This is a genomic window from Ascidiimonas aurantiaca (assembly GCF_037646345.1).
Classification (GTDB): Bacteria; Bacteroidota; Bacteroidia; order Flavobacteriales; family Flavobacteriaceae; genus Ascidiimonas; species Ascidiimonas aurantiaca.
Map to the genome: position 1 here is coordinate 57,672 of NZ_JBBEWR010000004.1, position 115,343 is coordinate 173,014.

109 protein-coding genes (2 of these 109 cut by a window edge) are annotated in these 115,343 nt (G+C 39.7%); 74 read left to right on the forward strand and 35 right to left on the reverse strand.

Annotated elements, in window-relative coordinates; all coding sequences use genetic code 11:
- The 4 genes in view from WAO84_RS05290 to purD are tightly spaced (at most 35 nt apart) and all read left to right on the forward strand, a layout consistent with a single transcriptional unit that may run on beyond the window.
- A protein-coding gene (locus WAO84_RS05290; protein WP_340064187.1) for a UDP-glucuronic acid decarboxylase family protein crosses the window boundary here: on the forward strand, nucleotides 1-331 show its end. 665 nt of this gene lie to the left of the window's left edge; the window shows 331 of its 996 coding nt (coding positions 666-996); the start codon falls outside the window, past its left edge; its stop codon occupies nucleotides 329-331.
- A 2-nt stretch (nucleotides 332-333) separates the two neighbouring features.
- Nucleotides 334-1,686, forward strand: a complete 1,353-nt coding sequence (locus WAO84_RS05295) for an undecaprenyl-phosphate glucose phosphotransferase (RefSeq protein WP_340064188.1) — start codon at nucleotides 334-336, stop codon at nucleotides 1,684-1,686.
- Nucleotides 1,667-2,458, forward strand: a complete 792-nt coding sequence (locus WAO84_RS05300) for a glycosyltransferase family 2 protein (protein ID WP_340064189.1) — start codon at nucleotides 1,667-1,669, stop codon at nucleotides 2,456-2,458. Before WAO84_RS05295 ends, WAO84_RS05300 begins: the two co-directional genes overlap by 20 nt.
- Before the next feature lie 35 nt (nucleotides 2,459-2,493).
- Nucleotides 2,494-3,765 (forward strand): phosphoribosylamine--glycine ligase, encoded by a 1,272-nt coding sequence (gene purD / locus WAO84_RS05305; RefSeq protein ID WP_340064190.1) that lies wholly within the window; start codon nucleotides 2,494-2,496, stop codon nucleotides 3,763-3,765.
- 1 nt (nucleotide 3,766) lies between these two features.
- Here purD and WAO84_RS05310 read toward each other — a convergent pair whose 3' ends face one another.
- Nucleotides 3,767-3,991, reverse strand: a complete 225-nt coding sequence (locus WAO84_RS05310) for a DUF6341 family protein (RefSeq protein ID WP_340064191.1) — start codon at nucleotides 3,989-3,991, stop codon at nucleotides 3,767-3,769.
- 42 nt (nucleotides 3,992-4,033) lie between these two features.
- Here WAO84_RS05310 and WAO84_RS05315 point away from each other — a divergent pair, with 42 nt between their 5' ends.
- Complete coding sequence (locus WAO84_RS05315; protein ID WP_340064192.1) at nucleotides 4,034-4,960, forward strand: DUF6427 family protein; 927 nt, start codon at nucleotides 4,034-4,036, stop codon at nucleotides 4,958-4,960.
- Here WAO84_RS05315 and upp read toward each other — a convergent pair.
- Entirely contained in the window at nucleotides 4,949-5,611 is a 663-nt protein-coding gene (upp, locus tag WAO84_RS05320; protein ID WP_340064193.1) for a uracil phosphoribosyltransferase, read from the reverse strand. The two genes, WAO84_RS05315 and upp, sit on opposite strands and share 12 nt — an antisense overlap.
- 78 nt (nucleotides 5,612-5,689) lie before the next feature.
- On the opposite strand from upp, the gene WAO84_RS05325 reads away from it, so the two are divergent.
- The 7 genes from WAO84_RS05325 to WAO84_RS05355 all read left to right on the forward strand — a co-directional run bounded on the left by WAO84_RS05325 (nucleotide 5,690) and on the right by WAO84_RS05355 (nucleotide 12,028).
- Nucleotides 5,690-6,295 carry a DUF4254 domain-containing protein gene (locus WAO84_RS05325; RefSeq protein ID WP_340064194.1) on the forward strand — a complete coding sequence of 202 codons (606 nt, stop codon included), beginning with the start codon at nucleotides 5,690-5,692 and terminating at the stop codon, nucleotides 6,293-6,295.
- Nucleotides 6,296-6,315: 20 nt separating this feature from the next.
- Complete coding sequence (locus WAO84_RS05330) at nucleotides 6,316-7,356, forward strand: glycosyltransferase family 9 protein (protein ID WP_340064196.1); 1,041 nt, start codon at nucleotides 6,316-6,318, stop codon at nucleotides 7,354-7,356.
- Between the two features lie 308 nt (nucleotides 7,357-7,664).
- Complete coding sequence (locus WAO84_RS05335) at nucleotides 7,665-10,799, forward strand: eCIS core domain-containing protein (protein WP_340064198.1); 3,135 nt, start codon at nucleotides 7,665-7,667, stop codon at nucleotides 10,797-10,799.
- Between the two features lie 141 nt (nucleotides 10,800-10,940).
- Nucleotides 10,941-11,117 carry a hypothetical protein gene (locus WAO84_RS05340; protein ID WP_340064199.1) on the forward strand — a complete coding sequence of 59 codons (177 nt, stop codon included), beginning with the start codon at nucleotides 10,941-10,943 and terminating at the stop codon, nucleotides 11,115-11,117.
- Between the two features lie 76 nt (nucleotides 11,118-11,193).
- Nucleotides 11,194-11,385, forward strand: coding sequence for a hypothetical protein (locus WAO84_RS05345; protein WP_340064201.1), 192 nt, complete (start codon nucleotides 11,194-11,196; stop codon nucleotides 11,383-11,385).
- A gap of 37 nt (nucleotides 11,386-11,422) precedes the next feature.
- The gene (locus WAO84_RS05350) at nucleotides 11,423-11,611 is read left to right on the forward strand and encodes a hypothetical protein (RefSeq protein WP_340064202.1); all 189 of its coding nucleotides are present in this window, start codon (nucleotides 11,423-11,425) and stop codon (nucleotides 11,609-11,611) included.
- A gap of 225 nt (nucleotides 11,612-11,836) precedes the next feature.
- The gene (locus WAO84_RS05355; protein WP_340064204.1) at nucleotides 11,837-12,028 is read left to right on the forward strand and encodes a hypothetical protein; all 192 of its coding nucleotides are present in this window, start codon (nucleotides 11,837-11,839) and stop codon (nucleotides 12,026-12,028) included.
- A gap of 90 nt (nucleotides 12,029-12,118) precedes the next feature.
- On the opposite strand, the gene WAO84_RS05360 is transcribed toward WAO84_RS05355, so the two are convergent.
- Nucleotides 12,119-13,171, reverse strand: a complete 1,053-nt coding sequence (locus WAO84_RS05360) for a 2Fe-2S iron-sulfur cluster-binding protein (protein ID WP_340064207.1) — start codon at nucleotides 13,169-13,171, stop codon at nucleotides 12,119-12,121.
- A gap of 106 nt (nucleotides 13,172-13,277) precedes the next feature.
- On the opposite strand from WAO84_RS05360, the gene WAO84_RS05365 reads away from it, so the two are divergent.
- The 28 genes from WAO84_RS05365 (at nucleotide 13,278) to WAO84_RS05500 (ending at nucleotide 43,621) form a co-directional block, all read left to right on the forward strand.
- Nucleotides 13,278-14,765, forward strand: a complete 1,488-nt coding sequence (locus tag WAO84_RS05365; protein WP_340064208.1) for a DUF5687 family protein — start codon at nucleotides 13,278-13,280, stop codon at nucleotides 14,763-14,765.
- A 28-nt stretch (nucleotides 14,766-14,793) separates the two neighbouring features.
- Nucleotides 14,794-15,489, forward strand: coding sequence for an ABC transporter ATP-binding protein (locus WAO84_RS05370; RefSeq protein ID WP_340064210.1), 696 nt, complete (start codon nucleotides 14,794-14,796; stop codon nucleotides 15,487-15,489).
- A 135-nt stretch (nucleotides 15,490-15,624) separates the two neighbouring features.
- Nucleotides 15,625-18,162: a type IX secretion system periplasmic lipoprotein PorW/SprE gene (porW, locus tag WAO84_RS05375; RefSeq protein ID WP_340064212.1), complete on the forward strand. Its 2,538-nt coding sequence runs from the start codon at nucleotides 15,625-15,627 to the stop codon at nucleotides 18,160-18,162.
- Nucleotides 18,163-18,169: 7 nt separating this feature from the next.
- A complete protein-coding gene (locus WAO84_RS05380) occupies nucleotides 18,170-18,586 on the forward strand; it encodes a bactofilin family protein (protein ID WP_340064214.1) in 417 nt (138 codons plus the stop codon).
- Nucleotides 18,555-18,776 (forward strand): AtpZ/AtpI family protein, encoded by a 222-nt coding sequence (locus WAO84_RS05385; RefSeq protein WP_340064215.1) that lies wholly within the window; start codon nucleotides 18,555-18,557, stop codon nucleotides 18,774-18,776. Before WAO84_RS05380 ends, WAO84_RS05385 begins: the two co-directional genes overlap by 32 nt.
- Before the next feature lie 2 nt (nucleotides 18,777-18,778).
- Nucleotides 18,779-19,165 carry a hypothetical protein gene (locus WAO84_RS05390; RefSeq protein ID WP_340064216.1) on the forward strand — a complete coding sequence of 129 codons (387 nt, stop codon included), beginning with the start codon at nucleotides 18,779-18,781 and terminating at the stop codon, nucleotides 19,163-19,165.
- 119 nt (nucleotides 19,166-19,284) lie between these two features.
- The gene (atpB, locus tag WAO84_RS05395; RefSeq protein ID WP_340064217.1) at nucleotides 19,285-20,400 is read left to right on the forward strand and encodes a F0F1 ATP synthase subunit A; all 1,116 of its coding nucleotides are present in this window, start codon (nucleotides 19,285-19,287) and stop codon (nucleotides 20,398-20,400) included.
- Between the two features lie 33 nt (nucleotides 20,401-20,433).
- A complete protein-coding gene (atpE, locus tag WAO84_RS05400) occupies nucleotides 20,434-20,625 on the forward strand; it encodes an ATP synthase F0 subunit C (RefSeq protein ID WP_340064218.1) in 192 nt (63 codons plus the stop codon).
- A 79-nt stretch (nucleotides 20,626-20,704) separates the two neighbouring features.
- Nucleotides 20,705-21,205, forward strand: a complete 501-nt coding sequence (locus WAO84_RS05405) for a F0F1 ATP synthase subunit B (protein ID WP_340064219.1) — start codon at nucleotides 20,705-20,707, stop codon at nucleotides 21,203-21,205.
- An 8-nt stretch (nucleotides 21,206-21,213) separates the two neighbouring features.
- On the forward strand, nucleotides 21,214-21,750 hold the full coding sequence (gene atpH, locus WAO84_RS05410; protein WP_340064222.1) for an ATP synthase F1 subunit delta: 537 nt from the start codon (nucleotides 21,214-21,216) through the stop codon (nucleotides 21,748-21,750).
- 52 nt (nucleotides 21,751-21,802) lie between these two features.
- Entirely contained in the window at nucleotides 21,803-23,383 is a 1,581-nt protein-coding gene (atpA, locus tag WAO84_RS05415) for a F0F1 ATP synthase subunit alpha (RefSeq protein ID WP_340064223.1), read from the forward strand.
- A gap of 162 nt (nucleotides 23,384-23,545) precedes the next feature.
- The gene (gene atpG, locus WAO84_RS05420; RefSeq protein WP_340064224.1) at nucleotides 23,546-24,406 is read left to right on the forward strand and encodes an ATP synthase F1 subunit gamma; all 861 of its coding nucleotides are present in this window, start codon (nucleotides 23,546-23,548) and stop codon (nucleotides 24,404-24,406) included.
- Between the two features lie 545 nt (nucleotides 24,407-24,951).
- Nucleotides 24,952-25,350 (forward strand): HYC_CC_PP family protein, encoded by a 399-nt coding sequence (locus WAO84_RS05425; protein WP_340064436.1) that lies wholly within the window; start codon nucleotides 24,952-24,954, stop codon nucleotides 25,348-25,350.
- Nucleotides 25,351-25,473: 123 nt separating this feature from the next.
- Nucleotides 25,474-29,220 (forward strand): efflux RND transporter permease subunit, encoded by a 3,747-nt coding sequence (locus tag WAO84_RS05430; protein ID WP_340064225.1) that lies wholly within the window; start codon nucleotides 25,474-25,476, stop codon nucleotides 29,218-29,220.
- Nucleotides 29,221-29,240: 20 nt separating this feature from the next.
- Complete coding sequence (locus WAO84_RS05435) at nucleotides 29,241-29,594, forward strand: four helix bundle protein (RefSeq protein ID WP_340064226.1); 354 nt, start codon at nucleotides 29,241-29,243, stop codon at nucleotides 29,592-29,594.
- Nucleotides 29,594-30,874 (forward strand): TolC family protein, encoded by a 1,281-nt coding sequence (locus WAO84_RS05440; RefSeq protein WP_340064227.1) that lies wholly within the window; start codon nucleotides 29,594-29,596, stop codon nucleotides 30,872-30,874. The genes WAO84_RS05435 and WAO84_RS05440 overlap by 1 nt, the downstream gene beginning before the upstream one ends.
- A gap of 28 nt (nucleotides 30,875-30,902) precedes the next feature.
- Nucleotides 30,903-31,550 (forward strand): DUF3347 domain-containing protein, encoded by a 648-nt coding sequence (locus WAO84_RS05445; protein WP_422614476.1) that lies wholly within the window; start codon nucleotides 30,903-30,905, stop codon nucleotides 31,548-31,550.
- Nucleotides 31,551-31,653: 103 nt separating this feature from the next.
- Nucleotides 31,654-32,106, forward strand: a complete 453-nt coding sequence (locus tag WAO84_RS05450; protein ID WP_340064229.1) for a heme-binding domain-containing protein — start codon at nucleotides 31,654-31,656, stop codon at nucleotides 32,104-32,106.
- Nucleotides 32,107-32,289: 183 nt separating this feature from the next.
- Nucleotides 32,290-34,341: a copper-translocating P-type ATPase gene (locus WAO84_RS05455; RefSeq protein WP_340064230.1), complete on the forward strand. Its 2,052-nt coding sequence runs from the start codon at nucleotides 32,290-32,292 to the stop codon at nucleotides 34,339-34,341.
- Between the two features lies 1 nt (nucleotide 34,342).
- On the forward strand, nucleotides 34,343-35,059 hold the full coding sequence (locus WAO84_RS05460; RefSeq protein ID WP_340064232.1) for a PepSY domain-containing protein: 717 nt from the start codon (nucleotides 34,343-34,345) through the stop codon (nucleotides 35,057-35,059).
- Nucleotides 35,056-36,828: an efflux RND transporter periplasmic adaptor subunit gene (locus tag WAO84_RS05465; protein ID WP_340064233.1), complete on the forward strand. Its 1,773-nt coding sequence runs from the start codon at nucleotides 35,056-35,058 to the stop codon at nucleotides 36,826-36,828. Before WAO84_RS05460 ends, WAO84_RS05465 begins: the two co-directional genes overlap by 4 nt.
- Nucleotides 36,829-37,132: 304 nt before the next feature.
- Nucleotides 37,133-37,648, forward strand: coding sequence for a hypothetical protein (locus WAO84_RS05470; protein WP_340064235.1), 516 nt, complete (start codon nucleotides 37,133-37,135; stop codon nucleotides 37,646-37,648).
- A 60-nt stretch (nucleotides 37,649-37,708) separates the two neighbouring features.
- Nucleotides 37,709-39,172 carry an oligosaccharide flippase family protein gene (locus WAO84_RS05475; protein ID WP_340064236.1) on the forward strand — a complete coding sequence of 488 codons (1,464 nt, stop codon included), beginning with the start codon at nucleotides 37,709-37,711 and terminating at the stop codon, nucleotides 39,170-39,172.
- Nucleotides 39,162-39,596, forward strand: a complete 435-nt coding sequence (dut, locus tag WAO84_RS05480) for a dUTP diphosphatase (protein WP_340064239.1) — start codon at nucleotides 39,162-39,164, stop codon at nucleotides 39,594-39,596. Before WAO84_RS05475 ends, dut begins: the two co-directional genes overlap by 11 nt.
- 27 nt (nucleotides 39,597-39,623) lie before the next feature.
- Nucleotides 39,624-40,637 (forward strand): sugar nucleotidyltransferase, encoded by a 1,014-nt coding sequence (locus WAO84_RS05485; RefSeq protein WP_340064241.1) that lies wholly within the window; start codon nucleotides 39,624-39,626, stop codon nucleotides 40,635-40,637.
- 49 nt (nucleotides 40,638-40,686) lie between these two features.
- Nucleotides 40,687-41,613 carry a tetratricopeptide repeat protein gene (locus WAO84_RS05490; RefSeq protein ID WP_340064243.1) on the forward strand — a complete coding sequence of 309 codons (927 nt, stop codon included), beginning with the start codon at nucleotides 40,687-40,689 and terminating at the stop codon, nucleotides 41,611-41,613.
- Nucleotides 41,610-42,398, forward strand: coding sequence for a lipoprotein insertase outer membrane protein LolB1 (gene lolB1 / locus WAO84_RS05495; protein ID WP_340064244.1), 789 nt, complete (start codon nucleotides 41,610-41,612; stop codon nucleotides 42,396-42,398). Before WAO84_RS05490 ends, lolB1 begins: the two co-directional genes overlap by 4 nt.
- Nucleotides 42,395-43,621: a murein hydrolase activator EnvC family protein gene (locus WAO84_RS05500; protein WP_340064246.1), complete on the forward strand. Its 1,227-nt coding sequence runs from the start codon at nucleotides 42,395-42,397 to the stop codon at nucleotides 43,619-43,621. Before lolB1 ends, WAO84_RS05500 begins: the two co-directional genes overlap by 4 nt.
- Before the next feature lie 11 nt (nucleotides 43,622-43,632).
- Here WAO84_RS05500 and WAO84_RS05505 read toward each other — a convergent pair whose 3' ends face one another.
- The 11 genes from WAO84_RS05505 to WAO84_RS05555 form a co-directional block, all read right to left on the reverse strand.
- Nucleotides 43,633-43,974 carry a hypothetical protein gene (locus tag WAO84_RS05505; protein WP_340064248.1) on the reverse strand — a complete coding sequence of 114 codons (342 nt, stop codon included), beginning with the start codon at nucleotides 43,972-43,974 and terminating at the stop codon, nucleotides 43,633-43,635.
- Nucleotides 43,975-44,053: 79 nt separating this feature from the next.
- Complete coding sequence (locus WAO84_RS05510; protein WP_340064250.1) at nucleotides 44,054-44,686, reverse strand: class I SAM-dependent methyltransferase; 633 nt, start codon at nucleotides 44,684-44,686, stop codon at nucleotides 44,054-44,056.
- Nucleotides 44,673-45,629 carry a glycosyltransferase family 2 protein gene (locus WAO84_RS05515; RefSeq protein WP_340064251.1) on the reverse strand — a complete coding sequence of 319 codons (957 nt, stop codon included), beginning with the start codon at nucleotides 45,627-45,629 and terminating at the stop codon, nucleotides 44,673-44,675. The genes WAO84_RS05510 and WAO84_RS05515 overlap by 14 nt, the downstream gene beginning before the upstream one ends.
- Nucleotides 45,630-45,652: 23 nt before the next feature.
- Nucleotides 45,653-46,798, reverse strand: coding sequence for a hypothetical protein (locus tag WAO84_RS05520; protein ID WP_340064253.1), 1,146 nt, complete (start codon nucleotides 46,796-46,798; stop codon nucleotides 45,653-45,655).
- Between the two features lie 192 nt (nucleotides 46,799-46,990).
- A complete protein-coding gene (locus WAO84_RS05525; protein WP_340064255.1) occupies nucleotides 46,991-47,218 on the reverse strand; it encodes a hypothetical protein in 228 nt (75 codons plus the stop codon).
- Between the two features lie 200 nt (nucleotides 47,219-47,418).
- Nucleotides 47,419-47,901 (reverse strand): hypothetical protein, encoded by a 483-nt coding sequence (locus WAO84_RS05530; RefSeq protein ID WP_340064256.1) that lies wholly within the window; start codon nucleotides 47,899-47,901, stop codon nucleotides 47,419-47,421.
- A 1-nt stretch (nucleotide 47,902) separates the two neighbouring features.
- The gene (locus WAO84_RS05535) at nucleotides 47,903-51,715 is read right to left on the reverse strand and encodes an RHS repeat domain-containing protein (RefSeq protein WP_340064258.1); all 3,813 of its coding nucleotides are present in this window, start codon (nucleotides 51,713-51,715) and stop codon (nucleotides 47,903-47,905) included.
- A 10-nt stretch (nucleotides 51,716-51,725) separates the two neighbouring features.
- On the reverse strand, nucleotides 51,726-57,743 hold the full coding sequence (locus WAO84_RS05540) for an Ig-like domain-containing protein (RefSeq protein ID WP_340064260.1): 6,018 nt from the start codon (nucleotides 57,741-57,743) through the stop codon (nucleotides 51,726-51,728).
- 9 nt (nucleotides 57,744-57,752) lie between these two features.
- Nucleotides 57,753-58,388 (reverse strand): hypothetical protein, encoded by a 636-nt coding sequence (locus WAO84_RS05545; RefSeq protein ID WP_340064262.1) that lies wholly within the window; start codon nucleotides 58,386-58,388, stop codon nucleotides 57,753-57,755.
- A gap of 5 nt (nucleotides 58,389-58,393) precedes the next feature.
- Nucleotides 58,394-58,927 (reverse strand): OmpH/Skp family outer membrane protein, encoded by a 534-nt coding sequence (locus tag WAO84_RS05550; RefSeq protein ID WP_340064263.1) that lies wholly within the window; start codon nucleotides 58,925-58,927, stop codon nucleotides 58,394-58,396.
- A gap of 21 nt (nucleotides 58,928-58,948) precedes the next feature.
- Nucleotides 58,949-59,701 carry a hypothetical protein gene (locus WAO84_RS05555; protein WP_340064265.1) on the reverse strand — a complete coding sequence of 251 codons (753 nt, stop codon included), beginning with the start codon at nucleotides 59,699-59,701 and terminating at the stop codon, nucleotides 58,949-58,951.
- Nucleotides 59,702-60,308: 607 nt separating this feature from the next.
- Between WAO84_RS05555 and WAO84_RS05560 the strand changes: the two genes are divergently transcribed.
- The 7 genes from WAO84_RS05560 to WAO84_RS05590 all read left to right on the forward strand — a co-directional run bounded on the left by WAO84_RS05560 (nucleotide 60,309) and on the right by WAO84_RS05590 (nucleotide 67,035).
- Nucleotides 60,309-60,722 (forward strand): prepilin-type N-terminal cleavage/methylation domain-containing protein, encoded by a 414-nt coding sequence (locus WAO84_RS05560; RefSeq protein ID WP_340064267.1) that lies wholly within the window; start codon nucleotides 60,309-60,311, stop codon nucleotides 60,720-60,722.
- A gap of 23 nt (nucleotides 60,723-60,745) precedes the next feature.
- Entirely contained in the window at nucleotides 60,746-61,204 is a 459-nt protein-coding gene (locus tag WAO84_RS05565; protein ID WP_340064269.1) for a prepilin peptidase, read from the forward strand.
- A gap of 3 nt (nucleotides 61,205-61,207) precedes the next feature.
- Nucleotides 61,208-62,620: a GspE/PulE family protein gene (locus tag WAO84_RS05570; protein ID WP_340064271.1), complete on the forward strand. Its 1,413-nt coding sequence runs from the start codon at nucleotides 61,208-61,210 to the stop codon at nucleotides 62,618-62,620.
- A 2-nt stretch (nucleotides 62,621-62,622) separates the two neighbouring features.
- Complete coding sequence (locus tag WAO84_RS05575; protein WP_340064273.1) at nucleotides 62,623-64,809, forward strand: type II secretion system protein GspD; 2,187 nt, start codon at nucleotides 62,623-62,625, stop codon at nucleotides 64,807-64,809.
- Nucleotides 64,809-65,999 carry a hypothetical protein gene (locus WAO84_RS05580; RefSeq protein WP_340064275.1) on the forward strand — a complete coding sequence of 397 codons (1,191 nt, stop codon included), beginning with the start codon at nucleotides 64,809-64,811 and terminating at the stop codon, nucleotides 65,997-65,999. Before WAO84_RS05575 ends, WAO84_RS05580 begins: the two co-directional genes overlap by 1 nt.
- The gene (locus tag WAO84_RS05585) at nucleotides 65,992-66,504 is read left to right on the forward strand and encodes a hypothetical protein (protein ID WP_340064277.1); all 513 of its coding nucleotides are present in this window, start codon (nucleotides 65,992-65,994) and stop codon (nucleotides 66,502-66,504) included. The genes WAO84_RS05580 and WAO84_RS05585 overlap by 8 nt, the downstream gene beginning before the upstream one ends.
- Before the next feature lie 111 nt (nucleotides 66,505-66,615).
- Nucleotides 66,616-67,035, forward strand: coding sequence for a hypothetical protein (locus WAO84_RS05590; protein ID WP_340064279.1), 420 nt, complete (start codon nucleotides 66,616-66,618; stop codon nucleotides 67,033-67,035).
- 71 nt (nucleotides 67,036-67,106) lie between these two features.
- Here the strand turns inward: WAO84_RS05590 and WAO84_RS17200 are convergent, their stop codons facing one another.
- Nucleotides 67,107-67,259, reverse strand: coding sequence for a class I lanthipeptide (locus WAO84_RS17200; protein WP_422614477.1), 153 nt, complete (start codon nucleotides 67,257-67,259; stop codon nucleotides 67,107-67,109).
- A 143-nt stretch (nucleotides 67,260-67,402) separates the two neighbouring features.
- On the opposite strand from WAO84_RS17200, the gene WAO84_RS05595 reads away from it, so the two are divergent.
- The 10 genes from WAO84_RS05595 (at nucleotide 67,403) to WAO84_RS05640 (ending at nucleotide 74,990) form a co-directional block, all read left to right on the forward strand.
- The gene (locus tag WAO84_RS05595; RefSeq protein WP_340064281.1) at nucleotides 67,403-68,278 is read left to right on the forward strand and encodes a DUF6734 family protein; all 876 of its coding nucleotides are present in this window, start codon (nucleotides 67,403-67,405) and stop codon (nucleotides 68,276-68,278) included.
- Between the two features lie 63 nt (nucleotides 68,279-68,341).
- Nucleotides 68,342-69,019 (forward strand): hypothetical protein, encoded by a 678-nt coding sequence (locus WAO84_RS05600; RefSeq protein WP_340064283.1) that lies wholly within the window; start codon nucleotides 68,342-68,344, stop codon nucleotides 69,017-69,019.
- A 172-nt stretch (nucleotides 69,020-69,191) separates the two neighbouring features.
- Nucleotides 69,192-69,920, forward strand: coding sequence for a hypothetical protein (locus tag WAO84_RS05605; RefSeq protein ID WP_340064284.1), 729 nt, complete (start codon nucleotides 69,192-69,194; stop codon nucleotides 69,918-69,920).
- An 80-nt stretch (nucleotides 69,921-70,000) separates the two neighbouring features.
- Entirely contained in the window at nucleotides 70,001-70,942 is a 942-nt protein-coding gene (locus WAO84_RS05610; RefSeq protein WP_340064286.1) for a hypothetical protein, read from the forward strand.
- A 28-nt stretch (nucleotides 70,943-70,970) separates the two neighbouring features.
- Nucleotides 70,971-71,435 (forward strand): hypothetical protein, encoded by a 465-nt coding sequence (locus WAO84_RS05615; protein WP_340064288.1) that lies wholly within the window; start codon nucleotides 70,971-70,973, stop codon nucleotides 71,433-71,435.
- Nucleotides 71,432-72,724 carry a hypothetical protein gene (locus WAO84_RS05620; RefSeq protein WP_340064289.1) on the forward strand — a complete coding sequence of 431 codons (1,293 nt, stop codon included), beginning with the start codon at nucleotides 71,432-71,434 and terminating at the stop codon, nucleotides 72,722-72,724. The genes WAO84_RS05615 and WAO84_RS05620 overlap by 4 nt, the downstream gene beginning before the upstream one ends.
- Complete coding sequence (locus WAO84_RS05625) at nucleotides 72,712-73,071, forward strand: hypothetical protein (protein ID WP_340064291.1); 360 nt, start codon at nucleotides 72,712-72,714, stop codon at nucleotides 73,069-73,071. Before WAO84_RS05620 ends, WAO84_RS05625 begins: the two co-directional genes overlap by 13 nt.
- On the forward strand, nucleotides 73,068-73,574 hold the full coding sequence (locus tag WAO84_RS05630; protein WP_340064293.1) for a hypothetical protein: 507 nt from the start codon (nucleotides 73,068-73,070) through the stop codon (nucleotides 73,572-73,574). Before WAO84_RS05625 ends, WAO84_RS05630 begins: the two co-directional genes overlap by 4 nt.
- Nucleotides 73,575-73,632: 58 nt before the next feature.
- Nucleotides 73,633-74,694 carry a type II secretion system F family protein gene (locus tag WAO84_RS05635; protein WP_340064294.1) on the forward strand — a complete coding sequence of 354 codons (1,062 nt, stop codon included), beginning with the start codon at nucleotides 73,633-73,635 and terminating at the stop codon, nucleotides 74,692-74,694.
- An 80-nt stretch (nucleotides 74,695-74,774) separates the two neighbouring features.
- Nucleotides 74,775-74,990 (forward strand): hypothetical protein, encoded by a 216-nt coding sequence (locus WAO84_RS05640; protein ID WP_340064295.1) that lies wholly within the window; start codon nucleotides 74,775-74,777, stop codon nucleotides 74,988-74,990.
- A 29-nt stretch (nucleotides 74,991-75,019) separates the two neighbouring features.
- Here the strand turns inward: WAO84_RS05640 and WAO84_RS05645 are convergent, their stop codons facing one another.
- Together WAO84_RS05645 and WAO84_RS05650 are read right to left on the reverse strand one after the other, a co-directional pair.
- Nucleotides 75,020-75,538, reverse strand: a complete 519-nt coding sequence (locus WAO84_RS05645; protein WP_340064296.1) for an acyl-CoA thioesterase — start codon at nucleotides 75,536-75,538, stop codon at nucleotides 75,020-75,022.
- A gap of 97 nt (nucleotides 75,539-75,635) precedes the next feature.
- A complete protein-coding gene (locus WAO84_RS05650; RefSeq protein ID WP_340064298.1) occupies nucleotides 75,636-76,574 on the reverse strand; it encodes an HU domain-containing protein in 939 nt (312 codons plus the stop codon).
- A 227-nt stretch (nucleotides 76,575-76,801) separates the two neighbouring features.
- Between WAO84_RS05650 and dprA the strand changes: the two genes are divergently transcribed.
- On the forward strand, nucleotides 76,802-77,905 hold the full coding sequence (gene dprA, locus WAO84_RS05655) for a DNA-processing protein DprA (protein WP_340064438.1): 1,104 nt from the start codon (nucleotides 76,802-76,804) through the stop codon (nucleotides 77,903-77,905).
- On the opposite strand, the gene trpS is transcribed toward dprA, so the two are convergent.
- Nucleotides 77,902-78,870, reverse strand: a complete 969-nt coding sequence (trpS, locus tag WAO84_RS05660) for a tryptophan--tRNA ligase (RefSeq protein ID WP_340064301.1) — start codon at nucleotides 78,868-78,870, stop codon at nucleotides 77,902-77,904. The two genes, dprA and trpS, sit on opposite strands and share 4 nt — an antisense overlap.
- Before the next feature lie 74 nt (nucleotides 78,871-78,944).
- Between trpS and WAO84_RS05665 the strand changes: the two genes are divergently transcribed.
- Nucleotides 78,945-79,703 (forward strand): lysophospholipid acyltransferase family protein, encoded by a 759-nt coding sequence (locus WAO84_RS05665; protein ID WP_340064303.1) that lies wholly within the window; start codon nucleotides 78,945-78,947, stop codon nucleotides 79,701-79,703.
- Nucleotides 79,704-79,763: 60 nt separating this feature from the next.
- Here WAO84_RS05665 and WAO84_RS05670 read toward each other — a convergent pair whose 3' ends face one another.
- The 4 genes from WAO84_RS05670 to recA form a co-directional block, all read right to left on the reverse strand.
- A complete protein-coding gene (locus tag WAO84_RS05670; RefSeq protein WP_340064304.1) occupies nucleotides 79,764-81,221 on the reverse strand; it encodes an outer membrane beta-barrel protein in 1,458 nt (485 codons plus the stop codon).
- Nucleotides 81,222-81,223: 2 nt separating this feature from the next.
- The gene (locus tag WAO84_RS05675; RefSeq protein WP_340064305.1) at nucleotides 81,224-81,766 is read right to left on the reverse strand and encodes an RNA polymerase sigma factor; all 543 of its coding nucleotides are present in this window, start codon (nucleotides 81,764-81,766) and stop codon (nucleotides 81,224-81,226) included.
- Between the two features lie 32 nt (nucleotides 81,767-81,798).
- Nucleotides 81,799-82,206: a hypothetical protein gene (locus WAO84_RS05680; protein ID WP_340064308.1), complete on the reverse strand. Its 408-nt coding sequence runs from the start codon at nucleotides 82,204-82,206 to the stop codon at nucleotides 81,799-81,801.
- Nucleotides 82,207-82,406: 200 nt separating this feature from the next.
- Nucleotides 82,407-83,414: a recombinase RecA gene (gene recA / locus WAO84_RS05685; protein WP_340064310.1), complete on the reverse strand. Its 1,008-nt coding sequence runs from the start codon at nucleotides 83,412-83,414 to the stop codon at nucleotides 82,407-82,409.
- Nucleotides 83,415-83,681: 267 nt separating this feature from the next.
- Here recA and trhO point away from each other — a divergent pair, with 267 nt between their 5' ends.
- The 8 genes from trhO (at nucleotide 83,682) to WAO84_RS05725 (ending at nucleotide 93,236) form a co-directional block, all read left to right on the forward strand.
- Nucleotides 83,682-84,752 carry an oxygen-dependent tRNA uridine(34) hydroxylase TrhO gene (trhO, locus tag WAO84_RS05690; protein ID WP_340064311.1) on the forward strand — a complete coding sequence of 357 codons (1,071 nt, stop codon included), beginning with the start codon at nucleotides 83,682-83,684 and terminating at the stop codon, nucleotides 84,750-84,752.
- Nucleotides 84,753-84,825: 73 nt separating this feature from the next.
- Entirely contained in the window at nucleotides 84,826-85,992 is a 1,167-nt protein-coding gene (locus WAO84_RS05695) for a PSP1 domain-containing protein (protein ID WP_340064314.1), read from the forward strand.
- Entirely contained in the window at nucleotides 85,985-86,470 is a 486-nt protein-coding gene (locus WAO84_RS05700; RefSeq protein WP_340064315.1) for a gliding motility lipoprotein GldH, read from the forward strand. Before WAO84_RS05695 ends, WAO84_RS05700 begins: the two co-directional genes overlap by 8 nt.
- A gap of 5 nt (nucleotides 86,471-86,475) precedes the next feature.
- Nucleotides 86,476-88,803, forward strand: coding sequence for a transglycosylase domain-containing protein (locus WAO84_RS05705; RefSeq protein WP_340064316.1), 2,328 nt, complete (start codon nucleotides 86,476-86,478; stop codon nucleotides 88,801-88,803).
- A gap of 110 nt (nucleotides 88,804-88,913) precedes the next feature.
- Nucleotides 88,914-89,615 carry a CoA transferase subunit A gene (locus tag WAO84_RS05710; RefSeq protein WP_340064318.1) on the forward strand — a complete coding sequence of 234 codons (702 nt, stop codon included), beginning with the start codon at nucleotides 88,914-88,916 and terminating at the stop codon, nucleotides 89,613-89,615.
- A gap of 1 nt (nucleotide 89,616) precedes the next feature.
- Nucleotides 89,617-90,279: a CoA transferase subunit B gene (locus tag WAO84_RS05715; protein ID WP_340064319.1), complete on the forward strand. Its 663-nt coding sequence runs from the start codon at nucleotides 89,617-89,619 to the stop codon at nucleotides 90,277-90,279.
- 193 nt (nucleotides 90,280-90,472) lie between these two features.
- Nucleotides 90,473-90,616 carry a hypothetical protein gene (locus WAO84_RS05720; protein ID WP_340064320.1) on the forward strand — a complete coding sequence of 48 codons (144 nt, stop codon included), beginning with the start codon at nucleotides 90,473-90,475 and terminating at the stop codon, nucleotides 90,614-90,616.
- A gap of 394 nt (nucleotides 90,617-91,010) precedes the next feature.
- Nucleotides 91,011-93,236, forward strand: a complete 2,226-nt coding sequence (locus tag WAO84_RS05725; RefSeq protein ID WP_340064321.1) for a M43 family zinc metalloprotease — start codon at nucleotides 91,011-91,013, stop codon at nucleotides 93,234-93,236.
- Between the two features lie 51 nt (nucleotides 93,237-93,287).
- Here WAO84_RS05725 and WAO84_RS05730 read toward each other — a convergent pair whose 3' ends face one another.
- The 8 genes from WAO84_RS05730 to WAO84_RS05765 all read right to left on the reverse strand — a co-directional run bounded on the left by WAO84_RS05730 (nucleotide 93,288) and on the right by WAO84_RS05765 (nucleotide 103,925).
- A complete protein-coding gene (locus WAO84_RS05730; RefSeq protein WP_340064323.1) occupies nucleotides 93,288-94,445 on the reverse strand; it encodes a methionine aminotransferase in 1,158 nt (385 codons plus the stop codon).
- 206 nt (nucleotides 94,446-94,651) lie between these two features.
- Entirely contained in the window at nucleotides 94,652-95,020 is a 369-nt protein-coding gene (locus WAO84_RS05735) for a hypothetical protein (RefSeq protein WP_340064324.1), read from the reverse strand.
- Nucleotides 95,021-95,247: 227 nt separating this feature from the next.
- Nucleotides 95,248-95,964, reverse strand: coding sequence for an aspartyl/asparaginyl beta-hydroxylase domain-containing protein (locus WAO84_RS05740; RefSeq protein ID WP_340064325.1), 717 nt, complete (start codon nucleotides 95,962-95,964; stop codon nucleotides 95,248-95,250).
- Nucleotides 95,965-95,976: 12 nt separating this feature from the next.
- Nucleotides 95,977-96,984 carry an SAM-dependent methyltransferase gene (locus WAO84_RS05745; RefSeq protein ID WP_340064327.1) on the reverse strand — a complete coding sequence of 336 codons (1,008 nt, stop codon included), beginning with the start codon at nucleotides 96,982-96,984 and terminating at the stop codon, nucleotides 95,977-95,979.
- A 418-nt stretch (nucleotides 96,985-97,402) separates the two neighbouring features.
- Nucleotides 97,403-98,155, reverse strand: coding sequence for a succinate dehydrogenase/fumarate reductase iron-sulfur subunit (locus tag WAO84_RS05750; RefSeq protein ID WP_340064328.1), 753 nt, complete (start codon nucleotides 98,153-98,155; stop codon nucleotides 97,403-97,405).
- A 53-nt stretch (nucleotides 98,156-98,208) separates the two neighbouring features.
- Nucleotides 98,209-100,209, reverse strand: a complete 2,001-nt coding sequence (locus WAO84_RS05755; RefSeq protein ID WP_340064330.1) for a fumarate reductase/succinate dehydrogenase flavoprotein subunit — start codon at nucleotides 100,207-100,209, stop codon at nucleotides 98,209-98,211.
- A gap of 12 nt (nucleotides 100,210-100,221) precedes the next feature.
- Complete coding sequence (locus WAO84_RS05760; RefSeq protein WP_340064332.1) at nucleotides 100,222-100,884, reverse strand: succinate dehydrogenase cytochrome b subunit; 663 nt, start codon at nucleotides 100,882-100,884, stop codon at nucleotides 100,222-100,224.
- 188 nt (nucleotides 100,885-101,072) lie between these two features.
- On the reverse strand, nucleotides 101,073-103,925 hold the full coding sequence (locus WAO84_RS05765; RefSeq protein ID WP_340064333.1) for a WD40/YVTN/BNR-like repeat-containing protein: 2,853 nt from the start codon (nucleotides 103,923-103,925) through the stop codon (nucleotides 101,073-101,075).
- Between the two features lie 220 nt (nucleotides 103,926-104,145).
- Here WAO84_RS05765 and WAO84_RS05770 point away from each other — a divergent pair, with 220 nt between their 5' ends.
- Nucleotides 104,146-105,441 carry an aminopeptidase P family protein gene (locus tag WAO84_RS05770; protein ID WP_340064335.1) on the forward strand — a complete coding sequence of 432 codons (1,296 nt, stop codon included), beginning with the start codon at nucleotides 104,146-104,148 and terminating at the stop codon, nucleotides 105,439-105,441.
- Between the two features lie 77 nt (nucleotides 105,442-105,518).
- Here the strand turns inward: WAO84_RS05770 and WAO84_RS05775 are convergent, their stop codons facing one another.
- The 4 genes from WAO84_RS05775 to brnQ form a co-directional block, all read right to left on the reverse strand.
- A complete protein-coding gene (locus WAO84_RS05775) occupies nucleotides 105,519-106,709 on the reverse strand; it encodes a hypothetical protein (protein ID WP_340064336.1) in 1,191 nt (396 codons plus the stop codon).
- An 81-nt stretch (nucleotides 106,710-106,790) separates the two neighbouring features.
- The gene (locus WAO84_RS05780; protein WP_340064338.1) at nucleotides 106,791-107,771 is read right to left on the reverse strand and encodes an MvdC/MvdD family ATP grasp protein; all 981 of its coding nucleotides are present in this window, start codon (nucleotides 107,769-107,771) and stop codon (nucleotides 106,791-106,793) included.
- A 56-nt stretch (nucleotides 107,772-107,827) separates the two neighbouring features.
- Nucleotides 107,828-107,998, reverse strand: a complete 171-nt coding sequence (locus tag WAO84_RS05785; protein WP_340064340.1) for a hypothetical protein — start codon at nucleotides 107,996-107,998, stop codon at nucleotides 107,828-107,830.
- A 247-nt stretch (nucleotides 107,999-108,245) separates the two neighbouring features.
- The gene (gene brnQ, locus WAO84_RS05790; protein ID WP_340064341.1) at nucleotides 108,246-109,517 is read right to left on the reverse strand and encodes a branched-chain amino acid transport system II carrier protein; all 1,272 of its coding nucleotides are present in this window, start codon (nucleotides 109,515-109,517) and stop codon (nucleotides 108,246-108,248) included.
- A gap of 32 nt (nucleotides 109,518-109,549) precedes the next feature.
- On the opposite strand from brnQ, the gene WAO84_RS05795 reads away from it, so the two are divergent.
- Nucleotides 109,550-110,320, forward strand: coding sequence for an alpha/beta fold hydrolase (locus WAO84_RS05795; RefSeq protein ID WP_340064342.1), 771 nt, complete (start codon nucleotides 109,550-109,552; stop codon nucleotides 110,318-110,320).
- Nucleotides 110,321-110,396: 76 nt separating this feature from the next.
- The gene (locus WAO84_RS05800) at nucleotides 110,397-110,654 is read left to right on the forward strand and encodes a hypothetical protein (protein WP_340064343.1); all 258 of its coding nucleotides are present in this window, start codon (nucleotides 110,397-110,399) and stop codon (nucleotides 110,652-110,654) included.
- A gap of 4 nt (nucleotides 110,655-110,658) precedes the next feature.
- Here WAO84_RS05800 and thiL read toward each other — a convergent pair whose 3' ends face one another.
- Nucleotides 110,659-111,708 carry a thiamine-phosphate kinase gene (gene thiL / locus WAO84_RS05805; protein WP_340064344.1) on the reverse strand — a complete coding sequence of 350 codons (1,050 nt, stop codon included), beginning with the start codon at nucleotides 111,706-111,708 and terminating at the stop codon, nucleotides 110,659-110,661.
- A 306-nt stretch (nucleotides 111,709-112,014) separates the two neighbouring features.
- On the opposite strand from thiL, the gene WAO84_RS05810 reads away from it, so the two are divergent.
- The 4 genes from WAO84_RS05810 to gwsG all read left to right on the forward strand — a co-directional run.
- Nucleotides 112,015-112,281 carry a hypothetical protein gene (locus WAO84_RS05810; protein ID WP_340064346.1) on the forward strand — a complete coding sequence of 89 codons (267 nt, stop codon included), beginning with the start codon at nucleotides 112,015-112,017 and terminating at the stop codon, nucleotides 112,279-112,281.
- 79 nt (nucleotides 112,282-112,360) lie between these two features.
- Nucleotides 112,361-113,548 carry a redoxin domain-containing protein gene (locus WAO84_RS05815; protein ID WP_340064348.1) on the forward strand — a complete coding sequence of 396 codons (1,188 nt, stop codon included), beginning with the start codon at nucleotides 112,361-112,363 and terminating at the stop codon, nucleotides 113,546-113,548.
- Nucleotides 113,549-113,738: 190 nt separating this feature from the next.
- A complete protein-coding gene (locus WAO84_RS05820; RefSeq protein ID WP_340064349.1) occupies nucleotides 113,739-114,626 on the forward strand; it encodes a hypothetical protein in 888 nt (295 codons plus the stop codon).
- Nucleotides 114,627-114,632: 6 nt separating this feature from the next.
- Nucleotides 114,633-115,343, forward strand: the 5' portion of a protein-coding gene (gene gwsG, locus WAO84_RS05825; protein ID WP_340064350.1) for a grasp-with-spasm system ATP-grasp peptide maturase. 255 nt of this gene lie beyond the right edge of the window; the window shows 711 of its 966 coding nt (coding positions 1-711); its start codon is at nucleotides 114,633-114,635; the stop codon falls past the right edge of the window.

The following is a 115,343-nucleotide window of genomic DNA, read 5'->3' on the forward strand; positions in this document are numbered from 1 at the left end:
TCAGATAGAAGGTATTTACAGATTACTTATGAGTGACTATGTATATCCTGTAAACATTGGGAATCCGGAAGAAATCAGCATACTTGATTTTGCCAAAGAGATTATTCAGTTAACAGGTACAGATCAAAAAATTGTGTATAAAGAACTTCCGGTGGACGACCCATTACAAAGACAGCCTGATATCCGCAAAGCCCGTGAAATTTTAAACTGGAATGTTACGGTAAATCGGAAGGAAGGGATGCGATTAACTTATGAGTATTTCAAATCCTTAGCCAAGGATGAGTTATTTAAGAAAGAGCACAAAGACTTCTCAATGCATAACAGAAAATAGAAGTGAACTACAAAAAAGGGAGATATTCATTGTATATAAAACCAATCAACTATTTTTTGGATTTAACGATCCTTAACGTATATGCATTGGTACTTCCTCTTAATTTCAAAATGCCGTATCTTTTTCTTGTGTATATTTCTTTGGCATGGGTAGTTTTATCATTAAAAAACAAATTTTATGAAATTGAAAGGTATTCTAAGCTTACATTAGTAATTAGTTTACTGTTTACCCAGTTTTTTTTCTTTTTTCTTATTCTTTATGCCTATATAGGCTTTTTTAAAGAATTTAATATTAGCCGATTACTTCTCGCTAATTATTTTATGATCGTTTTCCTCTCGGTTTCTTTCGTTAAAATACTGAGTTATTCACTACTGCTTCGGTATCGAAAAGCTTTAGGAGGAAATATAAGAACAGTAGTAGTTATTGGTGATAATAAAAAGACAGAACAACTTATAGATGTCTTTAAAACACGTCAGGAATTCGGTTACGAATTCAAAAAACAGTTTACTTCTAAAGAAGATGGATTCAATTTAAATGTTTGCTTCGATTATATTCATGCAAATAATATTGATGAGATTTATTGCTCAGTGTCAGATCTGAAAAATAGTGAAATGGCAGAAGTAATAGACTTTGCAGATAATAATCTTCGGGTACTTAAGTTTATTCCGGACAACAAGAATATCTATTCCAAAAAACTAAAGTTTGAGTACTATGACTATTTACCCATTCTTTCACTAAGAGATATACCGCTGGAAGACCCGATAAACTCTTTTGTCAAAAGAACGTTTGATGTTGTTTTTTCATTGCTGATCATTGTGGGCGTACTATCATGGCTTACTCCTTTACTGGCCTTTCTTATAAAGATAGAATCAAAAGGACCGGTTTTCTTCAGGCAAAAAAGAAATGGTATTGATTATAGAGAATTCAATTGCTACAAATTTAGATCAATGGCAGTAAATCCAGATTCAGATAGAAAGTCGGCTACCAAAAATGATATGCGTGTAACGCAAATAGGCAAGTTTATAAGAAAGACCAGCATTGACGAACTTCCGCAATTCTTTAATGTTTTGGTAGGGCAGATGTCAGTTGTAGGCCCACGTCCGCATATGGTGAGCCATAGCAACGCGTTTGAAAAGCGTATCGATAAATATATGGTTCGGCATTTCGTAAAACCAGGTATTACGGGTCTGGCGCAGGTAAGAGGGTATCGCGGTGAGATAGAAAGTGACATTGATATCGTAAACAGAGTGAAATTTGATATTTTTTATATAGAAAACTGGTCACTTGCTTTAGACGTTAAAATTATTACACAAACCATTATAAACGCTTTTAAAGGTGAAGAAAAAGCGTATTGATGAGCAACCTTTAGTCTCAGTAATAATGCCCGCTTATAACGCCGGGAAGTTTATTAAAGACAGCATAACCTCCGTACGCAACCAAACCTATACAAACTGGGAGCTTATAATCACAGACGATGCTTCAACAGATACTACAGCAAATCTGGTAAAAGACTTCTGCATAAAAGATCCCCGAATTCAACTGCTACAACTTCCCGGTAATTTTGGTGCCGGGATGGCCCGTAACAAAGCTATAGAACACGCTCAGGGCGATTTTATAGCCTTTCTGGATGCAGATGACCTCTGGGTGCCTGAAAAGCTTGAAAAACAGCTTTTATTTATGCAGAAAAAAAACATTCAGGTGTCTTTTACCAGTTATAACCTTATTTCAGAAAAAGGAGAACCTCTTTTCAAAACCGTCGAAGCCCTACCTGCCATAGATATTAAGAAAATAAAGAAAGCCAATTATATTGGGAACCTCACCGGTATGTACAGTGTGCTGGCACTGGGTAAAATATATATGCCCGTTATAAGAAAACGCCAGGATTGGGCCCTTTGGTTATACTGCATCCAAAAGGCCGGAAAAGCATACGGACTTCAGGAGGTACTGGCAAGCTATCGTATTCGCCGGGAGTCAGTTTCTTCCAATAAACTTAATTTGTTACAATATAATTACCTTTTCTACCGAAAGGCATGTAAATTTGGGGTTTTAAAATCTTTATGGTACCTGTTACAATTTCTTTTTGAGCATTTTTTTGTAAAATCGAGACAGGTTATTCGTGAAAAATAACAGAAGTTTGCCAATTAAATATATAGTACGATCAAATGAATATTCTCGTTTTAGGTTCAGGAGGGCGTGAGCATACACTTACCTGGAAAATAGTACAAAGTCCCAATGCATCAAAAGTATGGGTAGCACCCGGTAATGCCGGTACTGCTCAAATAGCAGAAAACGTCGCGGTTTCCCCAACTGATTTTGAAGCCATTAAAGAACTGGTACTACACGAAAATATACAAATGGTAGTAGTGGGCCCTGAAGATCCGTTAGTACAGGGGATTCATGATTTCTTCCTGAATGATGAAAAACTTAAAAATATTCACGTTATAGGCCCTCAAAAAAACGGAGCAGAGCTGGAGGGTAGTAAAGAGTTTGCAAAAGAATTCATGACCCGACACCACATACCAACAGCTGCGTATAAAAGTTTTACCAATGAGAATATTCAGGAAGGGTACGAATTTCTCGAATCACTCACGCCGCCTTATGTTTTAAAAGCCGATGGCCTGGCAGCAGGTAAAGGTGTCTTAATACTCAATGATCTGGATGAGGCAAAGACCGAACTTAAAAGCATGTTAATAAATGCCAAATTTGGTGAAGCAAGCCAGAAAGTAGTGATAGAAGAGTTTTTAAAGGGAATTGAACTAAGTTGTTTTGTACTTACTGACGGAAAAGATTATAAAATACTCCCTGCTGCTAAAGATTATAAACGTATTGGAGAAGGTGACACCGGACTCAACACAGGGGGCATGGGCGCAGTATCGCCTCCTCCCTTTGCTAACAATGCTTTTATGGAGAAAGTACGAAACAGTATTGTAGAGCCTACTATTAACGGACTGCAAAAAGACGGTATTCCGTATAAGGGTTTTATTTTCATTGGCCTTATAAAAGTAGGCAATGAGCCTTTTGTTATTGAGTATAATGTACGTATGGGAGATCCTGAAACCGAAGTAGTCATACCAAGACTAAACACAGATCTGGTTACATTATTCCAGGCAGTTGCCGAAAACCGTTTACAAGAAATACAGGTTGAGGTAGATCCTCGCTCGGCAACTACCGTAATGGCTGTTTCCGGAGGATATCCCGAAGCTTATGAAAAAGGAAAGGAGATATATGGACTATCATTGGTAAAAGATGCGCTGATATTTCATGCCGGTACTACCACAAAAGACGGAAAAGTAGTTACCAATGGAGGAAGAGTTATAGCAGTTACCGCGTTTGGTACGAATTATAAAGAAGCCATAAAAAAATCTTACCAAAATATAGAAAAACTAAATTTTGATAAGATGTATTATCGTAAGGATATAGGTTTAGACCTGTAATTTAAAGGTAAGAATGAGAAGATATGCTTTTATCTTCTTCATTGTTATCATTAAATAACTTAAGCTTATATATCCAGTAAATCATAGCTACAAAGCCTATGATACAAAATAGCCAGTTCACCATATTTGCTGTCCACCAGTTATCCATAAATCTAAATACATCCAGAGGATAGAACAGATAATCTACAAAGAGTGACTCGATCCACTTAAAAAAATCTTTCCACATAAAAACTTATATTATTTTTACACTACAAAAATAGAAAAACCTATGATTTTTTCAAGCATATTTAGCAAAACAAAACCTGTAAACTTTGTCTTGCTGCTTGGATATCTCTGGTTATTTTCCGGAATCGCCGTTTTTCTTGTAAAATTTCAGAACAGGGAAGTCCTTTCCTGGGCGTGGTTTTTAAGTGCGGTAGCATTTTTAAGTTTTTCGGTTTTCCTCGTAGATTTTATAAACAGAAGGAATCATCTTGCACAAAACAATGCCTATTCTGTTTTTCTGTTTGTGACCATTACTGTCTCTTTTCCCGCTACGTTTTATCATTTTGAAATTATTTGTTCAGGTTGGTTTTTGTTATTGGCCTATCGCAAAATACTTAGCTTTCGGTCCCATACATCTTTAAAAAAGAAAATATTTGATGCCGGTCTATGGGTATCGGTAGCCTGTCTCTTTTTTAAAGGATCGGTGCTGGCATTCATTCCGCTTTTTATAGGAATAGCCCTATATGCCGCTAAGGATATCAAAAATTTTGTAATTCCGTTACTTTCTGTTGCTACGGTGTTGATTTTTGGGAGTACGTATTTTTTTCTTACGGAAGAAACAGATCGTATTTTTCAACTGTTTTCATTTACTCCAGACATAGATCTTGCCAATTATGATACCGAACATATTTTGTTCCCCTCACTGGTTACAGGCTTGTTAACTCTCATTGCAGCAGGCAATTTCTTTTTAAAGATCAAAACTAAAACAACCACTGTAAAGAATATTTTTGTGTTGGTGATGGTGATGCTTATCACTGCTATAGCCATTGTTCTTTTCGGGCCTTTTAACGAGGGAGCCATTTTAAGCTTTTTGGCGTTTCCCGTAGCCACTTTTGGGGGTAATTATTTACAAAACAGCACCCGAACATGGCTAAGAGAATTGTGGTTATGGCTTTTTGCACTGGTGCCCTGGGTGGTATTAGTGTTGTAATTTAGAGCCAAAAGAAAGGTCTCCGGCATCTCCAAGGCCCGGAATAATATACCCCTTATCGTTTAGCTTTTCATCAATAGCCGCGATCCATAAATGCGTAGTCTCCGGAAAACGCATGCTTAAATAATCCACTCCTTCCGGAGACCCTATAGCCGAAACCAGATGTATGCTTTTAGGGTTCCCCATTTTTTTTAAGGCACTGAATACAGACACAAAAGAATGTCCGGAGGCAAGCATAGGGTCTGCAATGATCAGGGTTTTATCAGTTAGAGAAGGACAGGCCAGGTACTCAACGATAATCTCGAAATCGGTCTTATCTTCATTGGTGTAGTGCCTGTATGCTGAAATGAACAGATTTTCGGCATGATCAAAATAATTCAATAATCCCTGATGCATAGGGAGGCCTGCTCTTAAAATGGAACCTATAACCAGTTGGTCTTTAAGCAAAAAAGCTTCTGTACTGCTTAGGGGGGTCTCCAGAGTATGATGCGCATAATCCAGTTCTTTACTAAGTTCATAACCCAGTACCTCACCTATACGTTCAATATTCCTCCTGAAACGCATACGGTCTTTTTGAATGTTTACATCCCTGATCTCTGCTATAAAATGTTGTAAAACGGAATTCTGTTGCTTTAAATGGTGTATCTGCATGATGCGTTTGTTAGTAGGGTTACAGTTCCAAAAATAATTAATTATTAAAGTATATTTGCAATTCTAAAACCAGGAGATATGTTTAGCGCATTGGCCAATCAAATTTTTGAAGAGAGTATTCGTGATTATCATGTAAAAGATGATGTGAGTCAGATATTGGTAAATCCGCATGCGTCAGATACCATAGAGCATTTGCTATATCGAAAAAACTGGATAGATACAGTACAATGGCATTACGAAGATATTATCAGAGATCCGCAAATAGATCCGGTAGCTGCACTGGAGCTAAAACGCAAAATAGATGCTTCCAATCAGGACCGTACAGATACGGTAGAATTTATTGATAGTTATTTTCTGGAAAAATACAAAAACGTATCCGTAAAACCGCAAGCTACTATTAATTCAGAAAGTCCTGCCTGGGCTATAGACCGACTTTCCATACTGGCCCTGAAAATTTACCATATGCGTGAGGAAGCGGAACGTTTCGGTGCATCTGAGAAACACCGGGAAGCTTGTCAGGCCAAATTAAATGTATTACTGGAGCAGCAAAAGGATCTTTCCACAGCAATTGACCAGCTTCTCGCTGATATTGAAACGGGAAATAAATACATGAAAGTCTATAAGCAGATGAAAATGTATAATGATGAGGAGCTTAACCCCATCCTCAGAGAAAACCGGAAGTAGATATTACCATGAAAGCAGATATGCCTGTCAGTTCACGCCATCTTCTGGTCATACGGCTTTCTGCTATGGGTGATGTAGCGATGACTGTTCCGGTTTTACTGGCATTGACAAAACAATATCCAGAGCTTAAACTTACCGTAGTATCGCGTCCTTTCTTTGCTCCTGTTTTTAGTACCATTCCTAATGTAACGTTTTACGGGGCTCAATTAAATAGTACACACAAAGGTGTAAACGGACTTTACCAATTGTCAAAAGAACTTAGAGGTCTGAAATGCGATGCCGTAGCAGATCTTCACAGTGTACTTCGCACCCATATCCTTAAATTATTTTTTACACTACAGGGGTTGCCGGTACAACAAATAGATAAAGGGAGGAAAGAAAAAAAAGCCCTGACCCGAACTTCAGGAAAAATATTTAAACCCATAAAAACTACCCATCAGCGATATGCAGATGTTTTTGAAAAGCAGGGGTTTCCCATCTCGCTTACAACGCCGGCTTTTCTTACTAAAAGAACACTCACCCCGCCTGTAAATAAAATGGTAGGTGAAGGGCAGAAACCCTGGATTGGGATTGCTCCTTTTGCAGCTTTTAAAGGCAAAATGTATCCTTTAGACCTTATGGAAGAGGTTATAAAACAGCTTGATGCCAACGGGCTATTCAAAATTATCCTTTTTGGAGGAGGTAAAAAGGAAACCGATGTTCTTGAAACAATAGCCTCCAACTATAATTCTGTAATAAATATAGCCGGTAAGTTGTCTTTTGAAGAAGAGTTGCAAGTTATATCAAACCTCAATATTATGGTTGCTATGGATAGTGGAAATGCGCATTTGGCAGCTATGTTTGGTGTAAAAACCATTACACTTTGGGGAGTAACCCATCCTTATGCGGGTTTTGCACCGTACCAACAGCCGGAAGATCTCATGATCCTGGCAGACCGGACGAAATATCCCGCCATACCTACCTCCGTATATGGTAAAAAACTTCCCGAAGGTTATGAAGAGGTTATGCGTACCATACCCCCGGATCTGGTTTATAATACGGTACTCAGAGAAGTTAAATAATACTCTTTTTCAAAACAATACTTTAAAATCAGGTATCTACAACCTGCAATTTAATTCGGTAACTACCCTTTATGAGGTAACTTTTGACCACCGGCCTTAAGTTTTCAGAAAAACGTTTATCCATTTCCAGTTCCCTTTTTTAGATAGATAAAAAGGGGTTTTCATTTTAATAAGGTGTCAAAAAGCTACAGCGTATTTTTTGTTGTAGTCATTATCTCATGCAGAAAGTGATTTCATAAGAGTAACCGGGTAATTAAAAGTTTTTCTTACTTTTAAGAATATTCAGATATACAACCAAAAAAACCTTTATGAAACGCCATGCCCAAAAAAACAAGGTACCTTCTGTTAAAAATGCCGAGTCTGGTAGAAACGGAGTTCATGGAGATATATCTGAAATACATACCAACAAAGTTTCAGGCTCACAAAGAGCAGGTGTTTATCAGCAAATGGCAAACAATAGTTCACGAGTTCAAAAAGCTTCTCATTTTCAGGAACTTTCCAATAAAACAGGATCAGTTCTTCCGGTAGCTGTTCAGCGAAAACAAAACCATACCGGCCTTCCGGATACCCTCAAAACCGGTATAGAAAACCTCTCTGGCCTCTCTATGGATAATGTGAAGGTGCACTATAATTCCTCTGTTCCGGCACAGTTACAGGCCCATGCATTTGCTCAGGGTACACAAATACATTTGGGTACGGGGCAGGAAAAGCATCTCCCACATGAAGCATGGCATGTGGTGCAGCAAAAACAAGGCAGAGTAAGGCCTACCCGGCAAATGAAAGATAAAGTGCCTGTAAATGATGATGCCTACCTGGAAAAAGAAGCCGATATTATGGGTGCCAGAGCCCTTGCTCAAGGAGCGGTTCAGCGAAAGGAAATTTCGCGTATGGCACTTTTACCTCCTTCTGGCGGGAAAGCAGTGGTTCAGCGCTTAACCGGTTTTGAACTTGAAACTTTCATTCCGTTATACCGTAATGTGGAGGGAACGGAAGGCTATGTAGCAGAAGATAAACAAAAAGGATGGGTGAGCAGTATTGGTGATTTTCTCTTTGGAGGGGTCCTTTATGGGCATACGTATGCTGCCGACCCGAAGGGGTATTTTACCGTATCTGCAGACCATAATAGCAAAATGACCCTTGCCCACCAGAGATTGTTACACCTTCTTATGCTTTCCGGGTTTATCAAGCTCGATAGCCCCTATCGGGGTATGGCCATAGCCGAGTATATAACACATCCCGTAGATGAAGTGGGGCATGGTGCCAATTCACAAATTAATATGAGCATCGAAACTACCGAGGCACATATAAAAGCCGTAATAAGAAGACAGTCTTCCGGAAATACATTTTTAATGCCAGACGGGAACGGAGTGCTCACAGGAGTGCCTGTTGGGGCTATAAAAAACTGGGTACAACAACATGCTGAGCAGCCCACGCTTATTCTTAATGCGGTAGATGAGCTTCAGAATATAGCTAAAGAAACGGCTCTCAATTTGCAAAAAACTATGGGAGTACTTCCTGAAGACATTCCTGAGCTTTATGAGGATACTGCCGGAAAACTGGAAGGTAATGACACGCGATCCGGAAAAATCATGGCAGAGGTTATGAGAATAAGTAATGTACTGGGCCTTAGTGCCGTAAACAGCATAAAGTTACCTGGTATGATGAAAGCGAATCATAAAGCGCTTTCCGGATTTTTAACCTATATGGCTACCTACCTGTTGGTTGACAATCTTTCCGTTACCTCTTATATTCCCGAAACCTCTACAGAAAAGAATCTGTTTCCTTACTTTCCCAAAGTGAGGCTCAATACAGCATTAAAGGCACTTCCTAAAGCCGTTTTAAAAGAAAAATACATACCACAATGGGAGCAGATGATAGATGTACTGATTATGGAATCTCATAAGTATAACGTAAGCTATTGGGAAGATAAATATCATTTAGGAGCACATAAAAGTGCTACAGAGAGCAAGCTTTTTGGCGATAAGATCAATGTAATTCCTTCCATGGTCCTTAAAACAGAAGCCCTGGGAAAATTAAAGCAACTCGTCTCTAAAGAAAAACCGGAAGTACCTCTGGGGATCGAAAAGAACCTTCCAGGTCTGGATGAACCTGAAAAAGCTATTTATTCAGCAACCAGACAAAAAGCGATTCCGTTAGAAGACCGCTATTTTAATCAAAAGTTCCCGGAAGGAATTCATACCGGGAATGTTGCCGACATCTTAAAAGCCGAATATGAAGAAACACAAAAACGGATGCTTTCACACATTAGTGAAATCGATATTGAGGATACCGGGAATATCATGGCTCCGAAGACACGCCTAACCTCTTCAGAACTGGCAAAAAGCGAAGCACTAGTTAATATCAGTAAACTGGAAGCATTGGGAGAAAGTATTCATGAAATGGTAGAAATGCAGGAAGCTCAGGAACTCCAGATAAAACATCAAACCCAAAGTTTTACAGAAGAACTGGAAGCACTGCAAAAGCTGGACGCCATAAAAGACGAAGCGAGAATTCAAGAGTTACAGGAAGCTAAAGAAAAAGCCGAGGATGAATTAGACCATTTTGAGACGAATATGGAAGAATTAACAAAAAAAGATCGTGAGCCCATTGAAGCCAGAATGTCCAAACTTGAGAATAAACTGGGGGAATATAGCTCTGAAATTATAGAAACCTATACCGCACCCGATGACAGTGTAAAAGATAAAGAACAATATACCCAAACTATGCTATTTAAAAGGCAGGAACTTCAGGTACGGCAGGCACTTTTACAAGAGGAGTTGTCGCAACTTCAGGCGGCTTTCTACAAAATAGAAGACGATCTTAGAGATAAAGCCGAAGATAAGGTGAGAGATCTGGAGTATGAGCTTAAAAAATACGATCCTGATTTTAAGCAAGGAATGGAAGATCATCTTTTAAAAATTAAGGAAAATGAGGCAACGGCAACAGAGAATGTAGTATATGCCAAAAGTTTACAGGAACGCTATCGTAAGGAAAAAGCAGAACTCGATGACTTAAGAGAGAAAAGTGCAGACTGGTCCACTGTTAGCGAAAAGGCACATAATACTTTTCTTGATCTAAAACAAATTTACTGGAAGAAGGCTCATGATGAAAAGCCCTTTTCAGCACGGTTTTCAAAAGAAACACTCCTTAAGGAGTACAAATCAACTTCTTTTAAGTTTGATAAAACTATCGAAAAATCAGATATGCTTGTTAAAAAGCTCAATCGTATAAAAACCAGTGACGAAGGTCTTTTAAAAAGTATTAGTGAACTGAAACCCAGCCTGGAAATAGCTAAAGAAGATCTTTTGAGTCAATTACAAATATTAGATGAAAGCGTAGGAAACGCTCCGCCCGCTGCCATACTTGACTTTATGGGCCAGGTACTTGAAACGGAAAAAAATCTCCAGGAATTAATTGATCAGGCGCGACAATTAACTAAATAATAGAGATTTTATTTATCTATAAAATATAATTCACAACAATTATAAAACGCTTTAACTTTCTTTTTATAAAGAAAAATCTTATATTTAAGAGTTGATTTATAAATACAACCCTTCAAGTATTATTTATATAATTAAAACATCATGAAAAAAGCTTTAAAACGGGCAAGTATTCTCAAAAGAGAACAACTTAGAAACATTGTGGGTGGCAATCCCTGCAGAGATTATAACGGGCCCTTCGTAGTGTCTTGTGAAGAATTCTTTAAAATGCCCGTTAAACTTCGCATTTGTGTACTAACAAGTTCAGATTGCATACCGTAATCACTTTATTGTTACTTACTTTTTATAGAGCCCTGCTAAGGGTTCATAATTTCTATAAATTTTCAAATTAATAATTATGAAACAACTATCCAGCCTAGGAAAAGCATTAAACAAAAAAGCACAACAGGAAATCATAGCAGGGTGCCCCTGTGGGAACCCTTGTGATAATTACAATGGCCCCATACAGGTAACCTGTGAGCAATATTTTAATTTACCTCCTCAATTTCAGATGTGCGTAATGGTAAGCGTTGAATGCTTTCCACAATAGAATTTTTATACTCATCAATAATCATGAATATTTCATTATGAAACAATTATCAAATTTTGGAAAAGCTTTAAACAAACAGGCACAAAAGGAAATCATAGCAGGATGTTCTTGTGGCCATATATGTGATACTTATAACGGCCCCATCGAAGTGACCTGTGAACAATTCCGCAGGACGCCGCCGCAATTCCAGCAATGTGTAGATATGCTTGAACCCTGTGACCCTTAAAACTTTACTGAAAGAGGGCTGTTTTTTCAGCCTTCCTCGTTTAACAGTCTAACCAACTCCTGTGTACCCGTAAAACCGTATTAAAACAGATGAAGTATTGAATAAAAAGCGCAATGGGAAATCATGGTACTTTGCTCCGGCAAAAAGCACTCCCTGTGATGAGACTTGTTAATCGCTTTTTAAACTAAGAATTTCATAATTATCAATTATTATAACTATTTAACCATGAAGCAAATATCAAATTTTGGAAAAGCTTTAAACAAACAGACACAAAAGGAAATCATAGCAGGATGTTCCTGCGGACACATTTGTGATCAATACAATGGCCCGCTAGAAGTAACCTGCGAACAATATTTTAATTTACCACCGGAATTTCAACAATGTGTGGATGTGTCCGCAGATTGTTTTCCTCTGTAAAACTTTTACCAAAAAGAAGACTGTTTTTCAGTCTTCTTTTTTTGAATAAGGCACTTTTAGAAAGTTTCACACGTACTTTTATACATGTTACTACACATCGTCATAATCAATACGAACGCGATCAGTAAGTACATGAGCCTGACAGGTAAGAATGAGCCCTTCTGCGATCTCACTATCTGTTAGTATCTGATTTTTTACCATTTCGGCCTTACCTTCGGTAATGCGGGCAATACAGCTGCTGCAAATTCCTCCCTGGCAGGAATAGGGCGCATCTATACCTTTTTCCAGTACAGCATCCAGTACGAGTTTGGAAGTATCCATAGTAAAAGAAGTTTCCTCATCGTCCAGAATGACTGTTATTTGTGTTTTTCCCTCCGGTAATTTTTCCGGTGTCCCTTCTTCAACAGGTGTAGAGAACAATTCAAATTTAATAGCACTTTCATCAATACCATGCTCTTTAAGAGTATCTGAAACAGTATTGATCATTTCTTCGGGGCCGCACAGGTAAAAAGCTTCAAACAACCGTTCTTTATGCTTATTCTTAAGTATAAAATTTACCGTAGAGCGTTCTATACGCCCAAAAAGAGCTTCCGGTTCCTGCGAACGGCTATATACAAAATGCACTTTTAATCTTTCAGGGTACTCTTTGGTAAGTTCTATGATCTCATCATAAAACATTGTTTCGGTAAGGCTTTTATTTCCATAAATCAATACAAACCTGCTTTTGGGTTCATCCCTAAGCACGGTTTTCATGATACTCATAATAGGAGTAATACCACTACCTGCCGCGAAAGCAGCTATATTTCTGCTTTTGGATGCATCGGGTTTAAATGTAAAACGCCCTTCCGGCGGATGCACTTCCCATACATCGCCCACTTTAAGGTCTGTGTTTGCATAACGGGAAAACGTACCATCCGGTGTTTTTTTTATGCCTACTTTAAGTACGCCTTCACCCGGGTCGGTACAAATTGAATAAGCACGGCGCAGCTCCTGCCCGTTCAATTCTTTTTTAATAGTCAAATATTGTCCTGCATCAAACCGGAAATCAGCCATATGCGAACCGGGAACCGCAAAAGTTACTACTACCGAGTTGGGGGTAATACGTTCAATATTTTTTATCTTAAGAGAATGAAAAGATGTCATTTGGCAATTTTTGATCAAAAATAAGAAACTTGGAACGGATTGTAACAAACAGTAGTAACTTTATACTAATACCGTACAATTAACACAAGTACCAATCAACTATCTTATGTTTACACACTTCATTTCACTTCAGTGGAAGTCCTTTTTTCGATCGGCCAGTGTTGGAAAAAGTATAGGTCTTCGCATTTTAATGGGTTTTCTGGTAATTTATTTTGGCCTTGTTTTCTTAGGCCTCGGGTTTGGATTGTTCCCCCTGCTTAAAAAAACACTTCCTGATCAAGACCCGCTAAAAATTGTCAACAGCTTCATCATTGTCTGGATCGGTTTTGAATTGCTATTCCGTTTTTTTATGCAGACCCTTCCTGTAATGGATATTAAACCTTTAATGCCCATACCAGTTAGAAAAGGGAAAGTAGTACATTATGTTCTGCTCAGGGCTTTCGTTTCATTTTTCAATGTTCTTCCGTTGTTGGGAATCATTCCTTTTGCTATTATGTGTGCTGTAGAAGGAGGGTACGGGGCCGTAAATATGGCAGGCTGGACATTTGCTATCTTTTTTCTGATACTTACAGTAAATTACACCAATTTTATCATAAAAAAGAAATTTGCTGAGAACCTTAAGGCGTTTTTACCATTTGTTTTGGTAGCGGTAGCCTTCTTTGTGCTTGAATACTTTGAAATATTTAAGCTAAGCAAATGGGTCGGCAGTCTTATGGATGTGTTGGTAGCCAATCCGGTTTGGGTTGTAATACCTTTAGTTATGGTAGTGGTGATGTATTTCTGGAATTATAACTTTCTTAAAAAGAACTTTTATCTGGATGTATCTCTAAAAACCAAAACGCAGGAGGCAAGTACTACCGATCTCAGCTGGACCCGCAGGTTTGGTGATATAGCGCCTTTCCTTCAACAGGACATAAAATTAATATGGCGTAATAAAAGACCGCGAACTACTATTTGGCTGGCATTTATTTTGTTGGCATATGGTCTTATTTTTTACCCTCAGGACGTATATCACAATGAAATGCCCGTGATGTTTGTATTTGTAGGTATTTTTGTTACCGGTATTTTTATGATAAACTTTGGCCAGTTCATACCGGCCTGGGACAGTAGCTATTACTCCATGATGATGTCTCAGAACATACCTCTGCGAAAGTACCTGGCCTCTAAGTTGGGCTTGATGACTTTTAGCGTTATTGTTTTGTATATTTTAAGTACTCCGTACGTGTATTTTGGATGGAATATATTGTGGCTGAATACCGCATGTGCTGTTTACAACATTGGTATCAATATTCCGGTACTCCTCTACGCAGGGTCATTTAACCGAAAACGCATTGATCTGGAGAAAAGCCCCTTTATGAATTATCAGGGTACCGGAGCCGCGCAATGGCTGGTTAGCCTGCCCTTAATGTTGCTCCCTATGGGTATATGGTTCCTTATCTATAAACTTTTCTCGGCAGAAATCGCCACCGGAGTTTTACTGGGTCTGGGTATTTTAGGTTTACTGGTAAAAGATTACCTGATGAACCTTATTACGGCTTCTTATCGTAAAAACAAGTATGCCATGATTAACGGATTTAAACAACAGGGAGAATAACTTTTTATTTTAAAATAAAACACACATTATGATATCAGTACATAATCTTACAAAAAAATACGGTCAAAATACAGTTTTGAACATAGAACAGCTTGACATACCGCAAGGGCAAAGTTTTGGTCTGGTAGGTAATAACGGAGCAGGAAAAACCACTTTTTTCAGTCTTTTACTCGATCTTATTCGTCCTACTACCGGCTATATTGAGAGCTTCGAGGTAAAAGTTAATGAGAGTGAAGCGTGGAAACCGGGAACGGCTGCCTTTATAGATGAGAGCTTTCTCATTGGGTACCTTACTCCCGAAGAGTATTTTTATTTCATAGGTGATTTAAGAGGCCATAACAAAGCCGATATTGATGCCCTTATAGCCCAGTTTGAAGAGTTTTTTAACGGGGAGGTGACAGGGCGTAAGAAATACCTTCGCGACCTTTCCAAAGGAAACCAGAAAAAAGCCGGTATTGTGGCTTCTTTTATAGGTAATCCACAGGTCATAATTCTCGATGAGCCTTTTGCCAACTTAGACCCCACCACACAAATACGACTCAAGAAAATAATAAAAGAGCTTACCGAAAATAAGGATATCACTGTACTTATATCGAGCCATGACCTTATTCATGTAACTGAAGTATGTGAGCGTATCGTGGTTCTCAATAAAGGAGAGGTCGTAAAAGATATCCAAACTTCTGCCGAAACACTTAAAGAACTGGAAGCCTTTTTTGCAGGATAAACTCTTCTACCCCATTTATACAAAAAAGCCCTTTTTTAAGGGCTTTTTATATTTTTACTTCAAAAGCTGCGTATTTTTCCTATTTGGAATACTAAATTGCAAACTTTTAAGTTAACAAAGCACAAGCTTTTTTCATTGAAAAAATCGTTTAACATATGGGTTATTGCCTTACTGGTACTCTTGTGGAGCTGCTCCACGAGAAAAGACGCTTTTGTAAATCGTAACTGGCATGCCCTCAATACCAAATACAACGTATTGTATAATGGTAAAGAAGCGTTGGAAGAGGGAACCGAGACGCTGCAACGTACCTACAGAGATAATTATTGGGAAATACTACCGGTAGAGCGGTTAGACATCAAAGAAGAAATCATACTTCCGGGAACCGAGACTAATCCTAATTTCGAAAGAGCTGAGGAAAAAGCAACCAAGGCCATTCAAAAACGCAGTATGAATATTAAGAACCGAGAGCGCAATCCGCAAACGGATGAAGCATTTTTACTGTTGGGTAAGGCCCGTTATTACGATCAGCGTTTTGTGCCTGCTCTGGAAGCATTTAATTACATTCTCTACAAATACCCCGATAGCGATAAAATAGGAGACGCCAAAGTATGGCGGGAAAAAACCAACCTTCGCCTTTTTAATGAAGAGCTTGCACTTAAAAATTTAAAACGCCTGTTGCGACAGGAAAAGCTCAGGGACCAAACATATGCCGATGCCACCGCCATAATGGCCCAGGCCTATATTAATCTTAAACAACTGGACAGTGCCGTAAAAAAACTGAGAGTTGCCGCCGCATATACCAGAAAAAATGAAGAAAAGGGTCGCTATCATTATATTGTAGGCCAGCTTTATAATGAATTGGGTCATAAGGACAGTGCCAATATGGCTTTCGATAAAGTAATCGCACTCAACAGAAAATCACCCCGCAGGTACATGATCAATGCCCATATGGAAAAGGCAAAAAACTTTGACCCGGCCTCAGAAGATAAAGAAATGATGCTTGAACTTCTCAATAAACTTGCCAATAATAGAGAAAACCGCCCGTTTCTGGATAGAATATACCGTCAGTTAGCAATGTTTCACTTAAACCAGGATTCCATACCCCTGGCTATAGATTATTTTAACAGGTCACTTAGAGTTAACTCCCCGGATACCTACCTTAATGCACTTAATTATGAAAATCTGGCTGCTATTAACTTTGAAGACACCCAGTATAAAATAGCCGGAGCATATTATGATAGTACACTTACCAACCTGGAAGAGAATACCCGTAAGTACCGGTTAATATTTAAGAAGAGAACCAACCTGGAAGATGTTATCAAGTATGAGACCATTGCTCAGGCAAATGACAGTATCATTCACGTTGCCGAACTACCTGATGAAGAGCGTACGGCCTATTTTGAAAAATATATTGCTGACCTAAAAGCTAAAAAGGAAGCAGAGGAAAAAGAAGCCGAAAAAAGAAGTGCAGATACCGGTATTGCTTCAGGGTTCAATACCGCGGGGAATGCCGAAGAAAGTGACCGCTTTTACTTTTACAATATAAACATTGTAGGATATGGAAAGAATGACTTTCGGCAAAAATGGGGACAACGCCCTTTAGAAGACAACTGGCGTCTTTCCGATAAAACCGTTATGGAAGACAACAGGCTTAATACAGAAGGTCTGGCTGCTAATACCTCAAATGAAGATATATACGATATAGCTACGTATATGGACAAGTTGCCCAATGAAACACAATTAGACAGTATTCGAAAAGAAAGAGACTTTGCATACTATCAATTAGGACTTATTTATAAAGAGAAACTTAAAGAGTACACTCTGGCGGCCGGCCGCCTGGAAACCCTTCTTGAAAATAATCCCGAAGAAAAACTAGTTCTGCCTGCTAAATACAATTTATATAAGATCTATCAGATCACAGGTAACGACACCGGTACATTTAGTTTAAAACAGGAAATTATTGCCAATCATCCCGATTCCCGGTATGCAGAGTTACTTCAAAACCCCCAAGCTGTTCTTTCAGAAGATAAAGACAGCCCGGATGCACGATATACTGCATTGTATAAACAGTACCAGACACAAAATTATGAAGAAGTAATTGCGCTTGCAGAAAAATATGCGCGTACCTACAGCGGTGAACCCATAGCAGTTAAGTTTGAACTTTTAAAGGCTAATGCCGCCGGAAGGCTCTATGGCCTGGAAACCTATAAAACTGCCCTAAATTACATTGCGCTTAACTATCCTAATGATCCTTCCGGTAAAGAAGCAGACAGGATACTCAAAGAGTCTGTAAAGCAAATGGAAAACAGGGTGTTCATAGAAGACAGTATTTCTAAGGAAAATTGGAAACTGGTCTTTCCTTTTAACAGAAAAGATACCGCAGAGATCTCAAAACTTTATAAAAAAGTAGAGAAGGCCATTTCAGAGCTTCCTGCCAGAAACCTGTACCTCTCTAAGGATGTATATACTACAGAGCAGATGTTTGTAGTAGTACATGGGCTTTTAAGTAAAGACCGTGCTTTAGGGCTGGAAGAACTGTTAAGAATCAATAAAGAGTACCTGATTGATCATGAGAATTTCGTACTTTTAACTTCCAATTATAAAATAGTTCAAATTCACAAAAATCTGGCCGATTATCTGAAAAAAGAGAATTCCCTTAACCCTATAAATTAAAGCTCATATGTTTTCAGAAAACAAAAAAAGTGTAATAACAGAAGTATCCGGACAACCTAACAGAATAGGTCAGAACACCAAGATAAAAGGAGATATCATTTCTGAAGGTGATTTCCGGATAGATGGTGAACTTAACGGCAGTGTTAAAACTTCGGGAAAAGTGGTAATTGGTAAAGACGGTTCTATTACAGGAAAAGTAGAGTGCGTAAATGCCGATATTGAAGGCCGTTTTTCCGGAGAATTATTCGTTTCCAATGTGCTATCCCTTAAAACAACCGCAGATATTGAAGGTGATGTGGTAGTTGCCAAACTGGCCATAGAACCAGGCGCCACCTTTAACGCTACCTGTAATATGAGAAGCGGGCACGCTGCTGCTACCAAAAAAGTTAAAAATGAGCAGCCAAAAACCGAAAAAACCATTTAATCACTATATAATCCTAACCGGTATTGCCCTGCAAATGGGCATTACCGTGTATCTTGCTTCCTGGCTTGGCAAATGGCTGGATCGAACCTATAATCCTGAAGGCAGAGCTTATACTATTGTGCTTACTCTATTGGGTGTGGGTATAGCTCTTTTTAATGTACTCAGGCAAACCAATAAATTGAACAAATAGCAGTGAACAAAACAATACTGGGCTTTTTCATTAAGTTACTGGTGGGCGTATCCTTGGTATTCTGCCTGCATCTTTTTATATTACATTCGCTTTCCTATCCCCTATGGGCAGATAGGATTTTACTTTCATACCTGATTAATTTTCTGTTGGCATTTTTTATTTTGTTCAGTATTTTTAGCCTGCGTAATACCTTTAGAGAGCAGTTGGGGTTTATTTTTATGGGAGGTAGCCTGTTAAAATTTCTCTTCTTTTTTCTTCTTTTTTACCCTGTTTACAAGGCAGATGGAGACGCTTCTGGATATGAGTTTGCCGCTTTTTTTGTACCGTATCTCACCTGTCTTATAATCGAGTTTCCCGATTTAATTAAAATACTTCGCAACAACGGTTAAACTCCTTGAATTTCAGCATAAAAAACAAGGGAGAACAAACCCTTAAAATTGTTTTTTGATTTTAAGATAAAAGCGTACATTTGCACCGATTTTTAGGCCACCGAATTTATTTGTGCACTATGCAAAGAAAAATTTTATCAAAATTAATGCTGGCGGCGATTTTGCTGCTTAGTTTTAATGCTTTTGGAGGAGATAAGGACAAAGAAGCCCCCGCAGGAGATAAAGATACAAAGAAACAGGAGATCAAAGAATACATTAATCACCACCTTAAGGATTCACACGATTTCAGTTTATATTCTTATACAAATGATTCAGGAGAACATGTTTACATTGGTTTTCCGTTGCCTGTAATACTCTGGGATGAAGGGTTAAAATTCTTTTCATCAGGTAAGTTCCATCACGGAGAAGAGATTGTAGAGGCAGGAGGGATGCACTACCGTTTATACCACGGCAAAATTTATCGTACCGATGCACAGGGTACTATTAATTACGATGAAGATCATCACCCCACCAATGTAAAGCCATTGGATCTTTCCATTACCAAAAGTGTGTTCATGATCCTTATTACAGGGCTTTTAATGATACTTTTATTCAGGGGCCTTGCCAGATCATATGCCAATAATCAGGGTATTGCCAAAGGTGTAGGAAGATTCTTTGAGCCCATTATTTTATATGTAAGAGATGATATTGCCATTGCCAATATTGGAGAGAAGCATTACAAAAAGTACATGCCCTTTTTACTTACCATCTTTTTCTTTATATGGTTCTTAAATATGTTTGGGCTTACCCCGTTTGGGGTTAATGTTACCGGAAACATAGCTATAACCTTTTCACTGGCTATACTTACGTTCCTTATTACAAATTTTACAGGTACTAAAGATTACTGGTTACACTTGTTTGACCCTCTAGGTAATTCCATGCCCTGGTATGGTAAATTGCCTCTTTATATTATTTTGATTCCCATTGAGATTTTGGGAATGTTCATTAAGCCTTTCTCACTCCTTATTCGTCTCTATGCCAACATGCAGGCAGGACACATTGTATTAATGAGCCTTATAGGGTTAATGTTCATTTTTAAAAACTGGCTGGGAAGCCCGTTATCGTTTGTACTGGCATTTGCCATATCTCTTATAGAGGTTATGGTAGCCTTATTGCAGGCATATATTTTTACCATGCTTTCTGCATTGTACTTTGGTTTTGCTTCCGAAGAGCATGCACATGAAGAAGCACATTAACATTGAATGTTTAATTTTTAAATACGAATAATTATGACAATTCCAGGAATCGTAGGTGCAGGTCTGGTAGTTATCGGTGTAGGTATCGGTATCGGACAGATTGGTGGTAGAGCAATGGATGCTATTGCCAGACAGCCTGAAGCATACGGAAAAATTCAAACAGCGATGCTTATTGCAGCAGCGTTGATTGAAGGTATCGGATTTGCTGCATTATTTGCAGTATAACAAAAAAACAGAGGCTGCAACGGTTGGTTGCAGCCCTGTTTAAAAATTAAGCATTGCATTACAATAAAGACGTAACAACATGGAAAAGTTATTAGAAGAGTTTTCATTAGGATTGTTTTTTTGGCAGACCCTGCTTTTTATTTTGCTTTTTTTCCTGCTAAGGGCAGTAGCCTGGAAACCTATCCTAAAAGCAGTTAATGACCGTGAAGACGGCATAAAAGATGCCCTTGCCGCTGCAGAGAAGGCCCGTAAGGAAATGCAGAACATCAATGCAGATAACGAGCGTATTCTTAAAGAAGCCCGTGCAGAGAGAGAAATTATCCTTAAAGAGGCTCGTGAAATAAAAGATAAAATTATTTCTGATGCCAAAGAGAGTGCCCAGACAGAGGCAGACAAAATAATAAAACAGGCGCAGGAAGCTATTGAAAGCGAAAAGTTGGCGGCTGTGGCAGATCTTAAAAATCAGGTAGCTATACTTTCTGTTGACATTGCAGAAAAAGTTATGAAAGAAGCCCTTGCCGATAAGAAGAAACAGCTTTCAATGGTAGAAGATATGTTGGGTGAAGTAACCCTAAATTAATAAAGGATATGGCAGGAACCAGAGCAGCAATACGTTATGCAAAAGCAGTACTCTCCCTGGCATTGGAACAGGGTAAGGCAGATATAATACATGCCAATATGAAGCATGTTTTACAAACCATTGCCAAAGAAAAAGAACTTCAGGATTTTCTTCAGAGCCCGGTAATTAAATCGGAAGTGAAAAAATCAGCCCTCAAAGAAGTATTTGCAGAAGCAGATGCCGCCACCATACGCTTAATAGATGTACTGATAGATAATAAGAGAGTAGCTTTATTGTATGAGGTAGCCGGGAAATATATTACCTTACACAACGAGCACAAGGGAGTACAATCCGCAGTGGTAACCACCGCTGTTCCTTTAACCGATGATTTAAAAAACAAAGTACTCGGGAAAGTAAAGGAACTCACAGGAAAAGAAGTGAATCTGGAAAGTAAAATAGACGAGAGTATTATTGGCGGTTTTATTTTACGTGTGGGCGATTTACAATATGATACCAGTATTGCAGGCAAATTGTCTGACCTAAAAAGAACATTTACAAGTAATTAAAGAATATTTAGATAGTAAAATCTAACATCTCACAGTTAAAATACGAATAAAGATGGCAGAAGTTAAACCCGCTGAAGTATCAGCAATATTAAAAAAACAACTATCGGGATTTGAGGCCGAGGCTTCTCTTGATGAAGTAGGAACCGTTTTGGAAGTGGGTGACGGTATTGCACGTATATACGGTCTTTCCAATGCGCAGTACGGCGAGTTAGTAGAGTTTGAAGGAGGTTTGGAAGGGATTGTACTGAACCTGGAAGAAGATAATGTAGGAGCCGTACTTTTGAGTCCTTCAAGAGAAATTAAGGAAGGAGCTATTGTAAAACGTACACAGCGTATCGCTTCTATTAAAGTAGGAGAAGAAATGCTGGGGCGTGTGGTAGATACTTTAGGAAACCCCATAGATGGTAAGGGCCCGATAGGAGGAGAGCTTTATGAAATGCCTCTGGAGCGTAAGGCCCCGGGTGTTATCTTCCGTCAGCCTGTGAATGAACCCCTGCAAACAGGAGTAAAGGCAATAGATGCCATGATCCCTGTAGGAAGAGGTCAGCGGGAATTAGTTATTGGTGACCGTCAAACCGGTAAAACTACCGTTTGTATCGATACCATTATTAATCAGAAAGAGTTTTACGATGCCGGAGAACCCGTATTCTGTATCTACGTAGCCATCGGGCAAAAGGCATCAACCGTAGCAGGTATTGCCAAAACCCTGGAAGACAAAGGTGCACTTGCCTATACCGTTATTGTTGCGGCCAATGCATCAGACCCTGCTCCTATGCAGGTATATGCTCCTTTTGCAGGAGCCGCCATCGGTGAGTATTTCCGTGACACCGGTCGTCCTGCTTTAATAGTGTATGATGATCTTTCCAAGCAGGCAGTTGCTTATCGTGAGGTATCATTGTTACTTCGCAGACCTCCGGGACGTGAGGCGTATCCTGGTGATGTATTTTATCTGCACTCAAGATTGCTGGAGCGTTCTGCAAAGGTGATCAATGATGATGATATTGCCAAAGGAATGAACGACCTTCCGGATAGTTTAAAGTCGGTTGTAAAAGGAGGAGGTTCTTTAACGGCACTTCCTATTATTGAAACACAGGCGGGAGACGTATCTGCCTATATACCTACCAATGTGATCTCTATTACAGACGGGCAGATATTCCTGGAGTCTGATCTGTTTAACTCCGGTGTACGCCCTGCCATTAACGTTGGTATCTCAGTATCCCGTGTAGGAGGTTCGGCACAGATAAAATCCATGAAAAAAGTAGCAGGTACCCTTAAGCTGGACCAGGCACAGTTCCGCGAGCTTGAAGCTTTTGCCAAGTTTGGTTCAGACTTAGATGCAGCTACCCTTAATGTGATTGAAAAAGGAAAGCGAAATGTAGAGATCCTCAAGCAATCACAGAATGACCCATATACTGTAGAAGACCAGATAGCCATTATTTTTGCAGGATCGAAAAACCTGTTGAGAGATGTACCGGTAGAGCGCGTAAAAGAGTTTGAAAGAGAATATCTGGAGTATCTCAATACAAAACACAGAAATGTTCTTGATACGCTTAAATCTGGAAAGCTTACCGATGAGGTAACTGATGTCCTTACTGATGTGGCTAGAGAGCTTTCTGCTGGCTATAAAGCATAATTAAAACCTGCCGGGATCTCCGTAATTGCAGTTATCATCTGTAATTACAGGATCTTCTTCAGGAATTTACTAAATAACCATTTTGCAGGGAGCAGTTATAGAAGGGAAACCGTTAAAAAAGTAAAACTTCTTCCTCAATTCTAATTCTTAACTGGAAAGAGAATGGCAAACTTAAAAGAAATACGCAACAGGATCTCATCGGTAAAATCAACCATGCAGATCACCAGTGCTATGAAAATGGTTTCTGCAGCCAAACTTAAGAAAGCGCAGGATGCCATAACTGCCATGAGGCCCTATGCAAACAAGCTTACCGAGCTTTTACAAAGTCTTAGCGCCACTCTGGATGCAGACAGCGGAAGCAAATTTGCAGAAAATCGTGAAGTAAACAGGGTGTTAGTAGTAGCCATTACTTCCAACAGAGGATTGTGTGGAGCCTTTAATTCCAATATCGTTAAAGGAGTAAACCGTTTGGCGGGAGATACTTATAAAGGGAAACAGGTTGACCTGGTTACTATAGGTAAAAAAGGAAATGACATCCTTAAAAAGAAGTTTGAGATAGTCACTAACAATAATGAGGTTTTTGACGATCTTACTTTTGAACATGTAGCCGTAGTGGCCGAACAGCTTATGAACCTTTTTGAAGAAGGGCAATACGACAAAATAGAACTGGTATATAACAAGTTCAAAAATGCAGGTACACAGATTGTGATGACCGAACAGTATTTGCCTATAGTTCCGATTTCACACGAAAGCACTACCAATGTAGATTATATATTTGAGCCTGAAAAAGCTGAAATTGTAAAAACATTAATACCTAAATCTCTTAAAACACAGCTTTATAAAGCTGTTAGAGATTCGTTTGCCAGTGAGCACGGAGCACGTATGACGGCTATGCACAAAGCAACTGATAATGCCGGGGAACTCAAAGATGCACTTACCCTTACCTATAATAAAGCACGACAGGCAGCTATTACCAATGAGATCCTTGAGATTGTTGGAGGTGCAGAGGCCCTTAATAATTAAATCACATAAGGTTACTTAATTGTGAGATTCAAAGACATTCTTTTAATCTCTAACCTTTAAAAATAAGCAAATCCCAAAGCTTGATCCAAGCTTTGGGATTTACTTATTGAACCCGTTTTTATAAGGTAAGGTCTGCTATGTCATTTTATTCCTGAATGTGTTTGCTATTTTTATCAAACATTGCTTGCATATCATCACAAATAGAAGTTTTGTCGCTTCTTTCATATACTTTTTCCGGACGGGTCTTACCATTCAAGAGATTGTGCTATCTAAACCAGTTGTAGTAGAATTGCCGAAAGCTACAGATTTTCGGATAGTCCAGGATCTTTGAGGTCTCTCACCACAAAAACTCCCGTAAACAGGTTTTCTGCTTCGTGTTTTGAAGCCACCTGTACTACCTGTCCCATACTTACCCACTAAATTTGCAACCCCTGGCTAAAGCACTCGTTTTTTAACAATAAATAACTCATTCAAAAGTTGATTGCAAAATTAAAATTCTGTTAAACCTAATAAAAATGTCAAGATTTTATACCTTTGCATTACCTATGAAGCAAGCTTTTCATAAAATATCATCCTTTTTGATGGCTTTTGTAGTGCTGTTTTCTACAATGTCATTTACTGTTGATATGCATTATTGTGGAGATAATCTGGTTGAAACTGCCGTATTCCAAAAAGCAAAAGGTTGTGGGATGGAAATGGAAAATCCTTCAACCGGGGGTTGTTCTGTTAAAATGAAAGATTGTTGTTCTGATGAGCAGTTGGTAGTTGACGGTCAGGATGAACTAAAAATATCTTTTGGCCAAAAATTTTTCGTTGCTTCATTTGTTTATACGTATATCCACATATTTGAAAGTATAGATAAAAAGGTTGTTTCTTACCAGGAATATATACCCCCTCTCGTTGTCAGGCAGATCTACAAGCTTGATGAGGCATACTTAATTTGATTTTTAAATAATAGATTTACTGTCCAGTGGATGATCTTCCATTAGGATAATTTTCCGGCCGTTGGCAGGCAGGTATTCGGTGTTTTCTCAACATCAATGTCTAATTATTTAATTATCTAGTAAATGCTAAACAAAAGCATAAAACTTCTAATAGAGAACAAACTTGTTGCAGTACTATTACTCGTCTTTTTTATAGGCTGGGGAATTGTAAATGCACCTTTTAACTGGGATACTGGTTTTTTGCCAGCTAACCCGGTAGCCGTAGATGCCATTCCAGACATTGGTGAAAATCAGCAAATAGTCTTCACCAAATGGGATGGTCGTTCGCCACAAGACATAGAAGACCAAATCACGTATCCATTAACAACATCACTCCTGGGTATCCCGGGAGTGAAAACCATACGAAGTTCGTCTATGTTTGGTTTTTCCAGTATCTATATCATTTTTGAAGAAGATATAGAATTCTATTGGAGTCGTAGTCGCATTCTCGAAAAGCTAAACTCATTGCCCAGTGGGCTACTTCCAGAAGGTGTCAATCCAGCTTTGGGTCCTGACGCTACCGGTTTAGGTCAAATATTTTGGTACACACTTGAAGGTCGGGATGAAAATGGCAAGGTTACCGGCGGATGGGATTTACACGAATTGCGAAGCATTCAGGACTACTATGTAAAATATGCTTTGTCGTCTGCAAGTGGAGTATCAGAAGTGGCGTCCATAGGTGGTTACGTTCAGGAATACCAGGTAGATGTGAATCCAGAATTAATGCGACAATACAATATTGGGCTAAACCAAGTTGTAAAAGCCGTAAAAGAAAGTAACAAAGATATTGGAGCCCAAACATTAGAAATAAATAAAGCCGAATATCTTGTTCGTGGCTTAGGTTATATTAAGTCTATTGGTGACATAGAAAATGCGGTCGTTGCATCTGAAGATTATACGGCAATTAAAATTAAAGACATAGGCAAAGTGTCATTGGGTCCGGCAACTCGAAGGGGAATGTTAGACAAAGAAGGTGCAGAAGTCGTGGGGGCGGTTGTGGTAGCTCGTTATGGTGCAAACCCGATGGAAGTCATCAATAATGTAAAAGAAAAAATAAATGAGTTAAGCCCTGGGTTACCTTCTAAAGTATTGAGTGATGGAAGAACATCACAAGTAACTATTGTGCCTTTTTATGATAGAACCGAACTCATACAGGAAACACTGGGCACACTCAACGAGGCATTGACATTAGAGATTCTGATTACCATTTTGGTTATCATCATTATGGTATTTAACCTTCGAGCCTCGGTACTCATATCGGGGCTTCTGCCCGTTGCAGTTTTAATGGTGTTTATTGCCATGAAATTTTTTGGCGTAGATGCAAATATCGTGGCGTTATCTGGTATCGCTATTGCCATTGGCACAATGGTAGATGTGGGTGTCATACTTTCTGAAAACATTATTAGGCATTTAGACGAAAACAATGAAAAACTGCCTATAAACACCGTTGTTTATAACGCTACTGCAGAAGTTTCTGGTGCGATCGTTACCGCAGTAATGACCACAATTATCAGTTTCATTCCGGTTTTTACAATGATAGGAGCAGAAGGTAAATTATTCAGACCTCTGGCATTTACTAAAACATTTGCACTAACAGCATCGATTATCGTAGCATTATTCTTAATTCCGCCTTTTGCAGCATTCTTATTTAGAAAGAAAAGCCTACAGAAACTATCAGGCTATATAATCAATGGTCTGTTAGTTGTCTTTGGTATTGTGGCCATAATTTATGGTTCTTGGCTGGGATTAGTCCTTATTGCGTTTGGCATTACTGCTTTTTTAAAATCACAGGACAGAATTACAGAAAAACGCGCCAACCTCTTAAACATAGGGATTTCTGCATTTGCTATAGTATTTCTGTTAGCAGAATATTGGCGACCGCTTGGTGTTGATAGAAGCATCCTTTGGAACTTAATTTTTGTTGGGCTTATTTGTTTCGGACTATTGGGTGTATTTACCTTATTCAGAAAACAATACACACGTATCTTAAAGTGGGCTCTTGCCCATAAATTATTATTTCTATCCATACCAACACTTATTGTCATTGCTGGTTTTTTCATAATGAAAAACACAGGTAAAGAATTTATGCCTTCATTAAATGAGGGTTCATTCCTGCTAATGCCAACCTCAATGCCCCATGCAGGAGTTGAAGAGAACAAAAGGGTTTTACAGCAGCTAGATATGGCTGTAGCCAGTATTCCTGAAATTGAAACTGTAGTTGGTAAGTCAGGTAGAACAGAATCAGCTTTAGACCCAGCACCTTTATCAATGTATGAAAACGTCATTCAATATAAACCGGAATATATATTGAATGAAAAAGGCAAACGCCAGCGATATAAGGTCAATGATGCAGGGTTTTTTATTAGAACAGACGGAAATTTGACTGAAAACCCAAATAATACCATAAGTACTGAAGAAGTAGAGAAAGCTCGAAAAAGCGGGAAAAAGGTTTTTAGTACGGTTAATGAATCTTCAGATAATTTAATTCCGGACGATGACGGCGAATTTTTTAGAAACTGGCGACCAGAAATAAACTCGCCTAATGATATTTGGAACGAGATCGTAAAAGTAACCAAACTGCCCGGAGTTACTTCAGCACCTAAACTGCAACCCATTGAAACACGGTTGGTAATGCTTCAAACAGGAATGCGTGCTCCTATGGGAATAAAAGTAAAGGGGCAAGACCTAAAACAAATTGAAGCTTTTGGAATTCAGTTGGAAGATATTTTAAAGGAAGCTGAAGGTGTTAAAACAGAAGCAGTTTTTGCAGACAGAATAGTTGGAAAACCTTATCTGTTAATTGATATAGACAGAGAAAAACTGGCACGTTACGGAGCCTCAATTGATGATGTTCAAAACGTGCTAAGAGTTGCAGTTGGCGGAATGGTACTGACCCAAACCGTTGAAGGCCGTGAACGTTATGGTGTTCGCGTTCGCTATCCAAGAGAACTTCGTGATAAACCAGATGATTTAAAGAATATCTATGTTCCGGTTGAAAAAGGAAGCCCGGTTCCGTTAAGTGAACTGGCAAACATTCGTTACGAACAAGGTCCGCAGGTCATTAAAAGTGAAGATACCTTTTTAGTGGGTTATGTACTGTTTGATAAGTTAGATGGATTTGCAGAAACAAACGTAGTTGAAAATGCCCAGGCTCTAATTCAGCAGAAAATTGATTTGGGAGAATTGGTAGTACCCAAAGGCATTAACTATCAATTTACCGGAACGTATGAAAATCAATTGCGAGCAGAGGCAACCTTATCTGTGGTAGTGCCACTGGCACTGTTAATTATCTTCCTGATTTTGTATTTTCAATTTCGTTCTGTTACCACTTCTTTAATGGTTTTTACGGGAATTGCAGTAGCATTTGCAGGGGGTTTTATAATGATTTGGTTATACGGTCAGGATTGGTTTTTAAACTTTAGTTTTTTTGGGGAAAACTTACGGGACTTATTCCAAATACAGACTATTAATTTAAGTGTTGCTGTTTGGGTTGGCTTCATTGCACTATTTGGTATTGCTACCGATGACGGTGTAGTAATGGCAACATACCTAACCCAGACATTTGATAGAAACACCCCTGAAACTAAACAGGAAATTAGATCATCCGTCGTAGAAGCTGGAGAAAAACGTATTCGTCCTTGTTTGATGACTACCGCAACCACCATCTTGGCATTACTGCCAGTTCTAACATCTACAGGGCGTGGAAGTGATATAATGATTCCTATGGCAATACCAAGTTTTGGCGGAATGCTTATCGCATTGATTACGTTGTTTGTTGTGCCCGTTTTATACAGTTGGAGAGCTGAAATGAAAGTGAAAAATGCAAAGTGAAAAATGCAAAGTGAAAAATTATGACTAAAGGTATATTGAAAAATAAGAGTTACGAATTCGCAATAGAGATAGTAAGGTTATCTCAAAATTTAGTGAATGAAAAAAGAGAATATGTATTGAGTAAACAACTTTTAAGAAGTGGTACTGCGATTGGAGCGCTTATTAGAGAAGCAGAATTCGCTCAAAGCAGCAAGGATTTTATCAATAAAATGAGTATTGCTTTAAAAGAAGCGAGCGAAACATTGTATTGGCTGGATTTATTGAAGGATACCAATTATATCTCTGTGGCTATTTATGAGCAATTGTATTCCATTTGCAAAGAATTAGTCGCAATGTTAGTAAGCTCAGTAAAAACGACAAAATCAAAATTATAATGGAAACTTTAATTCAAAATAAAAACAAACTTGTTTTTAGTCGTTCACTTTTCACTTATAATTTGAAGAGAGCATTCGCTTTTAGCTTTTCACTTTTAGCTTTTCACTTTATAAGCGCACAACAATTGGAAACTCTTATTAATGAAGCTCTGAAAAACAGCCCGGAAATTCAAAAATTTGAATTACAATACAGTATTGTTTCAGAAAAAGTAAATGAAGTAAATGCCATTCCAAATACTGAATTTGCAGTGGGTTATTTTGTTAGTGAACCCGAAACAAGAACAGGGGCTCAACGCTTTAAGGTATCAGCAAGACAAATGATACCCTGGTTTGGATCGATAACCGCCAGGGAAAACTATGTCAGTTCACTGGCCGATGCCAAATATGAGGATATTGTTATTGCCAAGAGAAAATTAGTTGCTGCCGTATCACAGTCTTACTACAATTTGTACGCCAATAAAGCCAAACAAAAAGTATTGGCTCAAAATATTAAATTGCTTGAAACGTATGAGACAATGGCCCTTACCTCTCTAGAAGTTGGTAAAGCTTCGGCAGTAGATGTATTGCGATTGCAAATGCGTCAAAATGAACTGGAACAACTAAAAGAAGTATTGGCCCAACAATATTTGGCTGAACAAACAACACTTAATAAGCTTTTAAATCGCAATAAAGATGTGGTTGTAAATGTTGTTGACGAATTAACCATTCTCTCCGAAACTACTTTAGTAAATATCGAAGATTTATCCCTCCATCCCGAATTGATAAAATATGATAAACTCTACCAGTCTGTTGAGCAGTCAGAACTGTTAAACCAAAAGGAAAGCCTCCCTATGATTGGTTTTGGACTAGATTATGTTAATGTGGAAAAACGACCCAATATGGATTTTAGTGATAACGGAAAGGATGTGATAATGCCTATGTTATCAGTATCAATCCCAATTTTTAACAAAAAATACAAATCGCAAACCAAACAGAACGAGTTTCAACAGCAGGAAATAACAGCTCAGAAACAACAGCGATTGAATAAACTGGAAACGGCTCTGGATCAAGCTGTGAAAGATAGGATCTCTGCAAGAATAAGCTATGAGACCCAATCCAAAAATTTAGAGCAAGCCAATGACGCTGAAGAAATTTTAATTAAAAGTTATGAAACAGGAACAATAGACTTTAACGATGTTCTGGATATTCAGGAACTACAATTGAAGTTTCAAATAAACCAAATAGAATCGGTGAAAACCTTCTATGTACAAACAACAATCATAAATTATTTAAGTAACTAAAAACAAGTATAATTTAAAATTAATAACAATGAACTTTTCAAAGAAAAACCACGAATACAAAAACAACAATAAAAATGTTGTGAGTAAAAAAGTAAAATTAACAACAATTGTAGCAGTAGCCTTTTTAAGCCTATCTGCCATGTCTTGTAAAGACACTAAAAAAGAAAACACCCATGATAATGATTCTATGCACTCAGAAATGGATCATGATAAAATGAGTACACCCAACCATACAAAGGAATCTAATACACAGGATTCAAATGCCCAAAAAGTACTGGCAGATTATATGGCTCTTAAAGATGCTTTGGTAAATGATGATAATGCAAAGGCAAAAGAATTGGGTACTGTATTGGCTCAATCTTTAAGATCATTTGATGCATCTGGCTTTTCAGGTAAAGAGCAGTCTGAATTAAACGATATTATGGAAGATGCTATCGAGCACGCTGAACACATAAGTGAAAGCGATATTAAACACCAACGTGAGCACTTTAAAGTTTTGAGTAAGGATATTACAGATATGGTAGCTATCACGGGAACACAAGTGAAACTATACGAGCAATTTTGCCCTATGTATGATGGTGGTACAGCCTGGTTAAGCACAAAGGAAGAAGTGCGTAATCCATACTATGGAAGCCAGATGTTGAAATGCGGAAAGGTACAGCGAGAAATTAACTAAATAAAACCAACATGTTTAAAATAATCATTATGCTGTGTGTTTAATGATTATTTTAAACATTAAAGGTTACATGTAACCATTGAAAAACAATAAGAATAAACACGTGAAAATTGCAAAAATCATAGCATTGATTTTATTGGTTGGATTTGTGGGCATACAGTTTGTGCCTACAGATCTCAACCAAAGTGATACCGTGCCAAAAACCGATTTCTTCTTAGTAAACAACACTCAAGAAAATATTAGGACATCATTAGAGGTATCCTGCTATGATTGTCATAGTAATAACACACAATATCCTTGGTATAACAAAGTACAACCTATTGCCTGGTTTTTAGAAAACCATATAAAACACGGAAAGGAAGAATTGAATTTCAATGAATGGGGTACGTATTCCAACCGAAGAAAAAACAGCAAACTAAAGTCAATAATTAGTCAGATCAAAGGTGATGAAATGCCATTGGCATCTTACACCTTAGTTCATAAGGATGCCAGGTTGTCCAGATCTGAAAAGGTCTTGATTATTGATTATATGAAAAAACTAAAAGACAGTTTATAATGAAGCCCTTAAATGAAAAGGGGATAAAAGATAGCCCTCCCCGTTTTAGACACTATAAAAGAAGAATGAATTAAACTAATTACCAAAGTATATGAATTGTTGTTGTTTCTGGTAGCGCACGTATCTGTATTACCCCATTGGAACAAGGGGGTTTTATGTTGAATAGTATCAAAGAAAATTAAAATGGAACATCACGAACACCACAAACACCATAACCATGAAAACCATCCCGAGCAGAAGGCAGAAATGAACCATTCTGGTCATAACCCTGCTCACGGAGAAATGGGGCATGACCATCACAAAATGATGATAGAAGATTTTAAGCGAAGGTTTTGGGTCTCTGTCATTTTAACCATACCTATTCTTGTATTATCACAAATGATACAGAAATGGTTGGGGGTAAACTGGAATTTCACAGGCAGTAATTATGTACTGTTTGCTTTATCGAGCGTTGTTTACTTCTATGGTGGATGGCCATTTTTAAAAGGTTTGGTAAATGAGTTGAAGAAGAAGTCTGTAGGAATGATGACCCTCGTTGCCGTGGCAATTTCGGCAGCATATTTTTACAGTGTTGCTGTTATTTTTGGGTTTGAGGGTAAAACGTTTTTTTGGGAGTTGGCAACGCTTATCGATGTGATGTTGATTGGCCATTGGCTTGAAATGCGTTCCATTTTGGGCGCAAGTAAAGCCTTAGAAGCTTTGGCGGCACTAATGCCCAATGAAGCCAATTTGGTTGATGGAAACCAAACTCGCAAAGTTAAAATAAGTGAGTTAACCAAGGGCGATATCATACTCATTAAACCAGGTGAGAAAGTTCCAGCTGATGGCGTTATAGTAGAAGGTAAAAGCGACCTTAATGAAAGTATGCTTACTGGTGAAAGTAAGCCTGTAAGTAAAACAGTTGATGAAGAAGTAATTGGTGGTGCTATAAATGGTAATGGGGTCATCAAAGTAAGAGTAAAAGGCATAGGAGAAGGAACCTATTTATCCAAAGTGATACATATGGTACAGACCGCTCAAAAACAGAAATCTAAAACGCAACGTTTGGCAGACGTAGCAGCAAAATGGCTTACTGTAATCGCATTGGTATTAGGTTTCGGCACGTTCTTTACTTGGCTCGCCCTGGGAGAAGATGTATCGTTTGCCCTGGAACGTATGGTTACCGTAATGGTTATCTGTTGTCCGCATGCCCTGGGACTGGCAGTACCTTTAGTCGCTGCAATTTCTACCAGTATTTCTGCTAAAAACGGACTCTTGATTCGCAACCGAACAGCATTTGAAGCTTCCCGAAAAATATCGACTATTGTGTTTGATAAAACCGGAACACTTACCAAAGGTTCACACGAAGTAGTACAGATTGTCCCATTATCACCCGAATATGATGAAACAGAGCTCTTAAAATATGCAACTGCCGTTGAAAATCCTTCCGAACATCATATTTCCAAAGGATTAAGACGAAAAGCAAAAGAGGAAAATATTGAGATCCCTTCAGTAACCAACTTCAAGTACAATGCAGGTGTTGGTGTAAGTGGAACGGTTAACGGAAAAAAAGTACAAGCGGGGGGGTATTTACTAATGGAACAATTGAAGCAAAATGTTACAGAGGATAAAGACGAAGGCATAGAAACCAAAATATTTACCATAGTAAATGATGAATTAATAGGCTTCATAACCTTCGCCGATGAAATTAGGGAAAGCTCTTATGAGGCAATTGAAATACTTCAAAAAAACAATATTAAAGTCTCTTTGCTCACAGGTGATAATAAAAAAGTGGCAAAAGATGTAGCCAATAAATTAGGTCTTGATGATTATATGGCAGAGGTGTTGCCAGACCAAAAGCAGGAAAAAATAACAGAGCTACAGGCCATGGGAGAATTTGTTGCTATGACCGGTGATGGTGTAAACGATGCTCCCGCATTAGCACAGGCAGATGTCGGTATTGCTATTGGCTCCGGAACTGATGTAGCCGCTGAGACTGCTGACATTGTTTTAGTCGATAGCAACCCAAAAGACATAGCCAACTTGATATTATTTGGTAAGGCCACTTACCGCAAAATGGTTCAAAATCTAGTATGGGCAACCGGTTACAATATCGTGGCTTTGCCATTGGCAACAGGGTTTGTACCCGGGCTAATGATAAGCCCTGCATTTGGCGCAGCTTTAATGAGTATCAGTACGATTATTTGTGCAATTAATGCGCAAACACTCAAAGGAATTCTACAAGCAAAAGTATAATATGGTTAATAGAAAAACAGCCTTAAAAATTAGAAAAACACACAGGTATTTAGGTCTTTTTTTAGGCGTTCAATTCCTGTTCTGGACAATTAGCGGAATGTATTTCAGTTGGACAAATATTGATGATATACACGGCGACCACTTTAAAAATCCGGATTATCAACCTCCTGCTTTCAAAAATTTAATAAGCCCTTCAAAACTCGATATTACCAAAGGGGTCCATACTATTGAATTGAGAGATATTGACAACACACCTTACTATTGGGTAAATAAAGAGCAATTATACAACGCTATGGATGGAAGTACAAAGAATAGCATCACAAAAGATGAAGCTCTGTATATCGCCAAAAACTATATGAAAAGTGATTTGGTAATTGAATCTGTTGAGCAAATCAATGAGGCAGGAAAACACCATGAGTACAGAGAAAAGTTATTACCAGCCTATGTTATTTCATACAAAACAGACGCAGCTTTAAAAGCCTATGTGTCTATTAAAGACGGGAGATTTCAAACAGTAAGGCATCGTAATTGGCGCATTTTTGATTTTCTATGGATGACGCATACGATGGATTATGAGGGTAGAGACAATTTCAACACTACCATCTTAAGGGCTTTCTCACTCTTGGGTTTGATTACCGTATTAAGTGGCTTCCTATTATGGTACACCTCATCACCCTCTATTAGAAAATTATCAAAACGAAAACAAACAAACAAATGAAGAAATATATAATTTACATAGCATTAGTAGTCCTGGGATTACTGCTTGGGTGGTTACTGTTTGGTAACTTATCAAACAAGCAAGCAGAGCATGATCACAATGAAGTAACAGAGACCAATAAAATGTGGACCTGTTCAATGCACCCACAGATTATGCAACCCGAACCCGGCGATTGCCCTATCTGTGGGATGGATTTAATTCCTGCAGAAAGTGGTGCCGATGGTTTATTGGCAGACCAGTTCAAACTTACAGAAAACGCTATGGCCTTGGCCAACGTCCAGACATCTATAGTAGGTAGTGGTAAACCGGGTGGCAACACCATAAAGTTATCAGGAAAAATAGTAGAAAACGAAGAATCTAATACTGTACAGGTAAGCTATTTTTCCGGGAGGATTGAACGTTTGAATGTGAGCTTTACAGGAGAAGAAATTCGTAAAGGACAATTATTAGCCACCATTTATTCTCCCGAACTGTATGCAGCACAACAAGAGTTAATTACCGCAGCTTCCCTAAAAGAATCACAGCCCAAATTATATCAGGCAGTTAGGAATAAATTAAAGTTGTGGAAATTATCAGAAGGTCAAATCAATAAAATTGAAACTTCTGGCAAGGTGTTAGAAAACTTTCCTGTATATGCTACGGTTTCCGGTACGGTCTCAGAAAAATTAGTGGAACAGGGTGACTATATAAAGCAAGGCCAGCCACTGTTAAAAATAGCAGAACTCAATACAGTTTGGGCAAATTTCGATGTCTATGAAAATCAGATTGATTTATTCAAAAAAGGACAGGAAATGGTAATTACTACCAAAGCATACCCTAACAAGGAATTTAAAGGTGAAGTCTCATTTATAGACCCGGTGTTAGATACACGTACAAGAACCGTAAATCTAAGAGTTGTGTTAAACAACACAAACGATGAATTTAAACCAGGAATGTTTGTTGAAGGTAAAATTGGAAGTATTTCTTCAACCCAAGAACAGTTGCTAAGCATTCCGTCAACAGCAGTCTTGTGGACCGGAGAGCGCTCAGTAGTGTACTTAAAAAGCAGTCCTGATGAACCGGTTTTTGAAATGCGCGAAGTAAAATTGGGTAATACCATAGGAGATAACTATGAAGTGTTAGATGGTCTGGAAAATGGTGATGAGATCGTTACCAACGGAACTTTTACCGTCGATGCAGCGGCTCAATTGCAAAGTAAAAAATCAATGATGAATAAAAAGGGAGGTAAAGCAATCACAGGACACGAAGGGCATTTAGGTATGCAGGAAACAGCGTCAGACACCGGGAGTGATCACTCAGAAATGAATAAGAGAATAAAGGTCTCCTTAGATTTTCAAAATCAATTGAAAACGGCTTTTAATGATTATTTAAGCTTAAAAAATGCATTGGTAAAAGATGATGCAAAGAAAGTAGCCAACGATGCAAAGAAATTACATAATACATTAAATCTGATAGATATGACATTATTGAAAGACAAAAAAGCTCATGATCACTGGATGAAATTAGAAAAAGAATTAACCTCCTCAACCAAATCTATCGCAGAAACCTCAGATATTAAAAAACAGAGAAATCACTTTAAGCATTTATCATCACATTTGGCCACTGCCATACAGTTGTTTGGGATCAACGAGAAGGTTTACAACCAATTTTGCCCAATGGCAGATAACAACAAAGGTGCTTATTGGCTGAGCAAAGAAGAAAAAGTACTAAACCCGTACTTTGGTGATGCAATGCTGACCTGCGGAGAGGTGAAGCAAGTAATAGAATGATCAATTATTTGGCAGGAAAACCATTAATTTATAAGAACCCCTCTTATTTCAACAGGCGGCACAATAAAAGGTTTGGGTTACCATGATCTTATTTAACGATTAAACTAATTTATTTAAATTGTCAGATTAAGTCTTAACTATTACACATTGTGAAAGTTAATTTGCTTATTTTCAATAGTTAGAGATTGAAAGGATGTTTACGGATCTCACTATTTAATATAGCTGCCTCGCAAATTACAGAAAGACATTTTTATTTTCTGGCATTAAATTTGGTTTGTATATTTAAAACATTAAAAAACAACCTATGAAAGCTTTTTTACAAACTACCAGTGTACTGGTTATTATTCTGGCCGGTTTTTCCAATTGTGCAGGCTCCAAAAAGTTACAGGAAACCCTTCCTTTTACTTTGGGAGAAGTATATGCCCAAAAATGGACTGGTGGGGCACGGGGCAGTGGTTCAGGCGTGAATTTTTTCGTGGCAGTTAATAATCTGCCGGAAGGGCTGCAGCTCGACAGTGTTTATTTTAGAGGAAAAAAAGTGACGCTCGAGGCTGAAACAGTACCAAAAGGGCAGTTGTTTGTGGGTCGCTTTTTAAATACCACGGCTGAAAAGCACGATCTTATTATGCATGCCGATCCTAAAAAAGAAGTGGGAAACAAACCCCCTGTAGTCAAAGAGAAAATACCTTTTGAATTAACAGATGACCAGGCAGTAATAAGCTACCGGTACAAAAACAGAAAGTATTATTACAAGATTGAAAACGTAGTTGAAAAACGGGCCGAAGCCTATCCTTCCGCTCCCGTAAAAAAGGGATTATAAGCTTTGTAAACCGCTCATTAATCAATACTTTTAGTCCGGAATTTGCAAAACCGGTAATAGTTGAGCGCGCTTCAGAAACTCTTTAAACATACTTTTATTTACGGCCTGGCAACAGTATTGCCCAGAATCCTTACCGTATTACTTACCAGGCTCTATACAGATAAGTTCCCTACAGATGAGTATGGAGTAGTGAGCCTTGTTTTTGCCTGGATGGTTTTCTTTAACGTGGTCCTTTCTTACGGAATGGAGACCGCCTTTTTCCGGTTTATCAATAAGAAAAAAAACCCGGAAACCGTACAGTCCACTGCCCTGGGCATGCTACTCATTTCCTCTCTGGGTTTTCTGGTACTCATGTTACCTTTACGCGATTCAATAGGGGCCTTTACCAATATTCCGGTTACCTATATTACCTATGCCCTGTTTATTTTGGTATTTGATGCTCTGGTGGTTATCCCTTTTGCATGGCTTCGCCATCAACAAAGATCTATAAAATATACCTATATAAAAATAACCAATGTGGTTATTAACCTGTCTCTTAATCTGTTCTTCTTTTTAGCTTTACCGTTGCTTTCAGATACGACCGAGAACTCATTTTTGAAGTTTATAGACCAGGGAGAAAATAAGATAAGTTATGTATTTATGGCCAATCTTGCTGCCAGTGTATGTACGCTTTTATGGCTGCTGCCACTGTATGTAAAGATCGGGCTCCGTATCCATACCAACATTGTAAAGCAAATGCTACGGTACGGGCTGCCTGTATTAGTAGCCGGTATGGCTTTTGCTGTTAATGAACACTTTGATAAAATTCTTCTGGAAAAGCTGTTGCCTCAGGATATTGCCCGTTCTCAGGTAGGAGTGTATAGTGCCTGTTATCGTTTAGGAGTGTTTATGACCCTTTTTGTAACTGCTTTTAAACTGGGAGTAGAACCCTTTTTCTTCAGTCATGCCAAAGATCGGGATGCTCCCGAAACCTATGCCCGTATTACTCTCTACTTTTCCATTTTTGCTGCGTTTATCTTGCTATTCGTTGTGGTGTATGTAGATATTTTTAAAATGCTGCTAATTGCCGAAGCATATTGGGAGGCTATGTGGATCGTTCCGGTTATTCTTATTGCCAATCTTTTTCTAGGGTTGTATCACAATCTCTCGGTATGGTATAAAGTAACAGATCGTACCCGGTACGGGGCCTATATTTCAGTGGTAGGGGCACTCATTACCTTAGTACTTAATGTGGCGTTAATTCCCGTAATTGGTTATAAAGGTTCGGCATTGGCTACCCTGGTTGCCTATGGTACCATGATGATACTTTCATATGTCATTGGCAGAAAAAAATACCCCATTCCCTATAAGGTTTCAAAAATAAGCATGTATCTGGGTGTATCCGTTTTGTTTTCTATACTTTCTTTTTACCAGTTTCAACGAAACCTTCTCATAGGAAACGGGTTACTTTTAGTATTTTTGACCATTGTGTATTTAAATGAAAAAGATCAGTTCCAAAAAATAATCAGTAAAAATGACCATTAAAATTATTAATACTTCCGGGCACGCATTGCCGCATTATGAAACCGAAGCTTCGGCAGGAATGGATCTCAGGGCACATATAAGTGAACCTGTGGCTCTCAAACCCCTGGAGCGGGCCATTGTAAAAACCGGGCTCTTTATTGAACTCCCTGCAGGGTTTGAGGCCCAGGTACGGCCGCGAAGCGGCCTGGCTGCTAAAAACGGAATTACCGTACTCAATGCACCCGGCACCATTGATGCCGATTACCGGGGAGAAATAGGTGTGATACTGGTAAACCTCTCCAATGAACCGTTTACAGTAAAAAACGGAGAGCGTATTGCCCAGTTAGTGATTGCCCGCCATGAACGTGCCCAATGGGAAGAAGTCACCCAACTTTCAGATACTTCACGGGGAACCGGAGGTTTCGGAAGTACCGGAACCCGATAAATAAAACATACAAAACAAAATGTATTCATGAAGATTATAGTACCCATGGCCGGGAGAGGTTCCCGGCTTCGTCCGCATACACTTACCGTTCCCAAACCGCTTATTCCTATTGCGGGGAAACCCATTGTGCAACGCCTGGTAGAAGATATTGCCGGTGTTTTGAAAGAAGATCTGGAGGAGATCGCATTTATTATTCATAAAGATTTTGGAAAAGACGTAGAAAAACAATTACTGGAAATAGCTGAAAAACTAAATACAAAAGGCACTATTTATTATCAGGACCAGCCCCTGGGAACCGGCCATGCCATTATGTGTGCCAAAGAATCCCTTTCGGGCCCTTGCGTGATTGCCTATGCCGATACGCTGTTTAAAGCCCATTTCAATCTGGATATTTCTGCCGATAGTGTGATATGGGTAAAAAAAGTAATCAATCCCGAAGCCTATGGCGTGGTACAACTCAATCCTGAAGGAGCCATTACCGCACTTGTTGAAAAACCCAAAGAAAAGGTTTCAGACCTGGCCGTAATTGGTATTTACTACTTTAAAAAAGGAGAAGAGCTTAAAGCAGAATTACAAGAGGTTCTTGAAAAAAATATCATTCATGGAGGAGAATATCAGATAAATGACGGGATTAAGGGAATGATGCGAAAAGGAAAAAAGTTTGTGCCCGGAGAAGTCGCCGAATGGATGGATTGTGGTAATAAGAATGTTACCGTAGATACCAACAGCCGTATGCTGGGCTTTTTACAGGCAGAAGCAAAAGAAGTTCTGGTGTCTGAAGACGTAGAATTGGAGAACGCTACCATTATACCGCCCTGTTATATTGGCAAAGGGGTAAAACTCATTAACAGTACCATAGGCCCTAATGTATCACTGGGAGCGCATTGTATCGTAACCGACTCAAACGTTAAAAACAGTTTAATACAAACACATACCACCATAAAAAATGCTAACTTAGATCATGCAATGATAGGTAATCACGCTACCTTTAATGGTAATTTTACCAGCGTGAGCCTGGGGGATTATTCCGGTTTGGAATAGATTTTGAAGGGCTACCTTTATAAAAGCAGATGCAACCGTGAAAAACCGTATGTACATATCCGTATTTATTAGCTTATTCATAAGCAGTAGTATCACGTATGCACAGGAACCCGAAGTAAGTGCCGATGTATCTAATGAGATCGTTACCGATGCGTTTCAGGAACAGTTTTTTGAAGGGTTGAAACAACATGCCATAGAGAACTATGAAAAAGCAATAGCAGCCTTTCTTAATTGTAAGAATATTGACCCTGAAAATACGGTGGTAGATTTTGAACTGGGTAAAAATTACCTAAAACTGCATCAGTACTACAAAGCAGAAGACCATATTCTAAAAGCCGTAAATGCAGATCCTGCCAATACCTGGTATCTCGATGTACTTTTTAAAGTATATGAAATGCAAAATGCCACGCATAAGGCCATAGAATTGGCAGAACGCCTGGCAGATACGAATGATCGTTATAAAGAAAGTCTCGCTTCCTTATATACCCGTTCCGGAGCTTTTGATAAAGCTCTTACCCTTTTAGACGAGTTAGATGCTGAACAGGGTGTTACTGTATCGAGACGTAATTTGCGATCGCAGTTGCTGGCCAGAAAAAATAGCAGGGTATCTGCGATAAAACAGAGCGTGGTAGAAAATACCGATCCGCTGCCTGTTCAAAATCCGCTCGAAACCATACAAACCGAAATAGACCGTCTGCAAAGTATTTCTGATTTTAAGGCACTCGAAGAGTTTACAGATGAGGCACTTGAAACCTATCCTTCACAATCTGCCTTTTACTATGCCAATGCCTTTGCAAAAAATAAGTTAAGCAAACACAAAGATGCAATTTATTCACTGGAAATGGCGTTAGAGTTTCTGTTAGGGAACCCCTCCTTAGAGCAGCGCATTTACGGGCAAATGATCATTGCCTATACCGGCCTCGGAAATTTAGAGAAAGTTCGCGAATATGAAAAGAAGATGAAAAAGGGATCATGAAAATAAAAGAGTACATAAAATATAAAATTGCTGCAGGAGTATTCCTGTTGTTATTTTTTATGGCAGGTTGTGGTAGTAACAAAGTACTGGTAGAAGGAAAGATCGATAAAAAACTTCAGGCGCGTACCATTATAAAAAATCACTACAATGGAGAGCTTAGCTTTAAAACCATACGCGGGCGTATGCGTATTGATTATAAAAACGGTTCCGAATCTCAGAGCTTTACCCTAAGCTTCCGTATGGAAAAAGACAAAACCATCTGGCTAAGTGCTCCTTTATCAGTGATTAAAGTACTTATTACCCCAGAGAGGGTGAGTTTTTATAACAAACTGGATAATAGCTTTTTTGATGGCGATTTTTCATACCTCAGCAATCTCTTAGGTACTGAACTGGACTTTACTAAGGTGCAGAACCTTCTGCTGGGACAGGCTATTTTTGATCTTAAAAAAGAAAAATACCATTCTGATATTGCCGAAAACACCTATAGGTTAAAGCCCGTTAAAGATTTTGAATTATTTAAACACCTTTTCCTCATAGAGCCGGCCCATTATAAAATGGCATTGCAACAAATAGCACAACCCGGTGCGTCAAGGCTCCTGAACGTAAATTACAAAACCTACCAAAAAGTAGGAGAAAAAGTTTTTCCAAACACTATAAAAGTTACCGCGCTTCAGGGTAACGACCAGGTAAATATTGATATTGAATATCGCAATATAGAATTTGACCAGCACGTAAGTTTTCCCTACAATATTCCCCGGGGGTATAAAGAGATCGCTTTAAAATGATGAAAAGTATCCGGAGACACCTTTGGTTTTTAGGTTTATGTGTACTCATGGTTTTCCCTTTGCAGGGACAAACCGGTGAGAAAGCTGCTCTGGAGGCCCGTAGAGCCCGTTTACAGAAAGAAATACAGCAAATCAACTCCTTACTCAGTAAAGAAATAAAAGAGCGTAAAACCGTTCTGGAGCAGGTGGAGGACATAGATCGTAAAATTCAGATACGAAGAGAGCTTATTCGTGTTACCAATCAGGAGGCCAACCTTATTAACAGAAGGCTCAATCAAAACCTGAAGCAAATAGAAAAACTGCGTACTGATCTTACCCGCCTTAAAGAAGATTATGCGCGTATGATACGGAAATCGTATCAGAGCCGTTCCCGCCAGAGTCGTCTTATGTTTATTCTTTCTTCCGAAAATTTTCTTCAGGCCTATAAGCGGCTTCAATATATGAAACAATATACCGCGTACCGTAAAGAGCAGGGCCAAAAAATAGAACAAACCACTACAGAATTGCAGGAGCGCAACAAAACCCTTATTTCCCAGCGTAAAGAAAAAGAAGCACTGGCCCAGGCAAACAGAGAAGAGCAGCGCCGCTTTGAGCGTGAAAAAGATATGCAGGAAGACCTGCTTGCCTCCATTCGTAAAAATGAGGGACAGTACAAAACGCAGATACAACGCAAACAGCGCGAGGCCCGTGCACTGGACCGCCAAATAGAAAAACTGATACGTGAGGCCATTGCAGAATCTAATAAAAAAGCAGGAAATACGGCCAATACCTCCACCTTTGCCCTTACTCCGGAAGCAAAACTCATAGCCAATAACTTTGAAGCCAATAAGGGCCGACTGATCTGGCCCGTAGAGAAAGGTGTAAAAAGCAAAGGCTACGGTGCATATCCCGATCCGGTATATCCGGGGGTAAAGCACTTTAATAACGGCGTTACCATTGCCACCGAAAAAGGTACAAGGGTACGATCCGTTTTTAACGGAGAAGTATCTGCCGTAATTGCCGTGCCCAATGGTAATAAAGCCATACAGGTACGCCATGGTAACTTTATTACTACCTATTACAATATTGCGCGGGTATATGTTAAAAAAGGCGATACAGTAACTGCACGCCAGGAGTTGGGTGAAGTATTTACCAGCCCTTCTACCGGAAAGACCGAGCTTAAATTTTTTCTCTATAAAGACACCCGCAGGCTCAACCCTGAAAAATGGATCTATCGGATGTGATATCTAAACTTTTAAACAGGATCTCTGTAAACAAAAAGTTTTAAAGCAATTACCCTTAAGGGCATTAGAACTACAACCGTGAAAACAGTTGCCAGAAGATAGTGTATCTGTAATTTTAAACCTATACCGTACAATAGATTAGCGCAGATATAGAAGAATACGATAAAAACAATAAAGCGAAACAATTTACGCCTGTGATGATCTGTTTTAAATAAATACCTCAATTGTACCCAATATAAAAATACATAGTTAATGGCATACACAATAATGAAGGCCAGTTTTTCATGTACCTGTAAAAAATCTACCGCAATAAATAAACCAAGGAACACGAAGCCATAACTCGCTAAACTCACAAGTACATATTTTATAAATAAGCGCTTGTTTTCTTTGGTCAAAATAGTATTCAATCTAAACATTTTCAGAGATCGTATTTTAGGCCTCTTTTTTTTCAGCCAGAACAATGGTCCAGGGAAGGGGAGATTCTACAGCAATGACTTTTCCAAATTTTTCTTCAACCAGGGTAATGATCGATCTTTTAGACCAGTTATTCAGATGGCCGGGGGTATTGCCAAATCTGTTTAAATATTTTAACCGGCACATGTTTAAAAAACACCATAAAGGCTCTCTGGGGACTCCCAGTATTAAATACTTTTTTGATACTCTCTTTATTTCCTCCAGAGCCACTTCCGGATAATCCAGATGTTCCAGCACCTCTAATAAGAAAACAAGATCTACACTGGCATTATTATAGCTGAGTTCATAAACACTCTCCTGAAATATATGAGTGTCCGGGTTATTTTTTTTTGCCAGTTCTACAAGTCTTTCAACATATTCTGATGCGGTTATATTTGGGATCATTTTACGTAACCGTATCGTAGATCTCCCTTCTCCGGCGCCTATTTCATGGGCAGAACTTACATTTTCAGTTTTCTCAAGGAGTCTGCCTACCGATTCAAAATAACGATTTACCAAATATTTAGCGATAAAACCGGTATCCTCGTACTTCCCGGAAAAATCTTCCACTTGTGGCGTCGCTTTCAGGTTTTTATGGTCAATTTTTTTCAAAATAGTTCTTCTTTAACAAATAGAGTATTTTTTCCTGATTGTGCCGAATACGATTAAGCATATCTGCCACAAAAGCAAGTGTCATTAACAACAAGGACATTCCGCAAAGAGAGAGGGCTATGATACCTATACTTTTGTAGGGGGTAATCGTTGCATTCATAATCCAGTGAACCAGTACAAACCCTCCCATAAGTAAGGCTATGAGCATAACAAAGAGCGCTATTGAAAAAAAGAATTGTAAGGGCTTATAATCCTTTAAACACTTAAAAATAATAAGAGAAGTTTTAAAAGCGTATTTAAAAAGATTATTGGCAACTCTGGAAATACGATCATCAAAATAGGTTACACTAACAGGTACTTGTGCAACTCTGTAACCCTTATCCAGTAAGTCAAGGATAGTTTCATGCGTATATGTAAAATTTCCCTGTAAATTTAGGTGCAAAAGGCAATCTTTTGAATAGGCTCTGAAGCCACAGGAAGCATCCTGTATTTTAGTATTGCTTACCAAACTAACTATTTTACTTATTCTGCGATTTCCCCAAAACTTAAGGCGTGGCATTTTTTCAGGACGCGCATTGGCAAATCGGTTCCCAATACAAAAATCAGCCTTGTTATTTACTAAGGGAGTGATCATGGCTTCTATCTGGGTTGCATCAAATTGCCCGTCAGCATCTGTACTAACCAGTACATCTGCATGTACTTTTAATGCGTAGGTCAATGCGGTTTGAAAAGCACTGCCTACCCCTTTATTACCGGTATGATTAATAACCGTAGCACCTGCTTTTAAGGCCTCTTGTTCGGTATCGTCGCTACTACCGTCGTTAACCACCAGTAATTCCAGACTCGAAAAGTCATTAATTCTTTTTGGGATAGAAGTAAGTACTTTATGAATAGTTTGCCCTTCATTAAGAGCAGGCATATACACTATTATTTTTTTTGACATCCCTTTTTCCAAAATACAATAGATTAAAAATATGTATGTAAGAGTACTACATTAAGGCGTAGCTCATTTAACAGATATACAAAACAGAGAATTTGACTTCCTGTAACAAACCATTTAGTACCTATAGTAAGTTTTGAGCTTAGAAAATAATACCCTGTTAAAAAACCCGGTAATAAAATTAACCAGTATCTACTAAAACCCGTTCCTGCCACAATAAGCCCCGCCATAACCAGAAGAATAGAGATAAATAACCACTTCATTCCCTTAGTTTTTTTCGTAACCAGATACCCTAAAATAAAGCTAATAATTAAAAACAGGCTTCCCAAAAAATTTCTGAGCCCGGTTACAGGCACAAAAAGAGAAATAAATGCAGGGATACCGTTGGTTCTGCTTACCTCATAGTGCTTGATGAGCCCCAATCCCGCTTTTATGTTATACAAAAAGGGGTTTTCTGATTTAAAACGATCAAAATAGCTTATTTCAGATACATTATTCTGTTCTATATGATATACATATTTAAACCAGAAAACAAAAGGCAATATAAGTAGCAACAGATAGGGTAATAAGGAGTATATGTTGCGTAGAGAGTGTTTTTTATAATACTCATAAAAATGATAGACTACCAATACCCCCATAACCAGATATAAATACCGGGTCATGGCCAGTAACAAAAACAAAGCAAACAGCTTAAGTAAATTTTGTTGTGTATATGCAGTATTGAAATAATACATAAAGCCCCAAAAAGCGAAAAATAAGATAGCTTCAGGATAGAGGCCCGGGAAAAAACTGATAGCATGTGAATTAACCGCGGTGAGCGCCATAATAGACAAAATTACCCTAAAATCAATGTTTTGTTGGGCAAGAAAGAGATACAGATACCTAAACCCTAAAATAGTTAGGAGAATATGGAGCAGTTTTCCCAGTACAAACCCAAGGGTAGGAACGGTACTTATTTTAAAAAAAGCAAGGATAAACGGGATAACCGGGGTAACGGTAGAAGGATTTCCTGAAAAATAATACTTTCCCAGTAAAATATTATCTGCAATTTCAGAATACGTTAGTTCATCTCCCTGTAAAGGAATAATAAGCGTACGTAGGGTTGCCAACAGGCTGAAAAGAAAGATAAATGAGAAGATTTTTTCTCTTTTAATAAAATCTTTGAGGCTCAATTTTTTACTTTTTCGTGCATACATCGAGGCACCAGTTTAAAGATCTAAAGTTACAGTTAATTTTTTATTCACTTGTAAGTAAGGATCTGTAAACGGGCATATATGGTTAGTATTTGTTTATAACCGGTGCTTGAATAATTAAAGCATCCTTTTCATTAATACACTTCTTTTTTTCGTATTTACGCTTACCACTTAATATTCAGAAGTACTTCTCAGAGGAGTAGATAAAGAATTAACAAGACGTCTTTTACCCAGATTAAATGCTGAATTACCTCCAAAATGGATTCGGGAACCGAATTTTACAATTAATTTATCAAATTTGGATACATTTTTTAGGGCATCATCAGCAAAACTTCCACCTCTTGCTATAGGAGCTAAAGATAGAAGAGTATTTCCTATAAGTGTTGATGAGATATTCATCCAGTCACTTCCAATACTTCCTTCTGCCCAACCAAGTGCACCTGCCTGCCATCCTGCACTTCACCAGAACCACCAAATAATGTAGACATGCTACTTAGATATTCACTTGAAGCGGTTTTAGTTGCACGGATTACAAATCCGCGCTATCGGGAGCTATTAGGTTTTAGCAAAAAAAACAAAAACTAAGTTTTAAATTACTCTTAATGATCATTTAGTTTAATAATGTTAAATTCAATATCATTAACTGAAACAACTCTTTCTTTACCTTTTGGATGCTCAATGAGGACGTATTCAAAATTTGGTTCTAAATAGTAAAACTCATTTTTGAAAGAAACCAAATGAATGAAATTCGCATTAACTATTTTGATTTTCTCATCATTTAATACATCTAAAACTGATGAATCCGACTTTTGATTTACTACAATTTGAAAGTCGGGAAGGGATTCAATATCAGTAATTCTGCTACTTGCACCATAAAAATCAGCTCCATACCCATATACTTCAAGATGATACCTAGAGTTTAGTACTTTTTGCTCAACTAACAACTCCCAATTAGCCTGAAACCAATTATTTAAATTTTCTGAATACTTGATTTCTTCATTGTCTTTGAGAAAAAGAATAGCGCTGCTCCAAGAAGAGTTTAGAAATGTTGCAAAGCTTTTAATAGAATCGTCAATACTCATTTTATAGATTGTTTAAAAAACTTAATTCCTGATTAGTTGGTAATCTTTTATAACCTTTACTTCCAGGTATTGAATTATCAAATTTGACTCTTTGTAAAGTGCCAACGGGTGCTTTAGGGTGATTATTTGGAATAAACCCTTTTACTCTGTCAGCAGTTATATCAAGGACACTACCATCTTTAAAATTAATTCGGACTCCTTTTTCTAAATTTCGTGTTTGGCGAATATCATATGAATGAAAAGCTTTGCCAAAAATTGTATTAACTTTTCTTGACTGAACAAAATTTCCAATTCTACTCGGCCCAAACCCTAAACCCGAACCTACTAATCCAATTTCAGCACCAGCTCTATAAACCGAACCTATATTTTCTCTGGCTATTTCACTGGCCACTTCGCGCATTATAGCAGCATTTTCGGCATACTCCCTCCTAAAATCTCTTACAGGCTTAAAAAATTCACGAGAAGCTCTCGTTGTTTTGCCTCTGAATTTTTGTAAAAAATTCCTATTGTCAAAAACGGTTACTTCGTTTAACGAAATTGGTGTTAATAACTCTGAAGGAACGTCGCCGGTGCCAAACCAGACCTTTCCCTGAAAATCTGTTGCTGTACCTCCAAGAATAGAGAACGCACATGGCCTTCCTCCTTTAGTAGTACAACCACCATCAGGGTCAGTTACACTTGCAGGGTTATTCGCCATCGCCAGATACGGACTAAAAAATTCTCCATAAGGATCAGGACTTATCCATCGGCCTATACGAGTATCATACATTCTTAGCTGGAACGCACTTAAACCAGTCTCCGGGTCTTTTTCCTGCCCCTGATATCCATATCGATAGGTACCATCAGTTAGCTGTGTATGGGGCATCACCATCCCAAAAGGATAATAATCGGTAGCGCCTTTTAGTTCCCGGTTACTTCCTGTCCAGCCTACGAGAGCCCGTACATTCCCTAAATGGTCGGTTAACTGATATACACTGGCACCCGTTTGTTTAAAATAAACCCCTAAACGGCCACTGCCGTAAACGGTATATTCCTGAGGGGTACTGCCCCGATAGACGGCCAGCGTGGTGCCGGAAGCATCCCGTACATAGTATTCGGTTTGTATCAAAGAACCTGTGGTATTATAACTTTCTTTTCGTACGCGGTGCCCCCGATCGTTATAATAAAACTTAACTAAAGGTACGGTATTTTTCTGTATTTCAGTAACCAGTCCGCTGGTATTGTAGATATACGTAATACCTTCGCCGGTATTCTGTACCAGTTGCCCGATACTGTTATACACGTAATTATTCCCGTCCTGATCTTTAATATCATCGGCATTGGTGGTGCCGGTAACGGCATCGTCCACCCGTAACAACTGGTTGGGTTTATCGGTTTTATAGGTATAGGTAAGCTGGTCCATGGCATTACTGCCACTGCCGGAACCCTGATTACGGTTTAGGGTTTGTATGTTTCCGTTGGCATCATAGGTAATACCCGATACGCGGTAGTCGTTGCCACTGCTCTCTATAAACCCATCTACATCCAGTACTTTTGCGGAAACGGTACTTCCGTTTTGTGCATGGAACCCGGGACTTAGTGTAATACTTACAGTGGCTTCCAGGGTTAGGCTCTGGCCACTGACGACAACTGCTGTTGAGGTAACATGGTCCTGCAGGCCACCGGTACCCTGAGGATCGCTGTATTGCCCGTAATAGGCATCGGTAAGCCAGTTGTTGCGGTCGTACTGATAACTATACGTATGTTGTGCCCCGGTCAAGCGGCGGTAGGTATTGTTCCAGCGTACGCCTTTAATGTTACCGTTAAAGAGGTTGGTGCCATATGTAGTACTTTCTACTTTTCCGTTATTCCGAAGGTAATCGTTATTGTGATAATCAAGGGCCATCCCGAAAAAGTCGTTGGTATCTCCACCGGGATCCTTACTTTGTGCCAGGCTGGGGTGATTGATCCCTTTTAACTGCCCTGCCATATTATATACATAATCGATCCCCTGCAGAGGTTGTCCGCCTACCGGGGCCAGTTCGGTACGTTTTAGCGCTCCGTTCTCATAGTATTCATATTGGGCGTGTACTGTATAGGTGGTACCATTGACTGACGTTTCTACCATTACCAGTTGTGAAGCGTTATTATACTGGTAGCGGTGCTCAAAATATTCGGACGGGCTGTGTTTTTGAAATATCACTTTGCTTACCAGCCCTTTAGTGGCGTCGTATTCGTAATCAATGGTTTTTATGCCCAGGCCCTCTATCTGCTGTACCATCCATACTACCCGGCCATATACGTCATAACTGTACCAGGTAGTAGCGGTAGCGGGGTTTTGGGTATAGGTTTTTACCACATTACCGGCCACAAAGCTTTGGGCCGGGTAGTGTACGGACAGGCTTCCCAAAGCGGCAGATAAACCCGCGATATCCGGGCTGTCAAATACGGTAAACTGTTGTTCTTTTCGGGTACCTGCCGGTAAAGAAGTATCAGGATTAGCCGTTGCAAAGGCAGTGCTTACGAGTACCCCGCTTTCTACGGGCCTGCCCAGGGCATCATAATTGGTATAAGAAAACTCGCCTGCGGCCAGTTGTTTGCTGTTTTGGGAATAGCGTATTTGCCCGTCGCGGCGGTATTTAAATTGAGCCGTGCCTTCGTCGGGGCTGGTGGTTTCCAGTAACTGCCCCAGAGAGTTGTATTGAAAGGTAGTAGATAAATGCTGTAAGGGCTGGCGACTTTCGGTAAGGCGGCCGGCTCTGTCATAAAAATTGAGTGAGTAATCATAATAGTTTTCAAAATGGTCTATACGCACCGGGGTGGCCGGGTTGTAGTTTTTGCGGTCAACCACTGCAATACGGTAAAAACCGGGTGGCAGGTTACTGGTATCACCGGTGATCCGTTCTTCGGTAATAAGATCATATACCCACACCGGGAACGGCCCTTGAAAGGGCTGTACTATGGTAAGTCCGCCAGATCCTTCGGGAATATGTACATCTACATATCCCTGCTCTTTAATATAGGCGCTGTTGGGGCGCCTGTTTGGGTCTGTAATAAGAACAGGCCCTTCTATGTGCGGGCTGCGGGCCGTAGCCAGGGTGTTCCCGTCAGAGTCGGTAAACACCACATTTTCCACCCCGTGTACATCCCTGCTTACGGTTTTAAATACCTTACGGCTAAGAATGCTGTAGGAAGGGTCGTTAAAGGCTCCCTGCCGGGTAAGCTCAAAACCTGCGGCCATGGTAAATGTATAGGGCTGTACCCACTGTTCTGTTCCGGCTTTATTTACTTTGTTCCCTCCCAATACTTTATGGGGCTGTTGCGGATTCAAACGGCTATATACCGTTCTGGAGAACGGATATGCAGTGATATCCTGCAAGGGCTGCCCTGTGTTTAAGGCGCTGTAATACCGGCCTATGGTATTTGCAGCGGTACCGGCGGGTGATGGTTCCCGGACAGTAGCAGGCCCGTCAAAATCGACTAAAGCATAGGGATTACCTCCCGTGTTTTGTAATACATTGGGCCGGTAAGCAAAGCCTGAAGCGGTAAACGGGGCACTTAAACTTTGCAGTGCCGGCCGGCCAAAGGCATCGTACCACTGGCCGTTGATCCAGTATTTACCGGTAAGTACATCCCATTGCTGGGATTGTACCGGTTTGGCGAGTACATCAAAATAGTTTACGTTTTTGGAAACCGTGGCTCCGGAAAAATCAAAACTTATGGTACTGCTCCAGTTCATATTATCATTAGGGAACGGAGGGAGTTCCTGAGCATGGTTTTCCTGCCATACCAGTAGGGATAGAAAAACGAGGGATAATGTATATACAGGTTTCATGAGGTTGTTTTTAGTTGGATTCAAAAGGCACATTACATTCTACGGTCTGGAAAATAGATTCATTAAAGACATAGTTTTGTCCTGAGAAATTATCTCTTACCACACATCTAAACCGTATGCGCTTGCCACACAGGGATGAAGGATCTGAATACTGAAAAAGAAAAGAGTTGGTAGTGGTTGCCAGAGCAAAATAATTAATATCGCCTTCTACATCATAGCTCCAGGTAAATGTAAGATCTCCCGATCCGCCTGAAAAGCCCTGGATAAATCCGGATATGGACCGGTTAGGAGCAACTCCGCTTTGAAGGCTGGAGATCACGGTACCGGTTATCGGTGGTACGTTAGGCCTGATCACGGTAACCTGAAGAGATGCATCGGAACAGTTCCCTACGGCATCACATATACGATAATCGATAGTTGCTGTACCTGAGAAAAACTGCCCCGGAGTATAATCGATACGGTCGTCTCTCGGGTCATTGGGTGTGCCGGCATCATTAACGGCAGCTGTACCGGTACTGGCAGCCATAAGCGCGGTAAGTGTTATGGGAGAAGCAGCAGGGCCCTCACTTCCAAAACTGTCATTAGCGGTCACGTCATAAGACAATGTTTCATCATAGTTTATAGTAGCGGCATCGTCAACCGCTCTTGGGAGGGTGGTAATAGCTTCTCCGGGATCACAACACTGGCAGCTTTCCGGAGAAAAGTCTATATAATTGTACGCGTAACGCTGTACGGTTTTAAATCCGCCGTTAAGTCCCGGAGCATCGGCTACTTCTGCATACGTACGGCACAACCTGCCGGCATCGTCATAGTGGTATCGGGTAGCCATATTATTGGCATCGAGTATAAAATTGAGTGCCTCGGTTTTTGCATCATATACATACCCGGTAACTGAGGCATATACGGGATGAAACCGGAAATCGTCAAAATACCGCAGGGCATGGGTGTCATCCGTCACATAAATATCGGCCGTAGTATTATTGGTAAGAGGTACATAAAAGTTATGCATTTCCCAGTCTCCCGCACTTACGGTTTCGGCGGGTTGATAGGGGGTAGTATTCACGTATAATTTTACATTCCCGGTACCCTGGGCCAGTTTTTTTACCCATACCGATGCTTTGTACATTTGCGGGCGAAATACGGAAGCTCCCGGGCCGGTTACGGTGGTACCCACAGTACCGGAAAGAGCAAAAGCCTTCTGGCCCGCAGCGTTGATCTGTAAAGCATAGGCACCGGTATGCGTTTCTGCGCCGGTGAGAAGGGCCTGAGTGGTCAGGCCTCCATCAAGCGTATTTCCGCTTAACCCGGTTTCTGCCCCGCTGTAGTATAGTTCAGAATACCTGGCGTTGCCGCTCGCTAAAACACGGGTATTGTTGGCTTCCATTTTGGTAGCGGTATAGTTGCCGTTAATGTCTATGGCTTCCAGAGGGGAGGACCAGCGACTGTATCGGTCTATTTCGGAAACTTTTTCCCATTCGGGATGGGTCTGTACCCCTCCGGGAGCCCAGTTAAAACTGCTTAAGTTCAGGACGGTGCCTAAAGTACCTTCAGAATCTACGGCGCCTTTCCATACATGGTTTTCATGTACCCGCCATATCCCGTCATTAACAGGAGTATTGCTGCCATCATATTTCCAGGTGTCTTTCCAGGTGGTTACCTGGGCACTGGTGTTTCGCCATATACTGCCTACAAGTACCGAACTTACGGTCATAGCCTCCTGGGTAAGCATGTTTTTATTGTTGCGATCCAGTGCTTTGGGGCCCATAGCGGCATATTCGGGTACCTGAAAAGCAGGGAAGCGTTCTTCTTTTACTACCGTACCATCTGCCAGGGTACTACGGCTTTCAGTAAAAGCACCCAGATAGGGATCTATTTTTTCATAAGTGGTTTCCATAACACCGGCCTGCGTATAGGTTTTTACCGATTTAAGCATATTGTTATATTCAATTCTTTCCGATACGCTTAAAAGGCGTTTGGTTTCGTCATTATATATGATAGTGCCGTTATCATTGGTCCTGAAAACGGTTTTCATAGCGTTGAAAGACTCTGAGATATGGCCCTTTCCTTCGTCATTAAGAAAGGTTCCGTTAATATAGCTGTTACCTGAACTGGATAGCACCTGGCCTTCTGCATTGCGCTCTTCCATGTAACGTAGCTGGCCGATAGATGCGGTATTTACATGCAGGCTTATTTTTTTGGCCTGTACTTTTCGGGTATTGTTCCCGTCTTTTTCATTTTGTACACGGGCCCAGAAGATATTATCATCCTGCAGCGGATTGTTTTCATCCAGTGGAGGCATTTCCAGGTTAGGTTCAAAAATATCAAATACGGGCTTTAATACATTGTGCCGGTACCGGGTGGACCCTACGGAGTTTCCGGATGCATCTTTTTGGGCAACCGTTACATATTCATACATTACCCCGGGAGCAGGTAATTCTGACTGGTACGGCACAAATTTGAGTCCGTTAACCGGCGCGTACGAGGTGATGCCGGAACTTATGCCTGCCCTGGCGTTCCCGGGAGGAAACGCATAGTCATAATCGGTGATATAAGTATCAGTATCGGTTGCGGTGGTAAGGCGGCTTACCCTAAGCCCGCCTCCGGTCTGGTCATCGGGTACCTTATTGGCCAAAAGACGGTAAACCAGCCTCCAGGTTCTGGTATTATTTTCTCTGCATTTAATTGTTTTTTCACGACTAGTTTTGTCTACGTAGTCGGTACGAGGACTATTTGTAAAAGAAATAGGATCACTTTCGGTAGCAAAAAACAATGTATTGATAAAGTTTTCTGTATTTTGCGCTAGGCGTAGGGTGATATAATTGCTCCCCAGATCAACTATTTCCGCTTGGGCATTAGCCGGGTAAATGGCTCCTCTTTCATCATTATTTCCTAAAAAATTTCGAAAACAACGACTTACAAAAAAATCAAAATAACAAGTGTCGCCAACAGCTCCAAAATAATCGGTAAACTTAAAGTCGGTTACGGTGGAATTACGGTCTTCTTTTACTTTTATGACCGCCCTGCCATTGGTGTAACTCTGTAAGGAAAATTCAAGGTCGCTTTCCCAAAAGCGCCGCGCAAAGGCTTCAGTCCAATAACGGTCTTTTTCATAATCTATATGTATGCTGGCTCCCGTGGGCATTTTAATTTCTTTAAGGCTCCAGGCCATTGCCTTATCTCTGCCCTGATGGGTACCTGCCATAAAACCCCAGTCATCTACCTGGTCCCTTCGCAAGGCATTGTATTGTTTTCTGAACTGGGTATCTGTAAGTCCGGAGCCAAGATCGGCCAGTGAAATATTGTTCAGGTCCTTCATATAATAGTCATACCTGATCGGGGGCATATAGCGGGTTTGGTTTTCTCCCAGAAAACGTACATAATCTAACGTAAGCTTGCCCCGTGAAGGGTTAAGATGTGCCAGGGCTTGCGGAGAAGAGGGAGAATTTCGGGCCAGGTCGTAGCTATGGCCCAGTTCCACCGCTTTAATAATATGGCTTTGTATAAATGCATCGTTTATATCGGTAATATCATACACCCGGTCTTCCTGATGTATTTGATACATATAATTGAGAACATAAGCTTGATCAAAATCATCAGAAAGCCATCCGGGGCTGTGTGAAGTATTGGCTGTATAACCTGTGAGCCCGCTTCCCAAAGAGGTTACCTGCGGATTTCTGCTAGCTGGGCCGCCTATGTTTTTTTTGGATATCTGTGCCGCAATCTCATTGCGCAGCAGCAGAATTCGATCCAGTTTTAAAGAATATTCACGCGCATATTGTACACCGGGTTCTTTCACGTATATAGCGGTAGTCCCGTTAAACCCTGAATTGGCTCCGGTAGGGGTTAGCATATTGCCTCCTCCGTTGTTGGCGTTATCAAATGCATATTTCAGATCCTGCCCCACGGCATCATACCGAATATCTTTTACAAAAATGGCCGAATGTGTCCGGGTTTTAATTTTATCAAGGTAATACAGTTGCTTTCTTCCAAAAGTGTAATAGCCTTTATCGTTTTTTTCAATCTCATTTTCAATATTGGTATTGTAATTCTGTACCCCGGGTTCATAAGGGTTTCGCCATGTAAAACCTTCACTCCACAACCCGTATTCCAGTTCTACCCAATACCCGAAATCGGCTTCGTTTACTTTAAAGTCACCGTTATCTACATAATCGGGTCCGGTAATAGCATTTAACAACCAGTGGGTGGCATACCTGCTGTATTGCCTTTTTTCATTAACATGTCTGGCATTGCGGGTAAAGGTATTTTCATTTTCTTCAAGTAGGGTTCTTTGTACCTGCTCGTAATGATATACAGGTATGGTAAAATGGTAGGTTTTACCATCGGGAGCGGTTATTTTATACCCTCCTATACCGTCGGGGTCAAAACGAGCAGTGTCACCCCTGTCAGTATCATTTATATTGGAAGGAGTAATAAGTCCCATACTGCGGGCGGTCCCGTCCTGTATCTGTGAATTGGTAAATACTTCAATAAATGAAGGGGTACGTGCCCTGCCATTAGGGTTGGTGGTGGCATTGTTATGCCCCCCACCGGAAAGAAAATCATTAATAAGATTGGCTGAATTATTGTTTAATATAGTGCTGGGAGCCACCTTTTCCTGGCGGCTAAACTGCCCGTCAAAATAAAAGTGCAGTTTGTTAACAGCATTTCCAATCGATTTTAACGCAATATTGTTGTATGCCTGGCTGGAGCCGTGATGATAAAAGGTATGCAGTTTTCGGGTATCTGTAGGGCTCTGGGAGTTATCCCCTTTTCCAAATAGGGTGATATTTTGCAGTATCCTGGGTTTTATACTGCCTGAAAGTCCCTGTGCCGCAACCGAAAAATCATCATATGCCATAAAGGTAAAATTCACTTTCTCGTTATTGGTCTCATAATCGTCAATAAATACTTCTTCCGGTTGAGGTAAGGTCTGTTCATATGTATCCATAGCATATAAGCGATCCTGATAATCGGAGAACTCTGTATTTCGGGTACCAACGGGATTAAACAAGTTCTTGGTAGCGTCAAAATACTTTGATGAATACAGGGCACCCCATTCACGGTGACTGTACCCTTTGCGAAGTTTATAGGTTACTTTAGAACGTCCAAAACCTAAAGATATAGGAAGGCCGATTATATATTTAAGTGGGATGGAGATACCAAATGACTGCTGGCTTACACTAAAATCACCTGCGGTGAAGCTGCTCATACTGAGTCCGGTTCCGCCCCCGGCATTTACATTGGATGAGTTCCGGGAATTTACCCCGCCACCAATAGAAAACCCGTTAGAAGAATAACCGGCCCCTACAAAAGCACTGTTTGTATATCCTTGCGAGTCTTCTCCCAGGTCATACGAAGGGGCTCCGGAGACACTCCATTGGGACTGGGTGGAGTACGAAAGGCCCCCGCCCAAAGCCAGCGGGCCGTCTTTTCCTGAAATACTCATGGCACTTCCCACACCTATGGTTGCATTACCGGTGGTTGACAGTGATGCTGATCCAGATACGGCATTGAAGAAGTTATATTGCGCGTTTATAGAACCGGATAATCCTTTGTTGCCCCCCCAGTTAAGCCCTACGCCCACGGAGAGACTGTTTTCAAAGCCTACATCTACGCTAACGCTGTAAAAAGTTTCAGAATCTGAAAAGGATATAAAATTAATACTTCGTCCTCCGTTCCAGTCATCGGGAGTTCCGTTGGCGGTACGGTTAATGGCACCGGGGTTTAAATACCACCCCAGGCCTACCCAGGAGGCATCCATATCAGATGTTATACCTGCATGATAGGAAAGCGAGATGGGAAAATTACCTTCGGGCCCTGGTACTTCCATAATGGGAAGCACGTACGACAGGTCTCCGGTAGAGAGCTGTACCATATCGGTAGCATCTATAGGTTCAAAACCGGCTGCTTCAGGTGAATTGGGCCCGTTATTGGAGGCCCAAAGCATATTGTAGGGGGTAAGGCTCTGTAAAAAGCTGAGTGTTAAAAACACGGCAATGACCCGGTGTGAGAATTTGGTTTTTGTCATAGTCTGGTTTTATTGGGTTTTAAATTGTAATTCAGGTTGTTTTCTAATGGGTTCCATAGGAACTTTAAAGGTGACCTCTCCGGTTTTTAATCCGAGATCTTCTATAGTTATAAACATGTATTCTTTTTCTATAATACGGGGTTCTTTGGGATATACCATAAGCAGGGTGGTACTCTTGCTCATACCGTACATTCTGGGATAGATATAATCCAGCATCGCAATGGTATCTCTGGCCGGGGTATAAAAGTGAATGCTCTGTGCCATGCCAAAACTTAACTGGTTTACCATCGCACCAAAGCGGGCCCGGTTGCCGGCAAAACCTGTTAGGATCTCTTCGTTATTTTTGGATACAGACAGATTAAAATACAGGTAGTTACCGTAATGGCTGCGCAGGCTGTCCAGTTGGGAAAGAGAGAGGCCGGTACCTGCATCTTGTGCCACTAACAGATCGGTCGGTCGGTACGTAAGGGTAAAGGTAACCCCGTTTATATTTTTATGATGCCGGTATCCGTTCTCTTCCTGGGCAAGGTATTCGTTAAGGGCCTGTTCGGTTTCAAAAACCGGGGGCTGTGAACAACTCAAACCCCCCCAAAGGAGAAGCAGAGACGAGGCATATCGAAAAAAGAAAGGTTTAAGACAACACATATACTTTATACGCCTTTATATTGTTTATTAAGCCCGTCCAGTACCTCTTCGGTAAGGTCTGTAGCATCGTCTGCATACATGATACTGCCGTTGCCCCCGGCACCGAATATGATTTTATACCCCTTTTCTTTGCCGTACTCCTTTACATAATCATTAATATCGTTAATGACTGTTTGGGTCATTTTCTGGTCTTCCTCACGAAGTTGGCGCTGCATAGCCTGTTGGTAATTGTTAATTTGTTGTTGTTTATTGGCCAGCAGTTCCTGTTTTAGCGCTCTTTCTTTCTCTGTATAAGAAGCCTGTTCTTTTTCATAGGCCTGGAGTTCCTTTTGCCAACCCGTCATAAGGCTGTCTGTATTGGCTTTCATTAGGGCTGCTTTGGCATTAAAAGCATCCCGCTCTACTTTGGTACGTTTGTACCCTTCCAGTAGTTTGTTTACGTCAACATACACCAGTTCGGTAGCAGATTGGAACCAGAAAAAGGAGAAAATGCTGGCGGCAAATGCCAGTAGTGCCAAAGGAAAAGATAGTTTTTGCATAGTTGTTATGAGGGTTTGTATTTAGTTTATATGGGTTTTTGTGTTTATTAGTTTCTGTAATTGGGTTTCTAAAAGGCTTAGGCGTTTTTCCAGCTTTTTATTGGCCTCTTTTTGTACCTGTAGTTTTTCTTCCTGTTGCAGAGTATAAAGCGTCAACTCTTCTATTTTTTCTAACAGCCGTTTATTCATTTCCCCCAGCGCAATACCATTCTCTTCTACTTCTTTAGCAGACGGGATATTAATAAGGTGCCCCTTTTCCTGTATATGTTGTTTTACTTGTTGCAGGGAGGGGAGGTGATAACCATCCTCAAAAACATAATCGGCCCAATTGGCTTCTACCTTAATCTCTTTGGCTCTTATTTTTCCATTTACAGATAGTTTAAAAGCGCTTACAGTATTGGTGCCAATCCCTACATTACCGTCCACTGTATTTATGACGACTGCGTTCCATCTAAGCCCACCGGATAAATTTGGGTTCACGATTCCTATGCCGAACAGGTTTTCGCCGAAATTTTCTGAGAAGCCAACGTTTGCCCCAACAATACCGCCATCCTGCCTGAATTTAAGTATTGGATTATTTAATTCATTGTCATTATTGGTATCAGCTTCCAATTTGAATACGGCATCACCCTCGGTACCTGAAGAGACATGTAATTTCCCTGAAGGTGCTGTAGTACCAATGCCTACATTACCGGAAGCAGGAAAGGTATTGGTCTGCGCCTGAAAGCCTGTGTTTATAGCGCAAAGCATTAAAAAAAGAATATGTTTTTTCATACAATACTGTGATTTATAATTACATTCTTCCCTGAAAGAAGCAAGCTATACAGAGATGGAGGGAATCTAAAGAAGGATGTGTACGAAAAACGTTTTTCAGGTTTCCTTACAGGGCGCATGACTACACCCGTATAGCAGGATTTGTTTAACCTTACTGTGACACCATAACAAAAAAACCGGGGCATTTTAAAAAATCATTTGTTTAATTTACTGAAGGCTAAACTCTTATAAAAGAAATAAGCGATCCTGTGTTAGTGTAGTGGTTGTTCTATGTGCTTAAAAGTACATATTATTTCAGAATTTTCAACTTTTTTAACAGTCATGAATAGGCTAAAAAGCGCCTTTTTACAGGTGCTTTGGTGCTTTTTTGTAAGATAAATATTTGGTTTTTAAATAATTATTGGACCTTATAAAGCAGGTTTAAAAAATGAAAAAAATTAAACTATCTTTAATCTCATGATTTATAGCGCCTGTTTTTAAGCACAGAAACCTTGTTTTTCCTGTATCCTTGCTGAAAAAGAGCGTTAAAATGTAGCTTTTTTAATAAAATTGCCTTCCGTTTTGCAAAAAAAGTTGATATTTTTGAGGGCTACCATTTACAGTTATCATGAAGAAAAATTCAGGTAAATACAGAGTTCCTGCTTTTAATTTGCAGGAAATGCTCATCGTTCTCGCTATCATAGGCATTCTTTTACTTATTGCGTTACCCAACCTGATGCCTCTTATTACCAGAACGAAAGCCGTAGAGGCGCAAACACAGCTAAAATACCTGTACAATGCGCAAACTACTTATAGGTATATGTACTCGAAATACACAATGGATTTTCAGGAACTGGATTTTGAACCGCCCAGAACGGTTAATGAGAATGGTACGGCCAATTATGTATATGAACTTGTAGAAGCAGGAAATGCCACTTTTAAGGCACGGGCTACTGCGATAACCGATTTTGACGGGGATGGTATTTTTAATGTCTGGGAGATCGATGAGAACGGTACGCCCCGACAAATTGTGAAAGATTGATGCTCATACTCAAAATGTTTTTGGTGTTCGTTTTTTTTTCGATATTTTATCAGGACGTAAAAACCAGGTATGTACATGTGCTCTTGTTTCCTGCCATTGCATTACTGGCGGGCTTCGTGCACTACTCTAAAACCATATATCCTGTATTCCTGTACAACATAGGCTTTAACTTCTTAGTCACTTTAACTATTTTAGGCATCCTTTTTTTGTATAGCAAACTGGTGCTTAAATCACCTTTTTTAAACCATACCTTCGGGTTGGGTGACCTTTTGCTTTTTGCAGCCCTGAGCGTTGCTTTCCCGGTATATACTTTTATAATTCTTTTTGTTTTTTCAATTTTGTTCAGTATGGTTATACACCCCCTTTTTAAAAGTGGCAGTACCCAGCCTACATTACCTTTGGCGGGCTATATGTCTTTATTTTTTGCACTGGTGTTCCTGATCAATATATTTTTTGGGTATCCTAAACTTTATGATATATAGAGTATGGCAGAAAACCGGTTTCAAATACCCGTAACCTTACAGCAGCTTATTTCACCAGAACAGGCTTTTCATTACCGTATTATACCGGTAGAGGCCCAAAACGGGCATATCACTTTTAAGACCGATAGTAAAACCCCGCGTGAACTTAAAGCAGAACTCTCTGTGGTATTTGGGAAAACCGTACAGTTGCTTGCAGAAGAAACTCAGGTACTTGATATCTATCTGTCTTCCAACTTTAGAAAATCGCGATCATCTCGCTCTGAAAACCTTACTTTTACGCCAGATTTCCTTGAAAAAGTGCTGCAAACCGCCAAAGAAATAGGAAGCAGTGACATTCACTTTGAACCCTATGAAGAAAAATGCCGTATCCGGTTCAGGCTCGATGGGAAGCTGGTTGAGCAATATAACATTCCCATAGAAGAATATCCGGTGATCATTAATAAGATCAAAATAAAAAGCGGGCTCGATATATCAGAAAAACGTTTGCCACAGGACGGGCGTATTACCGTAAACAGAGGGTTTGATGAGTTTGATATACGGGTTTCATCCCTGCCCACACTGCACGGTGAAAAAATAGTACTTCGTATTCTCAGCAAAGATACCAGCAACATACAGTTAAAAGACCTGGGTTTTACCGACTATGAACTGCGTATTTATAAAGAGTCTATTCGTAAACCCAACGGCATTATACTCATTTCGGGTCCAACAGGATCTGGTAAGACCACCACGCTTTACGCCACCTTAAAACTGTTAAACGATACAAAAACCAACATACTCACTATAGAAGACCCCATAGAATATACCCTTGAAGGCGTAAATCAGGTACAGCTCAAAGAAAACATTGGTCTGGATTTTGCTTCGGCCCTGCGTACTTTTTTGCGTCAGGACCCCGATATCATTATGGTAGGAGAGATACGAGACGTAAAAACCGCCAATATGGCCATAAGGGCCGCACTTACGGGCCACCTGGTACTATCTACCATTCATACCAACTCAGCATGGGCCACTATTTCACGACTTATAGATATGGGAGTACCCCCGTTCCTTATAGCCAGTACACTTAACGTAAGTCTTGCCCAGCGCCTGGTACGAAAGCTTTGTAACCAATGCAAACAGGAAAAAACCATTTCGCCGGAGTTGTTCCCGCAAAACTATCAAATACCCAAAGACCTCCACAGGCATTATGAGGCCGTAGGTTGTAATGACTGCTTTCAAACGGGATATGCAGGACGAAAAGCAGTATATGAGATCATACCTATTGGAGGAGAACTAGTTCAATGTATTAAAATGAATGAACATGATATAAGTGCCTACCTTGCGGAAAACCATATAAAAACATTAAAAGACAATGCCATAGAACTTGTGCGGGAAGGAGAAACTTCAGTAGAGGAGGTCTATGCCCTGTTAACCGACTGAATATGATTAGAAAAATTACGCTACTTTTGGCATGTACTGCCTGCTTTATCCTCAATGCTCAGGAAGCTAACCGTATTGAAAGCATACGTAATCAGTTAGAGGCCCTTTCTGTTGAGAGCAAAGGCCTTACCGAAAACCTTAAGGTAAATATTGATGTAAGAGATGTAACCCTTTCCAATTTTCTTATAGCCGTATCTCAGGTACACAAAGTAAACCTCAATGTGGCACCCGAGTTGAATCAAATAAAACTGGTAAACAATTTTTCAGAAGTAACCGTTGCCGACCTGCTGGTATTTTTGTGTAAAGAATATGAACTCGATATTAATTTTACCGGAAACATACTTTCCATTTACAAATATCAGCCCCCTGCAGAAGTACCTGAAAAAAGAGAAATACCCGTAGTGTATGATGCTCTTAATAACCGTATCTCTTTTGATATAAAAGCAGACAGGCTGTATGATGCTTTTCGTGCTATTATGGATGCTACCGGGCAAAATATGGTGTTTTCCCCCCAAATTGAGAATGAGCGCATTACCTCTTACATAAAAAGTGCCTCGTTTGAAGAGGCCATGCAAATGATGGCGCTTACCAATAATCTCACCTATCAGAAAAGTAAAGACGGCTTTCATTTATTTGACCGGGAGTTTACTGCTGCAGGTATCGAAGGGCAGCCGGCAGGCACAGGGCGTATTCCTATTACCCGGCGTATCCCCGATTTTCATTACCGAATTCTGGATACCGTAAACAAAATACTAGAAGTGAATTTTGTAGATATTCCCATAAAAGATATTATCTATACCATAGGGAACGATCTGAGCCTTAATATTTTTACTGCCCGCTCCCTTGATGGTGCAGGGAATGCCACCTTCAAAACCCGGTACATAAGCTTCGATGCCCTGCTCGATAAGATATTTGAGAGCGGGCAACAGGTAGCAGAAACACCGCAAAACGGGAATATACCCCAGGGTGCACAATCCGGATTTCAGAATACCGCCCCGTCCCGCCAAAACTTTACTTACAAAAAAGAAGGGAACACCTATTTTTTTGGAACGGCAGATCAGTTAAGTGTACGAAAAATAGAGATCATACGCCTTATGCACCGCTCTGTAGAGCTTTTGGGAGATCCTCAGGGCAATGCCGGATCCACACGCAGTGCCGGCAGAACAGCCCAGGCAGGTGCTCCCTTCTTTGCCGGAGCCGGTCAAAACACCTCCTTTCAGGGAGGGCAGGGCTTTAATAACCCCATGCAACCCAGAAATACCAACCTTGTTCAACAAAATCAGAACCAGGGAGGCAGTGGTGCCATAGGGTCTTTAACCGATATCTTACCCGAAGAGATACTGGGAAGCCTGGATATTAAAACCGATATAGAACTCAACAGCTTTTTTGTGAGTGGCCCCGCAGCCGAGGTAAACCGTTTTAAAGCCTTCCTGAAACAGATAGATGAACCTATTCCTTACATACTCATTGAAGTAATGTTACTGGAAATAAACCGAAGTGCCACCGTTGAGACCGGTATTAGCTGGGGGATTGGCGAAGAGCCTACACAAACCCAGGGGGGGATCTTTCCCGAAGCAGACATTACCCTGGGGGCCAAAACCATTAACCGGGTTATTGGAGGGTTTGACGGCTTTGTAAACATTGGAAAAGTAGTTCCCGAATTTTATGCCAACATTAAAGCCATGGAGGCCAACGGTAATATTAAAATACGATCTACCCCCAAATTATCTACCCTTAACGGTCACCGTGCTACCCTTTCCATAGGAGAGACCACGTATTATGTACTTACACAACAAAACTTTTTTGGAGCACAAATACCACAAACCTCAGAATTCCGAAATTATGTGCCCATTGATGCCGAACTTGCCATAAGCATACGGCCGTTAGTGTCAGGCGACGGACAAATCACGCTGGATGTGAATGTAATTCAGTCAGATTTTAACGGAGAGCGTATTGACAGTGAAGCGCCCCCCGGACTTAACTCCAGAGAATTCAGTTCCATAATCCGGGTACGTGACCAGGATATGGTAGTATTGGGCGGACTGGAAGAAAAAGTGCGTAATGATTCCGGAAGAGGCGTACCTTTCCTTTCACGTATACCCGTTATTAAATGGTTTTTTAGCAGGCGTGTTCGTGAAGACTCCCGAAAAAAACTCACCGTTCTTATAAAACCTACCGTATTTTATTAATGAACAGACTTACAGACATCCTATCCATAAAACAGTATTTCACCGGGCTTGAATACTTTGCCTATGGCGATGATGCCATATGGTATGCTACACAGGTCTGTAAAAAGAAAAAAGAAATTGAACGGGAGTCTGCAACCTCATACACCAGTATCAAAGAAGTAAGTGCCGGTGTAAAAAGCGATCCCGTATGGCTGGTAGTACATTCTCCTCAGGTAATTACAAAATTTATACGGGAACAGGGCACACCCGAGCAACTGGTACAACGCATTTTTCCCGATCTTAACCCCGATGAATTTTATCTGGAAGTGCGAAAGTTTAAAGAAGTCACTGCATTGTCAATCTGTCGTAAAACCTATGTAGATCAGTTACTAAATGAATTAAAAGGCTCAAAAATAAACAGTATAGGGTTTTCTCTGGGGCCTCAACCCCTTTCATGGCTGTTAGAAGTAACCACCTACTCTTCATTTGCCTATAATGGACATGAATTGCATATTTTGGAAAAAGAGACCCGAATAGAACCAGCTTCCGATCCCAACAAAGAATACGATATTAACGGAATACATACTTCAGGGACCTATCTGTTGAGCCTCGGAGCTGCACTGGCTCCCTTTTTCAATACAGATACAGAAGCTACCAATTTTGGAGAGGTGCTGCAAACATTTAAAAGCGAGCATAAAAACCGTACTTTCTTTAAAAATTTTGCGCGCTTTGCCGTAGCTATTTTGCTGGTAACCTTACTCATCAATTTTTTTGTGTTTAATCACTACTATCAGAAAACAGAGGCACTACAGCAAACCCTTCAGGTAAATGATGCCAACCGTACCAAACTTTTAAAGTTGAATGAAGAAGTTACCCAAAAGCAAAAACTGGTAGAAGACATGATCGCTTCTTCCTCTTCCCGAAGCTCTTTTTATCTGGATCAGATCATTTCTTTAATGCCCTCTACCTTGCTTTTAAATGAAGTAGATTATCAACCCATAAAAAAACGTGTAAAAGAGAATGAAGAGATCCTGGTATTTGAAAACCAGATGCGTATGTATGGAACATCGGTGAGCAGTGAAGATTTTTCCACCTGGATAGAACAACTGGAACGATTGGATTTTACAAATACAGTAGAGGTCATAAACTATGGGCAAACCGGTAAAACAGAAGCCGGTTTTGCACTTTCCATAAGCTTAAGAGATGAATAGTAAAACCAGAAATATAGCTTTGGTCAGTGGCTTTGTTTTAGCCTGTGTAATCTGTTATGTTTTTGCATTTTCAAAAACCTTTGACGCCAGAACATCTTTTAAGGATCTTGAGAAACAGGAAGCCCTTTTTGAAGATATTCCCAAGCAATTCTCACTGCTCAATCAGAAAATGCAGTATTATGACTCCCTTCTTAACCGTTACCAGCTTACCGAAACCTCCATACAAAACAACCTGCTTAAAACCATTAACCGAAAAGCGACCGAACTGGATATTAAAGTAGTACAGTTTAATGAACCCCATGTTTATAGTATGGGAGAGCGCTCAAAAAACACCTATGGTTTTACATTAGAAGGGGATTTTGCAAACCTTATTTCCGTACTTCACCACCTCGAGCAAAACACCAAATATGGAGAGGTGCTTACTATGCGTTTTGTAAAAGAAAAAAACCACCGCAAGGGTACCTATTATTTACAACTAAGTGTACTTCTTCAAAACCGAAACTAATTTCCTTTCTTCTATTTTCAATAAAAAAATAACTGTTGTTATATTAAAAAAGTAAGATCTTACTTTCTTTAAAAATCTGTTTTTGACAACATTTAACAGATAATTAATTTATTGGCAGCACAAAACACCTTTCAGACCACTCCAACAGTTAGAATAGGCCTTATCACCCTGAACAGATTAGAGTTTTCGCTTGCAAATAGTCTCAACCCTTCTATGTACTTCCATGCGGATTTATTTAGATTTTTCGGGTTACTCACCAGTGAGGGAGAGATACAGGCTTACTACCCCAAAGGCCCCAGGTTAGGGCGTGCATTTTCTAATGTTAATGCCTATGGAGTAATGGGTTTCCCACATGGTAAAATGGGTGATGGGAATATTTATTTAATAGCCAGAGATTTAAGCAGGAATGGAGGCTCCTGGATATCTGTAGGGCAGAGAGACCCAGATACCGATAAAAGCGATATAAAACTGGAAGCACAGCAGGCAGAAATAAACGAATTGAGGTCAAGAATTGATAAGGTAACTAAATAAGTAGTAAGTTAGTTTTATACTTAAAAGCAAAAAGCAACCTGAAAAGGTTGCTTTTGTGTGCATTAAAGCTCTTAAAAGCAGTGAACACCCGAACAGTAAAAACTGTTACAGGTAAAATTCCATACAGTATTATATCCTCCCTGTATTTTTACCTGTTGCTGCGTAGATAGTTCGCTTACTTTTCTCTTGTTCAGCATTAAATTAAGATTCGATTTCTTTTTCATAATAATTTTTTTGGTGAAAATACAGAAAATACAACTTTGGTATAAAAATGCAGTAGTTATAATAATGTTAAAACTTACATTATAAGTAGGTTAAATGAGTGGGCAAGCTATATATTGTCATTATAAACATTACGTGTATTTTTATGAAAATAGTCCATAGCTTCTGGTCAATACCTACCCATAGGTTTAACAATGAAACAGATGAAAAAAAATATGGTGGGTGGCGCAGCCAGAAATTTATGTATATGAGTTGGGCGCTAAGCTGTTTAAGAGCACTTACCTGGTATGATAGGGTAGAACTGGTTACAGATCATGAGGGAGCCCGTTTATTGATCGATACCCTGCAACTGCCTTATACACGGGTACATACAGGGCTGGATAAGCTCAACCACTATTCTTCTCATTTATGGGCAGTAGGAAAACTATATACATACAGTCTCCAGGAAGAGCCTTTTATTCATATAGACAATGATGTTTTTATAGGGAGTAGGTTCCCTGAGCGTATCGAGAAAGCATCTTTGGTAGGGCAGCATATGGAACTGGATGTAGGCCAATACGCATTGGGCTATAGTGAGATGCTTGAAAAAAACTTTTACATGCCTCAGTTTTTACAGGAAGATATACGCCGTAATAACGATTTCAAAGCTACTAACGCAGGTATTATAGGCGGGAACAATCTTGATTTTATTAAAGAATTTACCAGAACAGCATTCAAATTCATTGATACAAACCTCAATAAGTTTACTACAGCGGTTATGGGATCATCATACGCCATAATATACGAACAATACCTGTTTGGTGCCCTGGCACGTGCCCGTGAAGAGGCTATTGAGTATTATTACAGTCCTGATGAGGTACAATTAACTGATTTTAGCGATTTTTTTAATTTATTTACTGCTAAAAAATATGTTCATTTTATTGGAGAGGCTAAAGATCATTGGGAGTGTTGCAGAAATCTTGAACATCAACTTGCTCTTGAGTATCCTGATCATTATGAAAAAATAATGTCGGTTGTTTAAATTCAAAATATACGTATGCAAATTCCTAAAAACCCTGTTCACTTTAAGAGAACACAAGCCCTTATGTATAGGTTAGAATCCCTGAAACCAGAATATAAAAACACGGTTTTCAATAGTAAAGAAGGCCTTCATAAATGCATCTCTTTAAGTGAAGATGTTTTGGCGAGTACCTGCGAACATATAATGGAGCCCTTACACTCCAGATTGTTTCAGGAGATCTTAAGTATTGAAAAAGAAAAGCTAGTTCTCAGGAACCCTAAAAGCCGGCTCAATAAAATTTTTGAACAGGAGATCATCCAATGTGCTAAAAGGGATATTCTTTTAAAAGACGGGATAAATTATATTAAACAAGAGCAACTCTACCTTAACCCTGCTATAGAGATCTATGAATCTGATTGGCGATGGATAGTTCGTGAATCGGAAGCAAAACGATTCGATATTTCAGAATTGATAGAAACACCTCCAGGCAATTATTACTTCTTGTTTGAAAAATGCGGTACCTTTGACGAATGTACAGATACGAATGTTTTTGAAACACCTTTAACACAGCTTCAATATCTCTTTCTTCGCTTGTTTGAAGAAGAAAATCAGGTGGCGGAAGTACTTAAAAAGTTTTATTCTGTTTTTGAAGTAGATACTCCCTCTGAACAGGCCGAACTGGATATTCAAACAGAAAAAATATTGAATATGTGTATATACAGAAGATTTCTTATCACCAATGAGACACGATATGTTTCATAAAATCAATGAGATATCGTGTAGAGAACGTTTAAAAGGCCATTCATATCTTTTTAACAGGCTTTGTACATAAAAACACATGGCTATTCCCTATAGTTTCCTTATTTTTAATCGCTGCTTTTTCAGGTAAATTGCCCTAAAAGTGAATCGCTTTTTCAGTATTAAAACATCTTTTATGATAAGAATAGTTTTTATTATATGTAATTGCCTTTTTTTTATAGGTTGTGCCTCCGTCAAAGTGCAGGAACAAACACAGTGGAGCTCGGTTGCCATTCCAGAAATGGCTTCTGTGGGCCATATGAAAGGCACTCCTTTTTCCCATTATTTTGAAGTTTCAGGAATACTTTCCTTACCACAAAAAGTACGGGTTACGGTAGAGTTTATACCGTTTACCCGAAAAAGTTATAAGGTCTATAGCCGGTATCTGGAAGAGAAAGGCATTTTAAATACTATAGTTTTTCATGATTCGCTAGCCGTAAAACCTGTATTTGCTAAGATCACTGTAGCCGATATGGTCAGCTTAAAAGATGCTATGAACACTCCGGAGAATCTGTCTCTAAGAGAATATGTGTTACACGATGAGTCTTATAAGATCATTACCTCCGTTTCTGCGGCTCTGTCGCAGCAACAGCAGCAGCAGTTGCAAAAAGCAGAAAGCATGTACCTTGTACAGGATGGTCCGCAAAAAGTAGCTTTAGAGCTGGTTTATAATGAAAAACCCTATGCAGTACTGGGATTATCGGAAATAGAAGCTTTTGCATGGAGCCATGCTTCTTTTTGCTGGGGTTATGACCAAAGACAGGAACCGGTAGTAAAAAGTTTAAGTACAAACGGCAATTGTCCGGCCCAAACAGTAAAAAAAGGGTGGAAATTAACCGAAACCCATCAGGAAATTCGTTTTTAGCGAGCCTTATTCCAGATGCAGGAGATTGCGTTTCGCCTTAGGTAACAACCATTTATAAGATGTCAAAACCATATATCTGAATGAAAAACAGCTGTTTACTACGATTTTTGCTTATACTATTCATATTTATAGTTTCACCGTCGTGCGATGATATTATTGAAGTGCCGGATATTTCGGATAAAACCGTGATACTTTTGGCACCCAGAGAAGGTGCTGTGATACGCAGTAATACTACGACATTTAGCTGGGAACCGGTAGAAGATGCAGATAATTATCTTCTACAGGTGGCTACACCCGATTTTGAAACAGCTTCACAAATACTGGTGGACAGTACATTATCCCGAACAGTTTTTACTGCAGAACTGTTGCCCGGTAATTATGAATGGCGGTTAAAGGCCCGTAACAGTGGTTTTGATACTTCGTATTCGGCATTTAAATTTATGGTTTCTGAGACAGATGGCCTGTCAGGAAATACACTTATTCTGAGAGCACCTGCAAATAATACAGATCTTAATACCGAAGAGGTTACCTTGAGCTGGGAACCTTTGCGGGATGCTACCGAATATCGTGTACAGGTAGTAGGTTCTGGTAATGAAATACTGTTTGACCAGGTAACGACCGATACGGAAATTGAACTCTCTTTTTCAGAAGGGCGCTTTACCTGGAGAGCACGGGCACAGAATGCTACCGAAAGTACTTTGTACAGTTCCCGTACCATTACTATAGACCTTACAGCACCCAATATTCCAGTGTTAAATACTCCGGTAGATGAAGCTACTACCACTGCCACTACTATTGATTTTGCGTGGACCAGAGATGATATTGCCGGCAGTACCGAAAGAGACAGCATTTATATTTATACTGATGAAACCCTGCAAACACTTTTCTTAAAGGCGAGAAGTAACAATAAAACATTTAGTACAGACCTTACAGTTGATACTTATTATTGGAATGTAAAAGCTTTTGATGCTGCCGGAAATGAAAGTGACGTTTCAAATACATTTAAATTTACTAAAAATTAACCAAACCGGAAGTTTGAATTAAAAAGGATTGAAAGGTAAAAAGAATACATATTTATTATTGACATTGGTACTGGTAGTATGGGGTATCATCGGCTATCGTATTATTGGCGCTATTTCTCCTTCCGAAGCTCCTGAGGCATTGCCTGTTACTGATGTTAGTTTTCGTCCTGAACCGGTAAAGCAACAGGCCCGGTTTGAACTTCATGAATACCCGCGTGACCCTTTTTTAGGAACCTATGCTGTAAAACCGGTTACCAAACCCACTACGTCTGTAACAAAAAAACCTGAAATACCCTGGCCTGCTATTCGCTACTCTGGTCTTGTTGGAGGCGCGAAAAGCGGTGAAAACATTTACTTCATATATATAGACTCCAGGCAATATCTGTTAAAGCCGGGTAGTGAGGCAGAGGGCATAAAGCTGGTGAAGGGCAGCCCCGCTTCAGTAGTACTTCGTTTTAAAGGGCAGAACCAGACTTTTTTACGAAAAGAATGAGAAAAAGGCCTTCCATACAGGTAAAGGCCGGTGCTTTGCAGTTTGTAGTGTTTATTGCAGTGGTAATTGCTTTATTGCTCATGGCTCTTATATCATACACTCATGTACACGGGTTTTTTAAAAAACAAACAAACTTTGGTATTGAAGCGGTAAGAAATGCTGATATTTATTTGCAGAAATATCTCTTAGAGGCCGAAAATACAGGAGATACCGTAGCTTTTTCTCTTTTTGAAGAACCGTATAAAAGCGGAGGTATAAAACGTTCGTATTGGGGGGTTCTTGAAAAAGTAACAGTAACCTCTGCAATAAAAAAAAGCCGATTTACCAAAATGGCACTTGTGGGAGGGTTACCTGCACAAAAGCCGGCGTTATATCTGGAAGAAAAAAACCGGCCCCTTATTCTGGTGGGAAATACCCGTATTGAAGGAGATGTGTTTTTGCCGGCTCAGGGGGTCCGGCCGGGTAATATTTCCGGAAATGCATATTACCTCCCTACATTGATATACGGGCGTCAAAATCAAAGTAGTGCTCAACTGCCGGCTTTGGAGCGTGATTGGGCTGTACTTGCCAGGCAGCTTTTAGAAGGCAGGATACTTTCTGAGCAGGAACAACTTATGGCCCCTTTGGAGGGAATGGTTTTACAAAACTCTTTTTCAGAACCTCCCATTATAGTGTATGCGCCAGAGCCTGTTACACTTTCAAATGCACAACTCACCGGGCAGGTGATGGTAGTTTCACGTAGCCGTATTACTGTAGAACCCACTTCACGCCTTACCGATGTGGTATTGGTAGCACCGGAGATCTATGTAAAAAAAGGGACCGTTGGTACTTTTCAGGGTATAGCGTCTAAAGGCATATTTATAGAGAAAGGTTGCCGGCTTATATATCCTTCGGCACTGGTACTCTTAGAAGAGACAGAGCCAAATACGGGGCGTCCTGCCTCTCAAAAAGAAAAACGGCAAATACTACTCTCAGAAGGGTCTTTCGTCAGCGGGGTGGTTGCGTATCTGGATGATACAACACCCTCGGAAACCCCTAATTTCAATGCTCAAATTGTATTGGAAGAAGAAGCTGTATTACAGGGGCAGGTGTATTGCGAAGGTAATTTTGAGTTGTTAGGCACTGTAGAAGGAAATGTATATACTTCCGGTTTTGTAGTCGCAAAATTTGGGTCTGTTTATCAAAATCATATTTTTAACGGAAAGATACTTTCAGGGAACCTGCCCCCTCAATATTCAGGATTTTCATTTAAAGGAGAACCTAAAAAGGTAATGAAATGGCTTTATTAAAACGTATAAAGGCTTCTACACTTATGGAAACTATGGTGGCTACCGTACTTATTGTGGTAATATTTATGATAGCCAGTCTGGTAATGAATAACATCTTTGGGAATACCCTTAAATTTGCAACAGGAAAGTCTGATTTCTATCTTAATAAACTGGAATATCAAATTAAAAAAGGGCGTTTACAGATCCCTTTTTCTGATAGTTATGATACCTGGGAGATTAAAGCAGAACAGTTTACTGACCATAACCAGTCATACATTAAACTGGAAGCCAGAAACCCTGTTAATAATAAAGAAGCTCAACGCATAATACCCGTACACAAAGCAGATAAAGATATAAGGAACCCATGAAAAAGGACGGTTTTAAATTAGGGCGCTTACGCCGGCAAAAAGTGGCTGGTTTTACCATTCATGAAATGGTAGTGGTGGTATTGCTTACATCTTTGGTGGTAGGGCTTGCATTTTCTGTTTTGGGGCTCGTTAGAAAACAAATGGGTGCCATACGCCAAAATTTTCAGAACCAGGAAGCCGTTCACAAGTTTGAACAAAGGCTCTGGTTAGATATGCACCGCTGTAACTATGTGTATTATGATAATGGGAATAACGAACTAAAAATGACCAGTGCCGTATTGACCATAACCTATACATTTGGTGATCAATATGTTTTGAGAAATGCAGATACATTGGAAATGGCTATTACCAAAAAGCAATTATATTTTGACGGGTACCCTGTGGAAAATGGTCTGGTAGATGCCATAGAGTTAACCACTGCCAGAAACTTTCTAGGGAGAGACCTGTTTATTTTTAAAGATAACGATGCAGATATTTATATGAATGGCTTTCAAAATAGATAACATCCCGGTACAAAATAAGAATTCTTCAAATCCTCAGAAAAGAGAAGCAACGTCGTTTTTGGAAAGGGAGATAACACTGTTTGGAAATACCTTTTCCAACAAACGAAAAGAAGATTTCTATACAGAGCTCAGTGTTTTATTGAAAGCGGGAGTTACTTTAAAGGAAGCTTTGTCACTAATAGAAGATTCTCAAAGAAAAAAGAGTCTGAAAACCTTTTTTAAGGAAATGATCGATGAGATCATATCAGGTAAAAGCTTTTCTGACGTAATGCAGTCGCGCAAAGAGTTTACCGATTATGAGTTCCATTCCATCCGAATTGGGGAAGAAACAGGAACCATGTCGCTCGTAAGTGGTGAATTGGGGCAGTTTTTTGCCCGAAAAAATGAACAGCGAAGAAACCTGATAGGGGCACTGATGTATCCCATAATTATTTTTGTAACGGCGGTAGGTGTAGTAGCCTTTATGCTGAGTTTTGTAGTGCCTATGTTTCAGGATATTTTTAAGCAAAATAATGTAGAACTTCCGGGCATTACCAAGTTAATTATCCGTTTATCCGAAGGTTTAAAAGCCTATGGCTGGTTGCTGCTTATTGTAATAGTACTTGGTATGATCTTGCGAAGTACCCTTTCCAAAAAACACTGGTACCGTAAACGAAAAGACCGTTTTATGGCAAAACTTCCGTTTTTTGGTAAATTCATCAAAACCGTATATCTCGCTCAGTTTACGCAGGCTGTGGCTTTACTAAGTGCATCCAAAGTGCCCGTAGTAAACAGCATTCAGTTAGTAAAAAAAATGATAAGCTTTTATCCCCTTCAGGAAGCCCTTGAAAAAGTAGAAAAAAAAGTAATTAAAGGCCATTCCTTAAGTGAAAGTCTGCGTGACAATTCTATTTTTGATCATAAAATGATCGCTCTGGTAAAGGTGGCAGAAGAAACCAATCAAACCGAATATATTTTTGAAAGGCTCAACCAGCAATACAATCAGGAAGTACAGCAACGCTCTAAAATGTTATCTACCGTAATAGAGCCCATGATTATTGTATTTGTTGGGATCATGGTAGGAGTTATACTTATTGCCATGTATCTCCCTATGTTTCGTTTAAGCAGTGTATTAGGATAGAAATGAAACATAAAAAAGCTATTTTTTTATGAATTTAAGTCTTTTTTTGTAAGTTTATACAGCAATCAAAAACTTTAAATATGAAAAAAAAGCATTTAAAAGGATTAATGTTGAGAAAATCTCAAATATCCAGCCTCAATGTTGATAAGCTGACAGGAGGAGGGAGTGAATTTGCATCATGTCTTAGTTATACTACCCAAACCTGTGTGGAAACCCGTGATGCCGGATGTTCCAATCACATGTGTGATTCCCGGCTGGGAGGCTGTAAAACCTATTATTGTCCGATCTTAATGTAAAACAAAAAAGCGAGTAAAGACTCGCTTTTTTAGTTATTATTTTCAAAAAGGGCTTTGAGCTCAGTAGCTTCTCCGGGTTTCATCTTGCCTGCTAATACCAGGCTCAACTGTTTTCTGCGCAAAGCGGCTGCAAATCTTTCTTTTTCCAGATCGGTTTCCGGATTTAATCGTGGTACCTCTACCGGCATTCCGGTATCATCAACGGCTACAAAGGTATAAATAGCCTCATTGGCTTTGGTTTTAGAGCCTGAAACCCTATCTTCTACCCATACATCTATAAACACTTCCATAGAAGTTGTAAAAGCTCTCGAGATCGAAGCTTCTACCGTTACCACGCTGCCCAGTGGTATCGCTCTGTTAAAAGCTACGTGATTTACCGAAGCGGTCACCACAATACGTCTGGAGTGTCTTCTAGCTGCAATACTTGCTGCCCTGTCCATTCTGGCCAGTAATTCCCCGCCAAAAAGATTGTTAAGCGGATTGGTTTCACTGGGTAATACCAGATCCGTCATAAAAGTTCTGGATTGTGAAGGGGTTTTTGGTTTCATCTCCTAAATTTTTTGCAAAGATACACCTGCTCTTTTTAAAAAAAAGGGTTTTATCTGTTTTTCAGGATGCACAAAGAAGCAGTAAATATTGCAACGGTTATTCGGTTACGAGCAACCAGGCATCAGGAGATTCATTTTTTTTGATATCTCTTAGGAACTGAAGTGCGGCATCAACATCGGTGAAGCCTGCGTAGGAAACCTGATGAAGCCCATACCGGTTCTTTCCTATACGTTCTGCTTTGAAGCCTTTATCCAGTAATTGTTTTACTTTTCTTTCGGCATTGGCTTCAATTCTAAAAGCACCGGCTACGACATAAAAACGCACGGTTTCTTTGATCAGATTGAAATGAACAGAAGGAAGCTCTACCGGATTTGTATCAAAAAATGTAGCCTGCTGTATGGTTTCTTCTACTTTTTTGGCTGCCTGTTGTTCGGCAATCACAAACTGTTGCCGGTTGTAATCTGAAAAATATTTATATCCCGCAGCACCCAGTGAGATGGTTATAAGACCTATAGCCGCATACCTAAGGTATGGCCGTCTTTCTCTTTTTTCAGGAGTGAACAGTACAGGTACTTTTTCTTCCTTCTTAGAAACCACTTCGTTTTTAAGGATCTTCCGGGAAACTGCAGGAGATACAAAAGAAGATAAGCCAAACGCAGAAGTTAAATAATTAACCTGATAAGAAGGTTGAAACTGTATACTACCTTCGTCATTGGTAGTAAGCTCCCCAATATTTTTAAGACTGAGCTTTTCACGATTTTCCAGTTGCTTTTTCCAGAAACTTACCAGTTTATCGAGTTTTAACAAAGCTTCTTCGTAATCAATATTCTCTGCTTCAGAAATATAACGTGCCAGTAAACCGTCATTAGTAGTTAGTTGCGCATTAAAAGAAACTTCCTTAGAAGGGGGGTAAAATGCATTGGTACCTTCATGAACACGGGCCGGTTTGTACTGGGTAAGGAATGCCCCAAATTGAGGGACCGTTACACATTGGTACCTGTAAAGTAAATCACTAATGTAGTTTTCTGCCCGCATTAAAAGCAAATATTATAAAATTTTAACTCTGCCGAAAATTGAGAGCAAACTTTTTATCAACATTCATACATAGTATTTTTAACGGGTTTGTTAACAGGGTATTAGGTGAAAAATGTAATTTGTAAGACTTTTTTTATAGAAAAGAAAAACGAAAACACCCGTTTGTTTTTTATACAAATAAGAAACCGATGCTTATTAAGAAGGTTTTTTCTTATATTTTTGTTTGCATGACCTCTGAAAATCTTTTTGCTGCCCTTGCTTTACAATGTATTCCCAATATTGGCGATGTGAATGCCAAAAAACTCATTGCCGTATGTGGAAGCCCGGAAGCGGTGTTTAAAGAAAAGAAGAGCCGGTTGTTAAAAATAGATGGTATTGGTACACGTACTCTGGAACATATTTTTGAAAAACAACATTTTGAAAGAGCTGAAGAGGAACTCAGGTTTATTAAAGATCATAAAGTACAATACAGCTTTTTTACAGATGAAAGCTATCCTGAGCGGTTAAAACATTGTCTGGATGGCCCTATTTTAATATTTAGCAGTGGGCATACCCGGCTTTCCGGTAAAAGGGTTTTGAGTATTGTAGGGACACGGCAAATTACCACGCATGGCTTACGGTTCTGTGAAAAACTGGTAGAAGAACTGGCACCTTTTAACCCTGTAATTGTAAGCGGTTTTGCTTATGGGGTAGATATTGCCGCCCAGAGAGCAGCACATAAAAACGGTTTGCAAACCATAGGTTGTCTGGCCCACGGGCTAAATCAAACTTATCCCAGGGTACATCATGTCTATAGAAAGGAAATTGAGACCCAGGGCGGTTTCATTACCGAATTTCACAGTTCAAGCAAACCAGACAGAGAAAACTTTCTGAAACGTAACCGCATTATTGCCGGTATTTCTGAAGCAACCATAGTAGTGGAATCTGCTGAAAAAGGAGGAAGCCTGGTAACGGCTGCACTGGCAAATTCATACCACAGAGAGGTTTTTGCCGTGCCGGGAAGAGTTGGTGATCGTTACAGTGCCGGATGCAATACGCTTATTAGAACGCATAAAGCCCACCTGCTTACATCAGCCGCAGACATAGTATATATATTGGGCTGGGATGTTGCTTACACCCCGGAACCCATTATCCAGAAACAATTATTTCCCGATTTGGATGAAACTGAAAAAAAGATATACCACTACCTAAGCCGCAACGGAAAAGAGCTTCTGGATACCATAGCTCTTGATTGTAAACTGCCCATACATCTGGTTTCAACCAAACTCCTTTCTATGGAGCTTAAAGGGGTAGTGCGGCCGCTACCGGGAAAACTCTTTGAAGCGGTTTAATACCCCAGACGTGTACGCACTCTTTGCAATACAGTGTTGGCAACATCAGAAGCTTTTTGGGCTCCCTGTGCAAGTATATCATCCACCGCATTGAGGTTACTCATGTAATAATTAAAACGTTCCCTCTCTGCCTGGTACTTAGTAATCAATAGTTCATAAAGGGCTTGTTTGGCGTGTCCGTAACCGTAACCACCCTCCAGATAATTTTTGCGCATTTTTTTTGTTTCTTCTGCATTGGCCACTATTTTATAAAGTGCAAAAACATTACAGGTATCCGGATCTTTTGGTGATTCTAAAGGGGTACTGTCTGTTTCGATACCCATTATTTGTTTACGCAGAGGTTTATCTGCCAGGAAAAGATCAATGGTATTGCCTTTACTTTTGCTCATTTTGGTGCCATCAGTTCCAGGAATATACATGGTTTCTTCCTGCACCTTTGCTTCGGGTAATACAAAAGTCTCTCCCATTTGATGATTAAAGCGGGAAGCGACATCTCTTGTTATTTCAATATGCTGTAACTGGTCCTTGCCTACCGGTACATGCTCTGCATCATACAGAACGATATCTGCCGCCATAAGCATAGGGTAGGTAAAAAGACCGGCATTGATATCTTCGAGCCGATCTGCCTTGTCTTTAAAAGAATGTGCCAGGGTAAGTCGCTGGTATGGAAAAAAACAGTTGAGGTACCAGGCCAGTTCTGTTACCTGTGGCACATCACTTTGTCTGTAAAAAATGGTTTTTTCAGTGTCTAGTCCCGATGCCAGCCAGGCAGCAGCAATAGCATGCGTATTTTGTTTTAATTCTTTTGCATTCTTTATTTGTGTAAGCGAATGCATATCGGCAATAAACAGAAAAGATTCGTTTTCAGGTTTTTTTGCCATTTCAATAGCCGGAAAAATGGCACCCAGTAAATTGCCCAGATGCGGAATTCCCGTACTTTGAATACCAGTAAGGATTCGTGCCATAGTGTTTCTTTACAAAGAAAGCAAAGGTAAAAGATTTACTATAAAAGCAGGTCAAAATTGTTAATTTTGGCATTATGGTATTCTTACTTAGAAGTCTTTGGTATTTTTTATGGCGATCCTGGTTTTACATACTTGTAACCGTGCCTATTGTTATTTTTTTTCCGGTATTACTGGTTCTTTCTTCCCGTGAAAGCTGGTACCCTCATTTCTTTTGGGTGGCCCGCAATCTGTGGGCCTCCGTCATTCTGTACGGTATGGGGTTTGTGCCTCATATTCGTACCGAAGGCCAGCGCATGCAAAAGGGTAAAAGCTATATGCTTGTTGCCAACCATACCAGTATGTCAGACATTATGCTTATGCTAAGAGCGTCAAAACAACCCTTCGTTTTTGTAGGAAAAAAGGAACTGGCCAGACTGCCGGTTTTTGGTTTTTTCTATAAACGGGTTTGTATCCTGGTGGACAGAAGCAATGCCAAAAGCCGCAAGGAAGCCTATGACATGGCAAAAGCAAGATTAAACAGCGGTTTGAGTATTTGCATTTTTCCGGAAGGGGGTGTACCTGATACTTCAGTTTTTCTGGATGAATTTAAAGATGGGGCCTTCCGGCTTGCTATTGAATACCAAATACCCGTGGTACCCATTACTTTTGGCGATAACAAACAAAGATTTCCTTTTTCTTTTTTTTCTGGTACGCCGGGGAGCATGCGCGTTATGATACATCGTTTTATAGAGACCGGCGGATGTACTATTAAAGATAAAACAGCACTAAAACAAAAAGCAAGAGAAGTGATTTACCGGCAGCTAAAAGTATTTAAAAAAGAAAAAGCCGTATAAAATACGGCTCTTTCCTCATCATTGCTCTGTAAGCAATCAACTAACCTAATTAACCAAAACCTAAAAACTAAAACTAATGCCTGTATATACTCCTACAGAATACGGGTTAAACCCTCCCGAATCCCTGGAAAATGTACTTAACTGATATTTGAACAAAGGTTCAAGACTGAAGAAAAGATTATTAGTAAATCTGTAATCCAGTCCAAAACCAATATTTGTGCTAAAATTTATGTTGTTGAGATTATTGGCTTCACCAATATTGGTGACCAGCTCATCGGAATTTACCGACAAGGCATTATCAGTTAAAAACAAAGAACTAATGCCCCCTATAACATTTAAACTGAGCCTGCGGTTCACCACTCTGTATTTTAATTCCAAAGGCACTTCCAGATAACCCAATTCCTGCGTAAGTTCCCCGCCAATGGTGGGAGCCAGTGCATTGGTCTCTCTGCGGGAGTCGCTAAATGCCGAAATAAGTGCTCCTTTATCACCTATCACCAGGTTTTGACCATTGGCCGAATAGTTAATAGTGCTAATGGCCTGTGTGGATACGGCAACCGAAGTAACTGATACATCGTTGGTATTGTACCCGTAGTTTACCCGGTTCACTCCTGAGCGAACACTTAAGCGTTCATTGATCTTATAACTTACATTAATACCGTAGCTAAGATTGATATTTCCAGATTTTGAGTTATCTGCAAATTGTGAATGAATAGGAGAACCGTCTCCCCCCATGGTATTAAAATATACGGGGGCCAGGGTAGGACTTACACTCCAGCGATTTGCCACCTCTTCAGTATCGTTAGTTTTTTCTTCTTTCCCCGCAATGGCTTCCAGAATAGAAGGCTTTTGAGAATTATCGGTTTCTTTTTCGGCAGCCGGAACGTCTGCTGTTTGGGTGTTTGCTGTTACCGTCTCTTTACTTGCAGAAGCATCTCTAGTATTTACTTCTTTACTAATAAACTCTTTTTGATTGGTTTTTTCTTTTTCTGTTAAAGAAGCTATGGCCTTGTCCTGTAAGGCAGGATCTTCTTTTACAGGTTTTGGAATATCTGCCACGGCTTTTTCTTCCTGAAAATAGGACCCCTTGATTATTTGTTTTTTCAAAGATTCATCTTTCTTTTCAGTAGGGAGTATTTGTTTTTCAGGGTTCTTATCAGGGGTATTGTTGGTATAAGGCGAGGTTTTTTGCAGGGTTTGTTGGTCTATCTCTGCCGGAGCGATCTTCTCTGGAGTTTCTGTATCGGTCTTTAGCACATCTTCCTGAATGTTAGTAACAGGTACTTGTGTTTCAACAGCCTGATCTCTGGTAAGCAGGTTATAACCGATGGTTACCAATAAAGCGATAGCTGCCGCCATACCTCCCAGGCGCCACCAGAACGGGAGTACCCTGCGGTTCTCCCTGTTTTGACGGTCCAGGCTGTTCTCAATTTTGTTCCATACAGTTTCATGCGGGATTTGTTCAAAATCCTTGAATTTTTCCCTGTACAACCGGTCTATGTTTTTCTTTTCACCCATTTTTACAGTGAGTTAATCTTTTTTTTTGCCCGATGGTCTTCGATCTTATTTTTCAAAATCATTCGGGCCCTGGCAAGATTGGACTTGGAGGTACCTTCTGATATGAGTAACATTTCACCAATTTCTTTATGCGAATACCCGTCCAACACATACATATTAAAAACGAGCCTGTAACGATTAGGAAGCTCCTGAATAATGTTCAGCAGGTATTGCAAAGAAATATCTTCTGCATCTACTTCAATCTCTACTTCTTCTGCAACCTCATTGGCTATAAGATCAAAAACACCTTCTTTACGGTATTTTTGTAATACAGTATTTACGGTTATCCGGCGCATCCAGCCTTCAAAAGAGCCATTAAAATTAAACTGCTCTATTTTTTGGAAAATAGTTAAAAAACTGTCGTGTAAATTGTCTTCGGCTTCTGTTTTATTTCTGGAATACTTAAGACAAATGCTATACAACTTACCACCGAATAGCCTGTACAATTGTTCCTGGGCTTTTCGTTCTCCATTTTTGCATTGATGTATGAGTTGTTTTAAACTCACGTTAGCCGGTTGTTTATTTAATCACTTTTTTATTATTCTACAGGAACTTCTACGGTGAGGAATTCAGATTGACCGTTATCGTCATATCCCTGCCAGAACCTGAAAGTATAAGTTTTGGTATCAAGAACGATAAAATCAAAAGAAACTTCTACCTCTTCATCTTCCAGCTCTTCACAGGTGTTATCGTCCAGCACGGTATTAATTACGACTACGGTTCTTGTATTGTCGGTACCTATTCTGTAATCAAAACCTTCAAAAAAATAGCAGTTTGTAGGCCTCATGTATTTTACTTTGATCTCATAAGTTTCTCCCTGCTCAAAAGATTCAGGTACCTCTACTCCCGTTATAGGCATAGCTGCAAAATGAAAATTCGTTCCATCATCAAGACTACATGAAGCAGTCAATATGATCATGAGAAATAAGGCTAAAAACTTTTTCATTGTAACTATATTGTTTTCTTAAAGATGCAGAAAACTTTTTGAGGTTGCGTACCTGGGCCTATTATTACATTGTTAAGCACCTAATTTTTAAGAATAAAGCTAATACTAAGGGGTCATCTTGCAGATATATTATATAGTTTTTTGGAATGGGTGCTCATTCAAACAACCGCTAAAAAAACCCGGAAAATCCGGGTCTCTATTTAGTTTTTTAAAGCAGTTAATGCCTCTCGTATTTTTACTTCCAGTTCTTCCAGTAATTCAGGGTTATCCTGCAATAATAGTTTTACTGCATCGCGTCCCTGTCCTAATTTAGTGTCGCCATAGCTAAACCAGGAGCCGCTTTTCTTTATTATTTCATAATCTACACCAATATCCAGTATTTCTCCAATACGCGAAATGCCTTCTCCGTACATTATATCAAATTCGGCAGCTTTAAAAGGAGGTGCTACTTTGTTCTTAACTACTTTTACTCTGGTTTTGTTACCTACTACGTTCCCGTTACTGTCTTTTATTTGTGTAGAACGGCGTATATCCAGACGTACGGAGGCGTAGAACTTGAGTGCATTTCCTCCCGTAGTGGTTTCGGGATTTCCAAACATTACGCCAATTTTTTCACGAAGCTGGTTAATAAATATCACGGTACAGTTGGTTTTGCTTATGGTAGCAGTGAGTTTTCGCAGCGCCTGTGACATGAGCCTGGCATGCAGTCCCATCTTAGAGTCGCCCATTTCTCCCTCTATTTCACTTTTAGGCGTAAGCGCAGCCACAGAGTCAACTATAACAATATCAATAGCGCCCGAGCGAATAAGATTATCTGCTATTTCCAGGGCCTGTTCTCCATGGTCTGGTTGCGAAATGATAAGATTGTCAATATCAACACCCAGTTTTTCGGCATAAAAACGGTCAAAAGCATGTTCTGCATCAATAAATGCTGCAATGCCACCTGCCTTTTGTGCCTCTGCCATGGCATGCAGGGTAAGTGTGGTTTTACCAGATGATTCAGGTCCGAAAATTTCAATGACTCTTCCTTTGGGATACCCGCCCACTCCCAGGGCCATATCCAACCCCAAAGAACCGGAAGGTATTACTTCTACTTCTTCTACCACACTGTCTCCCAGCTTCATAACAGACCCTTTTCCGTAAGTTTTATCAAGTTTGTCCAGGGTTAGTTTAAGTGCTTTTAATTTCGCATCTTTTTCAGAACTCATAATCACTTTTCTATTAATTAATTCTCGCTAAAATACTACTTCTTTTTTCTATCCGCAATGTGTTATCAGGTCTTTTTATTTTTTTGGATACAGTGAAAGGCTTCTCGTTCAAAACACGAAACCAAGCCTCAAAAAACCTGTTTATGAGGAGCTTGAAAAACCCGTAAAAACAAAAAGCGTGAAAACATAAATTTGTTTTCACGCTATAAAACAATATTTTTGCCCCCATATCACATAACATTCTTTAACCTTAAAAATTAGTATAGCATGCAACTGTACAATACTTTAAGTGCTAAAGAAAGAGCAAAGCTTATTGAGGAAGCCGGTAAAGAACGGCTTACGCTTTCTTTCTACAAGTACTACCATATTAAAAACACTGCTATTTTCAGGAATCATTTGTTTATAGCGTGGAACGAACTCGATGTATTAGGCCGTATTTATGTGGCTTCTGAAGGTATTAATGCTCAATTATCGGTTCCGGCTGAAAAATTTTTAAACTTCAAAGAACACCTGGACAGCATTACTTTTTTAGAAAATGTGAGGCTTAATATTGCCATAGAGCAGGATAACAAGTCTTTTCTGAAACTAAAAATAAAAATTCGGGATAAGATTGTGGCAGACGGCTTAAACGACACTACTTTTGATGTGACCAACAAAGGGGTACATGTAGATGCACAACGGTTTAATGAACTTGCGGCTGACCCTAATACTATTATCCTGGATATGCGTAATCACTATGAGAGTGAAATTGGGCATTTTAAAGGGGCCGTTACACCTGATGTGGATACATTTAGAGAGTCGTTACCCATTATTGAAAATGACCTTAAAGATCACAAAGAAGATAAAAACCTTTTAATGTACTGTACAGGTGGTATTCGTTGTGAAAAAGCCAGCGCCTATTTTAAGCACAAAGGCTTCAAAAAAGTATATCAGTTGGAAGGTGGTATTATCAATTATGTACGGCAGGTAGAGAACGAAAATGTCGAGAACAAATTTATAGGCAAGAATTTTGTGTTTGACGATCGTCGCGCCGAAACAGTGAGCCCCGATGTTATTGCTCGTTGCCACCAGTGTGGAGAGCCTTGTGATACTCATGTAAATTGTGCCAATGAAGCCTGTCATTTGCTTTTTATACAATGCGAGTCCTGCGCCAAACATATGAATGACTGCTGTTCTGATACATGTAAAGACATAACGGCCCTTCCCTACGAAGAGCAAAAAGCGTTGAGAAGAGGTAAAACAAAATCCAATCTGATTTTTAAAAAAGGACGATCAGAAGTTCTTACGTTCAAGAATAATAAGGTAAAGAATGAGATTGTTCTCGATGTTAAGAAATAATCTTATCTTTAACCCTTTATAAGTATTTATGAACCTACTCCGGCACAGTTAGTGCCGGTCAATATATATAGATATGGGTTGTAGCAGTTGTTCGACAGGAAAGGACGGACAACCACGCGGTTGCAGAAACAATGGTACCTGTGGCACAGATGGTTGTAATAAACTAACCGTTTTTGACTGGCTTTCAAATATGACGCTGCCTTCCGGACAAAAAGTATTTGATTGTGTGGAAGTGCGATTCAAAAACAGCAGAAAAGACTTTTTCAGAAATACCGAAAACCTAACACTTTCTATAGGCGATATTGTTGCTACCGAGGCCACACCTGGCCATGATGTAGGGATCGTGACCCTTACCGGAGAGCTGGTTAAGGTGCAAATGAAAAAGAAAAAGATAGACTGGGACGAAGTAACCCTTCCTAAAGTGTACCGCAAGGCTTCCCAAAAAGATATAGATGTCTGGTCCTCTTCCCGTGACCGTGAAGAAAGCGTAAAGAAAACATCACGAGAACTGGCCATCGCACTGGGTTTACAAATGAAGATCTCTGATGTAGAGTTTCAGGGTGACGGCTCAAAAGCTACCTTTTACTATACTGCCGATGATCGGGTAGATTTTAGACAGCTTATTAAAGAAATGGCCAAAGCTTTTGGTACCCGAATAGAAATGCGTCAGATCGGATTTCGCCAGGAAGCCGCCCGGCTGGGAGGTATTGGTTCTTGCGGAAGAGAGTTGTGCTGTTCTACCTGGCTTACCGACTTCCGTTCGGTAAATACTTCAGCAGCCAGATACCAGCAGTTATCACTTAACCCTCAAAAACTGGCAGGCCAGTGCGGTAAACTCAAATGTTGCCTCAATTATGAACTGGATGCTTATCTGGATGCACTGAAAAGCTTTCCTAAAAATGACATTAAACTCTTTACTGCCAAAGGAAAAGCACATTGCCAGAAAATAGATATATTTAAAGGCCTCATGTGGTTTGCCTATGAAGAAGACAGCATAAACTGGCATAAACTTACCATTGAACAGGTAAACGAGATCATAGCCTCTGGTGAAAAAGGAGAAAAAGTAGCCAGTTTAGAAGAATTTGCGTCCGATTTAATTGAAAACGATACGAAAAAGGAATTTGAAAACGTTGTAGGACAGGATAGTTTAACCAGATTTGATAAACCCAAGAAAAGCCGCAGCAGAAAAAAAGGATCGCGGCGCAGAAATCAAAGAAGCCAATCCAGAAAAAATGCTTAAAAAACCGGTTGTTTTTCTCATCCTGTTACTTATTATTTCCTGTGATTCCGGCAGTGTCTTTTCAGCATATGAGCCACTGGGCAACAAATGGGAAGGCCATACACCCGTAGAATTTACTTTTCAGGCACCAGATACGATTCAGCCGTATCATCTGTTTATAAATGTAAGGAATGATGAAAAGTATCCGTTTAGTAATCTATTTCTAATTGTTAATATGGATTTTCCCAATGGTAATACCGTAACCGATACTTTGGAGTACCAGATGACAAAACCTGATGGTTCCTGGTTGGGAGAGGGATTCACATCTTTAAAAGAGAATAAGCTCTGGTTTAAAGAAAATGTCATTTTTCCTGTATCAGGAGATTACGAGATCCGTATTGAGCATGCTATGCGTATAAATGGTAAGGTAGATGGTGTGAAAATACTCGAAGGTATAAAAGATGTGGGTATAAAAATCGAGAAAGCCGTAAAACAGTAAAGGCAATGGCAAAAAAAAAGAAAAAAACCGGGGTCACTCAGGACCCTTCGGTACAAAAATATATGAAGTGGTTCTGGAAACTTTTCGGGAGCGCTTTCCTGATAATTATCTTTATATTCCTACTCGCTTCCTGGGGTGCTTTTGGTACTATGCCCACCTTTGAGGTACTGGAGAACCCGAGAACTAACCTCGCTACCGAGATCATTTCTTCTGACGATGAAACCCTAGGTAAGTTTTATTTTAACGATAACAGGACTCCTGTAAATTATGAAGATCTGCCGCAGCACCTCGTAGATGCACTGGTAGCTACTGAAGATGAGCGCTATTATGACCATTCTGGCATAGATGCCCGCGGAACGCTCAGGGCCTTTATATTTCTGGGGACCAAAGGAGGGGCCAGCACGATCTCACAACAATTGGCAAAGCTGCTTTTTACCGAAAGACGCTCAAATAACATCTTTTCACGAAGTATTCAGAAAGTAAAAGAATGGATCATAGCCATACGGCTGGAAAGGCAATATACCAAAGAAGAGATCATCGCTATGTACTTTAACATTTACGATTTTAATTACAATGCCGATGGTATAAGGTCTGCCTCACGTATTTATTTTGGTAAAGAACCCGCAGATCTCACGGTAGAAGAATCTGCCATGTTGGTAGGCATGCTCAAGAATTCATCGCTGTACAACCCCATTCGAAGAGAAGAATTAGTACTACAACGAAGAAATGTAGTGCTGAAACAAATGGAAAAAAACGATTATATTACCACTACTCAAAAAGATTCTCTTCAAAAACTGCCTTTAGGCATTCGGTTCAATCCCGAGTCACACCGGGAAGGGATCGCTACGTATTTTAGAATGTACCTCCAGGGCTTTCTTAAAGACTGGATTTCAAAAAACCCTAAAAGAGACGGCTCTGAATACAACATTTATCTGGATGGGCTTAAGATCTATACCACTATAGACTCACGTATGCAACGCTATGCAGAAGAAGCGGTAGCAGAACATATGGAGCAGCTCCAGAAAGAGTTTTTTGTTCAAAATACACCCAAAAGGAACCCAACGGCCCCTTTTATGGGTGTTACCCAGGATGAGATAAAAAACCTTTACAAAAGGGCTATGAGGCAGTCTGAACGCTGGCGTGCTATGAAAGCTGAAGGGAAGAGTGAAAAAGAAATTTTCGATTCTTTTAATAAAAAAACAGAAATGACCGTATTTAGCTGGGAAGGGGAGAAAGATACCATTATGACTCCCATGGACTCCATTAAATACTACAAGCATTTTCTAAGAACGGGTATGATGAGTATGGAACCTCAAACGGGTCACGTAAAAGCATGGGTTGGCGGTATTAATTACAAACATTTTCAGTACGATCAGGTATGGCAGGGGGCAAGACAGGCGGGATCTACCTTTAAACCCTTTGTGTATGCCACCGCTATAGACCAGTTACACCTGTCGCCTTGCGATTCACTTCCCGATGTATATAATTGTATCGAGGCCAACAAATATGGTAATATAGAACCCTGGTGCCCTAAAAATTCAGATGGGAAATATTCAGGAGAAATGAAAACGCTTAAAAATGCACTGGCAAATTCTATTAATACCATTACTACCAAGCTTATGGATTATGTAGGCCCGCAACCCGTTATTAACCTTGCCCATAAACTCGGAATTACCGCAGAAATACCAGAAGTACCATCTATAGCTCTGGGAACACCAGATATTACCGTTTATGAAATGGTGGGGGCTTATGGTACATTTGCAAATCAGGGAGTATATGTAAAACCCGTAATGGTTACCCGAATAGAAGACAAGAATGGTTCTGTACTCTATGAATATATGCCTGAAACCAGAGATGTGCTCAGTGCTGAGGTTGCCTATGCCACAGTTAACCTTCTTCAGGGAGTTACCGAAAGCGGCTCCGGAGCACGGCTTAAACATGAATGGGCAAAGGGAAGAGCCGTTTATAAAGAAGTAGTAACCGGGTACCCTTATAAGCTAGACAATCCTATAGCAGGAAAAACAGGGACTACACAAAACCAAAGCGATGGCTGGTTTATGGGTATGGTGCCTAATCTTGTTACCGGAGTCTGGGTTGGCGGCGAAGACCGTTCCATACACTTTCGTACCACAGCCTACGGCCAGGGAGCGAGTATGGCACTGCCTATATGGGCCCTTTATATGAAAAAGTGTTACGCCAATGCTGACCTGGAGGTATCAAAAGATGCATTTACAGAACCGGAGGAGCTTACCATTAATGTAAACTGTGACAAAAAACCAGAAGAAAATAAAAAGATATTACCAGATGATGGCCTGGAAGAAATAGACTTCTAGGGGGTACTTTCTTTTTTTAGAAGCTCCGGATATACAACTGTATTTAAAATTTCATAAAACCACTCCGCAATCCTGTATTATTTCGTAATTTTCACGCAAAATACTACGAAATGATCAATAAAAAAGTAAACTCTGTTACAGAAGCTCTTCAGGGCGTAGAAGATCATATGACTATGATGTTCGGGGGGTTCGGATTATGCGGAATACCCGAGAATAGTATTGCACAACTTGTAAAACTGGGAGTAAAAGGGCTTACCTGTGTTTCTAATAACGCCGGCATAGATAATTTTGGATTGGGACTTTTGCTACAGCAACGACAAATAAAAAAAATGATATCCTCTTACGTGGGTGAAAACGATGAGTTTGAACGGCAAATGCTTAGCGGTGAACTGGAGGTAGAGCTTATTCCGCAGGGTACCCTGGCAGAGAGATGTAAGGCTGCACAAAGCGGATTTCCAGCTTTTTATACACCTGCGGGTTATGGAACCGAGGTAGCAGAAGGTAAAGAGAGCAGAGAATTTAACGGAAAAATGTATATTCTGGAACATGCATTTGAAGCCGATTTTGCCTTTGTAAAAGCATGGAAAGGCGATGAAGCAGGGAATCTCATATTTAAAGGCACATCCAGAAACTTTAACCCATGCATGTGCGGTGCGGCCAGAATAACAGTAGCCGAAGTAGAAGAGCTTCTTCCCGCAGGAGCTTTAGACCCCAACCAGGTACACATACCTGGTATTTTTGTACAGCGCATCTTTCAGGGAGCTACTTTTGAAAAAAGAATTGAACAACGAACAGTTAGAAAAAGAAATTAATATGAGCCTTACCAAAGAACAAATTGCGCAACGCATTGCCCGGGAGGTAAAAGACGGATACTATGTGAACCTTGGGATAGGTATTCCTACATTAGTAGCTAATTTTGTGCGTAACGATATCTCAGTTGAATTTCAAAGTGAGAATGGTGTTTTAGGGATGGGCCCATTTCCATTTGAAGGTGAAGAGGATGCTGATATTATTAATGCAGGAAAACAAACCATAACTACGTTACCCGGAGCCTCTTTTTTTGACTCTGCCATGAGTTTCTCCATGATACGAGGGCAACATGTTGACCTCACTATACTGGGAGCTATGGAAGTAGCAGAAAATGGAGATATAGCCAACTGGAAAATACCCGGTAAAATGGTAAAAGGTATGGGGGGCGCTATGGACCTGGTAGCATCGGCAGAAAATATTATCGTAGCCATGATGCATACTAACAAAGCAGGTCAATCAAAGCTGCTAAAAGAATGTACATTGCCTTTAACAGGAGTAAATTGTGTAAAAAAAGTGGTTACCAATCTGGCAGTGTTAGATATAACCCCTGAAGGCTTTAAGTTGCTCGAGAGAGCCCCTGGCGTTACCGTAACACAGATTAAAGAAGCTACTGAAGGAAACCTGATCATAGAAGGAGACATTCCGGAAATGGATTTGTTAACATAGACAGCATTCCAAAACATACGTATGGAGCCGGTATTTTACCGGCTTTTTTATTACAATATTTCTGAAAATAGATTATAAAAAGTGTAAAAAAAACATAAATAATGCATTTCATCGATTTTTTACAACATTTCATCGATGATATAAAATATTTTATTTATGTTTGAAGCAAGTTTTACCCCCAAAGCTTAATACCATGAAAACAAGAGTAACCCCCAAACTAAACTTAAAAATGGCCGAAAGCTGGAATCATTCCTATTCCTACATAGAAGGTCTGCGTTCATCGGTAGGTTTTATCAAAAGCCTTGCTGTAGTCGCTAAAAAAGTTTTTATGCTTTGATGATGATTGCGTGGGTCTGATACCTTTTTTGCCCCTAAGGTTAACTATCCACATATAAGGTAGTGTCAGGCTGCCAGGATTACCGCTGCCTTTTTACGGTAAACCTTATTGGAATTGTTTAATTGTTATGTTTGTTTAGTCCGTATTATTTCTATTCTTCGGGCTCACGTAATCATCATTTTTTATTACTTCTCTTACTTCACTTTCCATTTTTTAAAATCAATAGTTAAGAATTGAATCATTTTTATTTTTTTGGCGACAACTGGTTTTAATGCGTATTCTTTTTACATTTTTGTTGAATTTTCATCGAAAAAATAAAGTTTTTAACTTTTATTTGTGAAATTTTTAACAAATTGCAATGCAATTAACTAACTATTAACCAAAACTAAATACAATGCTCAAAAAAATTACGCTCTTTCTTATTTCCTTTTGTTTCTTCAGCGTAAGTAACGCTCAGGAGCAAAACAGGAATTGTGCTTCCATGGATAACCTGGAGTATCGCATGCTATTAGATCCCGGCTTGGCCGCACGAATGGCAGAAGTGGAAAATTATACTAAACGAAAAATTGCTCAACTTGAGCAAAACCGTATTGATGGTGACCTAATAACGATTCCTGTGGTAGTACACGTTATCTATAGTAATTCACAGGAAAACATTAGTTTGGCTCAAATACAGTCGCAACTGGATGTACTTAATGAAGATTTCAGGCGTTTGAATGCTGATGCTGATAACACCTGGTCACAGGCGGCAGATATGCAAATAGAGTTTTGCCTTGCTACTGTAGATCCTAACGGGAATGCCACCAGCGGAATTACCAGAAAATCATCGTCCAGAACCTCTTGGGGTACGAACGATGCTATGAAAAGCAGCACCCAGGGCGGGGTAGATGCATGGGATACCACGCAGTACCTCAATATGTGGGTGTGTAATATTGGAGGAGGAATTTTAGGATATGCTCAGTTCCCGGGTGGAAATGCTGCTACCGATGGTGTAGTAATGAGCCCTCAGTATTTTGGAAGCTCGGCTAAAGGTTCCGGTTTTTACCTCTCATCCCCGTTTGATCTGGGAAGAACCACCACTCATGAAGTAGGGCACTTTCTCAATCTCCGTCATATCTGGGGCGATGGTAACTGTAACTTTGACGATTTTGTAGCCGATACACCATCTTCTGACGCACCTAATTATCGCTGTGCCACCGGCCATGTTTCCTGTGGTTCTGTAGATATGGTACAGAATTATATGGACTATTCAGATGATGCCTGTATGAACCTGTTCACTCAGGGTCAAAAAAACCGCATGCGTGCCGTGCTACTTCCAGGGGGTATAAGAGCTTCTCTGGGAGCCTCTGATAAATGTTCCAGCACACCACCGCCGCCGCCAACCTGTAATGACGGTATTCAAAACGGAGACGAAACCGGTATAGACTGTGGAGGTTCTACCTGTGAACCCTGTGTATCTAACTGTTCTGAAAATGAAGTAACCTTAACCATTACTTTTGACAACTATCCGGAAGAGACCTCGTGGACATTGCTAAATGATGCAGGCCAGACAGTAGCATCAGGAGGTACTTATGGTAACCAGCCCGATGGTTCTACCCTAATAGAAGACCTGTGTTTACCAGATGATTGCTATACCTTTACTATAAATGATAGTTTTGGAGACGGTATTTGCTGTACGTATGGAAGTGGTTCCTATACCCTTACCGGACCTGGAGGTACATTGGCTTCGGGAGGTTCGTTTACCTCGTCTGAAGCTACTAACTTCTGTCTGGGAGCACCACCTGCACCTACCTGTACCGATAATATTCAAAATGGTGATGAAACGGGTATAGATTGTGGTGGTTCTGCCTGTGCCCCCTGCCAGCCCGGAGGTTCTGTTGTATTGCATGAAGCCTTTTTCGAGACCGGCTGGGATAACTGGATAGACGGAGGAAGTGATTGTGCACGTTATGCCGGGAGTAATTCATTTGAAGGAACGTACTCCATATACATACGTGACAATTCAGGAGTCGCCTCATCTATGACCTCACCACAATTAGACCTTACTCCGTATAGCGAAGTAACACTGGAGTTCTACTTCTATCCATTTAGTATGGAAACAGGAGAAGACTTCTTTGTAAGATATTTTGACGGCACTTCATGGACTACCGTAGCCACCTATACCAGTGGTAGCAGCTTTACCAATAACAGTTTTTATGTAGCTACCGTTACACTGGATACTTCACAATATAATTTTGCTGCCAATTCACAATTCAGAATGCAGTGTGATGCATCTACCAATTCAGATCTTATTTATGTAGATCAGGTAACCGTAACCGGAAGTAGTGGCGGTGCTGCCCGTGTAGGAAGCGAGCCTGTGCTCATACGCTCTATGCGTGAAGGGGTCGATATGGGAGACGCGCTCCTCTATCCTAATCCGGTAAGCGGAGATTTCCTCAATGTAAACCTGCTGCTTAACCCAGATACATCCTACCGAATTATCAATTTACTGGGACAAACAGTTAAGTCGGGTAAACTACATGAACAGAGAATTAACGTAAATGAATTACAAACAGGAGTATACATATTTGAACTGAATGACGGTGAAGAGATATCGACACAGAAATTCATTAAACAATAACCAACCAACTTTTTATAAAGGGAAGGCCGCTTTTAGCGGTCTTCTTCCATTTTACAGGCCCCGTAATACAGAAGCGGCTCGCTCCAGCGTATCATTTTCTTTAGCAAAGCAAAACCGAAGAAGATGCAGATCTTCCCCGTTTTCATGAAACACTGAAACAGGTATAGATGCAATGCCGTGTATTTTTACTAGCCAGTTGGCAAAATCTATATCTTTTTGAGTGCTTATGGCACTATAATCTAATAGCTGAAAATAGGTACCCTTAGTCTCCAGGATCTCAAAACGGGATCCTTTTAAAAGCTTTCTGAAGCGGTTTCGTTTTTTTTCATAAAAATCTGGAAGTGACAGATAGTGAGAAGGCTCTTTAAGATAGTCTGCAAACGCTTTTTGCATGGGATGATTGGCGCAAAACACGGCAAATTGGTGTGATTTTCTAAATTCATGCATCAGAGTTGCAGGAGCTACGCAATAGCCTGTTTTCCATCCGGTATTATGAAATGTTTTGCCAAAGGAAGCACAAATAAAGGCACGCTCAGCGAGATAGGGAAAACGGCATGCACTTTCGTGAGTGGCTCCATCAAAGATAATGTGTTCATAAACTTCGTCACTTAGCAAAAGTATATTGGTGTGTTTAAGTATAGACTCCAGTTCAAGCATATCCTCATGGGTCAGGATCGTGCCGGTAGGGTTATGCGGAGTATTTATAATAAGCATACGGGTTTGTGGGCGTATTTTGGCGCGTACCTCGTTCCAGTTTACCTTGTAATATGGCGAATGCATTTGAACAGGTACAGAAACCCCTCCCTGCAAGGCGATTGCCGGCTCGTAACAATCATAGGCCGGTTTTAGCAGGATAACTTCATCTCCCGGATTGACAAAAGTTGCAATAGCGGTAAAAATAGCCTGCGTAGCCCCTACGGTAATGGTTATTTCTGTAAGAGGATCGTAGTTTACCAGATGGGTTGCTGCTATTTTTTCTGAAATAACCTCTCTGAGTTGTAACAGGCCGGGCATGGGGGCATATTGGTTGTACCCGTCTTTCATAGCCCGGGTAACCAGGTCACTGAGCTTGGGGTCTGAAGGAAAATCAGGAAAACCCTGAGAAAGATTAATAGCATTATGCTTTTTAGCCAAACGGCTCATTTTGGTAAAAATAGTAGTTTCTACCCAGGGTAACTTGGAAGCAGTTTTAATACGTGTTTCCGGCATAACATCTACTTTTTTGACGAAGGTACGACTTTTAAGTCCTCTTTACAGTTGTGGAGAGCAGTACTCTATTCTGTAGGCATGACAGATATAAGGAGTTATGGCAGGATAAACTCCATTTAAAAAAGCGGTGGGAACACAAAAAAACCCTATATGCGCTTAGCATACAGGGTTAGGGGTTCAGGGTAATTGAGAAATCAATATAAAAGCTATTTGGTAACTAGTTCTGAAGTTGATTTCACAAAATCATCAACTTTGTCATGTGGTATTTCCTTCACATCAATAGCAAAGTCTCCGTTTGCACCGGAAACTACAATCTGGGGTCTGAACTCTCCGTTAAAAGAGCCCGTTACCTTATAGGGTTTTGAGCCGGGACCCAGAGGCCCTGTCCACCCCATAACATCTAATTTTAACCCGCCTACAAAATGAGTATCTCTTACGAGTGTAATTCCGGTGGTATAATTAGGTGCTTCACCTTCTACAGTTACTATAAATATGCCAGGTGTTCGAAGACCTGTCCATAAATAAGTAGCACTGGTTTTCTTAGGATCAAATGGTTGTTTTTTATAAAATCCCATAGTGTTAGTATTTAAAAGTCCTACTCTGTTTAGTATTAGGCTTTTCGGATTCCGCCACCGTCTGAGAAAATAGTAAGAGCCTTGTAAAACGTTATAACGATTTGTAAATATCTGAAAGTGAGTTGATTTTTAACAGAGTGTAAACACCCGGTTTGTAAACGGAAAGAAATACCTGATTTTAAAAAGAAGTAAAAAGCCACAAAAAATAATTGCTATATATTGCATATTTATTCTCCGTGCAGCTGTTGTTTCATTTGTGCTATAAGTTTATTTGCTACGGGTGTATTCATTCTTTCTAATTCTGCAATGGTACGTTTTAAAGTTTCCTGAGAGAGGGGAGAAGGCAGGGGTTTTTCAAAATTTTCTTTAGGGGCAAGTGAAAAAAATATGTTATCTGACCACGCATTACGCTCTCCATCTACTACCAAATGCACACGGGGCGTGGTTCCTTTATTTGCTACCGAATGTTCATAGTTTACATTTGTGTACCAACATTCTCCGGGAAGCATTTGCAGTTGTTTCCCATCAAGTATAAACTCTATTTTTTTATGTGTAACGATGGGTATATGGAGCCTAAAATTATAGTTTTCATATCCTAATTCATGGTCTCTGTGAGGTTTAATATAGGCTCCCGGGTCCAGTTTTAATAACCGAACTGATAGAAAAGGACATTTAAACTGTTTTAATACTTCCTGAAAATAAGAACAAAGCTTCATTACAGGAGTTTCTTTAAGTATTACACCGGGCTCCTGCATGGCATGAATGTTAGCCGGATCACCATCTTTTGCATAAAGTGCGATCGAATTCCAGGAACCTTCGTAGCCTGAAGTATTAAAATGAGGGATCCATGATAATTTCATGGCAGTTTCGAGATCTTTTATGAGTAGTTTTTCATTAAAGAGGAAAGGAAGTTTAAGATACTGAACAGGCTGTGGTATTTTCATACGGGAAGTTTTTTAAATAGCAACACTTTCTTTAATTTCATAACCAAACATAGGCTCCGGTTGTAGTCTGTAATAAATATGAATATGGGTTTCTTCAGGCCGTATCTGTGAGGTATTGAATATAAGTTTCGGAATGGTAAGGCCACTTTGATCATGCTCTATAACGATGTCTCCATATACTTCCAGACGGGTAAGCAAAACAATTTTGTCATAATGTTTTAACCGGTTTTTGGGCAAAGCAATTGTTTTTTCCATTAAAAAAGCGCTATCGTTTTGATTTTGAAGGGCATTCATTATGAAGTGCCTGTCAAATTTCATTAAAGTTGCTATCGTTTCATGCGATTTGTCTTTAGCTACCTCGGTACTGGTGTTTAACAATCCCAGGTCAACCTGAACAGATTGTGGAATAATTTGTATGTCATTCTTTAATTGAGGGATAAGGTTGAGCATAATAGGTACCTGTTGTTCTCTTACAAGAGCGTGCTGCATGGTTTCGCATACTATAATATCAAAATCGGTATTTTCATTAAACTGATAGGTGGTAGCATCTTCCTGTATTACATTCTTGATATGATTTTCAAACCCGAGTTGCTTTATAACTTTTACCGCATTTATTGCACTTACCGGATGTATCTCTATGAGTGTTACCTGTAGCTCTTTTTCTGAATACCGGCTGAGTATGGGTAGAACCAAAGTGGCAAAAGGCCCGCTCCCGGCATATAAAATATGTATAGGGTCTTTTTTCCGGGACTTTATGTCTTTTACAGCATTTGCAATACCTCTGATTAGCTGTTTGGTACGAACGAGGTCTTCTACACAGAGAGCGGCCCATGAAGTACCCAGGGCCACGCCGTTATTGAGATATATGTTTTCTCTGTTAGGCTCATCGTATAAATCAAGACCTGATAATTCCAGTAACATGGCCATATATGCTCTAATGGCAGATTCTAATTCTTTAAAATCAATACCCTCTTTTAAAAGTGTGGCGGTGATATTATTAAGTTTTTCTCTATGATCCATGATGAGTGATTTTTAGTGTGTAGGTCATTAATTCTTAGCACGCATACTTCCATTTTTGAAATGCGAAAAAAAGATTAAAAAAGAGTTCCTTTTTTGTATATGCAATGTAAGATTTTTTGATGGTAATAAATAATAGATTTTTTGATCTGTGAAGTCCTGCCAGTTATTTTTAAAATTAAAAAATGGCACATTGCTGAAATACAGCAAGTTCATGTCGTTTCTGCTTTAAGAGGCTGTCAAACACTTTTTTAAAAACAGGTATATTTACGGAATAGCACGCATACTTGTATGCAGTAATTATAAGAAAAAACTTTAAAGATGTCTTTAAGTACCCAACAACCTGTGACCGAGTAAACGGCTAAAATGTAAAAACCGGCTCATTAGGCCGGTTTTTATCTATACTGTACTGTAAATATATTTATTTATCCACCCCTATACTTGCTTTTAGATATTCCCGGTTCATGCGGGCAATATTTTCAAGTGAAATACCTTTAGGGCATTCAATCTCACAGGCTCCGGTATTGGTACAGTTACCAAAGCCTTCAAGATCCATTTGCCGAACCATGTTTATCACGCGGTCAGTGGCTTCTACCTGTCCCTGGGGTAAAAGTGCAAATTGAGACACCTTGGCTGAGGTAAACAGCATGGCACTGGCATTTTTGCAGGCAGCTACGCAGGCACCGCAACCAATACAGGTGGCAGCATCAAAAGCATTATCTGCATCGTGTTTGTTAATGGGAATAGCATTGGCATCTATGGTATTTCCTGAAGTGTTTACCGAGATATATCCTCCCGCCTGCTGTATACGGTCAAAAGCACTACGATCTACAATGAGGTCTTTTATTACCGGAAAGGCTTTTGCCCGGAAGGGTTCAATGTAAATAGTGTCTCCGTCTTTAAATTTACGCATGTGTAACTGGCAGGTAGTAATACCGCGGTCGGGGCCATGTGGTTCTCCGTTAATTTGAAGAGAGCAGGCACCGCAAATTCCTTCCCGGCAGTCATGATCAAACTCAATGACTTCTTCCCCTTTTGCCACAAGGCTTTCATTCAATACATCCAGCATTTCAAGGAAAGACATATCCGGAGATACATCACTCACATTATAATCAACTATTTTTCCTTTTGAGTTGGCATCTTTTTGACGCCATATTTTTAATTTAAGATTCATATCTTAAGTTGTTTGTTGTTCGTTAATTCACCAGCCTCACGGTAGCACTGTTTTTATTTGTAACTACGTGTTTTCACTTCAATGTTGTCATAGATAAGTTCTTCTTTATGCAACACGGCTTTTCCCGGATCTCCTTTGTACTCCCAGGCAGCTACATAGGTGAAGTTTTTGTCATCACGTAAAGCCTCTCCTTCTTCTGTTTGAAACTCTTCTCTGAAGTGTCCTCCACAAGACTCGTTTCTATGCAGCGCATCAATGGCAAAAAGTTCTCCAAGTTCCAGAAAATCTGCCACACGCATTGCTTTTTCGAGCTCTGCATTTTTTCCTTCGGCACTGCCGGGAACATTTACATTTTTGTAAAAATCTTCCCTTAGCTCGCGTATTTCGGTAATGGCTTCTTTCAATTCTTTTTCATTACGGCTCATACCGCATTTATTCCACATGATCTTGCCTAATTTCTTGTGGTAATGATCTACGGAATGGCTGCCGTTGTTATTGATAAGGCTGTCTAACTGAGTACGTACGTTCTTTTCGGCTTCTTCAAACTCGGGGAGATCGGTTGAGATCTTTCCGGTTCTAATATCGCTGGCCAGGTAATCACCAATGGTATAAGGAAGTACAAAATATCCATCAGCCAGCCCCTGCATAAGGGCAGAAGCCCCTAATCTGTTGGCACCGTGATCTGAAAAATTGGCCTCTCCGGCCGCATAACATCCGGGAATGGTGGTCATGAGGTTATAATCAACCCAAATACCTCCCATGGTATAGTGTACCGCAGGATAGATTTTCATGGGCGTTTTATAAGGATTCTCATCTACAATCTTCTCATACATCTGGAAGAGGTTACCATACTTATTGGCAATAACTTCTTCTCCTAATTTAAGGATCTCTTCTTTCGTGGGGTTATGATTTCCCTGAACGGCTGCTTTTTCGGCACCGTAACGCTCAATAGCAGCTGCAAAATCAAGGAAAACAGCTTCTCCGGTAGCGTTTACACCGAAACCGGCATCACAACGCTCTTTAGCAGCTCTCGAGGCTACATCTCTTGGTACTAGGTTACCAAAAGAAGGATACCTTCTTTCAAGGTAGTAATCCCTGTCTTCTTCTGCCAGTTGTGTGGGTTTTAATTTACCTTCGCGTATGGCTTTGGCATCTTCCAGTTTTTTAGGTACCCAGATACGCCCGTCATTTCGCAAGGACTCAGACATTAGGGTGAGTTTAGACTGGTGATCTCCCGATACGGGAATACAGGTAGGGTGTATTTGTGTAAAGCAGGGGTTGGCAAAATATGCCCCGCGTCTATGTATTTTCCAGGCAGCCGTTACATTACTTCCCATAGCATTGGTTGACAGGAAAAATACATTTCCGTAACCTCCGGAAGCAACTACAACGGCATGTGCCGAATGGCGCTCTATTTCCCCACTTACCAGGTCACGTGCAATGATCCCTCGTGCTTTTCCATCTACAATAACCAGGTCAAGCATCTCATGGCGGTTGTAAGGAATGATTTTACCCCGGTTGATCTGCCTGTTCATAGCTGCGTATGCACCTAATAATAACTGTTGTCCGGTTTGGCCTTTTGCGTAAAATGTTCGGGAAACCAAAACACCTCCAAAGGAACGGTTGTCTAAAAGACCTCCATATTCACGGGCAAAAGGAACTCCCTGTGCAACGCACTGGTCTATAATATTGGCAGAAACTTCTGCAAGACGATATACATTGGCCTCACGGGAGCGATAATCCCCTCCCTTTATGGTATCGTAAAAGAGACGATACGTAGAGTCACCATCTCCCTGATAGTTTTTGGCGGCATTAATACCTCCCTGTGCTGCGATGGAGTGTGCCCTTCTGGGAGAGTCCTGATAGCAAAATGTTTTTACATTGTACCCCAGTTCTGCCAGTGTAGCGGCAGCGGCGCCACCGGCAAGGCCGGTTCCCACAACAATAACATCTATATTACGCTTATTAGCCGGGTTTACCAGGTTAATATCGTTTTTATGTTTGGTCCACTTATCGGCCAAAGGGCCTTGTGGTATTTTTGAATCTAAAGCCATACAGTAAATTTTTTAGTGTCCGTTGAAATGGTGAAAAAGCGCAATAAATATAAAGCCCAGGGGTATAAGGATAGCGTAGGCATTTCCCAGCTTTTTTATGAAAGAAGAGTATTTGTTATTGAAGCCTATGGACTGGAACGCAGACTGAAAACCATGCAACAGGTGTAATGTAAGAAAAACAAATGAAATAACATAGGCTCCCGTACGCAGGGGACTATGAAACTTTTCTACGGTTTCATGGTGATAACGGGTAGGATCTTCCGGAAGGAACTCTATGTACTTGTAATTCATTTCAGGAAACCAGAAGTCAATAAAATGCAATATTAAAAAAGCAAGAATGGTTATACCACTCCAAAGCATATTTCTGGACATCCACGTAGAATTGGCAGCCCCGTTAAAACGAGCATATTTAACACTTCTGGCCGAGCGATTGCGAGCCTCCAGAATGAAACCCATCACAAAGTGAAAAACCACTCCAAAAATAAGAACGGGTTGTAAAAGGAACTGCACAAAAGGGTTAGTACCCATAAAATGTGACCACTCATTAAAAGTGTCAGGGCTAAAAACCGAAGTCACATTTATGGTGAAGTGTTGTAAAAGAAAAATTAGCAGGAAAAGGGCCGATAATGCCATCGAAACCTTTCTCGCTATGGAAGAATTTATGATTTTGCTCATTAGTTATTTGATTTGTTACAACAAAATTACTGTACAGACAAGTTATTAACAAACTTTGCAAGTCGTTTTATAATGAATTTAGAATTAATTAAAATAGCAGCCGCAAGATGTTTAAGAATTTATATAAAAACCTTTGATTATGCGTGTATTAGGTTAAACATCTTTTAATGCTGTCCCCTAGCTATTTCTTAATTAATCTCAAAGGCACCACTTTCTTTTAAACCGTTGCCCTCGATTTCCACACGATATTTTCCTTTAGGTAAAAAATAGCTTCCATTAGCAGCTTTGGGTATGGCCGCTTCTTTATTTTTCCTGAGATAGGTTTTTCTCTTTTCCGGGTCAACATCAACCTTATAGGAAATGTAGTTAAAACCTTTGTCGGCTTCAATATCAAAAGAATTGAGAACAAAATCGTTTTCTGTAACTATGTGTACCTTATATGTGCCTGCTTCAGATATATAGGCCCGAAACTGCATTTCGGGAATATAGGCATCGAGCCATTTGCTCCAGGTTTGCCCCCAGCGGGAAGAATACTTAAGGGCCGGCGTTTCAAAGATATGAATGCCTTTTTCCCGTATTTTTGGAGTGAATTTTTGGAGAGGTTCAATATTGGTTACATAAATACTTCTTCCGTGTGTACCCAGTACCAGGTCATTTGCATCGGGTTGTATTTTAATATCATGTACGGCTACATAAGGCAGGTTTTCATGAAAAGCGTGCCATTGCATTCCTCTGTTAAAAGAAACGTATGCACCATTATCGGTCCCTACAAAGAGCAGATCTTCATTTACCGGGTCTTCTACTATTACATTTACCGGAGAATCGGGCAGGTTGTTATGTATAGAGGTCCAGCTGTTCCCATAGTCATCACTCATGAATACGTAGGGCCTGAAATCATCCCAACGATAGCCGTTAAGGGTTACATATACTCTTTCTTTTTTATGAGATGAGGCCACAACTCTGCTTACCCAAAGGTCTTGTGGGAAAGATGTTGAAATAAGCTGCCAGTCACCCCCTGCATTTTTTGATACGTATAAAAGCCCATCGTCACTTCCGGTGTAGAGTAAACCAAATTGAAAAGGCGATTCTGAAATAGTGGTTAATGTTCCGTAAGCAACATTCCCTTTTTTACCACCTGTGGTAAGATCTTTAGAAATAGTGGCCCAGGTATCACCTTTATCCATAGACCTGTGAAGCATATTGCTGCCAAGGTATAATATATCCTGATTGTGAGAGGATAACAAAATAGGGGTCTGCCAGTTAAAACGATATGGGCGTTCTCCTAGTGCATGCTTGGGCTGTATGTATTTTTGCTGGTCTTTGCTCCGGTCCAAACGAAAGTAATTACCAAACTGGAAGCCGGTATATACAATGTTTGTGTTTCTGTTGTCAATTTGTACCTGCATACCATCGCCTCCCATTATGCTTTCCCAGGTATATTTTCCTGATTGGTGCCAGCTACGGTCTTCACGGGCATTGTGAGGCCCTACCCAAACACCATTATCCTGAAGGCCCCCATATACGTGATAAGGTTTTTGATGATCTACGTTAATGTAATAAAACTGGCCTACAGACGGAGAATTGTTCTTGATCCAGGTTTCACCATCGTCATATGAAATATTGACACCTCCGTCATTTCCGTTTATAATATGTCCCGGCTTTTTAGGATTTACCCAGATAGCATGATGGTCGGCATGCACATTTTCCCGGTTTATTGAAGTAAAGGTTTTCCCTCCGTCTTTTGATTTTATGATAGGAACGCCTGCGGTATAAATATGATCTTTGTTATTGGCATCTACCGCAATTTGTGCAAAGTAATAACCATAGCTGTAAAACAGATCGTCTATATACCCTTCGTGTGTTTTTTCCCAGGTACTCCCTCCGTCATCACTTCGATACACTTCTGCTCCGGTTACCGGTGTATCAAAAAGCATGGCATTGGCATCTTCAAGGTATCGTGCCAGGTCTGCCGGCTTTACCGTTCCCCCGCGTACCATAGCCTTTACATTATCTGCACGGTATTTTTCCTGAAAACCATTGGTTTTTAAGTAGGCATTGAGCTTTTTGTCATCCAGTTTTAAAAAACTCTCAACAGACATATTCTTGAAATCATCTTTAGTGAGTTTGGTGTCGTCTTCTTTTTCCTCTTTTTTCTCTCGCAGGTACTGACTGTCGTGAACTGCATAGACGGTGTTTTCATCAAAAACAGCCAGGCCAATTCGCCCGGTCCCTTTTCCGGTAGGGAAACCACTTTCTGAGGTAGAGATGAGTGTCCATGTATCTCCGCCGTTGGTACTTTTGTATATGCCGGAGCCTTTTCCGCTACCTGTAAAATTCCACGCTTTACGGTCTTTTTCCCATGCAGCAGCATATTGTATATTGAAATTGCCGGGAGTAAAGGCAACGTCAATAATTCCGGTAACAGTATCTACATAAAGTGTTTTTTTCCAGGTTTTTCCGCCATCAGACGTTTTATAAATACCGCGATGCTCACTTTCGGAATACAGAGACCCTGTAACGCCTACAATTACTTCATTCACATTATCGGGATTTATAATAATCCGCCCTATATGGTGGGATCCCGGCAGGCCTGCAGGTTCCCAGGTTTTTCCGTTATCAGTAGATTTTAAAAGCCCTATTCCTGCATAAGAAGAGCGGGAAGCATTGTTTTCTCCGGTTCCCAGCCAAATTGTTCTGCTGGGCCAGTGAATAGCAATATCACCTGTATTTTGTGTGGGGGCATCATCAAGAATAGGTGTAAAACTGGTACCGTTATTGGTGGTGTGCCACAACCCGCCTGAGGCGTAGGCTACATAAAACTCTGTAGGGTCTTCCGGATTCACATCCAGGTCCACAACCCTGCCCGACATGACAGTGGGCCCAATATTGTTAAAAGCTACGTTTTTAACTATAGATTGTGCCCTGAGACTTTCACTGCTGGTAATACTGTTTTGTATTTCGGTATCAGTTGAAGCAGGTTGTTGAGCGATCAATATATGGCATGCAGCCATAAAAAAGATCCCTGAAATGTATTTTTTCATGAAGACGGTTATTTAGTGTAGCGGAAATTAGAAAATGTTAAAGGAATGTCAAAACTTTTAAACCAAGTTTAACAAGAATTGGTATTGAAGTTAGTATTTTTGGAAGCCTTTAATGGTAAGGTACATTTTTAACAAGGCATAAAAGAGAAGATCTATTTTCTTTTATAACCCAAATTGTACCTTGTATGCTCTTTACTACACTAAATCGTTATTAGAAGTCATGAAATACCATCCTGTTAACCGTAATCTTTTTATAAAAAACCGGGCTAAATTTATAGCTGGAATGAAACCCGGAAGCCTGGCTGTTTTTAATTCCAATGATGTTTATCCTATTGGAGCCGATAGTACGATGCCTTTTCAGCAGGCAAGAGACCTTTTTTATTTAAGCGGTGTGGACCAGGAAGAAAGTATTCTGGTTCTTTTTCCAGATGCTCTGGATCCTGCACATAGGGAAATACTCTTTTTAAAAGAGACGAATGAACATATTGCGGTCTGGGAAGGCGAGAAGCTTTCAAAAGAACGCGCATTTACCGTAAGCGGTATTAAAACGGTGTACTGGTTAACAGAATTTGAAAAAGTGTTTTTTGATATTATGACGGAGGCCGAAACGGTCTATTTTAATACCAATGAGCACTATCGTCAGTCGGTAGAAACCGAAACACGGGAGGACCGTTTTATCAAATGGTGCAAGAAAAAGTATCCTGCACACAAATGGGAAAAAAGTAGTCCCATTTTGCAGGAAATACGCGGTGTTAAAGAACCTGAGGAGCTTGCACTTATGCAAACGGCCTGTGATATTACAGAAAAAGGGTTTCGCAGGATACTGGGTTTTGTGAAACCGGGCGTATGGGAATATGAAATAGAAGCAGAGTATCTGCATGAGTTTGTTCGAAATCGTTCCAGGGGGTTTGCCTATACACCCATTCTGGCGTCAGGTGCCAATGCTAATGTATTGCATTATATAGAAAATAATCAGTTGTGTAATGATAATGATATGTTATTGATGGATGTGGGAGCAGAATATGCTAATTATGCCAGTGACATGACCCGCACGATCCCAGTTAACGGGAAGTTTACCAAAAGACAAAGGGAGGTATATGATGCGGTTTTGCGGGTAAAAAATGAAGCTACCCGTATGCTGGTACCTGGGAATTTATGGGCAGATTATCATAAAGAAGTGGGTAAGATCATGACTTCTGAGCTTTTAGGCCTGGGGTTACTTGACAAAGCGGATGTAAAAAATGAAAATCCGGAATGGCCGGCCTATAAAAAATACTTTATGCATGGTACCTCTCACCATATAGGTTTGGATACTCATGACTACGGAGCACTAAAAACACCCATGAAAGCTAATATGGTATTTACCGTAGAGCCGGGTATTTATATTCCAGAAGAGAATATGGGCATACGCCTGGAAGATGATGTGGTGATACAAGAAAGTGGAGAACCAATCAACTTGATGAAAAATATACCTATAGAGGCTGATGAGATTGAACATTGCATGCAGCAAAAATAAAGGTCTAAAAAAATAGATCTAATTAAAAACGCCCGAGACGTAAGGTCTGGGCGTTTTTTGGTCTAAAAATATGTGGTTTATTGAATAGTGGCGCTCACATTAAGTGAACCTACATTGCCAATACCGCTAAACTGGTTTTTTACTGCAGCTACGTACCAGTCGCCACCCCACCAGGTTCGGGTTATTTTGAATGACTTTCTTCTACGGGTTTCACTTAAATTAATAAATGTTGTAAACACAGGATCGCAGTTATTGGAAAGAGAAGCCCGGTGAATAATGGCATTGCCTCCCATATTAAGGGTTTTGGTAAACCGCCGTTTTCTCCATTTACCTCTTCTGCGTTTCCAACCTTTTATGTTGGCTTTCAGTGTTTTGTAAAACACAAAGTTCCTTACGGAAACACGCACTTTTAATTTACGGCTCCCGTTGTTTCCGGTTTTGGAAGCTCTTTTCCAGGTTCGGCAGTTACTGGACCAGGTAGATACATTATTTACACTTTTAGAATCGGTTAAAGCATCCGGAATAAAAGTATGTACTTCATTGCCAAGCACAACAGATGCATTTTCATCCAACAGGAGGCGCATAAGATCATCATCTATATAATCATCGGCCGGATCTTTTGAAAGGTCAATATCAATCTCGTCGGTAGCTCTTGCAAGCCATGTATCGGAGAGGGTTTTTACTTTTCTCCAAAGTGTACTAATGGGTATTTTTTGATCGATACATTCCTGCATATTGTGTGCAAACATACCATCGCTCCATAATAACTCTTCAATGCCATTTACAATTTCTTCATCAAGATTGCTATCAAGAGTAATAAGTGAACTTTCATAATGCCTTACAATGGAAGCATCATTTTTAGCATCGGTAAGTAATACATCTATTTGTTTTTCCAGTTCATTCTCAAACTTTTGGTTCACATCTTCTAACTGGCTCATAATATTTTGCAGATCTTCTACAGACCTGAAAACCAAACGCCCGTTATCTATTCGTAAACCGGAAAGATCAACCCGGTTGCAAAGAGTGGACTGAAAAGAGGATAGTTGAGATAAGGAAAGTGAATAGCTGCTGTAAAACCCCGGTCTTGAAGAAAGGAATTTAACATCAGGATCAGGTTCTATGCTCCCGGTAAATCGGTTTTCTTCAAAAGTCGGTTCTTCCTGATCATTAGAGCAGCTCCATATAAGGAAAAGTGCAAGCAGATAAAGGGTCATTAGGGAAACAGGTTTTCCCCATTGTTTTGAAAAAGTTTTTAAGGTTATTTTCATAATAAAGCTTTTTAGTTACTTATAAAAGTAAGAAAATATAACTTAAAAAGTAGATAAAAAGTGAATAATTATTATAAAACCTTAGGGTCTTTGTTTTTTTACATTAGAAGGTGTTTTTGGGGCAGGGGTTACCAACATGTCTGCAAATGCACTGGCAATAGGCATACCGGTCATTTCTTCCATCCATAACCATTGCCCGTTTGGGTTTATCTCAAAAAAGTACCATTCGCCGCAGGGAGTCACTCCAAAGTCAAAAGTGGCATACTGAAGTTGAAAATACTGCATCATTTTGCGGCATCCCCGGGCAATTTTTTCGGGCAGTTCCATACAGGTATATGCTGCATTGTTAGTATTTTCATGTTTTTTGCTAATGGGACTAGAATTTTTGTTATGTGCTGTTTTGCAGGCAAAAAAGCGTTTGCCTATCGCGGCTATTTTTACAGTATATGCTTTAGTAATAAATTCCTGAAAAATACAGGGACTGTACCACAGGTTGTCCAGTTGCTTTAAAAAGTCATCGTCAACCTCTTGTGTAAAAACACTGGTAAATGTACCATCGTGATCTAAAATGGGTTTTCCCAGGCTTTTCGCAATAATTTGAGGATATTTTTGCCGAAATGCCAGGAGGCTGCTTCTGTTGGAGGTAATTAATGTAGGAGGTATTTTGAATTCGCTGTGTGAAACGGCCACTCTTAGTTGCATTGGTTTATACGATGCATTTCGGTTACTCTCGGGAGAATTGTACCAATGGTTACAAAATGCACGAAGGCTGCCTTTAAAAGCTTCTTTGAATTCATTTTGTGCAAATTTGAGGTAGCCGCCTTTTAGTTCAAACATAAGATTGGGTTCAAAGCTAAGGCGGTTCCACACGGCCCCTATATTTGAGTACTCTTTGCTTCCTATTTGTAATATTTTTTTTTCGAAATCGGTAGTGATCGTGAGCCCTGGCAAGGCTGACTGATCAAACAGTACATAGGGAACCCCCAGTACATTAAGCTTTTGGGCCACTGTTTGATAATGGGCATCTGTAATTGCAGAAATTATGACTATGGGAGTTTGCATAATTTTAAAAAGATTTTGAAAGGAAAAATGGCCTTTCTAGGCCATTTTTATGAGTTTTAAAAATCGGCATCCATTTCTGCTGCCAGATCGGGGTATTGCGCGGCCCCTGTAAATTCAAAAAGCCGGTACCGGGTGGCACGAATGCTCCAGTCAAAATCACGTTCTTTAACCTCTTTAGGAAGTACTACCTGAAAGTGTGCCAGTGTTGGTTTTTTTTCTTCAGTCATTGTTAATAGTTTTTTGGTTGCTTAATAGTTACGATAATATAATATCCCGGGTACTTCATTGACAGCCTGAATATTATATGTTAGTTTTTGAATGAACGAAGGGGAAGGGGGGTAGTAATTCACAAGTGAAATTTAAAAAGAAATGACTTACAAAAAAAACCTCTTCGATCTAAACAGTTTTTTTAACGTTGAATGGTAATAAAAACCGTATAATTTTGGAAGAAGCATCTTTTTGTCTTATAAAAAGTTATGTTCCAGGTCGTTTCATAAGATTTGAAACAATAAACATAACGATTGATGGTATGAGCCATCCCAAATAATAAGTACCTAAAGGTAAAAAGGTCTCTATAGGTTTGGCCAGGTCTGCAAACCCAACAGACGAAATGAAATGAGGAATACTAAATATCAACGCAGTTAGGGTAACCAATTTAAAAACTATGGGAGAAGCGTACGCGGGAGGTAGTACATTCAAAAGAATAAGGACAATGGTAACCGGATAGATGAACATAAGCGCCGGAAGTGCGATATCTATAATATAATGTACATCCAATTGCCCCATAAGTACCCCAAGAATACAAGCTAAAACAGCAGTGGCTGTATAGGCTCGTTGCGAGTTTCCCAGCAGGCTCTTCATAAAATCGGCCGTACCTGTAATGATACCTACGGCAGTCGTAAAGCAGGCCAGTGCTACCAGAACACTCAGGAATGCGGTACCATAGCTGCCCAGTGAAGAAAGACTCATTTTGGTAAGCAACTCTGTACGCGATATATCTCCAGGAAATACATCGCTATACAAGGCTCCGGTTAAAATTAGACCGGTATAAATGAGCAAAAGCCCTGCCCCCGCCAGTATGCCGGCCCGGGCTATAAGTTTTTTCTTTTCCTCAAAAGAGTACAATCCTTTTAGCTGTAATGAGATAATAATAACCCCTCCAACTACTACACCACCAATTGCATCAAACGTTTGGTACCCTTCTAGTAACCCGCTTATTAAAGGGACATCAAATTGGGAAAGGCGCATATCACCCGTATTGTTATAAAATCCAATTCCTATAATAAACAATAGAATACCAATAATCATAGGAGTAAGTGCTTTACCCAGAATATCTAATACCTTAGAGCGATTTAAGGCGAATAGGAGAACCAAAGCAAAATAAACACTGCTGGTGATCAGGGAATGTGTTCCTAAAAAGGGTTCTACCGCCATTTCGTGGGTAACAGAAGCTGTTCTGGGTGCGGGCAGGCTTACAGAGATAAGATAAACCACCAAACAATAGAGTAAACTAAACAAAGGAGACACCTTTTTGGCAAAATCGTACATAGTGCCCTGTAACCGGGCATGTGCCCATATCGCCAGAATGGGTAATACCACACCGGAAAGTGCAAACCCAATACTTACCAAAAACCAGTCGGTACCCCCTTTAAAACCTAATAAAGGAGGAAGTATAAGATTACCGGCACCAAAGAAAAGGGAGAATAGAGCAAACCCAATAATAAAGGTCTCTTTTGTTTTATTCATTCCAACTGTATCTTTGCGAAAGATACTGTAAAATGATTTTAACTCATAAAGGAGTCCGTATTTTTTATACTGATCAGGGTAAGGGCCCTGTGTTGGTTTTATTGCATGGTTTTCTGGAGAACAGTGCTATGTGGGAGCCTTTTATACTCCATTTACAATCTTATAAACGGGTTATTACTATAGACTTTCCGGGACACGGTAACTCTGAAAATATAGCAGGTATTCATACTATGGAGATCATGGCCGGAGCCGTAATATCGGTATTAAATTCCTTAAACATAACCAAGGCTAAGTTTGCAGGACACTCTATGGGAGGGTATGTAGCACTTGCCATAGCCGAGAAGTATGCATCTACAGTAGAGGGTATTTTATTATTGAACTCTACGGCAGGAGCAGACCATCCGGAACGAAAAAAAAACAGAGATCGGGCCATAGCTCTGGCAGAACGTAATATACATAGTTATATAAACGCATCGATCCCTCAGCTTTTTAGCACAAGCTATAAACAAGTTAACTGGGAAGGTGTAGAATATGCAAAAAAAATGGGGTTCACTACTTCCCGGCAGGGTGTGATCGCGGCTATAAAAGGCATGAAAATAAGACCGGACCGGAATAGGGTAGCAGCTCAACTAACCGTACCAAAATATATGGTGGCCGGTAAGGAAGACCCATTACTGGATGCACAAATGCTTCGCAAAGAGGCCGAAAAAAATGGTTTTGAATATATAATACTTGAGGGTGGCCACATGTCTCATCTTGAAGATCAGGCAGCAGTTTTTAGTGTTTTTTCAACATTTTGTTGAAAAGTAGCATACGAAATAGTTGTTAATTACGTTATAATTTTTATATTTAAGAACCAAATCTTAAAATGCCCAAATCATGCAACAAAAACCCAGAAAAGCCCTCTTCTCGGTTGGCAGAATGCTATGCTTTGTTTTCGGACATCGTTTTATAGTAACCAAAAAAGTGACAGCTCATATAAAAGAGTATGAGTGTACATGTTGCGGTACTCAGGTTACTATTGATGTTAAAGGGAACCTCGCTTCGCTTACTCCTCAATTGAGAGAAATTAACGAAACCCTCGCTCATTTGCACCAAAAAAGACGCTCTCACGAGCCGGCAAATTCAGCGGCGTAAAAAATTATTCATTTTTTAAAGCATTCCAACCCCTTGCTTCAAGGGGTATCTTTGTTGATGCCCTGGTAATGAGGTATTGTCCTTCTTCAGGGGGAGTCATATGCCCAATAACCGTAAGGTTGGGGTTAGCTTTTATTTTAGGATAATCTTCCTGCTTTATAGTGAACAATAGTTCATAGTCCTCTCCACCACTTAGAGCCACCGTAGTACTGTTGAGATTGAATTCTTCACAGGTATGGATTACCTGTGGATCTAAAGGCAGTTTCTCCTCATACAAATGGCAGCCGGTGGTGCTGCTCTTACACAGATGAATAATTTCTGAAGACAAGCCATCGCTAATGTCTATCATAGAGGTAGGTATAACTCCCAGTTTTTCAAGAAGCTCAACAATATCTTTTCGGGCTTCCGGTTTAAGCTGTCTTTCTATCAAATAGGTATAATCAGAAAGATCTGGCTGGTTATTTGGATTTACTTTGAAAACCTCTTTTTCCCGTTCAAGAACCTGTAGCCCTAAATAGGCCCCACCCAGATCTCCTGAAACCACCAATAGATCATTTGGCTTTGCACCACTTCGGTATGTAATAGTATTTTCATCTGCTTCACCAACCGCTGTAACCGAGATAATGAGCCCGCGTTGCGATGAGGTAGTATCACCCCCCACCAGATCTACATTGTAAATTTTGCAGGCCAGCAGTACTCCGGCATACAGATCTTCTAAAGCTTCCAGAGGGAAGCGATTGGAAACTGCTATGGATACCGTGATCTGTGTAGGTTGGGCATTCATGGCATAGATATCAGACAGATTAACGATAACGGCTTTATACCCTAAATGCTTTAAGGGCATATAACTCAAATCGAAATGAATGCCCTCTACCAGCATATCAGTGCTTATTATCAATTTTTTATCTGTGGGGTCTATTACGGCTGCATCATCTCCCACCCCTTTAAGTGAAGAAGGGTTGTTAAGCGTTACATTTTTGGTGAGATGTTCAATAAGCCCAAATTCGCCCAGGTCTGCCAAAGGTGTTTTGCCGGGATTTTTATCTTCTATCATGCTGCAAAAATAGAAAATGCTTTTGGGATGGCACGAAAGAGTTTTTATGAGGGGGTATAAAAAATTTACAGAATGTTTTTAAGCTTTAAACACAGCTATTATTTCTTAAAGATATTTCGATAAAAAACTAAGTCACCAACATTCAAAAGAGGGTATTTAATAGATATTTATTAGATACTCGCTATTATCTAATAAGTATCTATAATATAGCTAGTAAACACTTACAAAACAATGTTAAATAACGTTTTTTATATGTAAATAAAAACTTATTTTTTATAGTTTTATCAAAAAGCAATTCTAAAAAAAATGCATAATACAACTATTTCATATACGGTAAATAAATATTTACGCGTATCAGGATTTATTGTAAACAAAGAAGAACTGGAGCTGCAATTACAAAGTCATCCAAATTTTCCTAACCTGATAGCAGTAAGTGACGTATTTCATCATTTCTCTTTACCGCATGCAGCTTTAAAAACAGAAAAAGAGGAAAAAATCTTAAAAGAGTTACCAGATTACTTTTTAGCACATGTGGAGGTACAATCACAACCTCAGTTAGTGCTGGTAGAATAAAATAACTAAGATAGACATCCCAAGTAAAGGATGATCTATCTTAGTTTATTAACTATAAAACCATATACGTTTAAATAATATGTTTAAGAAACATTTTTTTAGCCTTTTAGCTGTTTTACTTCTATTAGGCTGTAACAAAAAGGTAACTAATGATTTTACCTTAACTGTAAACTTAACAAAACCCAGCAAGAATATGGAATATTTGATTTTATCATATTTGGGCGAGCAGGGATATGAAATTGAAGATACTGTGAGCCTAAAAAACCAAAAAGCAGTTTTTAAAGGTAAAATCAACGGTGGAACTTTTGCCTTTTTACGGAGTAATACATCAACCACTTTTACTGATGATCCCAATCATACACATTTTTATCTGCATCCTTCAAAAATGAACATCACTTTAAAAGAGAACGCATTTAAGGAGGGTATATTAAAAGGGTCGGTTTCTCAGAATGATCATACGCAGTTAAAAACACAGCTAAAAGATCTGGAAAACCGTCAACGAGATCTGGTAATGGAGCGTAACCGGTTGTTTAAGGAGATGCAAACTGGAAAGAACCCAAAAGAGGCCCAAAAAGGATTTAATAAAATACTGGAAGATATTAAAGTAGTGCGAGCTCAAATGCAACAGGAAGAGCTGCGATTTATAAAAGACAATCCTGATTCTTATGTAAGTGTATATGAATTGCTTGGACTAGCTAACTCGAATACAATTTCTATGGATGTGATCGAGGAGCTCTATGAGTCTTTAAGTGATAAAGTCAAAAAAAGTACGTATAGTCAACGAATTCTGCAAAATATTGAGAACTACAAACAATCAAGAATAGGAAGTCAGGCAACCAACTTTACGGCACAGGACCCCTCCGGAAAAAGCATTTCTTTAGCTGATTTTAAAGGAAAATATGTGTTATTAGATTTTTGGGCAGACTGGTGCAAGCCCTGTAAAGAGGACCAGCCTCTTATTAAAAAAATGTACAGTGAATATCATAAAGAGGGATTGGAGATTATAGGGATCTCTTATGACAGGAGTAGAGAGGCCTGGTTACAGGCTATTAAGAAAGAAGAACTGGGTAGCTGGCACCATGTTCTTGACGAGTTTAAGAATGTGAACGTAAATACGATAGGTGAGACGTTTAAGGTGAAACCCATTCCGGCCTATATTCTTATAGACCCCAGAGGTGTTATTGCGGGGCGCTATGCCGCTGCCGATGGTAACCGCCAAAACACCCTGGAAGACCTGGAGCAGGATCTAAAAGATATTTTTGAATAAAAAACGTTCGTTTGCGATAATGTTTTAGCAGGGGTTAATCATTCTTGTGATTTGGGTATAAAAATTGCATTTAGAATTGCTGATGTGTAACTACCTGTATATCATAAAGCTCTAATCAAAAGGATAATACAGACAATAGATGGTCAATGCTATCTGAATATTTTGCTTTTATTCATTTACAATTAGAAAAATGAGATACACTCTATATTTTACAATATCAATTTTCTTTTTGGGGAGTAAAGCTTTTTCACAAGTTTATTTTGAATATTATGACATTGTAAATCAGGCAGAAATCGCTTTTTTGGATAACCAATATCACAAAGCGGACTCCCTATACCAAAAGGCATTTTATTTAGTAGATAGGCCATTTAAAGAAGATTATCTATTAGCTGCTCTTAATTCGAATAAGTTAAAAGAATCTGAAAAGACTTTTCATTATTTAATTAATGGAATTAAACAAGGTTTGACCTTAAAGCGTATTAAATCAAAGCGAAAAAAGCTCAGGTATTTTATCAAAGGCAAGCACTATACATTATTAAAAAAGCAGTATAAGCTTCTTAGAGAGGACCATTTGGGAACCCTTAATATTCCTTTGAAAGAAGAAATCGACTTGATGGTAAAAAAAGATCAAAGAGCAAGAATGCCTATTCTTGGAAGTTCAAGACAAATGAAAAAAACAGATATGTTTAACTACGATAGGTTGAAGGAGATTATAAAAGAGAATGGAAATAAATGGCCTGGTTTTTCAACTATAGGAGAAAACACACCGAAAGGAAAGTACAATGTTACTGGAACTATTATCTTGGTGTTACTTCATTTTAATAAAGCCTGGATTGATGAGTTGAAGCCTTATCTTCTAGAGGCTGTTGATGAAGGAGAAATATACCCTTACCAGCTTGCTCGTGTGATAGATTATAAAACAATAAACACAGGTAAATTTTGTATGATTTATGGTACTTATTTTGGTGTAGATATATGCGATTGTAAACAAGCGGAAATAGAACGAAAAAAAGTTGGTTTTGAGCCGATACAAGATTATTATAGAAAAGTAAACGCCGAATATAGCTGTAAAGAATAGTTTGTTATGATTTTAATTATCTCTGAGATGTTGGATGTAAGTACTAACCATGTTCTCGATTGGTTGTTGGCGAAAAAAGTAAAAGTAATTCGAATTAATAAAAATGACTTAAAAATTGAATCTTTTGACAATAAAACCAATGAAACAACTTTTACCTACAAAAACTCCAGAACAATCACTAGTTCCCAAATAAAATCCTTTTGGCATCGTCGTGGTTATGTAGGTTTGGAAATAGATTCAAACTTATTAAGTCAGGATGCGGAACTTCAAAACCAAATCCATTATCATATGTATGGTGAGTGGGAAGAGTTAATTCGCTTTTTAACCAGTAATTTGAAGTGCCAAAAAGAAGTAAAAACAATTGGGTTTTATTCACTAAAAGATAAAAAATTGGATCAATTATATAAAGCCCAAAAATGCAAGCTTAAAGTGCCTAAAACGTTAATAACGACAAGTAAACAAGAATTATTAAATTTCTTTCATAAATCTAATATCGGAATTATAACTAAAGGAATTAGTTCATCTCCTTCTTTCTCGTTTCGAAACCTTTCTCTTGAAGGTTATACGGAAGAAGTATCTGAACAATTTATTAATAACTTGTCTAAAAGCTTTTTTCCAAGTTTTTTTCAGGAGAATATTAAAAAGCAATATGAATTAAGGATATTTTTCTTGAAAAAATCTTTTTATGCAATGGCAATATTTTCTCAAGATAACGAG

Bases quoted from the DNA above. Each gene is read 5' to 3' on its own strand.
- WAO84_RS05570 (WP_340064271.1), top strand. From the start codon at position 61,208: ATGGCAGAAAACCGGTTTCAAATACCCGTAACCTTACAGCAGCTTATT.
- WAO84_RS05515 (WP_340064251.1), bottom strand. From the start codon at position 45,629: ATGTCAAAAAAAATAATAGTGTATATGCCTGCTCTTAATGAAGGGCAA.
- WAO84_RS05605 (WP_340064284.1), top strand. From the start codon at position 69,192: ATGATAAGAATAGTTTTTATTATATGTAATTGCCTTTTTTTTATAGGT.
- atpB (WP_340064217.1), top strand. From the start codon at position 19,285: ATGCAAAGAAAAATTTTATCAAAATTAATGCTGGCGGCGATTTTGCTG.
- WAO84_RS05760 (WP_340064332.1), bottom strand. From the start codon at position 100,884: ATGAGCAAAATCATAAATTCTTCCATAGCGAGAAAGGTTTCGATGGCA.
- WAO84_RS05630 (WP_340064293.1), top strand. From the start codon at position 73,068: ATGAAAAAGGACGGTTTTAAATTAGGGCGCTTACGCCGGCAAAAAGTG.
- WAO84_RS05440 (WP_340064227.1), top strand. From the start codon at position 29,594: ATGGAAACTTTAATTCAAAATAAAAACAAACTTGTTTTTAGTCGTTCA.
- WAO84_RS05345 (WP_340064201.1), top strand. From the start codon at position 11,194: ATGAAACAACTATCCAGCCTAGGAAAAGCATTAAACAAAAAAGCACAA.
- atpA (WP_340064223.1), top strand. From the start codon at position 21,803: ATGGCAGAAGTTAAACCCGCTGAAGTATCAGCAATATTAAAAAAACAA.
- atpE (WP_340064218.1), top strand. From the start codon at position 20,434: ATGACAATTCCAGGAATCGTAGGTGCAGGTCTGGTAGTTATCGGTGTA.
- WAO84_RS05470 (WP_340064235.1), top strand. From the start codon at position 37,133: ATGAAAGCTTTTTTACAAACTACCAGTGTACTGGTTATTATTCTGGCC.
- WAO84_RS05710 (WP_340064318.1), top strand. From the start codon at position 88,914: ATGATCAATAAAAAAGTAAACTCTGTTACAGAAGCTCTTCAGGGCGTA.
- WAO84_RS05745 (WP_340064327.1), bottom strand. From the start codon at position 96,984: ATGGATCATAGAGAAAAACTTAATAATATCACCGCCACACTTTTAAAA.
- WAO84_RS05645 (WP_340064296.1), bottom strand. From the start codon at position 75,538: ATGAAACCAAAAACCCCTTCACAATCCAGAACTTTTATGACGGATCTG.
- WAO84_RS05425 (WP_340064436.1), top strand. From the start codon at position 24,952: ATGAAGCAAGCTTTTCATAAAATATCATCCTTTTTGATGGCTTTTGTA.
- trpS (WP_340064301.1), bottom strand. From the start codon at position 78,870: ATGGCACGAATCCTTACTGGTATTCAAAGTACGGGAATTCCGCATCTG.
- WAO84_RS05755 (WP_340064330.1), bottom strand. From the start codon at position 100,209: ATGGCTTTAGATTCAAAAATACCACAAGGCCCTTTGGCCGATAAGTGG.
- upp (WP_340064193.1), bottom strand. From the start codon at position 5,611: ATGCAGATACACCATTTAAAGCAACAGAATTCCGTTTTACAACATTTT.
- WAO84_RS05780 (WP_340064338.1), bottom strand. From the start codon at position 107,771: ATGCAAACTCCCATAGTCATAATTTCTGCAATTACAGATGCCCATTAT.
- WAO84_RS05680 (WP_340064308.1), bottom strand. From the start codon at position 82,206: ATGAAAAAGTTTTTAGCCTTATTTCTCATGATCATATTGACTGCTTCA.
- WAO84_RS05580 (WP_340064275.1), top strand. From the start codon at position 64,809: ATGAACAGACTTACAGACATCCTATCCATAAAACAGTATTTCACCGGG.
- WAO84_RS05370 (WP_340064210.1), top strand. From the start codon at position 14,794: ATGATATCAGTACATAATCTTACAAAAAAATACGGTCAAAATACAGTT.
- WAO84_RS05785 (WP_340064340.1), bottom strand. From the start codon at position 107,998: ATGACTGAAGAAAAAAAACCAACACTGGCACACTTTCAGGTAGTACTT.
- WAO84_RS05385 (WP_340064215.1), top strand. From the start codon at position 18,555: ATGAGCAGCCAAAAACCGAAAAAACCATTTAATCACTATATAATCCTA.
- WAO84_RS05330 (WP_340064196.1), top strand. From the start codon at position 6,316: ATGCCTGTCAGTTCACGCCATCTTCTGGTCATACGGCTTTCTGCTATG.
- WAO84_RS05490 (WP_340064243.1), top strand. From the start codon at position 40,687: ATGTACATATCCGTATTTATTAGCTTATTCATAAGCAGTAGTATCACG.
- WAO84_RS05775 (WP_340064336.1), bottom strand. From the start codon at position 106,709: ATGAAAATAACCTTAAAAACTTTTTCAAAACAATGGGGAAAACCTGTT.
- WAO84_RS05625 (WP_340064291.1), top strand. From the start codon at position 72,712: ATGGCTTTATTAAAACGTATAAAGGCTTCTACACTTATGGAAACTATG.
- WAO84_RS05445 (WP_422614476.1), top strand. From the start codon at position 30,903: ATGAACTTTTCAAAGAAAAACCACGAATACAAAAACAACAATAAAAAT.
- WAO84_RS05740 (WP_340064325.1), bottom strand. From the start codon at position 95,964: ATGAAAATACCACAGCCTGTTCAGTATCTTAAACTTCCTTTCCTCTTT.
- WAO84_RS05670 (WP_340064304.1), bottom strand. From the start codon at position 81,221: ATGGGTGAAAAGAAAAACATAGACCGGTTGTACAGGGAAAAATTCAAG.
- thiL (WP_340064344.1), bottom strand. From the start codon at position 111,708: ATGATAGAAGATAAAAATCCCGGCAAAACACCTTTGGCAGACCTGGGC.
- WAO84_RS05700 (WP_340064315.1), top strand. From the start codon at position 85,985: ATGCTTAAAAAACCGGTTGTTTTTCTCATCCTGTTACTTATTATTTCC.
- WAO84_RS05575 (WP_340064273.1), top strand. From the start codon at position 62,623: ATGATTAGAAAAATTACGCTACTTTTGGCATGTACTGCCTGCTTTATC.
- WAO84_RS05735 (WP_340064324.1), bottom strand. From the start codon at position 95,020: ATGGGATTTTATAAAAAACAACCATTTGATCCTAAGAAAACCAGTGCT.
- WAO84_RS05530 (WP_340064256.1), bottom strand. From the start codon at position 47,901: ATGAGTATTGACGATTCTATTAAAAGCTTTGCAACATTTCTAAACTCT.
- WAO84_RS05800 (WP_340064343.1), top strand. From the start codon at position 110,397: ATGCAACAAAAACCCAGAAAAGCCCTCTTCTCGGTTGGCAGAATGCTA.
- dut (WP_340064239.1), top strand. From the start codon at position 39,162: ATGACCATTAAAATTATTAATACTTCCGGGCACGCATTGCCGCATTAT.
- WAO84_RS05620 (WP_340064289.1), top strand. From the start codon at position 71,432: ATGAGAAAAAGGCCTTCCATACAGGTAAAGGCCGGTGCTTTGCAGTTT.
- WAO84_RS05405 (WP_340064219.1), top strand. From the start codon at position 20,705: ATGGAAAAGTTATTAGAAGAGTTTTCATTAGGATTGTTTTTTTGGCAG.
- WAO84_RS05555 (WP_340064265.1), bottom strand. From the start codon at position 59,701: ATGAAAAAACATATTCTTTTTTTAATGCTTTGCGCTATAAACACAGGC.
- WAO84_RS05585 (WP_340064277.1), top strand. From the start codon at position 65,992: ATGAATAGTAAAACCAGAAATATAGCTTTGGTCAGTGGCTTTGTTTTA.
- WAO84_RS05485 (WP_340064241.1), top strand. From the start codon at position 39,624: ATGAAGATTATAGTACCCATGGCCGGGAGAGGTTCCCGGCTTCGTCCG.
- WAO84_RS05550 (WP_340064263.1), bottom strand. From the start codon at position 58,927: ATGCAAAAACTATCTTTTCCTTTGGCACTACTGGCATTTGCCGCCAGC.
- WAO84_RS05535 (WP_340064258.1), bottom strand. From the start codon at position 51,715: ATGAAACCTGTATATACATTATCCCTCGTTTTTCTATCCCTACTGGTA.
- WAO84_RS05315 (WP_340064192.1), top strand. From the start codon at position 4,034: ATGATTTTTTCAAGCATATTTAGCAAAACAAAACCTGTAAACTTTGTC.
- WAO84_RS05460 (WP_340064232.1), top strand. From the start codon at position 34,343: ATGGTTAATAGAAAAACAGCCTTAAAAATTAGAAAAACACACAGGTAT.
- WAO84_RS05720 (WP_340064320.1), top strand. From the start codon at position 90,473: ATGAAAACAAGAGTAACCCCCAAACTAAACTTAAAAATGGCCGAAAGC.
- WAO84_RS05380 (WP_340064214.1), top strand. From the start codon at position 18,170: ATGTTTTCAGAAAACAAAAAAAGTGTAATAACAGAAGTATCCGGACAA.
- WAO84_RS05715 (WP_340064319.1), top strand. From the start codon at position 89,617: ATGAGCCTTACCAAAGAACAAATTGCGCAACGCATTGCCCGGGAGGTA.
- WAO84_RS17200 (WP_422614477.1), bottom strand. From the start codon at position 67,259: ATGAAAAAGAAATCGAATCTTAATTTAATGCTGAACAAGAGAAAAGTA.
- WAO84_RS05365 (WP_340064208.1), top strand. From the start codon at position 13,278: ATGTTTACACACTTCATTTCACTTCAGTGGAAGTCCTTTTTTCGATCG.
- WAO84_RS05435 (WP_340064226.1), top strand. From the start codon at position 29,241: ATGACTAAAGGTATATTGAAAAATAAGAGTTACGAATTCGCAATAGAG.
- WAO84_RS05730 (WP_340064323.1), bottom strand. From the start codon at position 94,445: ATGCCGGAAACACGTATTAAAACTGCTTCCAAGTTACCCTGGGTAGAA.
- WAO84_RS05650 (WP_340064298.1), bottom strand. From the start codon at position 76,574: ATGCGGGCAGAAAACTACATTAGTGATTTACTTTACAGGTACCAATGT.
- WAO84_RS05765 (WP_340064333.1), bottom strand. From the start codon at position 103,925: ATGAAAAAATACATTTCAGGGATCTTTTTTATGGCTGCATGCCATATA.
- WAO84_RS05820 (WP_340064349.1), top strand. From the start codon at position 113,739: ATGAGATACACTCTATATTTTACAATATCAATTTTCTTTTTGGGGAGT.
- purD (WP_340064190.1), top strand. From the start codon at position 2,494: ATGAATATTCTCGTTTTAGGTTCAGGAGGGCGTGAGCATACACTTACC.
- WAO84_RS05695 (WP_340064314.1), top strand. From the start codon at position 84,826: ATGGGTTGTAGCAGTTGTTCGACAGGAAAGGACGGACAACCACGCGGT.
- WAO84_RS05430 (WP_340064225.1), top strand. From the start codon at position 25,474: ATGCTAAACAAAAGCATAAAACTTCTAATAGAGAACAAACTTGTTGCA.
- atpH (WP_340064222.1), top strand. From the start codon at position 21,214: ATGGCAGGAACCAGAGCAGCAATACGTTATGCAAAAGCAGTACTCTCC.
- WAO84_RS05335 (WP_340064198.1), top strand. From the start codon at position 7,665: ATGAAACGCCATGCCCAAAAAAACAAGGTACCTTCTGTTAAAAATGCC.
- atpG (WP_340064224.1), top strand. From the start codon at position 23,546: ATGGCAAACTTAAAAGAAATACGCAACAGGATCTCATCGGTAAAATCA.
- WAO84_RS05500 (WP_340064246.1), top strand. From the start codon at position 42,395: ATGATGAAAAGTATCCGGAGACACCTTTGGTTTTTAGGTTTATGTGTA.
- WAO84_RS05665 (WP_340064303.1), top strand. From the start codon at position 78,945: ATGGTATTCTTACTTAGAAGTCTTTGGTATTTTTTATGGCGATCCTGG.
- WAO84_RS05750 (WP_340064328.1), bottom strand. From the start codon at position 98,155: ATGAATCTTAAATTAAAAATATGGCGTCAAAAAGATGCCAACTCAAAA.
- WAO84_RS05610 (WP_340064286.1), top strand. From the start codon at position 70,001: ATGAAAAACAGCTGTTTACTACGATTTTTGCTTATACTATTCATATTT.
- WAO84_RS05810 (WP_340064346.1), top strand. From the start codon at position 112,015: ATGCATAATACAACTATTTCATATACGGTAAATAAATATTTACGCGTA.
- lolB1 (WP_340064244.1), top strand. From the start codon at position 41,610: ATGAAAATAAAAGAGTACATAAAATATAAAATTGCTGCAGGAGTATTC.
- WAO84_RS05340 (WP_340064199.1), top strand. From the start codon at position 10,941: ATGAAAAAAGCTTTAAAACGGGCAAGTATTCTCAAAAGAGAACAACTT.
- WAO84_RS05725 (WP_340064321.1), top strand. From the start codon at position 91,011: ATGCTCAAAAAAATTACGCTCTTTCTTATTTCCTTTTGTTTCTTCAGC.
- WAO84_RS05705 (WP_340064316.1), top strand. From the start codon at position 86,476: ATGGCAAAAAAAAAGAAAAAAACCGGGGTCACTCAGGACCCTTCGGTA.
- WAO84_RS05310 (WP_340064191.1), bottom strand. From the start codon at position 3,991: ATGTGGAAAGATTTTTTTAAGTGGATCGAGTCACTCTTTGTAGATTAT.
- WAO84_RS05325 (WP_340064194.1), top strand. From the start codon at position 5,690: ATGTTTAGCGCATTGGCCAATCAAATTTTTGAAGAGAGTATTCGTGAT.
- brnQ (WP_340064341.1), bottom strand. From the start codon at position 109,517: ATGAATAAAACAAAAGAGACCTTTATTATTGGGTTTGCTCTATTCTCC.
- WAO84_RS05350 (WP_340064202.1), top strand. From the start codon at position 11,423: ATGAAACAATTATCAAATTTTGGAAAAGCTTTAAACAAACAGGCACAA.
- dprA (WP_340064438.1), top strand. From the start codon at position 76,802: ATGACCTCTGAAAATCTTTTTGCTGCCCTTGCTTTACAATGTATTCCC.
- WAO84_RS05815 (WP_340064348.1), top strand. From the start codon at position 112,361: ATGTTTAAGAAACATTTTTTTAGCCTTTTAGCTGTTTTACTTCTATTA.
- WAO84_RS05355 (WP_340064204.1), top strand. From the start codon at position 11,837: ATGAAGCAAATATCAAATTTTGGAAAAGCTTTAAACAAACAGACACAA.
- WAO84_RS05595 (WP_340064281.1), top strand. From the start codon at position 67,403: ATGAAAATAGTCCATAGCTTCTGGTCAATACCTACCCATAGGTTTAAC.
- WAO84_RS05525 (WP_340064255.1), bottom strand. From the start codon at position 47,218: ATGAATATCTCATCAACACTTATAGGAAATACTCTTCTATCTTTAGCT.
- WAO84_RS05560 (WP_340064267.1), top strand. From the start codon at position 60,309: ATGAAGAAAAATTCAGGTAAATACAGAGTTCCTGCTTTTAATTTGCAG.
- WAO84_RS05640 (WP_340064295.1), top strand. From the start codon at position 74,775: ATGAAAAAAAAGCATTTAAAAGGATTAATGTTGAGAAAATCTCAAATA.
- trhO (WP_340064311.1), top strand. From the start codon at position 83,682: ATGCAACTGTACAATACTTTAAGTGCTAAAGAAAGAGCAAAGCTTATT.
- WAO84_RS05360 (WP_340064207.1), bottom strand. From the start codon at position 13,171: ATGACATCTTTTCATTCTCTTAAGATAAAAAATATTGAACGTATTACC.
- WAO84_RS05455 (WP_340064230.1), top strand. From the start codon at position 32,290: ATGGAACATCACGAACACCACAAACACCATAACCATGAAAACCATCCC.
- recA (WP_340064310.1), bottom strand. From the start codon at position 83,414: ATGAGTTCTGAAAAAGATGCGAAATTAAAAGCACTTAAACTAACCCTG.
- WAO84_RS05600 (WP_340064283.1), top strand. From the start codon at position 68,342: ATGTATAGGTTAGAATCCCTGAAACCAGAATATAAAAACACGGTTTTC.
- WAO84_RS05540 (WP_340064260.1), bottom strand. From the start codon at position 57,743: ATGACAAAAACCAAATTCTCACACCGGGTCATTGCCGTGTTTTTAACA.
- WAO84_RS05465 (WP_340064233.1), top strand. From the start codon at position 35,056: ATGAAGAAATATATAATTTACATAGCATTAGTAGTCCTGGGATTACTG.
- WAO84_RS05770 (WP_340064335.1), top strand. From the start codon at position 104,146: ATGAAATACCATCCTGTTAACCGTAATCTTTTTATAAAAAACCGGGCT.
- WAO84_RS05795 (WP_340064342.1), top strand. From the start codon at position 109,550: ATGATTTTAACTCATAAAGGAGTCCGTATTTTTTATACTGATCAGGGT.
- WAO84_RS05545 (WP_340064262.1), bottom strand. From the start codon at position 58,388: ATGTGTTGTCTTAAACCTTTCTTTTTTCGATATGCCTCGTCTCTGCTT.